Annotated in this window: 99 protein-coding genes, 1 tRNA gene and 1 pseudogene (1 of these 101 running past the window's edge); 67 read left to right on the top strand and 34 right to left on the bottom strand. The window is 71.5% G+C overall.

Annotation, left to right across the window (positions count from 1 at the left end; translation table 11 throughout):
• The 13 genes from ABTX18_RS11850 to ABTX18_RS11790 all read left to right on the top strand — a co-directional run.
• Positions 1–800, top strand: the 3' end of a protein-coding gene (locus tag ABTX18_RS11850; protein ID WP_352122584.1) for a sodium-translocating pyrophosphatase. Its footprint begins 1,636 nt before the window's first position; only the last 800 of its 2,436 coding nucleotides appear in the window; its start codon lies off the left edge, out of view; its stop codon occupies positions 798–800.
• Between the two features lie 280 nt (positions 801–1,080).
• Positions 1,081–1,707: a small secreted protein gene (locus ABTX18_RS11845; protein WP_352122583.1), complete on the top strand. Its 627-nt coding sequence runs from the start codon at positions 1,081–1,083 to the stop codon at positions 1,705–1,707.
• A 123-nt stretch (positions 1,708–1,830) separates the two neighbouring features.
• The gene (locus ABTX18_RS11840; RefSeq protein WP_503061129.1) at positions 1,831–3,366 is read left to right on the top strand and encodes a DUF7059 domain-containing protein; all 1,536 of its coding nucleotides are present in this window, start codon (positions 1,831–1,833) and stop codon (positions 3,364–3,366) included.
• Positions 3,363–4,370 carry a helix-turn-helix domain-containing protein gene (locus ABTX18_RS11835; protein ID WP_352122581.1) on the top strand — a complete coding sequence of 336 codons (1,008 nt, stop codon included), beginning with the start codon at positions 3,363–3,365 and terminating at the stop codon, positions 4,368–4,370. The genes ABTX18_RS11840 and ABTX18_RS11835 overlap by 4 nt, the downstream gene beginning before the upstream one ends.
• A gap of 82 nt (positions 4,371–4,452) precedes the next feature.
• Positions 4,453–5,553 (top strand): ABC transporter ATP-binding protein, encoded by a 1,101-nt coding sequence (locus tag ABTX18_RS11830; RefSeq protein ID WP_352122580.1) that lies wholly within the window; start codon positions 4,453–4,455, stop codon positions 5,551–5,553.
• Positions 5,550–6,341 carry an ABC transporter permease gene (locus ABTX18_RS11825; RefSeq protein WP_352122579.1) on the top strand — a complete coding sequence of 264 codons (792 nt, stop codon included), beginning with the start codon at positions 5,550–5,552 and terminating at the stop codon, positions 6,339–6,341. Before ABTX18_RS11830 ends, ABTX18_RS11825 begins: the two co-directional genes overlap by 4 nt.
• A gap of 61 nt (positions 6,342–6,402) precedes the next feature.
• Positions 6,403–7,236: an ABC transporter permease gene (locus tag ABTX18_RS11820; RefSeq protein ID WP_352122578.1), complete on the top strand. Its 834-nt coding sequence runs from the start codon at positions 6,403–6,405 to the stop codon at positions 7,234–7,236.
• Positions 7,237–7,412: 176 nt separating this feature from the next.
• Positions 7,413–7,610: a hypothetical protein gene (locus tag ABTX18_RS11815; protein WP_352122577.1), complete on the top strand. Its 198-nt coding sequence runs from the start codon at positions 7,413–7,415 to the stop codon at positions 7,608–7,610.
• A gap of 323 nt (positions 7,611–7,933) precedes the next feature.
• Complete coding sequence (topA, locus tag ABTX18_RS11810) at positions 7,934–10,792, top strand: type I DNA topoisomerase (protein WP_352122576.1); 2,859 nt, start codon at positions 7,934–7,936, stop codon at positions 10,790–10,792.
• Between the two features lie 345 nt (positions 10,793–11,137).
• Positions 11,138–14,371 (top strand): dTMP kinase, encoded by a 3,234-nt coding sequence (gene tmk / locus ABTX18_RS11805; RefSeq protein ID WP_352122575.1) that lies wholly within the window; start codon positions 11,138–11,140, stop codon positions 14,369–14,371.
• 239 nt (positions 14,372–14,610) lie between these two features.
• A complete protein-coding gene (locus ABTX18_RS11800; protein ID WP_352122574.1) occupies positions 14,611–15,816 on the top strand; it encodes a DNA polymerase III subunit delta' in 1,206 nt (401 codons plus the stop codon).
• 115 nt (positions 15,817–15,931) lie between these two features.
• Entirely contained in the window at positions 15,932–17,482 is a 1,551-nt protein-coding gene (locus tag ABTX18_RS11795) for an alpha/beta hydrolase (protein WP_352122573.1), read from the top strand.
• A 98-nt stretch (positions 17,483–17,580) separates the two neighbouring features.
• A tRNA-Thr gene (locus ABTX18_RS11790) sits at positions 17,581–17,654 on the top strand.
• A 129-nt stretch (positions 17,655–17,783) separates the two neighbouring features.
• Here the strand turns inward: ABTX18_RS11790 and ABTX18_RS11785 are convergent.
• Positions 17,784–18,405: pseudogene (locus ABTX18_RS11785) on the bottom strand (site-specific integrase); the annotation flags it as partial.
• Between the two features lie 525 nt (positions 18,406–18,930).
• On the opposite strand from ABTX18_RS11785, the gene ABTX18_RS11780 reads away from it, so the two are divergent.
• The 4 genes from ABTX18_RS11780 (at position 18,931) to ABTX18_RS11765 (ending at position 24,019) form a co-directional block, all read left to right on the top strand.
• On the top strand, positions 18,931–19,308 hold the full coding sequence (locus ABTX18_RS11780; RefSeq protein WP_352122572.1) for a hypothetical protein: 378 nt from the start codon (positions 18,931–18,933) through the stop codon (positions 19,306–19,308).
• A 77-nt stretch (positions 19,309–19,385) separates the two neighbouring features.
• The gene (locus tag ABTX18_RS11775; protein WP_503061128.1) at positions 19,386–20,105 is read left to right on the top strand and encodes an ABC transporter ATP-binding protein; all 720 of its coding nucleotides are present in this window, start codon (positions 19,386–19,388) and stop codon (positions 20,103–20,105) included.
• Positions 20,106–20,218: 113 nt separating this feature from the next.
• A complete protein-coding gene (locus tag ABTX18_RS11770) occupies positions 20,219–22,360 on the top strand; it encodes an ABC transporter permease (RefSeq protein WP_352122570.1) in 2,142 nt (713 codons plus the stop codon).
• 570 nt (positions 22,361–22,930) lie between these two features.
• Entirely contained in the window at positions 22,931–24,019 is a 1,089-nt protein-coding gene (locus ABTX18_RS11765; RefSeq protein WP_352122569.1) for an acyltransferase family protein, read from the top strand.
• Positions 24,020–24,054: 35 nt separating this feature from the next.
• On the opposite strand, the gene ABTX18_RS11760 is transcribed toward ABTX18_RS11765, so the two are convergent.
• Both ABTX18_RS11760 and ABTX18_RS11755 read right to left on the bottom strand, forming a co-directional pair.
• The gene (locus ABTX18_RS11760) at positions 24,055–24,696 is read right to left on the bottom strand and encodes a response regulator transcription factor (protein WP_352122568.1); all 642 of its coding nucleotides are present in this window, start codon (positions 24,694–24,696) and stop codon (positions 24,055–24,057) included.
• A gap of 2 nt (positions 24,697–24,698) precedes the next feature.
• Entirely contained in the window at positions 24,699–26,018 is a 1,320-nt protein-coding gene (locus ABTX18_RS11755) for a sensor histidine kinase (protein ID WP_352122567.1), read from the bottom strand.
• 133 nt (positions 26,019–26,151) lie between these two features.
• Between ABTX18_RS11755 and ABTX18_RS11750 the strand changes: the two genes are divergently transcribed.
• Both ABTX18_RS11750 and ABTX18_RS11745 read left to right on the top strand, forming a co-directional pair.
• The gene (locus ABTX18_RS11750) at positions 26,152–26,886 is read left to right on the top strand and encodes an ABC transporter ATP-binding protein (RefSeq protein ID WP_352122566.1); all 735 of its coding nucleotides are present in this window, start codon (positions 26,152–26,154) and stop codon (positions 26,884–26,886) included.
• Complete coding sequence (locus ABTX18_RS11745; protein ID WP_352122565.1) at positions 26,880–29,375, top strand: FtsX-like permease family protein; 2,496 nt, start codon at positions 26,880–26,882, stop codon at positions 29,373–29,375. The genes ABTX18_RS11750 and ABTX18_RS11745 overlap by 7 nt, the downstream gene beginning before the upstream one ends.
• 12 nt (positions 29,376–29,387) lie before the next feature.
• On the opposite strand, the gene ABTX18_RS11740 is transcribed toward ABTX18_RS11745, so the two are convergent.
• Entirely contained in the window at positions 29,388–30,071 is a 684-nt protein-coding gene (locus tag ABTX18_RS11740; RefSeq protein ID WP_352122564.1) for a phosphotransferase, read from the bottom strand.
• A 176-nt stretch (positions 30,072–30,247) separates the two neighbouring features.
• On the opposite strand from ABTX18_RS11740, the gene ABTX18_RS11735 reads away from it, so the two are divergent.
• Entirely contained in the window at positions 30,248–31,615 is a 1,368-nt protein-coding gene (locus tag ABTX18_RS11735) for an alpha-lytic protease prodomain-containing protein (RefSeq protein ID WP_352122563.1), read from the top strand.
• Between the two features lie 44 nt (positions 31,616–31,659).
• Positions 31,660–32,514 (top strand): dioxygenase family protein, encoded by an 855-nt coding sequence (locus ABTX18_RS11730; RefSeq protein WP_352122562.1) that lies wholly within the window; start codon positions 31,660–31,662, stop codon positions 32,512–32,514.
• 112 nt (positions 32,515–32,626) lie between these two features.
• On the opposite strand, the gene ABTX18_RS11725 is transcribed toward ABTX18_RS11730, so the two are convergent.
• Entirely contained in the window at positions 32,627–34,333 is a 1,707-nt protein-coding gene (locus ABTX18_RS11725; protein ID WP_352122561.1) for a bifunctional 3'-5' exonuclease/DNA polymerase, read from the bottom strand.
• Between the two features lie 145 nt (positions 34,334–34,478).
• On the opposite strand from ABTX18_RS11725, the gene ABTX18_RS11720 reads away from it, so the two are divergent.
• The 3 genes from ABTX18_RS11720 (at position 34,479) to ABTX18_RS11710 (ending at position 38,944) form a co-directional block, all read left to right on the top strand.
• A complete protein-coding gene (locus ABTX18_RS11720) occupies positions 34,479–35,390 on the top strand; it encodes an NADP-dependent oxidoreductase (protein WP_352123073.1) in 912 nt (303 codons plus the stop codon).
• Positions 35,391–35,470: 80 nt separating this feature from the next.
• On the top strand, positions 35,471–36,646 hold the full coding sequence (locus ABTX18_RS11715) for a DUF2786 domain-containing protein (protein ID WP_352122560.1): 1,176 nt from the start codon (positions 35,471–35,473) through the stop codon (positions 36,644–36,646).
• Between the two features lie 144 nt (positions 36,647–36,790).
• Positions 36,791–38,944, top strand: a complete 2,154-nt coding sequence (locus tag ABTX18_RS11710; RefSeq protein ID WP_352122559.1) for an FUSC family protein — start codon at positions 36,791–36,793, stop codon at positions 38,942–38,944.
• A gap of 32 nt (positions 38,945–38,976) precedes the next feature.
• Here the strand turns inward: ABTX18_RS11710 and ABTX18_RS11705 are convergent, their stop codons facing one another.
• Positions 38,977–39,471 (bottom strand): hypothetical protein, encoded by a 495-nt coding sequence (locus ABTX18_RS11705; RefSeq protein ID WP_352122558.1) that lies wholly within the window; start codon positions 39,469–39,471, stop codon positions 38,977–38,979.
• A 251-nt stretch (positions 39,472–39,722) separates the two neighbouring features.
• Here ABTX18_RS11705 and ABTX18_RS11700 point away from each other — a divergent pair, with 251 nt between their 5' ends.
• Entirely contained in the window at positions 39,723–39,965 is a 243-nt protein-coding gene (locus ABTX18_RS11700; protein WP_352122557.1) for a DUF397 domain-containing protein, read from the top strand.
• Between the two features lie 42 nt (positions 39,966–40,007).
• Here ABTX18_RS11700 and ABTX18_RS11695 read toward each other — a convergent pair whose 3' ends face one another.
• Positions 40,008–40,508, bottom strand: coding sequence for an ATP-binding protein (locus ABTX18_RS11695; protein ID WP_352122556.1), 501 nt, complete (start codon positions 40,506–40,508; stop codon positions 40,008–40,010).
• Positions 40,509–40,839: 331 nt separating this feature from the next.
• Between ABTX18_RS11695 and ABTX18_RS11690 the strand changes: the two genes are divergently transcribed.
• From ABTX18_RS11690 to ABTX18_RS11680, 3 genes are read left to right on the top strand one after another with little or no spacing between them, the layout of a single operon-like run.
• Complete coding sequence (locus tag ABTX18_RS11690) at positions 40,840–41,721, top strand: Sco1979 family transcriptional regulator (RefSeq protein WP_352122555.1); 882 nt, start codon at positions 40,840–40,842, stop codon at positions 41,719–41,721.
• Between the two features lie 54 nt (positions 41,722–41,775).
• The gene (locus tag ABTX18_RS11685; protein WP_352122554.1) at positions 41,776–43,233 is read left to right on the top strand and encodes an aldehyde dehydrogenase family protein; all 1,458 of its coding nucleotides are present in this window, start codon (positions 41,776–41,778) and stop codon (positions 43,231–43,233) included.
• Positions 43,234–43,281: 48 nt separating this feature from the next.
• Positions 43,282–43,917 (top strand): PadR family transcriptional regulator, encoded by a 636-nt coding sequence (locus tag ABTX18_RS11680; RefSeq protein ID WP_352122553.1) that lies wholly within the window; start codon positions 43,282–43,284, stop codon positions 43,915–43,917.
• Between the two features lie 28 nt (positions 43,918–43,945).
• Here the strand turns inward: ABTX18_RS11680 and gad are convergent, their stop codons facing one another.
• On the bottom strand, positions 43,946–45,370 hold the full coding sequence (gene gad, locus ABTX18_RS11675; RefSeq protein WP_352123072.1) for a glutamate decarboxylase: 1,425 nt from the start codon (positions 45,368–45,370) through the stop codon (positions 43,946–43,948).
• A 165-nt stretch (positions 45,371–45,535) separates the two neighbouring features.
• The gene (locus ABTX18_RS11670; protein WP_352122552.1) at positions 45,536–46,822 is read right to left on the bottom strand and encodes an ion channel protein; all 1,287 of its coding nucleotides are present in this window, start codon (positions 46,820–46,822) and stop codon (positions 45,536–45,538) included.
• A 136-nt stretch (positions 46,823–46,958) separates the two neighbouring features.
• Between ABTX18_RS11670 and ABTX18_RS11665 the strand changes: the two genes are divergently transcribed.
• Positions 46,959–47,729: a MerR family transcriptional regulator gene (locus ABTX18_RS11665; RefSeq protein WP_352122551.1), complete on the top strand. Its 771-nt coding sequence runs from the start codon at positions 46,959–46,961 to the stop codon at positions 47,727–47,729.
• Between the two features lie 58 nt (positions 47,730–47,787).
• Here the strand turns inward: ABTX18_RS11665 and ABTX18_RS11660 are convergent, their stop codons facing one another.
• Positions 47,788–48,153 (bottom strand): YbjQ family protein, encoded by a 366-nt coding sequence (locus tag ABTX18_RS11660; RefSeq protein ID WP_352122550.1) that lies wholly within the window; start codon positions 48,151–48,153, stop codon positions 47,788–47,790.
• A gap of 148 nt (positions 48,154–48,301) precedes the next feature.
• Between ABTX18_RS11660 and ABTX18_RS11655 the strand changes: the two genes are divergently transcribed.
• Positions 48,302–49,018, top strand: a complete 717-nt coding sequence (locus ABTX18_RS11655) for a DedA family protein (RefSeq protein ID WP_352122549.1) — start codon at positions 48,302–48,304, stop codon at positions 49,016–49,018.
• Positions 49,019–49,039: 21 nt separating this feature from the next.
• Here ABTX18_RS11655 and ABTX18_RS11650 read toward each other — a convergent pair whose 3' ends face one another.
• Both ABTX18_RS11650 and ABTX18_RS11645 read right to left on the bottom strand, forming a co-directional pair.
• A complete protein-coding gene (locus ABTX18_RS11650; RefSeq protein WP_352122548.1) occupies positions 49,040–50,743 on the bottom strand; it encodes a threonine/serine exporter family protein in 1,704 nt (567 codons plus the stop codon).
• Positions 50,744–50,884: 141 nt separating this feature from the next.
• Positions 50,885–51,379, bottom strand: coding sequence for an inorganic diphosphatase (locus ABTX18_RS11645; RefSeq protein WP_123460069.1), 495 nt, complete (start codon positions 51,377–51,379; stop codon positions 50,885–50,887).
• Between the two features lie 86 nt (positions 51,380–51,465).
• Between ABTX18_RS11645 and dacB the strand changes: the two genes are divergently transcribed.
• The 6 genes from dacB to folE all read left to right on the top strand — a co-directional run bounded on the left by dacB (position 51,466) and on the right by folE (position 59,089).
• Positions 51,466–52,971: a D-alanyl-D-alanine carboxypeptidase/D-alanyl-D-alanine endopeptidase gene (gene dacB / locus ABTX18_RS11640; protein ID WP_352122547.1), complete on the top strand. Its 1,506-nt coding sequence runs from the start codon at positions 51,466–51,468 to the stop codon at positions 52,969–52,971.
• 48 nt (positions 52,972–53,019) lie between these two features.
• Positions 53,020–54,153 carry an Rv3626c family coenzyme F420 biosynthesis-associated protein gene (locus ABTX18_RS11635; protein WP_352122546.1) on the top strand — a complete coding sequence of 378 codons (1,134 nt, stop codon included), beginning with the start codon at positions 53,020–53,022 and terminating at the stop codon, positions 54,151–54,153.
• A gap of 209 nt (positions 54,154–54,362) precedes the next feature.
• On the top strand, positions 54,363–55,454 hold the full coding sequence (gene tilS / locus ABTX18_RS11630) for a tRNA lysidine(34) synthetase TilS (protein ID WP_352122545.1): 1,092 nt from the start codon (positions 54,363–54,365) through the stop codon (positions 55,452–55,454).
• A 99-nt stretch (positions 55,455–55,553) separates the two neighbouring features.
• On the top strand, positions 55,554–56,093 hold the full coding sequence (hpt, locus tag ABTX18_RS11625) for a hypoxanthine phosphoribosyltransferase (RefSeq protein ID WP_123462079.1): 540 nt from the start codon (positions 55,554–55,556) through the stop codon (positions 56,091–56,093).
• A 196-nt stretch (positions 56,094–56,289) separates the two neighbouring features.
• A complete protein-coding gene (gene ftsH / locus ABTX18_RS11620; RefSeq protein ID WP_352122544.1) occupies positions 56,290–58,314 on the top strand; it encodes an ATP-dependent zinc metalloprotease FtsH in 2,025 nt (674 codons plus the stop codon).
• A gap of 169 nt (positions 58,315–58,483) precedes the next feature.
• On the top strand, positions 58,484–59,089 hold the full coding sequence (gene folE, locus ABTX18_RS11615; protein ID WP_352122543.1) for a GTP cyclohydrolase I FolE: 606 nt from the start codon (positions 58,484–58,486) through the stop codon (positions 59,087–59,089).
• 65 nt (positions 59,090–59,154) lie between these two features.
• On the opposite strand, the gene ABTX18_RS11610 is transcribed toward folE, so the two are convergent.
• The 6 genes from ABTX18_RS11610 to ABTX18_RS11585 form a co-directional block, all read right to left on the bottom strand.
• The gene (locus ABTX18_RS11610) at positions 59,155–59,637 is read right to left on the bottom strand and encodes a DUF3180 domain-containing protein (protein ID WP_352122542.1); all 483 of its coding nucleotides are present in this window, start codon (positions 59,635–59,637) and stop codon (positions 59,155–59,157) included.
• Positions 59,638–59,693: 56 nt separating this feature from the next.
• Positions 59,694–60,305, bottom strand: coding sequence for a 2-amino-4-hydroxy-6-hydroxymethyldihydropteridine diphosphokinase (folK, locus tag ABTX18_RS11605; protein ID WP_352122541.1), 612 nt, complete (start codon positions 60,303–60,305; stop codon positions 59,694–59,696).
• Positions 60,302–60,661, bottom strand: coding sequence for a dihydroneopterin aldolase (gene folB / locus ABTX18_RS11600; RefSeq protein WP_352122540.1), 360 nt, complete (start codon positions 60,659–60,661; stop codon positions 60,302–60,304). The genes folK and folB overlap by 4 nt, the downstream gene beginning before the upstream one ends.
• 218 nt (positions 60,662–60,879) lie before the next feature.
• The gene (locus ABTX18_RS11595) at positions 60,880–61,362 is read right to left on the bottom strand and encodes a nuclear transport factor 2 family protein (protein WP_352122539.1); all 483 of its coding nucleotides are present in this window, start codon (positions 61,360–61,362) and stop codon (positions 60,880–60,882) included.
• Complete coding sequence (folP, locus tag ABTX18_RS11590) at positions 61,359–62,219, bottom strand: dihydropteroate synthase (protein ID WP_503061127.1); 861 nt, start codon at positions 62,217–62,219, stop codon at positions 61,359–61,361. The genes ABTX18_RS11595 and folP overlap by 4 nt, the downstream gene beginning before the upstream one ends.
• Positions 62,220–62,255: 36 nt before the next feature.
• A complete protein-coding gene (locus tag ABTX18_RS11585) occupies positions 62,256–64,097 on the bottom strand; it encodes a phosphatidylglycerol lysyltransferase domain-containing protein (RefSeq protein ID WP_352122538.1) in 1,842 nt (613 codons plus the stop codon).
• A 140-nt stretch (positions 64,098–64,237) separates the two neighbouring features.
• Here ABTX18_RS11585 and ABTX18_RS11580 point away from each other — a divergent pair, with 140 nt between their 5' ends.
• Positions 64,238–65,359, top strand: coding sequence for an alpha/beta hydrolase (locus tag ABTX18_RS11580; protein ID WP_352122537.1), 1,122 nt, complete (start codon positions 64,238–64,240; stop codon positions 65,357–65,359).
• Between the two features lie 162 nt (positions 65,360–65,521).
• On the opposite strand, the gene ABTX18_RS11575 is transcribed toward ABTX18_RS11580, so the two are convergent.
• Positions 65,522–66,721 (bottom strand): betaine/proline/choline family ABC transporter ATP-binding protein, encoded by a 1,200-nt coding sequence (locus ABTX18_RS11575; RefSeq protein ID WP_352122536.1) that lies wholly within the window; start codon positions 66,719–66,721, stop codon positions 65,522–65,524.
• Positions 66,722–66,850: 129 nt separating this feature from the next.
• Here ABTX18_RS11575 and ABTX18_RS11570 point away from each other — a divergent pair, with 129 nt between their 5' ends.
• From ABTX18_RS11570 to ABTX18_RS11555, 4 genes are all read left to right on the top strand, one after another.
• Positions 66,851–67,564 (top strand): ABC transporter permease, encoded by a 714-nt coding sequence (locus ABTX18_RS11570; RefSeq protein ID WP_352122535.1) that lies wholly within the window; start codon positions 66,851–66,853, stop codon positions 67,562–67,564.
• Between the two features lie 4 nt (positions 67,565–67,568).
• Positions 67,569–68,243, top strand: coding sequence for an ABC transporter permease (locus ABTX18_RS11565; protein WP_352122534.1), 675 nt, complete (start codon positions 67,569–67,571; stop codon positions 68,241–68,243).
• Positions 68,244–68,313: 70 nt separating this feature from the next.
• Positions 68,314–69,300: an ABC transporter substrate-binding protein gene (locus ABTX18_RS11560; protein ID WP_352122533.1), complete on the top strand. Its 987-nt coding sequence runs from the start codon at positions 68,314–68,316 to the stop codon at positions 69,298–69,300.
• A 124-nt stretch (positions 69,301–69,424) separates the two neighbouring features.
• Positions 69,425–70,453, top strand: coding sequence for a hypothetical protein (locus ABTX18_RS11555; protein WP_352122532.1), 1,029 nt, complete (start codon positions 69,425–69,427; stop codon positions 70,451–70,453).
• Between the two features lie 33 nt (positions 70,454–70,486).
• On the opposite strand, the gene ABTX18_RS11550 is transcribed toward ABTX18_RS11555, so the two are convergent.
• Both ABTX18_RS11550 and ABTX18_RS11545 read right to left on the bottom strand, forming a co-directional pair.
• Positions 70,487–71,629, bottom strand: a complete 1,143-nt coding sequence (locus ABTX18_RS11550) for an NADH-quinone oxidoreductase subunit D (RefSeq protein ID WP_136326460.1) — start codon at positions 71,627–71,629, stop codon at positions 70,487–70,489.
• A gap of 92 nt (positions 71,630–71,721) precedes the next feature.
• A complete protein-coding gene (locus tag ABTX18_RS11545) occupies positions 71,722–72,711 on the bottom strand; it encodes an SAM-dependent methyltransferase (RefSeq protein WP_352123070.1) in 990 nt (329 codons plus the stop codon).
• Between the two features lie 96 nt (positions 72,712–72,807).
• Between ABTX18_RS11545 and ABTX18_RS11540 the strand changes: the two genes are divergently transcribed.
• From ABTX18_RS11540 to ABTX18_RS11530, 3 genes are read left to right on the top strand one after another with little or no spacing between them, the layout of a single operon-like run.
• Positions 72,808–74,022: a sensor histidine kinase gene (locus ABTX18_RS11540; RefSeq protein ID WP_352122531.1), complete on the top strand. Its 1,215-nt coding sequence runs from the start codon at positions 72,808–72,810 to the stop codon at positions 74,020–74,022.
• A gap of 49 nt (positions 74,023–74,071) precedes the next feature.
• A complete protein-coding gene (locus tag ABTX18_RS11535) occupies positions 74,072–74,746 on the top strand; it encodes a response regulator (RefSeq protein WP_351392145.1) in 675 nt (224 codons plus the stop codon).
• A 3-nt stretch (positions 74,747–74,749) separates the two neighbouring features.
• Positions 74,750–75,358, top strand: a complete 609-nt coding sequence (locus ABTX18_RS11530) for an AAA family ATPase (RefSeq protein ID WP_352122530.1) — start codon at positions 74,750–74,752, stop codon at positions 75,356–75,358.
• Positions 75,359–75,372: 14 nt separating this feature from the next.
• Here the strand turns inward: ABTX18_RS11530 and ABTX18_RS11525 are convergent, their stop codons facing one another.
• Both ABTX18_RS11525 and ABTX18_RS11520 read right to left on the bottom strand, forming a co-directional pair.
• Positions 75,373–76,491: a DUF5937 family protein gene (locus ABTX18_RS11525; RefSeq protein ID WP_352122529.1), complete on the bottom strand. Its 1,119-nt coding sequence runs from the start codon at positions 76,489–76,491 to the stop codon at positions 75,373–75,375.
• A gap of 82 nt (positions 76,492–76,573) precedes the next feature.
• Entirely contained in the window at positions 76,574–77,791 is a 1,218-nt protein-coding gene (locus ABTX18_RS11520; RefSeq protein WP_352122528.1) for a threonine aldolase family protein, read from the bottom strand.
• 225 nt (positions 77,792–78,016) lie between these two features.
• Between ABTX18_RS11520 and ABTX18_RS11515 the strand changes: the two genes are divergently transcribed.
• From ABTX18_RS11515 to ABTX18_RS11470, 10 genes are all read left to right on the top strand, one after another.
• The gene (locus ABTX18_RS11515; RefSeq protein WP_352122527.1) at positions 78,017–78,982 is read left to right on the top strand and encodes a Rossmann-like and DUF2520 domain-containing protein; all 966 of its coding nucleotides are present in this window, start codon (positions 78,017–78,019) and stop codon (positions 78,980–78,982) included.
• Positions 78,979–79,995, top strand: a complete 1,017-nt coding sequence (gene panC / locus ABTX18_RS11510; RefSeq protein WP_352122526.1) for a pantoate--beta-alanine ligase — start codon at positions 78,979–78,981, stop codon at positions 79,993–79,995. The genes ABTX18_RS11515 and panC overlap by 4 nt, the downstream gene beginning before the upstream one ends.
• Positions 79,992–81,725, top strand: coding sequence for an L-aspartate oxidase (locus tag ABTX18_RS11505; protein WP_352122525.1), 1,734 nt, complete (start codon positions 79,992–79,994; stop codon positions 81,723–81,725). Before panC ends, ABTX18_RS11505 begins: the two co-directional genes overlap by 4 nt.
• A 2-nt stretch (positions 81,726–81,727) precedes the next feature.
• Complete coding sequence (gene nadC / locus ABTX18_RS11500; RefSeq protein WP_352122524.1) at positions 81,728–82,771, top strand: carboxylating nicotinate-nucleotide diphosphorylase; 1,044 nt, start codon at positions 81,728–81,730, stop codon at positions 82,769–82,771.
• Complete coding sequence (locus ABTX18_RS11495) at positions 82,771–83,568, top strand: type III pantothenate kinase (protein ID WP_352122523.1); 798 nt, start codon at positions 82,771–82,773, stop codon at positions 83,566–83,568. The genes nadC and ABTX18_RS11495 overlap by 1 nt, the downstream gene beginning before the upstream one ends.
• A gap of 140 nt (positions 83,569–83,708) precedes the next feature.
• Positions 83,709–84,284 (top strand): hypothetical protein, encoded by a 576-nt coding sequence (locus tag ABTX18_RS11490; RefSeq protein ID WP_352123069.1) that lies wholly within the window; start codon positions 83,709–83,711, stop codon positions 84,282–84,284.
• Positions 84,285–84,326: 42 nt separating this feature from the next.
• Entirely contained in the window at positions 84,327–84,506 is a 180-nt protein-coding gene (locus ABTX18_RS11485; protein ID WP_352122522.1) for a hypothetical protein, read from the top strand.
• A gap of 114 nt (positions 84,507–84,620) precedes the next feature.
• Positions 84,621–85,127 (top strand): BlaI/MecI/CopY family transcriptional regulator, encoded by a 507-nt coding sequence (locus ABTX18_RS11480; protein ID WP_352122521.1) that lies wholly within the window; start codon positions 84,621–84,623, stop codon positions 85,125–85,127.
• A gap of 10 nt (positions 85,128–85,137) precedes the next feature.
• Positions 85,138–85,695 carry an amino-acid N-acetyltransferase gene (locus ABTX18_RS11475; protein ID WP_352122520.1) on the top strand — a complete coding sequence of 186 codons (558 nt, stop codon included), beginning with the start codon at positions 85,138–85,140 and terminating at the stop codon, positions 85,693–85,695.
• A 144-nt stretch (positions 85,696–85,839) separates the two neighbouring features.
• Positions 85,840–86,175, top strand: a complete 336-nt coding sequence (locus ABTX18_RS11470; protein ID WP_136326447.1) for a histone-like nucleoid-structuring protein Lsr2 — start codon at positions 85,840–85,842, stop codon at positions 86,173–86,175.
• Here ABTX18_RS11470 and ABTX18_RS11465 read toward each other — a convergent pair.
• The gene (locus ABTX18_RS11465) at positions 86,154–86,774 is read right to left on the bottom strand and encodes an SCO3374 family protein (protein WP_352122519.1); all 621 of its coding nucleotides are present in this window, start codon (positions 86,772–86,774) and stop codon (positions 86,154–86,156) included. The genes ABTX18_RS11470 and ABTX18_RS11465 overlap by 22 nt on opposite strands.
• A gap of 430 nt (positions 86,775–87,204) precedes the next feature.
• Here ABTX18_RS11465 and ABTX18_RS11460 point away from each other — a divergent pair, with 430 nt between their 5' ends.
• Complete coding sequence (locus ABTX18_RS11460) at positions 87,205–89,733, top strand: ATP-dependent Clp protease ATP-binding subunit (protein ID WP_136326445.1); 2,529 nt, start codon at positions 87,205–87,207, stop codon at positions 89,731–89,733.
• 1,042 nt (positions 89,734–90,775) lie between these two features.
• Entirely contained in the window at positions 90,776–91,513 is a 738-nt protein-coding gene (locus tag ABTX18_RS11455; protein WP_352122518.1) for a M23 family metallopeptidase, read from the top strand.
• Between the two features lie 21 nt (positions 91,514–91,534).
• Here ABTX18_RS11455 and ABTX18_RS11450 read toward each other — a convergent pair whose 3' ends face one another.
• A complete protein-coding gene (locus ABTX18_RS11450) occupies positions 91,535–92,119 on the bottom strand; it encodes a TetR/AcrR family transcriptional regulator (protein ID WP_352122517.1) in 585 nt (194 codons plus the stop codon).
• Positions 92,120–92,243: 124 nt separating this feature from the next.
• Here ABTX18_RS11450 and ABTX18_RS11445 point away from each other — a divergent pair, with 124 nt between their 5' ends.
• A complete protein-coding gene (locus ABTX18_RS11445) occupies positions 92,244–93,821 on the top strand; it encodes an MDR family MFS transporter (RefSeq protein WP_352122516.1) in 1,578 nt (525 codons plus the stop codon).
• Between the two features lie 66 nt (positions 93,822–93,887).
• On the opposite strand, the gene cseC is transcribed toward ABTX18_RS11445, so the two are convergent.
• The 5 genes from cseC to ABTX18_RS11420 form a co-directional block, all read right to left on the bottom strand.
• A complete protein-coding gene (cseC, locus tag ABTX18_RS11440) occupies positions 93,888–95,255 on the bottom strand; it encodes a two-component system sensor histidine kinase CseC (RefSeq protein ID WP_352122515.1) in 1,368 nt (455 codons plus the stop codon).
• Positions 95,252–95,953 (bottom strand): two-component system response regulator CseB, encoded by a 702-nt coding sequence (cseB, locus tag ABTX18_RS11435; RefSeq protein ID WP_352122514.1) that lies wholly within the window; start codon positions 95,951–95,953, stop codon positions 95,252–95,254. Before cseB ends, cseC begins: the two co-directional genes overlap by 4 nt.
• A 10-nt stretch (positions 95,954–95,963) precedes the next feature.
• A complete protein-coding gene (locus ABTX18_RS11430; protein WP_503061143.1) occupies positions 95,964–96,674 on the bottom strand; it encodes a hypothetical protein in 711 nt (236 codons plus the stop codon).
• Positions 96,675–96,715: 41 nt separating this feature from the next.
• A complete protein-coding gene (locus ABTX18_RS11425; protein WP_352122513.1) occupies positions 96,716–97,276 on the bottom strand; it encodes a SigE family RNA polymerase sigma factor in 561 nt (186 codons plus the stop codon).
• A 204-nt stretch (positions 97,277–97,480) separates the two neighbouring features.
• Complete coding sequence (locus tag ABTX18_RS11420) at positions 97,481–98,383, bottom strand: HhH-GPD family protein (RefSeq protein ID WP_352122512.1); 903 nt, start codon at positions 98,381–98,383, stop codon at positions 97,481–97,483.
• Positions 98,384–98,822: 439 nt separating this feature from the next.
• Here ABTX18_RS11420 and ABTX18_RS11415 point away from each other — a divergent pair, with 439 nt between their 5' ends.
• A complete protein-coding gene (locus tag ABTX18_RS11415) occupies positions 98,823–99,623 on the top strand; it encodes a hypothetical protein (protein ID WP_352123067.1) in 801 nt (266 codons plus the stop codon).
• A gap of 75 nt (positions 99,624–99,698) precedes the next feature.
• Here ABTX18_RS11415 and disA read toward each other — a convergent pair whose 3' ends face one another.
• Positions 99,699–100,823, bottom strand: a complete 1,125-nt coding sequence (gene disA, locus ABTX18_RS11410; protein ID WP_352122511.1) for a DNA integrity scanning diadenylate cyclase DisA — start codon at positions 100,821–100,823, stop codon at positions 99,699–99,701.
• 124 nt (positions 100,824–100,947) lie between these two features.
• The gene (gene radA / locus ABTX18_RS11405) at positions 100,948–102,360 is read right to left on the bottom strand and encodes a DNA repair protein RadA (RefSeq protein WP_352122510.1); all 1,413 of its coding nucleotides are present in this window, start codon (positions 102,358–102,360) and stop codon (positions 100,948–100,950) included.
• 181 nt (positions 102,361–102,541) lie between these two features.
• Between radA and ABTX18_RS11400 the strand changes: the two genes are divergently transcribed.
• Positions 102,542–104,431 carry a hypothetical protein gene (locus tag ABTX18_RS11400; RefSeq protein WP_352122509.1) on the top strand — a complete coding sequence of 630 codons (1,890 nt, stop codon included), beginning with the start codon at positions 102,542–102,544 and terminating at the stop codon, positions 104,429–104,431.
• 29 nt (positions 104,432–104,460) lie between these two features.
• On the opposite strand, the gene ABTX18_RS11395 is transcribed toward ABTX18_RS11400, so the two are convergent.
• Entirely contained in the window at positions 104,461–105,300 is an 840-nt protein-coding gene (locus ABTX18_RS11395) for a DUF3109 family protein (RefSeq protein ID WP_352122508.1), read from the bottom strand.
• A 96-nt stretch (positions 105,301–105,396) separates the two neighbouring features.
• Here ABTX18_RS11395 and ABTX18_RS11390 point away from each other — a divergent pair, with 96 nt between their 5' ends.
• From ABTX18_RS11390 to proC, 7 genes are all read left to right on the top strand, one after another.
• A complete protein-coding gene (locus ABTX18_RS11390; protein ID WP_352122507.1) occupies positions 105,397–106,347 on the top strand; it encodes a Ppx/GppA family phosphatase in 951 nt (316 codons plus the stop codon).
• A gap of 286 nt (positions 106,348–106,633) precedes the next feature.
• The gene (locus ABTX18_RS11385) at positions 106,634–107,458 is read left to right on the top strand and encodes a sugar phosphate isomerase/epimerase family protein (protein WP_352122506.1); all 825 of its coding nucleotides are present in this window, start codon (positions 106,634–106,636) and stop codon (positions 107,456–107,458) included.
• A 269-nt stretch (positions 107,459–107,727) separates the two neighbouring features.
• On the top strand, positions 107,728–109,578 hold the full coding sequence (gene ilvD / locus ABTX18_RS11380; RefSeq protein WP_352122505.1) for a dihydroxy-acid dehydratase: 1,851 nt from the start codon (positions 107,728–107,730) through the stop codon (positions 109,576–109,578).
• Positions 109,579–110,186: 608 nt separating this feature from the next.
• On the top strand, positions 110,187–110,759 hold the full coding sequence (locus ABTX18_RS11375; RefSeq protein WP_352122504.1) for a hypothetical protein: 573 nt from the start codon (positions 110,187–110,189) through the stop codon (positions 110,757–110,759).
• 81 nt (positions 110,760–110,840) lie between these two features.
• The gene (locus ABTX18_RS11370; RefSeq protein ID WP_352122503.1) at positions 110,841–111,608 is read left to right on the top strand and encodes an ABC transporter ATP-binding protein; all 768 of its coding nucleotides are present in this window, start codon (positions 110,841–110,843) and stop codon (positions 111,606–111,608) included.
• Positions 111,605–112,372, top strand: a complete 768-nt coding sequence (locus ABTX18_RS11365; protein ID WP_352122502.1) for an ABC transporter permease — start codon at positions 111,605–111,607, stop codon at positions 112,370–112,372. The genes ABTX18_RS11370 and ABTX18_RS11365 overlap by 4 nt, the downstream gene beginning before the upstream one ends.
• A 59-nt stretch (positions 112,373–112,431) precedes the next feature.
• Positions 112,432–113,241, top strand: a complete 810-nt coding sequence (proC, locus tag ABTX18_RS11360; RefSeq protein WP_352122501.1) for a pyrroline-5-carboxylate reductase — start codon at positions 112,432–112,434, stop codon at positions 113,239–113,241.
• A 1-nt stretch (position 113,242) separates the two neighbouring features.
• On the opposite strand, the gene ABTX18_RS11355 is transcribed toward proC, so the two are convergent.
• Complete coding sequence (locus ABTX18_RS11355; protein WP_352122500.1) at positions 113,243–113,827, bottom strand: cysteine hydrolase family protein; 585 nt, start codon at positions 113,825–113,827, stop codon at positions 113,243–113,245.
• A gap of 74 nt (positions 113,828–113,901) precedes the next feature.
• On the opposite strand from ABTX18_RS11355, the gene ABTX18_RS11350 reads away from it, so the two are divergent.
• Positions 113,902–114,927, top strand: coding sequence for a GlxA family transcriptional regulator (locus ABTX18_RS11350; RefSeq protein ID WP_352122499.1), 1,026 nt, complete (start codon positions 113,902–113,904; stop codon positions 114,925–114,927).
• Positions 114,928–115,343: the final 416 nt, after the last annotated feature.

Raw genomic sequence — 115,343 nt, 5'->3', positions numbered from 1 at the left:
GTGACGCGATCGCCACGGCGGTCGACGACGTCGGCGCCTCGGCCGGGGAGATGGGGCTGAGTCTGGACATCTCCCAGCCCAACAACCTGGTTGGACTGATCCTCGGCGCCGCGGTGGTCTTCCTCTTCTCGGGCCTGGCCATCAACGCGGTGTCCCGGTCCGCGGGCGCCGTGGTCTACGAGGTGCGGCGGCAGTTCCGCGAGCACCCCGGGATCATGGACTACACGGAGAAACCGGAGTACGGGCGCGTCGTCGACATCTGCACCAAGGACGCGCTGCGCGAGCTGGCCACCCCCGGTCTGCTGGCTGTGCTGGCGCCGATCGCGGTCGGCTTCACCTTCGGTGTCGGCGCGCTCGGCGCGTATCTGGCGGGTGCGATCGGCACGGGGACGCTGATGGCCGTCTTCCTCGCGAACTCCGGCGGGGCGTGGGACAACGCCAAGAAGCTCGTCGAGGACGGCCATCACGGCGGCAAGGGCAGCGACGCCCATGCCGCGACCGTCATCGGTGACACGGTCGGCGATCCGTTCAAGGACACGGCCGGGCCGGCGATCAACCCGCTGCTCAAGGTGATGAACCTGGTGGCGCTGCTCATCGCACCCGCGGTGGTGCAGTTCAGCTACGGGGAGGACGCGAGCGCGGGGGTGCGTGCGGTGGTGGCGGTCCTTGCCGTCGCGGTCATCGTCGGCGCGGTCTACGTATCGAAGCGGAGGGGGATCGCCATGGGCGATGAGGGCGGCCCGGACGGCGGGGGCGGGGAGGGTACGGCCAGGCCGGCCGACCCGGCAGCCGCTCAGTGAGGCCGCATCCGCACACGTCGTAGGCGCCGTCACACGACGCCTCGTCAGGGGACGGGCGGCCACGGCATTCTGATGCCGGGTCCGCCCGTTCGGATGTCCGCACGAGTGATAACTCGTTCAGGCGTTCCCGTGCTCGGCGGCCGTGCGGGTGAGTGGTATCTCCCTCATTTCCCTTGGTGCAAATGGCTGCAAAAGGGCATCCACCGGACGCCCGACACCCGGATGGAGGGTGCTCGGCGTGTAAGTTCCGGGGCCGAGAGCCTTGGAAGGGACCAATCCGGTGAACAAGAAGCTTGCGGCCGCGCTGTCCGGCGGTGCGGTACTGGTACTTACGCTGTCGGGCTGCAGCGACGACAGCGACGACAAGGTGAACGACTGGGCCAAGAAGGTCTGTGACCAGGTCCAGCCACAGCTGCAGAAGATCGCGAACGCCAACGCCTCGATCCAGCAGCAGACGGCCGACAACAGCAAGCCCGCCGACGTCCAGGAGACCGACTCGGCCGCCTTCCAGCAGATCTCGCAGGCCTACAAGGCGCTGGGCACGGCTGTCGACTCGGCGGGTCCGCCGCCGGTCGACGACGGCGAGACGACGCAGAAGGAGGCGGTGAAGGAACTCAACGCCTCCTCCGTGGCCTATGCGAATCTGCAGAAGAAGGTCGACGACCTGAACACCAAGGACCAGGCGAAGTTCGCCGACGGTCTCAAGGGCATCGCCGACGAGCTGAACAAGATCAGCACCAATGGCGACCAGGCGCTGAAGAAGCTCCAGTCCGGCGAGGTCGGCGCCGCGATGGCCAAGCAGAAGGGCTGCCAGAAGCCGACGGCCTCGGCATCGCCCTCGGCCGCCGCGTCGAAGGAGGCGACGCCCTCGAAGGAGGCGTCCGCCTCGCCCAGCAAGAAGTCCTGACAGGAAGTCCTGACAGGAAGTCGTCACAAGAAGTCGCAGCAGGAAGTCGCAGCGGCCCGGCGACCGGCCCGGCAGCCCCGAAGGGCCGCCGGGCCGCTGCCGTTGTCAGTGGGAGCCGTCACAATGGGGCATGTGAGTAAGACCAGCCTTCCCGCAGCAGACCACGCGACCCGGCTCCGCGAAGCCCTGCTCGCCGCCGCCTTCACCGCCGACGGTCTCCTCGACCTGCTCGGCGCACCTGCATACGCCGCGCTCGCCCGCAGCGAGACGGTTCCGGCGCTGCGGGCCACGCGGGGTGACGGACCGCTCGACACGCTCGTGCGCCTCTTCCTCCTTCAGCGCCCCGTCCCCGCCGGCCGGGCAGCCGCCGTGCTGCCGCTGGAGGAGTGCGTGGCGGACGGCTGGCTGACGGAGACGGACGGCGAGGTGCGGGCGACCGTCGACGTCCGGCCGTACAGCGGGCCGGAGGACCAGGACTGGTTCATCGTCTCCGACCTGGGCTGCGCGGTGGGCGGTGCGGGCGGGATCGGTTCGCACGAGGAGGGCGTCGTCCTCGGCATCGGCGGGGCCTCCACCACCCTCGCCGGGATCACGGTCCGCCGCCCCGTCGCCTCCGCCCTGGACGTCGGTACGGGCTCCGGCATCCAGGCGCTGCACGCCTCGCAGCACGCCACCCGGGTCACCGCCACCGACCTCAACCCACGCGCCCTCGATTTCACCCGGCTCACCCTCGCCCTGTCGGGCGCCGCCCCGGCCGACCTGCGCGAGGGCTCCCTCTACGAGCCCGTCGGCACCGATACGTACGACCTCATCGTCTCCAACCCGCCGTTCGTCATCTCGCCCGGCGCCCGCCTCACCTACCGCGACGGGGGCATGGCGGGCGACGACCTGTGCCGAACCCTGGTGCAGCAGACCGGCGACCACCTCAACGAGGGCGGTTACGCGCACTTCCTGGCCAACTGGCAGCACACGGAGGGCGAGGAGTGGCAGGACAGGCTGCGGGGCTGGGTGCCGTACGGCTGCGACGCCTGGATCGTGCAGCGTGAGGTGCAGGACGTCACGCAGTACGCGGAGCTGTGGCTGCGCGACAGCGGTGACCACCGCACGGACCCCGCCGAGTACGCCGCGCGGTACGACGCCTGGCTCGACGAATTCGACGCCCACGGGACGAAGGGGGTCGGCTTCGGCTGGATCACTCTGCGCAAGTCCGCCGCGGCCGCCGCCGGAGAGCCCTCGATCGTGATCGAGGAGTGGCCGCATGCGGTGGAGCAGCCGCTCGGACCGGCCGTCGAGGCTCACTTCGCGCGCCAGGACTACCTGCGGGAGCAGGATGACGCGGGGCTGCTGGCCGCGCACTTCACGCTGGCCGCCGAGGTCGTGCAGGAGCAGGTGGGGCTGCCCGGTGCCGAGGACCCGGAGCACGTGGTGCTGCGTCAGAACCGCGGTATGCGGCGCGCGACAAAGGTCGACGCGGTCGGTGCCGGATTCGCGGGCGTGTGCGACGGCTCGCTGCCCGCCGGCCGGATCCTGGACGCGATCGCCCAGTTGATGAACGAGGACCCGGTGTTGCTGCGTGACCGCACCCCGCAGGCCATCCGGCTGCTTGTCGAGGAGGGCTTCCTGGAGCCGCTGCCCCCGGGCGGGCCGGTGGCCGGATGATCCGTATCGAGCTGGACGAGGCGTCGCTCGGCGCGACGCGGATCGCCATCAGCCCGCTGTGGGACGCTTTCTGCAGCCTGCACCTGGCCATGCCGCACCGCACCCCCTCCCGGCCGTACGAGGCGTGGGTGGTGCGCGCCCGCGAGGTGCTGCGGGAGGACGACCGGACGCATGCGCTGAGGCTGCTGATCGACGGGCCGAACACCTTCCCGGACTTCCTGCTGCCACGCCCGGTCGGAGCGACGTTGGTTGAGGCCGAGCTGGACACCGTCCGGGCGACGCCGGCCGATGTCGTACGGGCAGGGGTCGCCGAGCACTATCCGGGGCTCGAGGACCACCCCCGCGTCCGCCCGTACCTGGCGGACCCCGAGGCGGCCTGCGCAGATCTGGCCGATGCGTACGCGGCGTACTGGGAAGGCGCGATGGCGGCGCACTGGCCCACGATGCGACGGCTCGTCGAGGACGAGGTCCTGATCAGAGCCCGTACCTTCGCCACCGAGGGCATCGACGCGCTGTTCACCGGTCTGGAGGGCCGCGCCAAGTGGACACCACCCGTCCTTGAGCTGACGAAGCACATCGACGCCGATTACCGGGCGGGCGAGCGGAGGCTGCTGCTCGTCCCGCTGGTCTTCGCCGAGGGCTGCCGGCTCTACTCCACCGACGACCCCGAGGTCCTGACCGTCTCCTTCCAGGCACGGGGCGCCGGTGCACTGCGCGAACGGGCTGCGGAGCGACCCGAGAGCGGCGACCGGCTCGGGCTGCTGCTGGGCCGGGGCCGCGCCTCGGTCCTGCGACAGCTGGGCGGACCGCTCACCACCGCCGGGATAGCCGACCGGCTGGGGCTCGCGCCGAGCACGGTCTCCGAGCACCTGTCGGTTCTCGCCGAGGCGGACGTGGTCAGCCGGCACCGGATCGGACGCAGCGTCTACTACCAGCTCACGGATACCGGCAGGGCCCTGCTCGCGCTGCTTTCCGGTGAGGACGTTCTGCGCGCGGTGTCCTGAGGGGGACGAGGAGTGCGGGGGACGATTCGGCTGCCCCCGAATTGATGGCGGGTGCGGCATAGCCCGGCCTAGCGTCCCCGCCATGCTTGCGATCGAGGCGAAGAACCTGCGCCGCACCTACACCAGCCGGACCGGCTTCCTGCGTCCGCGCCGTACCGAGACCGAAGCCGTGCGCGGGATCACCTTCGAGGTGGCGCGCGGCGAGCTCTTCGGGCTACTCGGCCCCAACGGCGCCGGCAAGACCACCACCATCAAGATGCTCAACACCCTGCTGCTGCCCACCTCCGGCACCGCCCGGGTCCTGGGCCACGACGTGGCGTCCGACCCCGTCGCCGTACGCCGCAGGATCGGCTACGTCTTCGGCGGCGACCGGGGCCTGTACGACCGGCTCTCCGCCCTCGACAATCTGCGCTACTTCGCCGAGCTGTACGCCGTCGAACCTCGCGAGCAGAAGCGGCGGATCGCCGAACTGCTCGACCTGGTGGGCCTCACCGGACGGGAGAAGGAGCGCGTCGAGGGGTATTCGCGCGGGATGCGGCAGCGGCTGCACATCGCGCGCGGACTGCTGCACCGGCCCGACGTGCTGTTCCTCGACGAACCGTCCATCGGCGTGGACCCGGTGGCGGCGCGCGATCTTCGGCGCACCGTCGCGGATCTGCGGTCAGGCGGGACCACCGTACTGCTGACCACCCATTACATGGCGGAGGCGGATGAGCTCTGCGACCGGATCGCGGTCATCGCCGGCGGCACGATCCGGGCACTGGGCACGCCGGACCGGCTCAAGTCCAGGGTGCAGGAGCGCGGCATCCTGGAGATCGAGGCGTACGGGGCGGGTGAGGAACAACTCGCCCGCATCCGGGCCCTGGCCGGTGTGCACGGGGTGGCCGCCGAGGACCGGGGCAGCCGGCAGGCAGTCATCGTGCAGACGGAACCCGGCGCGGAGCTGCACGGACAGGTACTGGCGGCGCTCGACGGAGTGCGGGTCGGACGGGTCGTCACACGTGAACCCACGCTGGAGGACGCCTACATCGCGATCGTCGAGGAGGCCGAAACGGGCACTCGGGTGGTGGACGCGGTCGTCGCACCGGCGGCCCGGTCCGTTCCCGTCGCCGGTCCCGTTGAGGCCGCCGGCCCCGTTCAGCCTGCCGAGACGGTCCGGTCCTCCGGCGAGGCCGCGGCGTGACCGCCGCCCGGGCCCTGCGCCTGATCGTCGTCGGCGTGCGTACCCACGTCTCGTACATGAGCCGTTCACCGCTCGAAATCACCTTCGCCGTCCTCGTACCCCTCGTCTACGCGACCCTCGCCGTCTATCTCTTCCGCGCCGCCGACGACCCCGGCGGGCTGCTCACGGCGGCCGTCGGCGCGGGGCTGATGGGCATCTGGTCCTCGGTGCTCTTCGGATCGGGCGGAGCCGTACAGAACCAGCGCTGGCTCGGCACGCTCGAGACGCTGGTCGCCTCGCCCGCGCCGCTCTGGCTCGTGCTGCTGCCGATCACCCTGGCCACCGCGGTGATCGGCACATACGCCATGGGGACGACGGTGATCTGGGGCGCCGTGCTCTTCGACGTGCCGCTCGACTTCGCGCACCCGCTGCTCTTCCTGGTCGCCGTCCCGGTGTGTGTCCTGTCGCTCGGGATGATGGGGCTGCTGCTCGCCGCCACGTTCGTGTTGCTGCGCAACGCCAACGCACTCGCCAACCCGCTCGATGCGCCGGTGTGGCTGCTGTCCGGCATGCTCGTGCCCGTCACCGTGCTGCCGGACTGGACACGGCCGGTTTCCTGGGCGCTGCCCACCACCTGGGGCTCGCGGGCGGTGCACGCGGCGACCTCGGGCGGGGCGCAGGCCGCCGACGTGCTGGTTCCGATGGCCGTGGCCCTCGCCCTCGGCGCGCTGTACGCGGTGGTCGCAGTCCTGGTCCTGGGGCGGGTCGAACAGCGTGCGCGAGCCGCAGCCACCCTCTCTCTCGCCTGAAGGCCCCCATCCGGAGCCTGCACGGCCGAAGCTTCCCGCGCCCGACATCAGGAGTTGCCCCATGTCTGCCCACACACCGGACGCCGCCTTCACGTCCGGCCCCTACCGCAGAGCCGTTTCCGCGTGGCGGCTCGTCGTCATCGGTGGCGGTCTGTCCTACCGAGCCCTCTTCAACTGGACGACACCGCCCATGTTCATCGGCACCCTGCTGGTCGGGCCGTTGCTGCAACTCCTGTTCTTCGTCTTCCTGGGACGAGAGCTCCACGTCGCGGACGACCGGTTCTATCTGCTCGGCAACGCCGTCATCTCCGCTTCGACGGCCTGCGTGTACGGCGGCACGATGGCCATCGCCAACGAACGCCGTTACGGGACGCTCGGTGCCGTGCTGCTGAGTCCCCGGAACCGGGGTCCGCTCTGGTTCGGCCGCGCTCTGCCGTATGTACTGAACGGCCTTGTCATCAGCGTCTTCACGCTTGCGGCGGCCTGCCTGCTGCTCGGCCTGCGGATTCCGGTTGGGGCCTTGCCCGGGCTGGCCGCGGTCCTGCTCGCCGCCGCGGCGGGATGCTCCGCCTTCGGGCTGGCACTGGGGGCACTGGGGCTGCGGTTCCGCGACGTCTTCCTCATCTCGAACGTGGCCGGTTCGGGACTTCTGCTTCTGACCGGGGCGAATGTGCCGAGGGCGAACCTTCCGGAGTGGATGCGGGCCGTCGGGGACGTCCTGCCGATGACCCACGCGGCCGACGCGGCGCGCGAGTTGTCCGCGGGTGGCGGTCTCGACGGCAGGGCCATAGCCGCGGAACTCGTGACGGGGGCGGGGTACGCCGTGCTCGCCGTCGTGCTGCTGACGGTGTTCGAACGGGGCAGCAGGCGGCGCGCCACGCTCGACGTGATGTGAATTGAGCCATGGCCGCCGCCGCGCGTGTTCGCGCCGAGGTGGTCACGCGCGGCTCGGCTGTTCACCCGGAGTTCGCGTCGGCGACGTGCCGCGGTGGGAGCCTCCCGGAACGGGCGGGCGGCACCGTACGGGCAGACCGTGCCGGGCCGGGCTGCGGGACGGGGAGGCGTACGGGTATGGAGAGCGGACCTGCTGTCTTCGCCGGAACGGCGTTCGCGCTGTTCGGCGCGGCACTGCTGCTGTGGACGGGGGCGCGCGTCCTGCACCGTGCGCCGGTGGCGCACGGCGTGAGCCCCGTCGTCTCCAGCATCCTCGCCGCTGTGTTCGGCGTACTTTTTCTCGTCCTCGGGGTGTGGTGCCTCACGCACGTCTGAACCCGCCGCCTCCGGCCCCGCCCGGACCCCGGCAGCCCGCGCCGCCCGGAACACGCCCGGGCTGCCCGCCCCTCGCCCCCCGTACCCGCGGGGCGGCCGCAGCCCTCCGAAACCCGCAGGCAGCGGCCGTGCACACGGCGGACCGAGCGGGCCGGGCGGCAGGAATGGCGGAAGTCGGGTTACCGTTCGAGTGGCCGTTGCGGGCTTTTGCCGTTTGACACGGGGGCGGGTTGTACCGTCACACTCCGCAGCGACAGCACTGTCGGCAGCGCCATCGCGCTGCCCTGATGCCCACCGAGCGTCGACCGGAGAGAAGAGCGAAGTTGTCCCCGACCAGCGAGACCGCACAGGGCGGCCGCCGACTCGTCATCGTCGAGTCGCCTGCCAAGGCGAAGACGATCAAGGGCTATCTCGGCCCCGGATACGTCGTCGAGGCGAGCGTCGGGCACATCCGCGACCTGCCGAACGGCGCGGCCGAAGTCCCGGACGAGTACACCGGCGAGGTACGCCGTCTCGGCGTCGACGTGGAGAACGACTTCCAGCCGATCTATGTCGTCAACGCCGACAAGAAGGCCCAGGTCAGGAAGCTCAAGCAGCTCCTGGCCGAGTCCGACGAACTCTTCCTCGCCACCGATGAGGACCGCGAGGGCGAAGCCATCGCGTGGCACCTGCAGGAAGTGCTGAGGCCCAAGGTCCCGGTGCACCGGATGGTCTTCCACGAGATCACCAAGGATGCGATCCGGGCCGCTGTCGCCAACCCGCGCGAGCTCAACCAGCGCATGGTCGACGCCCAGGAGACCCGCCGTATCCTCGACCGCCTCTACGGCTACGAGGTCTCGCCGGTCCTGTGGAAGAAGGTCATGCCGCGGCTGTCGGCGGGCCGTGTCCAGTCCGTCGCCACCCGCCTCGTCGTCGAGCGGGAGCGCGAGCGCATCGCCTTCCGTTCCGCCGAGTACTGGGACCTGACCGGCACCTTCGCCACCGGCCGCTCCGGTGATGCTTCCGATCCCTCGACGCTCACCGCCCGCCTCAGCGCGGTCGACGGGCGCCGTATCGCCCAGGGCCGTGACTTCGGTTCTGACGGGCAGCTGAAGCAGGGGTCCGCCCAGACCCTGCACCTGGACGAGGCGAACGCCCGCGCGCTGGCCGCCGCGCTCGCCGACTCCACGTTCGCCGTGCGGTCCGTCGAGTCGAAGCCGTACCGCCGCTCCCCGTACGCACCCTTCCGTACGACGACCCTCCAGCAGGAGGCGAGCCGGAAGCTGGGCTTCGGGGCGAAGGCCACCATGCAGGTCGCGCAGAAGCTGTACGAGAACGGCTTCATCACCTACATGCGTACCGACTCCACGACCCTTTCGGACACCGCGATCTCCGCGGCCCGTGCCCAGGTCACGCAGTTGTACGGGGCCAATTACCTGCCCGACAAGCCCCGCACGTACGCCGCCAAGGTCAAGAACGCGCAGGAGGCGCACGAGGCGATCCGCCCCTCCGGCGACCGCTTCCGCACCCCTGCGGAGACCGGACTCACCGGCGACCAGTTCCGGCTCTACGAGCTGATCTGGAAGCGGACCGTCGCTTCCCAGATGAAGGACGCGGTCGGCAACTCCGTCACCGTCAAGATCGGCGGCCGGGCGAGCGACGGACGGGACGCCGAGTTCTCCGCGTCCGGCAAGACGATCACGTTCCACGGCTTCATGAAGGCGTACGTCGAAGGCGCCGACGACCCGAACGCCGAGCTCGACGACCGCGAGCGCCGGCTGCCGCAGGTCGCCGAGGGCGACGCGCTGACCGCCGACGAGGTCACGGTCGACGGGCACGCGACCAAGCCGCCGGCCCGCTACACCGAGGCCTCGCTGGTCAAGGAGATGGAAGAGCGCGAGATCGGCCGCCCGTCGACGTACGCGTCGATCATCGGGACGATCCTGGACCGCGGCTACGTGTTCAAGAAGGGCACGGCGCTTGTCCCGTCGTTCCTCTCGTTTGCCGTGGTCAACCTGCTGGAGAAGCACTTCGGCCGGCTCGTGGACTACGACTTCACGGCGCGCATGGAGGACGACCTCGACCGCATCGCACGCGGTGAGGCCCAGTCGGTGCCGTGGCTGAAGCGCTTCTACTTCGGTGCTCAGGAGGGTGACGACGCGGCCGGTGCCGGGAAGGCCTCCGACGCGGGCAACGGCGACGGCGACCACCTCGGCGGGCTCAAGGAGCTCGTCACCGACCTCGGTGCCATCGACGCCCGGGAGATCTCCTCCTTCCCCGTCGGCAACGACATCAAGCTGCGGGTCGGCCGGTACGGCCCGTACATCGAGCGCGGCGAGAAGGACTCCGAGGGCCACCAGCGCGCGGACGTCCCCGAGGACCTGGCGCCCGACGAGCTGTCCGTCGAGTACGCGGAGGAGCTGCTGGCCAAGCCGAGCGGCGACTTCGAGCTCGGTACGGACCCGGTGAGCGGGAACCAGATCATCGCCAGGGACGGGCGCTACGGTCCGTACGTCACCGAGGTGCTGCCCGAGGGCACCCCGAAGACCGGCAAGAACGCCGTGAAGCCGCGAACCGCCTCGCTCTTCAAGTCGATGTCGCTGGACACGGTGACGCTGGCCGACGCGCTGAAGCTCATGTCGCTGCCGCGCGTCGTCGGCGAGGACGCCGAAGGCGTCGAGATCACCGCGCAGAACGGCCGCTACGGCCCGTACCTGAAGAAGGGCACGGACTCGCGGTCGCTCACCTCGGAGGACCAGCTCTTCGACATCACGCTCGAAGAGGCTCTCGCGATCTACGCCCAGCCCAAGCAGCGCGGGCGGGCCGCCGCGAAGCCTCCGCTGAAGGAGCTGGGCACGGACCCGGTGAGCGGGGCTCCGGTCGTCGTCAAGGACGGGCGCTTCGGCGCGTACGTCACCGACGGCGAGACGAACGCGACGCTGCGGACCGACGACAGCGTCGAGGACATCACGCCGGAGCGCGGCTACGAGCTGCTCGCCGAGAAGCGCGCCAAGGGACCCGCCAAGAAGAAAACGGCGAAGAAGGCACCGGCCAAGAAGGCGACCGCGGCGAAGAAGACGGCGACGGCCGCGAAGAAGACGACGGCCGCCGCTGCCAAGAAGACGACTGCGGCGAAGAAGGCTCCGGCCAAGAAGACGACGGCGAAGAAGGCGGCTTCTTCTTCGGCGTCTGCGGAGGACTGAGCGCCGGGGCCTTGGGCTCTTGAACGCCGGAGGGGCTGGACGGGTGTCCAGCCCCTCCGGCGTTGCCGCGTTTCTGGCGGGGTGGGGTGGCTGTACGGGTGGGGTGTGGGCGCCTGCGGCGGGCCTTGTCCCCTGTCCGCCCCTTCCCGTAACCGGGGGCTCCGCCCCCGGACCCTCGCGCCTCAATCGCCGGTGGGGCTGGGGGGTGCGGGCTCCGCCCCCGGACCCCCGTGCCTCAATCGCCGGTGGGGCTGGAGACCGGCGAGGCTGGGTGGAGGAGGGGTCTGTGGTCGTATGTTCGGACGCGGCCCCCGGGCACCGGCCCGCTCCCGATAGGCTGGGCGGATGACGCGAGCCGAGCAGCCAACGGTCGTGAGCCCCACCTCCGACACACTTGCCGCAGACTCACGCGAGCGCGCCGTACGAGCCCTGTTGCGTGTTCCCCCGCTGAAGCGGTTGTGGAGCGCCCAGCTCGTCGGCAGTACCGGCGATGCACTCGCCCTTCTCGTGCTGGTGTTGCTGTCGCTGCAAGCGGCGGTCCTTGAGGGCTCATTCGGGGCCGGATACCGCGGGGCGGCCTTTGCCGTCGCCGCCGTCTTCGGGGCCCGGATTATTTCCACCTTGCTCTTCGGAGCCGTACTCCTGGGGCCGCTGACGGCCCTGACGGCGCCGGGAGGGCCCCTCGACCGGCGATGGCTGATGATCGGCGCCGACGGGCTCCGGCTCGCGCTGCTGGTCATCGCGCCCCTGTGGATCGACTGGATGCCCGACAGGGCGCTCATGATGATTCTCGTCACTGTCTTCCTGACCGGTGCCGGTGAGCGCCTGTGGACGATCGCGAAGGACGGCGCGGCCCCCGCACTGCTGCCCGCCCCACCGATCGAGGGCGCCGCCGTGCGTCCGCTGCCGGATCACCTCGACGCTCTGCGCCGGCTGTCCCTGCGTACGGACTTCGCGGCCGTTCCCGCCGCCGCGGCCGTTCTGCTGGTCGCCACCCTGATCGGCAATCTGCTGGGCTCGGGCCTGGAATGGTTCTCGTTCCATCAGGCGGCCCTCGGCTCGTACGTCGCGGCCGGGCTGTTCTCCGCATCCGTCTCCACCCTGTACTTCCTGGAACTCCCCGGTACGCCGACGCCCCGTCCGCGCTCGCCCCTGGAGGGGCTGCGGCGTCCGTCCGCCGGCAGCGGACCGGACAAGGGCCGTACCGGAGCGGTCCCGCTGATCGTCGCGACGTGCGCCGCGGTCGCCGGAGCGATCGCGGCCGCGGCCGCCGTCGCCGTGCTGCACGCCGCGGACCTCGGCGGCGGCCCCGCCACCTTCGCCCTGCTGATCCTCGCCCTGACCGGCGGCACGGGAGTCGGCATCCGGACCGCGCAGAAGGTGCTGCCGACCCTGTCGCGACGGCGGCTGCTCTCCCTGGCCACCGCCGTCACCGGAGTCGCCCTCCTGGTGATGGGCCTGGTGCCGGACACGGCGACCGTCGTCCTGATCGCCGTGCTCGCCGGATACGCGGCGGGCGTCGCCGCGAACACCGGCCATGTGCTCGTCGACCAGGAGACCGAGGAATTCCGCCGGATCCGGACCACCGAGCACCTCCAGGCCGTCGTCCGGGTCCTGATCGCGCTCGGCGCGGTCGGCGGCCCGTTGGTGGCCGCCGCCATCGGCACCCACCGGCTCACCGCGGGCGACTTCGTCTTCGCGCACGGCGGTGCCGCCTTCACCCTGATGCTCATCGGCGCCCTGCTGCTGCCGGTCGCCGCGATCGTCCTCGCGAAGACGGACGACCGCTCCGGGGTGCCGCTCCGCCGCGATCTGCGGGAGGCGCTGCGGGGCGGGGACCCCGCGGTCGCGCCCGCCGCGACCGGCTTCTTCCTCGCCCTGGAGGGGGGTGACGGGGCAGGCAAGTCCACCCAGGTGGAGGCGCTCGCCGAGTGGATCCGCGCCAAGGGCCACGAGGTCGTCGTCACCCGTGAACCGGGTGCCACCCCCGTCGGCAAGCGGCTGCGTTCGATCCTGCTCGACGTGTCGTCGGCCGGGCTGTCCAACCGGGCCGAGGCCCTGCTGTACGCCGCCGACCGCGCCGAGCACGTCGACTCGGTCGTACGCCCGGCGCTTGAGCGGGGCGCGATCGTCATCTCCGACCGCTACATCGACTCGTCCGTCGCCTACCAGGGTGCGGGCCGCGATCTCGCGCCGACCGAGATCGCCCGGATCTCGCGCTGGGCGACGAGTGGGCTCGTGCCGCATCTGACGGTTCTGCTGGACGTCGACCCGCAGACCGCGAGGGAACGGTTCACCGAGGCGCCCGACCGGCTGGAGTCCGAGCCGCCCGAGTTCCACGCCCGCGTGCGCGCCGGCTTCCTGACCCTGGCCGCCGCCGACCCGACGCGCTACCTGGTGGTGGACGCCGGCCAGGAACCGGAGGCGATCACCACGGTCGTACGTCACCGGCTCGACCAGCTCCTTCCGCTCTCCGAGGCCGAGATCAAGGCCCGGGAAGAGGCGCGCAAGGCCGCCGAGGAGGAGGCCAGGCGCCTCGCCGAGGAGGAGGCCGCGCGCAAGGCGGAGGAGGAGCGCCTGGAGCGCGAGCGGCAGGAGCAGCTCGCCAAGCTCCGCGCCGAGGAGGAGGAGCGCAAGCGCCGCGAGGAGGAGGAAGCGCGCCGTCGCGAGGCGGAACGCCAGGCGGAGGAGGCCCGGCAGCGCGCCGAGGAGGCCCGCCGGATCGCCGAGGAGGAGCGCGCCCGGATCGAGGCGGAGGACGCGGTCCGCGAGGCCGAGCAGGCGCGGCTGCGCAGGCAGGCCGCGGAGGAGGCCCGGCTCCGCCAGGAGGCGGAGGCCCGGCGCCTGGAGAAGCAGCGCAAGGCGGAGGAGGCACTGCTCCGGGCCGAGGCAGCGCGCAGGCAGGCGGAGGCCGAGGCGGCGGCGGCCGCGGAGGCGAGGGCTTCGCGTGACGCGTCGCAGCCCTCATCGTCCTCGCGGTCCGAGTCGTCCTCGCGGTCCGAGTCGTCCTCGCCGTCCGTGCCGGACAACGAGCTGACGGTGCCGACTCCGATCGTCAACCCGAACGAGATCACGCAGCCGGTGCCTTCACCGGTGGACCCGCAGTCCGGCTCCGGGCGTCCCCGCGGCGCGTCGTCGTCCGCGCCCTGGCCTTCCGACGAGGCCGAGACGACGATGATCCCGAAGTTCTCCGACGCGTCCGGGCACCCGGGCTCCGCGGACGAGACGGCGGTCCTTCCGCCGGTACGGGACGAGGGCCGGGGCACCGGCCGGAACCCCGGGCGCGGCGCCGATCCCGCTGACCGGGTGCCGCGCGGCATCTTCCGGGACGAGCGGCCGGCGGACTCCGCACCGGAGGGCGAGAACGAGCGCACCCGCGAGCTGCCGCAGATCACCGACCCGCACGCGAACCCGCCCGCGGACCGGGATCAGCAGGAGCCCTCCGGCCGGTCGCGTCGCCCGCGCCCGGACTGGGCGGAGGAGACCCCGCTGGACGATCTGCCCACGCTGGCCGACGAGCTGCTCGGCGATCACGACGACGAGGGCCCCGAGCCCAGGGGCCGGGGACGCCGCCGCTGACCGGGTCGGCCGCCGATGGCCCCGCGCGCAGAGGCGCGGGGCCATCGGCGTAAGGACCGCTCGGCCACCGCACGCTCGGTATCGGCATCGATGTCAGACCCGTCCCTCACAATGGAAGCCGGATCGACGAACGTCACGGTTCTCGTCGCGGCGACAGCCATGACATGAACCACACGGAGCCGCACCGCCGTTTTACGGAACGCCGACGCGGCCGCACACCACCGGAAGGGCGGTGACTCATGTCCGTATGGGACGACCTGGTCGGCCAGGAGCGCGTGCAGGAGCAGCTCGGTGCCGCCGCCCGGGATGCCGACGCGCTGGTCACCGCCCATTCCGCGGGAGAGCCGGTGCCGCCCGGTTCGCGGATGACCCACGCCTGGCTGTTCACCGGCCCCCCGGGTTCGGGCCGGTCCACCGCCGCCCGGGCGTTCGCCGCCGCTCTGCAGTGCACCAGCCCGGACCGTGCCCTGGGCGGGGCGCCGGGCTGCGGCTTCTGCGACGGCTGCCATACGAGCCTCATCGGTACGCACGCCGATGTCGACGTCATCCGTACGGATCTGCTGTCCATCGGTGTGAAGGAGACCCGCGAGCTGGTCCGCCGCGCCCAGCTCTCGCCTGCCGTCGGGCGCTGGCAGGTCATCGTCATGGAGGACGCCGACCGCCTCACCGAGGGCGCGGGCAACGTCCTGCTCAAGGCGGTCGAGGAGCCCGCGCCGCGCACGGTGTGGCTGCTCTGCGCGCCCTCTCTGGAGGACGTGCTGCCGACGATCCGGTCGCGGTGCCGCCACCTCACCCTGCGTACTCCGTCGGTGGACGCCGTCGCAGATGTCCTGATCCGCCGCGACGGCATCGATCCGGAGCGGGCCGCGGCCGCCGCCCGCGCCACTCAGGGGCACATCGGCAGGGCCCGCCGCCTCGCCACCGACGAGCGGGCGCGTGCCCGCAGAGCGGCCGTCCTGAAGCTTCCGCTGCGGGTCGAGGACATCGGCGGCTGCCTCAAGGCCGCCCAGGAGCTGATCGATACCGCCACCGATGACGCGAAGCAGGCGTCGGAGGATGTCGACGTCAAGGAGACGGAGGACATGAAGGCCGCCCTCGGCGCCTCCGCCGGGGGGCGGATGCCGCGGGGCACGGCAGGGGTGATGAAGGATCTGGAGGACCGGCAGAAGCGCCGCAAGACCCGTACGCAGCGCGACAGCCTCGATCTGGCGCTCACCGAACTCATCGGGTTCTACCGCGATGTGCTCGCCCTGCAGCTGGGATCCCGGATCGCCATCGCCAACGCGGACGCCCAGGACTCCCTCGACCGCATCGCCCGTTCCTCCACGCCTGAGCGCACCCTGCGCCGGATAGAGGCGGTGACCGCCTGCCGCCGGGCCCTGGACCGCAACGTGGCCCCGCTGCTCGCGGTGGAGGCGATGACGATGGCGCTGCGGGCGGGCTGAGACGCGGATCACGCCCGGTTGCCTGACGTCATCGCGGCGCGGCCCGACCGGCCGTCGAATCACCCGAAAGAGCAGGGAATCGGACGAGCCGACGCCCGGCGGCTACGCTCCGGACATGCACACCAGGCGCCCGCTCCGCACCCTCGCCCTTGCGCTCGGCACTGCCGGCCTCCTCATCTCCGGCTGTACCGACGGGAGTTCGACGGCCGGCGCCTCCTCGCCCGCGCAGGCGGACTCGGCCTCACCCTCCGCCGTGCCGGCGGCGCTGAAGCCGTTCTACGCGCAGCACCTGAAATGGCGGGACTGCGGTGTCACCGGATTCCAGTGCACCACGATGAAGGCGCCGCTCGATTACGCGAAGTCGGACGGTGGCGAGATCAAACTGGCGGTCTCCCGCAAGAGGGCCACCGGGCCCGGCAAGCGGATCGGCTCCCTCCTGGTCAACCCGGGCGGTCCCGGCGGATCGGCCATCGGCTACCTCCAGGGGTACGCAGCGATCGGTTACCCCGCCCCGGTGCGCGCCCGCTACGACATGGTCGCCATCGACCCGCGCGGAGTGGCGCGCAGCGAACCCGTCGAATGCCTCACCGGTTCACAGATGGACGCCTACACACAGGTCGACCAGACTCCCGACGACGCCGTCGAGGTCACGAAGCTGAGCAGCGCCTTCAAGAAGTTCGCCACGGGCTGCGAGCAGCGCTCGGGCGAGATCCTGCCGCACGTCTCGACCGTGGAGACGGCCCGCGACATGGACATGCTGCGGGCACTGCTCGGAGACGATCAACTGCACTACGTCGGCGCCTCGTACGGAACGTTCCTGGGCGCGACATACGCCGACCTCTTCCCCGCGCGGGCGGGGCGTCTTGTTCTCGACGGCGCGATGGACCCCTCGCTCCCGTCGGCCGAGATGAACCGGGACCAGACCGCCGGCTTCGAGACGGCGTTCCAGTCCTTCGCGGCGGACTGCGTGAAGAAGACGGACTGCCCCCTCGGCACAGCATCCGCCGCCGACGCGGCGGTGAACCTGAAGAAGCTGTTCAGCGACCTCGACGCGCGGCCGATCGCCACCGGCGAGTCCCGCAAGCTCGGTGAATCCCTCGCCACCACGGGCGTCATCGCGGCCATGTACGACGAGACGGCCTGGCCCCAGCTGCGAGAGGCGCTGACCGGCGCCAAGGCGGGCGACGGCTCGGGCCTGCTCTCCCTGGCGGACAGCTACTACGAGCGCGAGCCGAACGGTACGTACACGAATCTCATGTACGCCAACGCGGCCGTGAACTGCCTCGACTCCCCGCCCGCCTTCGCCACCTCCCAGGCGGTCACCCAGGCCCTGCCCACCTTCGAGAAGGCCTCGCCGGTCTTCGGGAAGGGCTTCGCCTGGGCCTCCCTGAACTGCTCCTACTGGCCGGTCCCCGCCACCGGCACCCCGCACCCCGTCAAGGCCGAGGGCGCCGCCCCCATCGTGGTCGTCGGCACCACCCGGGACCCGGCGACCCCGTACAAGTGGGCCCGGTCCCTCGCCGGCCAGCTCTCCTCGGGCACCCTCCTCACCTACGAGGGTGACGGGCACACGGCGTACGGCCGCGGCAGCGACTGCATCGACACGGCGATCAACACGTACCTCCTGGACGGCACCGCGCCGGAGGACGGCAAGAAGTGCTCCTGACCTGCGGCGGAGGCGGGGGAACGGCCCGGTACGGAGCACTCCTCGAAACTGTGTAGACTTGGCGACGCTGCTGATCGCACCATGGTGCGACAGGGCGTGCCGCCTTAGCTCAGTTGGCCAGAGCAACGCACTCGTAATGCGTAGGTCTCGGGTTCGAATCCCGAAGGCGGCTCCGCTTAAGCCTCAGGACTCACTCGCCGTGACCTGGGGCTTTTGCTTTTGCCGGGGCGGAATCGGGCATGGGGAGCCGCACGGCGGGGATGCCGTGGAAGTGCTTGCGTGAGCGGAGTCGCTCGGGGACCTACTTCTCGGCCTCGGCCTTGCGCTGGAGGGGGACGAGCTTCGCTGTCGCCTCGGCGGGGCTCTTGCCCACGTGGGGGAGCACGCTCTGGTAGATGTCACGCGTGATCCGGGTGTCGCTGTGCCCGAGGGTGTCCGACACGATCTTGATGTCGATGTCGATGTCGGCGGCGAGCATGAGGGTGGCCGCGCCGTGTCGCAGATCGTGCAGGCGGATCGGCGGGAGGCCGGAAGCGGCAACCAAGCGCTCGAAGAGGTCGGTCACCTCGCCGGGGTGGAGCCAGGAGCCGTCCTCCTGCGTGAAGACGTGGCCAGTCTCGACCCAGGCCGTGCCCCACTTCTCGCGGTCCTTGTCCTGCCGCTCGCGGTGTCGCCTCAGGACGTCGACGGTGTCGTCGTCGAGGGCGACCACGCGGGAACCGCTGTCGGTCTTGGGGTCTGATCGCCTCCACTTCCCAGCCGTCCTGGACGAGCTGGGAAGAGACGGTAAGGAAGTGGGTGTCGAGATTCGTCTCCGACCACGGCTGCCCGCACGCCTCGCCACGGCGCAGGCCCCGGAAGGCGATCAGGTGCCACATCGCGTATAGCCGGTCCTCGGCGACGAAGTCGAGGAAGGCGCCGGTCGCACCGTGCGCGGACAGGTCCGACAGGAAGATTCAGGCCATAGTGTCGCGCCGGTGACTCATTTTCGCGGAGTTACGTGAGCAATGAGCGGGCGAACTGCGCGGCAGGGGGTGGATTTTACGGCGTAAGAATCGTATGCCATAGGTCGCTGAGCTGGGGGAAGCGAGATTGGATGGCCGTTGTGATGCACGCTTTCTGCCCCGGCGTGGAGCCCGAATCCGTTGCGAAGATGCGAGATGCGGGACGTGGCCGAAAGGTGTGGCCAAATTCTAGTGTAATCCAAGTAACACGTGAATTCGAGGTTACTGGGTGTGTTTAATGTGTGCGCGATTTCACCCGATGTAGTCATTCTGAGTGGGAGATGGTGCGGACGGTAATTGAAGTGGGCAGCGAGCTTCCGGTTGCGGGAGTGAAGGGGGTTGAAGCTCGGTCGCCGCGATGGCAACGTGGCGATGCGGTCGCGGCGAGTGATGAATTGCTGTGGGTGGCCGCAGTTCTGGTGACGCCCAACAACGGGGGAAATTTTGTCAATAAGCAAGAATGTCGGCAAGATCTTGGTGGGCGGCGTTGCCGCGGTCGCTCTCTCCGGGGTCGGCTCGGCCTATGCCGGCGGCGCCGGAGAAGACCTGTACTCGGTCACCACTGGTGCGTCGACGTGGAGTATCGAGCCCAACTCGTCTATGGCGCTCAAGGACACGGTCGAGGATGGGGACGCCGTGTACAGCCTGTACGACAAGCGGTACAACACAGGTCTGCGCTTGAACAACAGCAGCGGTGTGGGAAACACGGTGTACACGACCGGCGACTACGCCAACTACATCTCCAAGGTGACCGCTTGCGTCAACCTCAACAACACGCCGGACCGTTGCGGTCAGGACGACCGTCCTGGCGACGGGCACTGAGGCAGTAAATATGCGGTGGGGTGCTCTGGGGCGCCGCCCCACCGCTACCGCATGTCGGGGGACAGCGCACGGTGAGGATGGGACAAGTGGGCACGGCACATGGTCAGGCGGCGGAACCGCAGCCAGTACTGGAGATAGCCGGCCTCGGCTATGCGATAGGTGGGCGAACCCTGTTCGGCGGCCTCTCGCTCTCGCTGAGGGCGGGTGAGTCCGTCGCTGTGACGGGGCCGAGCGGATCCGGAAAGAGCACGCTTCTGTCATGCGTGCTCGGTCTGATCAAGCCCGACAGCGGATCGGTGGCTGTGACCGGTGCGGCTGTCACCGGCCTTCGGCAGGCGAAACTGGCCCGTTTGCGTGCTCAGTCCATAGGCATGGTCTTCCAGTTCGGTGAGCTTCTCCCGGAACTGAGTCCCCTGGACAATGTGTACCTGGCTGCACTGCTGGCCCGTGGCGGTCGCGGTCGTGAGGTGCGTGAGCGGGCTCAGCGGCTCCTCGATGAGCTGGGGGTTCCGCGAGCTGCGACGAGCCAGGAGCTCTCCGGTGGAGAGCGGCAGCGCACGGCGGTGGCCCGCGCGCTCATCAACGAGCCGGCGTTGCTGCTGGCGGACGAGCCCACGGGCGCGCTGGACTCCGAGGCCCGGGACAAGACCGCAGAGTTGCTGTTCGACTTGCCGCGACAGTACGCGTGCGGACTTTTGGTGGTCACCCACGACCCGGGCATTGCCGCCCGGGCGGACCGGACGTTGCACCTTTCGGCCGGAGTCCTGGAGTCGGCCGTTGCAGGTGGGGCGCAGTGATGGTCGGCGCAGGAGCGGGCAGCCTTCCCCGGCGGCTCCTGGCGGTTGGGCGGGCTGCCGGTCGACGGGCGGAGGCGGGGGGCGTCCGCGTTGTTGCTCTGCTTCTTGCCACGGTGGTCCTGTCCGTCACGTTGGCCGGTCTGGCAGCGGTCCATGCCGTGTATGTGGGCAAGGAGGAGCGCCGGGTTGCGCGAACTCCGGTGGTTCAGCAGCACGCCGGCGGCCAGGGTTCCACCATGGGGTTGGTGGCCTCCGACTCGCTTGTGAACGAGCGGCGTTTCAGCGTCGTGTTCCTGGCCCCGCACGAGGGTGATGCGCCGCTGCCGCCGGGCGTGGAGCGATGGCCGGCGCCCGGGGAGGCCGTGCTGTCGCCGGCCTTGAGGAAGGCAGGGGCGGCCGAGGGTATCGATCACCGCTACGGCGAACTGGCCGGCACCATCAAGATGTCCGGCCTCGACGAGCCGACGGAATGGCTCGCCTATGTCCGCCCCCGTGATGGCCTCAGCGACAAACGGCCGAGCGAAGTCATCGCCGGGTTCGGGCCGGCGGCCGACGGGCTGTTCGCGCCTGGTCTGGAGCCCGGCTCGGGGCGCGTGGATGACAAGTCCGAGTGGATGTTCCTGTCTGCCGTGGGCGGCATGGTCGGCTTGCCGGGCCTGGCGCTGCTGCTGATCGCTGTGCGCACGGGGGCTCATGCCCGCGACCGCAGGACCGCTCTGGTTGCCGCGCTCGGCGGCCGGCGGACGGATCGCGCCCTGGTGGCCGTCGGCGAGGCAGGGCAACCGGTCCTGGCCGGCGCGTTGCTCGGCGGGGCGGCTGTGGCGTGGGCCATGCTCGATGACCTTCGCATTCCATTCACCGGATACGTTCTGTCTTCCGGATATCTGCGTCAGTACGGCTGGTGGGTCGTATTCGTACCCGTTGCGGTCCTTGTGGCGGTCCTCGCGGCTGTTGTCGTGGCCGAGCTGGCCCCGCGTCGGGGCGCGATGGGTACACGGCCTTACAGCCAGGTCGCCTCCGCCTGGCTGCCGCGCCTTGCCGCGCTGTTCCCCGTCATGTTCCTGGTGGCTGTGCGGGGGCCTGACTTCGTCGGATCCGACTCCGGGCCGCGGGCTCTGGTCAGCTGGGCAGGCATTGCGGGTACGGTCCTGACGCTTCCGGCGGCCATGGCGGTCGCCACCGCGGCTGCTGGGCGGATCATCGCCCGCTGGGGGCAGTCACGCGGTCTGGCCGGAACTCTCGTGGCAGGGCGCCGTGCGAACACCTATCCGGGCAGCACCGCTCGGTTGATCACCGGCATTACGGTGGCATTGATCGTTCTCCTGCAAGCGGTCGCCTGGCAGGGGCTGTTCGGCTCACAGAGCGCGGACGCGCAGCACACTCTCGATCGAATAGGGAGGAGCGCGCTGTCCGTCGGTGTCCGGGGCAAGGTGTCGGACGGGGCCATGACCACGTTCCTGAACCGGCTGCCGGACAACACCGAAGCCCTCCTCCTAGCGGGGTCGGGCGGCGGCAGTGGTGGCACAGGCCCTATGAGGCTCTACGGCGACTGCCCGGCCCTGGCCGCCCTGCACCTCCAGTGCCCTGCACTCTCAGCCCGCATCGACGGGGCGCCGCAAGACCCCAGACTGCGAGAGCTGATCAGATGGACCCCGCACGACACCCTGGTGATGGAGGTCCGCCGTACCGACCTTCGTGAATTCGCTCACCGCGCAGCCTCATCCGCCGAGAATTCCTCTCTCGTGCTTGTACGTCGTGACGGGGCGGCCGTCCCCGTCGCCGCTGTCAAGCAGCTGGCCCACGAGGTGCTCCCGCGTGGAGCGCGGGCCAGTGCCCCGGGCGAGGATGAGCTGACCGCCGGCACCCCCAACCGGGACCAGGGGCGTTGGAGTACCTTGCTGGGTCTGATCGGCGTCGCTGTGCTCACGGTCACTGCCGGCCTGACGGCCATGGCGGAGTTCCTCCGTCACGGCCGGGCACTCGCACCGCTGACCGTGCTCACCGGTGGACTCCGCGTCTTCCGCACGAGTGCCGGCTGGTCCGTCCTGATGCCGCTCCTCTTGGCGGCCCTTGCTGGGAATGCTGTAGCAGCCGGCCTCGCGGACCCGGTCTCCACAAGCGACGACGCCTTCCTCACCAACGAGTTGACCATGGCGGCTGCGACTACCGTCCTGGCCGTCGGGGCTCTCATGTGGTTGTGGGCAAGCACGGTCGCGGTGCGACAGGCCCGTCGCTGGCGCCCGCGCGGGGACTGACAGCCGCGAGTCCTGGGCGGCTGCGGACCACCCTGGTCTATGTACACTGCCGAGCTCGAAACGGCCCAGCCGCCCGGTTGGCGGTCGCGATGCGGGACCCGGTCACGCATCACTCGCGCAGTCAACAGCGATGTTCTGCGTGAGCGATGCGTGATCGGACCGGCGAGCACGAGGGCGGACTCGGTGTCACGCGAACCGGGACCGCGCTTCTCTGGTCAGCGGAAACGGGATTCTGCGGCATCGTGTGGCACCGTCCGGGACGATCGTGCAGGCCCTCGTAATGCGTAGGTCTCGGGTTCGAATCCCGAAGGCGGCTCGGATCAGCCCCAGGACTCACTCGCCGTGACCTGGGGCTTTTTCATGCCCGGACTCGGCAGGGCCGGTACCGGGCCCGCCTCGCACGCCTGGTGGCCGGCCGGTGGCCGGGAGGGGAGAACGGTGGGGCGGTGCGGGGTCTCTTCGGTGCCGTCCGGCAGGGGCTGATGTGTATGATCGCCGCCCGGGCCGGTCTCCGGCACTCTGCGCCGCTGCAATGGACCCGATCAGCAGCGGTGATGAAGGAGGCGGCGGATGACGAGCCCCATGGGCGGGGAGATACCGGGGCCGGCAGGCGGCAGAGCCGTGCTGGCAGCGTCCCCCGCACCGGAGCGGTCGACTGCGCCCGCGCCTGGTCGGGGCAGCCGGGATCCCTTCTTCGACAATGCCAAGTTCCTGCTGCTCGTCCTTGTGGTCTGCGCGCATTTCTGGGCCGACTGGATCAACCACAGCGATGCCGTCAGGTCGGCGGCGGCCTGGGTCTACTCGTTCCACATGCCGGCCTTCATCGTGCTTTCCGGCTACCTCTCCCGTAGCTTCACCGCGCGCCCGGATCAGGTGAAGCGGCTGATTACCGGAGTTCTGGTCCCGTATCTGATCTTCGAGACCCTGTACGCCCTCGTCCGGCAGTACGTCCTCGACGAGGGCGAGATCGACATCACCGTCCTCCAGCCCTGGTTCGTGTGCTGGTTCCTCGTCGCCCTGTTCATCTGGCGCATCACAGCCCCCGTCTGGCGGGCTGTGCGTTGGCCGGTGGCCGTCGCTGTCGTGATCTCGATGCTTTCGGGTCTCACCAGTAATGGGAACATCCTGCAGTTCGCCCGGGTGCTCCAGTTCCTCCCTTTCTTCGTGCTGGGTCTGCAACTGCGCAGGGAGCACTTCGAGTGGCTGCGCTCCCGGCACATCAGGGTGGTCTCGGCCGTGGTGCTGTGCCTGGCGCTGCCCGCCTCCTACGTGGTGGCTCCGCGGCTGGCCGAGTGGGAATGGTTCAGCTGGCGGCACGACTACACCGAGCTGCACGTATCGCTTTCGTTCTGGTTCTTCATGCGGATCGCGCTGTTCGTCGCCGCGGCGGTCATGACGGCGGCGTTCTTCTCTCTCGTCCCCAACCGCACGACGTGGTACACGGTCATGGGCACGCGCACCATGTACGCGCTCCTGCTGCACCCGCTGCTCTACCGTGCGGCTGTGGACGCCGGGGTCTACTCCCGGTTGGATTCACCGTGGGGCAAAGTCGCGCTGACCGCTGTGGCCGCCGTTGTCGCCGTCCTGCTGATGACCGCTGTCGTGCAGCGGATCTTCCGGCCTCTCGTCGAGCCTCGCCTGCACCGGCTCATGTCCTGAAGTTCCCGGATCAGGCAAGCGGCTTCCGCTGCGCCTCAGCCCCTCAGGTAGGCCAGTACCGCCAGCACCCGGCGGTTCGTCGTGTCGTCCAGTGACAGGTCGAGCTTGCCGAGGATGCTGCCGAAGTGCTTGCTGACCGTCCCCTCGCTGACCGTCATCGCCGCGGCGATCGACGCGTTGGACCTGCCCTCCGCCATCAGGGCCAGCACCTCCTGCTCGCGCGCGGTCAGCCGGGCGAGCGGGTCCCGGCGACGGCGGATCAGCTGGCGGACCACCTCGGGGTCCACGACCGTGTTCCCGGCGGCGACCCGGTGCAGGGCGTCGATGAACTCCTCGACGTCGCCGACGCGTTCCTTGAGCAGATAGCCGACGCCCCTGCCGTCGGCGGAGTCGAGCAGCTCCTCGGCGTAGGCACGCTGGACGTACTGGCTGAGTACGAGAATGGGCAGCCCCGGCTGCCGGGTCCGGAGCTCGATCGCGGCGCGCAAACCCTCGTCGGAGAAGCCGGGCGGCATGCGTACATCGGTCACCACGATGTCCGGGCCGTGCTCGGCCACGGCTGCGGTCAGCTCGTCCGCCGTGCCGGCGCCCGCCACCACCTGATGGCCGAACCGCTCCAGCAGACCGATCAGTCCCTCCCGCAGGAGCACACTGTCCTCGGCCAGTACGATGCGCACGCTCACGTCCTCGTATCCGCAGGTGAGAGGGGGACCTGCAGCCGAAACACCGTGGGCCCGCCGGGCGGACTGGACACTAGCAGGTGGCCGTCGAGCACCGAGATACGGTCGGCCACACCCTGGAGCCCCGTGCCGCCACGGGTGTCGGCGCCGCCCGATCCGTCGTCCCACACCTCCATGACCAGCCGGCGCCGCTCCACCCGGCCGCTCACCCGGGCACGCCCCGCCCCACTGTGTTTGGCCACATTGGCCAGCGCCTCGCAGACCGCGAAGTAGACCGCGGTCTCCACCGCTTGGGGGAGCCGGTCCGGCAGGTCGAAGGCCACGTCCACGGGGACCACCGACCGGTCCGCGACGTCCTCGACCGCCGCCTGGAGGCCGCGGTCGGTGAGGACCTGGGGGTGGATGCCCTGGATGAGCTCCCTGATCTCCACCAGCGCGACCCCGGCCTCCTCATGGGCCTTGGTGAGCAGCCCGGCCAGCGGTTCGGCCGGGTTCTCCAGCCTGGCCAGACCGAGCGTCATGGACAGGGCGACCAGCCGTTGCTGCGCGCCGTCGTGCAGATCGCGTTCGATCCGACGGCGTTCCGCCTCGAAGGCGTCCACCAGTCGCATCCGGGAGCGGCCAAGCTCCCGCAGCCGGGAGTCGAGGCCGGCCTCCGGAGCGGAGAGCAACTGCCGCGTCAGCGCTGCCCGGCCGGCCGCGAGGACCCCCAGCGGATACGCGACCAGCGGCAGCAGCACCAGTCCCGCGAGCAGCGCCGCGAAGGCCGGCGGATAGGTGTCGATCAGCCAGATCTTGAGGACGCGGGTTTCCTCGCCGCCGCTCGCCGCCAGCATCACGGGGGCGGCGATCAGTCCGCCGCAGACGACGAGCGCCGTCCCCACGGCCAGCGCCTCCAGCGGCCACAGCACCAGGGCGAACAGCAGCGCGTAGCCCAGCTCCCACCAGGTGGCCCGCTCCTGGAGGCGGGTGCGCAGCCAGGCGGAGAGGCCGGTGCCGTCCGGTTCGCGGTGGGCCGCGGCGAGGGGCCGCGGGTCGATCAGCCGCAGCCGGCGCCGCTCCAGAGCGGCCAGCGGAATGCCCGCGAGCACGAGAGTGAGGAGCAGCGGGATGCCGATCAGGATCACGGTGAGCGCGCTGCCCGCGACCGCCAGGAGGAGGAGTGCGGTGAGGGTCGCGAGGCCCAGGGGCACGCTCGTCAGCAGGTAGAGCGTGGCGCGCCACGGCCAGGCGCTGCGCAGGTAGCGGCGCCGGCGCAGGGCCTGCCCGAGGCCCGGGGAGGGCACGGGGGCGGCGGAAGGGGCGGCGGGGGAGGGCATGGGGGAACGGTAGGCCGGGTCCGGTGGGGCGGACCACCCGGCGAGATGGAGCCCGGGGGTGGAGCTACCTCCACCCCCAGGACTCCCGCTCCCTGCGATGTGCGGCAGGGGCGGCGCCGGTTGAGTGGGCGTCATGAATCACGCAGCTGTCCGACTCCGCTCGGTCACCCGGTCCTACGGCACGAACACCGGCGCGGTGACCGCGCTGGACGGGGTCTGCCTGGACGTCCCCCGGGGCACGTTCACCGCCGTCATGGGCCCCTCGGGATCCGGCAAGTCGACCCTGCTCCAGTGCGCCGCCGGTCTCGACCGGCCCACCGGCGGACAGGTGTTTCTCGGCGACACGGAACTGACCGGACTCAGCGAGCGGAAGTTGACGCTGCTCCGCCGCACCCGCATCGGCTTCGTCTTCCAGGCGTTCAACCTCCTTCCCGCGCTGACCGCCGAGCAGAACGTCGCCCTTCCGCTGAGGCTGGCCGGCCGCCGGCCGAAGCGGGCCGGCGTACTGGACGTACTGGAGCGGGTCGGGCTGCGGGAACGGGCCGGGCACCGGCCCGGTGAGCTGTCCGGCGGGCAGCAGCAGCGCGTGGCCCTGGCCCGCGCCCTGATCACCCGGCCCGATGTGCTGTTCGGCGACGAACCCACCGGCGCCCTGGACTCCACGACCGGGCGGCAGGTGCTGTCGCTGCTGCGCACCATGGTCGACGGCGGCCAGACGGTGATCATGGTGACGCACGATCCGGTCGCCGCCTCGTACGCGGACCGGGTGCTGTTCCTCGCCGACGGCCGGGTGCGGGACGAGCTGTCCGCCCCGTCCGCCGAGCAGGTCGCGGCGCGCATGACGCGGATGGCGGTGGCCTCGTGCTGAGCCTCACGCTGCGCGGCATGCGGACCCGATGGGTCACCTTCGTCGGCTCCTTCCTCGCCCTGGCCCTCGGCGTGGGGATCATCGCCACCACCGGGCTGGCCCTCGCGGCCACGTTCGACGCCCCGCGTCACGGGCCCGAGCGGTTCGCCGCCGCACCCGTCGTCGTCCGGGGCGAGGACCGGTTGCGCGTACGTACTCCGAGCGGCGTCCGGACCCGCGAGCTGACGTCGCCCCGGGCCGTCCCCGCGGAACTCGCCGCGGCGCTCGCGCGGCTCGGCCCCACGGTCGAGGACCGCACGTTCCCCGTCTCCACCGGCGCCGCGCGCCTCGACGGGGACGGCGGGGCGACGGTCGGCCACCCGTGGCCGGTCGCGGCCGCCACCCCCTACCGGCTGTCCGCCGGACGGGCCCCGGCCGCCGCCGGAGAGGTGGTCGTCACCGCGGGGGGCGGCGCCGATGTGCGTACGGGGGACCGGATCACGGTCACCACCGCTGCGGGGACCGGGGCCCGGACGGTCGTCGGCACGGTGCGCCCCAAGGGGTTCGAGACCGCTGTGTTCTTCACCGCGGCCGAGTCAGCCCGGATCTCCCCGCACCTCGACGCCGTGGTGATGCACGCGGATCCGGCGGCAGTGCGCGCGGTCGTGGACCGGGAGGACCGGATGGCGGTGCTCACCGGTGACGACCGCCGCCGGGCCGACCCCGACCCGGACCGGGACGCCGAGGCGCTCGTCTCCGTGAACGCCCTGCTGGGCACGGCCGCGGGCATCACCGCGTTCGTCTCGGTCTTCGTGGTCGCCTCCACGTTCTCCTTCGCGGTCGCCCAGCGCCGCCGCGAGTTCGGCCTGCTCCGCACGGCGGGCGCGACCCCCGGCCAGGTCCGGCGGACGGTCTACGCCGAAGCGCTCGTCATCGGCGTACTGGCCTCGGCCGCGGGCTGCAGGCTGGGCCTCCTGGGTGCGCCCCGGCTCGCCTCCTGGATGACGGGCGAGGGGATCGCGCCCCGCTGGTTCGCGATCGGCGACCAGAACTGGCCGCTGCACACCGCCTTCTGGACCGGACTCGCCGTCGCACTGGCCGGCGCGGTCGCCGCCTCGCGCCGGGCAGGCAGGGTGGCGCCGGCCGAGGCGCTGCGCGAATCGGCCGTCGACAGCGGCTCGATGCCGCTGAGCCGGGTGCTGGCCGGCGCGGCCGTCCTGCTGACCGGGGCCGTTCTGCTCGGCATCGCCCTCGTGCAGGACCCCGGCAGCGTCCTCAAGCGCAAGACGTACGTCACCCAGCCGATGCTGTTCATCGTCGGCTTCGCCCTGTTCGCACCCGTTCTCGTACGGCCGGTCACCCGCTTCCTCGCCTGGCTGCCCGCCCAACTGCCCGGTGCCACCGGCGTACTGGCGAGGGAGAACGCCTCCGCCGGACTGCGCCGCACGGCCGCCGTCGCGGCTCCGGTGATCCTCACCGTGGCGCTGGCCGCCTCGCTGATGGGGACGACGGCCACCCTCGCCGAGGCCCGGGCCACCGAGGGGCGCACGCAACTGACCGCGGACTTCGTGGTCACGTCCGGCGGCGGGGACGGCGCGCTGTCCCCGCAGTTCGTCGAGCGCGTCCGGCACATCTCGGGCGTCGTCGTCAGCGCCTCGCGGTCCACCTCCGTGACCGTGCTGGAGGAAGGCACGGCCCTGGTCGGCTCCGAGGCGCGGGCCGTGGATCCGGCCGACGTGGGGGCGGTCTCGGCGCTGCCCGTGGTGGCGGGCAGTCTCGCGGACCTCGACGACAACTCCCTCGTCGTCAACAAGGAGTGGATGACCACGACGGTGGGCGAGCGCGTCGGCGTCTGGCTGGCCGACGGCCGCAAGGTCACCCTGCGGGTGGCGGCCGTGCTCAGCACCGGCACAGGGAACAACGGCGTGTACGTGACCCCGCGCAACGCCGGCGGCGCCGCGGTCGACCGGATCGACGTCAAGGCCGTGGGCGGTGGCGGGCCTTCGGCCGTCGCGGCGCAGTTGGAGGCGGCCGCCCGGGGGACAGGTGCCGTGGTCGCGACGAGGGCCGGATGGCTGGCGGAGGACCACCGGCGGACCGGCGAGAACACCCGCCTGGGGCTGCTGATGATCCTGCTCATCGCCCTGGTGTACACGGGCATCGCCCTGGCCAACACACAGGTCATGGCCACCTCCGACCGGGTGCGCGACCTGGCGGTGCTCCGGCTCGCCGGGGCGACGAAGGCGCAGGTGCTGCGGCTCGTGGGGGCGGAAGCACTGGTCGTGGTGGCGGTGGGCGCGGTGCTCGGCGGAGCGGTGGCCGCGCTGAACCTGCTCGGCGTACGGACCGCACTGGGGCTGCTCGACGTCCACTCGGCCGTTGTCGCCCCGTGGGGGACCATCGGCTCGGTCGTCGCGGTGAGCGCGCTGGTGGCCGTGGTCGCCGCGGTGCTGCCCGCCTCGCTCGCGTTGCGCACCAGGCCGGTCGAACTCGCGGGAACGGCAGGGTAATCGGCCCGGGCCCTATTGCGAGAGCGCGGTGACCAGGGCCACCGCCTCGCCGATCAGGCCCCGTTCGGCCGGGCTCAGCGTCGGGTTGGCGGCGCGGCGGGCCGCCGCGCCGGCGAGGTGGCGGTCCGGGAGGCCGCCCTCCGCCAGGAGGAGGTGGGGCACCAGGGCGGTCAGCAGCTCGCGTGCGCCGTCGGCCGCCGGGTGGTCAGGATCGACGGCCACCTGGGCCAGGATCAGCGCCGACATGGCCCGGTCCAGGGCGGGCGGGCCCTCCTCGGTGTTGCTCCAGTCGATCACCATCGGGCCGTCGGCCGTCAGCATCACGTTGTCCGGATGCAGGTCGAGGTGGAGGATCCGGTCCGCGGGATCCTGCGAGAGCCGGGCCGGGACGGTGTGCAGATCGGTGAGCAGACGGGCCAGCACGGCGGATCCCTCGGCTCCGTCCATGTCGCCGCTGACCAGGGACTCGAGCATCGTCGGCCCGGTCAGCCGCTGCAGGATCAGATCGCCGGGGCCGGCCGAAGGGGGCCGCGGGCCGAGCCGGGGGACCGGGTAGCCCGAGGCCGACAGGTAGGAGATGACGGGCAGCTCGCGGGTGGCGTCCAGCCCGTCGCGGTAACGCCGCAGGACCCACTGCTCGTCCAGTTCGTATACGTCGGCGGAGCGCCCGCTGCCCAGCCTCTGGCCTATTCGCATGAGAGGAACCTACTCGCGCGGGCCGTGGGCGGGGAGGGCGATCGCGCGTGTTCCGCCCTGTCGCCGCCGGTCAGGGCCGCCCCATAACGTCGCGCGATGGGGCGGACGGGATCTCCTGGAGCTGACGTGTACGCGGCTACGTTGGCGGCAATTCCCCCGAAGCCAAGGAGAGTTCCATGGAGAGATCCATGCTCCGCAGACGTGCGCTGGCCGCGTGCACCGCCACCGTGGCCGTCGGCGCGCTCGCGCTGGCCGGACTGACCGGCTCCGCGTCCGCCGACCCCTCCCCCCACCTGTCGCCCGCCGGTGCCGACCGGCTCTCGCCCGGTCTGCTGACGGCGATGCAGCGCGATCTCGGACTTGACGCCGACCAGGCGACGGAACGGATCGGCAACGAGACCCGTGCCGCCGCCGTGGCCGCCGGACTGCGGCGCTCGCTCGGCCCCGGATTCGCCGGAGCCCGCGTGAGCGGTGCGGCGGCGGAGCTGACCGTCGCCACGACCCATGCCTCGGACACCGGCCGGATCGCGGAGGCGGGCGCCCGGCCCGTCGTCGTCGACCACAGCCTGGCCGCACTCACCTCCGCCAAGGCCGCCCTCGACCGGGTGGCGCTGCACAAGGCGCCGCAGAACGTGCCCGTCTGGTACGTCGACGTCGCCACCAACCGTGTCGTCGTCGAGGCCGGCCGGGGCGCCGCCGACTCCTTCCTGGCTGCGGCGGGCGTGGCCCGCAACCTGGTGACGCTCACGCAGCCCAGCGGTCAGCCCCGGACATTCGCGGATCTGCGGGGCGGCGACGCGTACTACATGAACGGTTCCGGACGCTGCTCCATCGGCTTTCCCGTCAAGCGCGGCACCCAGGGCGGCTTCGTCAGTGCCGGGCACTGCGGAACCCCGGGGGTCAGCACCAGCGGCTACAACCAGCAGGCCCAGGGCTCCTTCCAGGGCTCCACCTTCCCCGGCCGCGACTACTCCTGGGTCGCCGTGAACACCAACTGGACCCCCCGCCCGCTGGTGAACGGCTACGGCAACGGCGATGTGACGGTCACCGGATCCACCGAGGCGCTGGAGGGTTCGTCGGTCTGCCGCTCCGGCTCGACGACCGGCTGGCACTGCGGCACGGTCCAGCAGCGCAACAGCAGTGTCACCTACCCGCAGGGCACCGTCTCCGGGGTGACCCGGACCAACGTGTGCGCCGAACCGGGCGATTCCGGCGGCTCGTTCGTCTCCGGCAGCCAGGCCCAGGGCGTCACCTCGGGCGGGACCGGCAACTGCTCCCAGGGCGGCACGACGTACTTCCAGCCGGTGAACCCGGCGCTGCAGGCGTACGGGCTGACCCTGGTCACCAGCGGCACCCCGACCGATCCGCCGACCGACCCGACGGACCCGCCGACCGATCCGGGCGGCAGCTGGGCGGCCGGGACGGCATACACCGCCGGTGACGTCGTGACGTACGGCTCCGGCAGCTACCGCTGCCTCCAGGGACACCAGGCGCAGCCCGGCTGGACGCCCCCGAACGTCCCCGCCCTCTGGCAGGCCTTGTAGAGCGTTCGCACGTGCCCGCCACCCCCCACCCAGAGGAAGCAGCCATGACTCCCGATCCGACTTCCGGCGGCTCTGCCGGTGACCGGCCCATCAGCCGTAAGAACCTCCTCAAGGCGGCGCTCGCCGCCACCACCGTCCCGCTGCTCGCCGGGGGCGGGGTCGCGCTGGCTCGCGACACCGGTTCCGCCGGAGTGCTGCCGCTCGCCCCGACCCCGGACTGCGACGACGGCGACGACCCCACGCACGACCAGATGGAGGGCCCCTACTTCAAGCCCAACTCACCTCTCCGCACCAGCCTGGTGACCGCCAACACGCCCGGAGTCCGGCTGACGGTCAGCGGTTACGTCTTCGGCCGCGCGTGCCGGCCGATCCCCGGAGTGCTCCTCGACTTCTGGCAGGCCGACACCAACGGCACGTACGACATGAGCGGATACGCCTTCCGCGGGCACCAGTTCACCAATCAGTCCGGCGCCTTCACGCTCACGACGGTCGTCGCGGGGCTGTATCCCGGGCGCACCCGGCACATCCATGTGAAAGCCCAGGCACCCGGCTCGGGCATCCTCACCACGCAGCTGTACTTCCCGGGTGAACCGCGCAACAACACCGACACCCTGTACGACCCGGCGCTCCTGATGAATGTGCGGTCCGTGGGTTCCGCGAAGGAGGGGACCTTCGACTTCGTCCTCGACGTCGCACAGGACCCGACGGACCCGACCGATCCGCCGACCGACCCGACGGACCCGCCGACCGGTCCGGGCGGCAGCTGGGCCGCCGGGGTGCTCTACAACGCGGGCGACCGCGTCACGTACGGCGGGGTCGCCTACCGCTGTCTGCAGGCTCACACCGCCCTGACCGGCTGGGAGCCGCCCAACGTCCCCGCGTTGTGGGCACGCGGGTAGACGGGCAGAACGGCGGGGGCACGCACCACCGCCGCGCGCGTGCCCCGGGCTCTCTCCCCGGGGCACGCGCCGCGCTCGGCCCGGACCGGATCCTCCCCATCCCGGGCGCCGGTCACTTCGCGTCCGAGTAGCGTTCCACCACCGCCGTGGTGAACGGGAAGCGCACCGGTGTATCCCCGAAGGCGGTCCGCCCGGCCAGTTCGCCCGCTGCCCGGATCGCCTCCACGACGGTTTCGGCCTCCTCCTCGGGGCAGTGCACGATCACCTCGTCGTGCTGGAAGAAGACCAGTTCGGCCCGGAGCCCGGCCGCTGCGAGGGACTGCCGCAGCGCGGCCAGGAGCAGCAGCGCCCAGTCGGCCGCGCTGCCCTGCACCACGAAGTTACGGGTGAAGCGGCCGCGGGCACGGGCGTTGGACGAGGCGTACCCCGGGGTGAACCCTCGGTCCGCCTCGGAGCCGTCCGCCGGCGGGGCGTCGCTCTCCTGCGGGATTCCGGCCTCCCCCTCGTCCTCGCCGCCGGCTGCCGGCGGGCTGGTCCGGCCCAGCCAGGTCCGTACGAGACGGCCCTCCTCGCCGGCCTTCGCGGCGTCGTCCACATAGGCGACCGCGTCCGGGAACCTCCGGCGCAGGGCGGCCAGATTCTTCAGGCCGTCCCCCGACGTCTGGCCGTAGACCGCGCCGAGCAGGGCGATCTTGGCGTGGTCGCGGTCGCCGTGGAAGGCGCGGTCGGACAGCGCGGTGTACAGGTCGCCGTCATGGCCCGCCACCTCCATCAGGCCCCGGTCGCGCGAGATCGCGGCCAGCACCCGCGGCTCCATCTGGTCGGCGTCCGCGACGACGAGGCGCCAGCCCTCGTCGGCGACCACCGCCCGACGGATCACCTTGGGGATCTGCAGCGCCCCGCCGCCGTTGGTCGTCCAGCGGCCGCTGACCGTGCCGCCCGGCTGGTACTCGGGGCGGAACCGGCCGTCGCGCACCCAGTCCTGGAGCCAGCTCCAGCCGTGGGCCGTCCAGATCCGGTACAGCTTCTTGTACTGGACGAGCGGCCGCACCGCCGGATGGTCCAGCTCCTCCAGCTCCCAGCGCCGGGTCGAGCGCACCTTGATCCCGGCCTGTGCGAAGGCCTTCACCACATCGGCGGGGAGGTCGGGGCGGACCCTGCGGCCGAACGCGGCGGAGACCTCGTCCGCCAGCTCGGCCAGCTTGCGGGGCTCGCCGCCGCCCGCGTACCGCTCGCCCAGCAGTTCGTGCAGCAGCTCGCGGTGGACGTCCGCTCGCCAGGGCAGGCCGGCGCGGTTCATCTCGGCGGCGACCAGCATGCCGGCGGACTCGGCGGCCGTCAGCAGGCTCATCCGGCCCGGCCGGTCCGTGGCGTCATGGCGGGCGAGCTGGTCGGCGTAGACCTGGAGCAGGGCGTCGAACGGCAGATCCGTCCCCGACTGCGGCTCGAACAGGGAGGACTGGGAGCCCCGCACCGCGGAGCGCGGTGGCGGGTCGGGGGGCACCGGGCCGTGCAGCAGACGGGCGTGGGCGGCCGCGGCGGAGCGGGGTTCGCCGAGCCGGCCCTGATGGCCCAGCAGGAGGGACTCGGCGACCTCGATGTCGTAACAGCGCGCGACCGGGACGCCGGCGGCCAGCAGCCGGGGGTAGACCTCGGCCGTCGACCGCCACACCCAGCGGGTGACTCCGGGCCGGGAACGGACGGACTCGGCGAGATCCGGTTCGCTCACGACCGGAGCGGTGGGGTGGCCCGTGCGGTCCAGCGGGACGAGGCGCGCGCCACCGCTCTCCGTCACGGCCACAGCCCAGCGTTCGGTCATGGATTCGAGTCTGGCACCCGCCACTGACAGCGAGGCGCAGCGCGCGGGAGGGGACCGGCTGGAAGGATGGATCCGGGCCCGGGCGGGCGCATTCCAGGACACGCCCCGGTCCGGATTCCGTTGCGACGAGGAGGCAGGCGACACGATGGAAGCGATCGTTTTCGAGGAGTTCGGCGGACCCGAGGTGCTGCACCCGGCCCGGGTCGAGGACCCTCATCCCGGCCCCGGGCAGGTGCGGGTGCGGGTCCGGGCCGCCGCGGTCAATCCGATGGACTACAAGATCCGGCGCGGCTGGATGGAGGACGTGTTCCCGACCTCTCTCCCGGCGATTCCCGGCGTCGAGTTCGCGGGGGTGGTCGACGCGATCGGCGAGGGGGTCGCCGATGTCACGGTGGGCGACGAGGTGCTGGGCTGGAGTGCCACCGGTTCCTACGCCGAGTACGCCCTGGCCGAGGCCGCGCTCGTCGCCCCCAAGCCGGAGGGGCTGAGCTGGCCTGACGCGGCCGCGCTGACCATCGCGTCGAACACCGCCCAGCGCGTCCTGGACGAACTGGCCGTGGAGGCGGGGGAGACCCTGCTGCTGCACGGGGCGGCCGGCGCCGTCGGATCGGCCGCGGTCCAGCTGGCGGCGGCCCGCGGCGCGACGGTGATCGGCACGGCGTCCCCGGGCAACCACGACTACCTGCGGGTGCTCGGTGCGACGCCGGTGGCGTACGGGGACGGGCTGGTCGGCCGGGTGCGCGAAGTCGCTCCCCAGGGTGTGGACGCGGTCTTCGACGCGTCGGGTCGCGGCGCGCTGCCGGACTCCATCGAACTGCGCGGCGGCACCACCGACCGCATCGTCACCATCGCCGACCCGGAGGCGGGGAAGTACGGCGTGGCGTTCTCCGGCGGTGGCTCCCGGTCAGGGGAACGGCTGGCCGGGCACGCCCGGCTCGCGGCCGTCGGCGAGTTGCGGATTCCCGTCGCCGAGACGTTCCCGCTCACGGAAGCGGCGAAGGCGCAGGCGCTGAGCGAGGCGGGGCACGTACGGGGGAAGGTCGTCCTGCTGCCGTGAGGCGTGGGCAGGCGGGCGGCGCACGTTCTCCACAGGGTGTGGATGAATTCCGCCGGCCCCGCCCCGCCTACCCTGACCTCATGGAACCGGTGATCGACCAGGCATTCGCGGCGGCCCTGTACGCGGACGGCGACTCGGGCCTCGACACCGGCGCGTCCCTCCTCGCCGCCGACCCGGCGTCCGACGCGGAGCTGGTGCGCCGGGGCGAGGAGTTCGTCCGGCGCGCCTGGGACCGTGGCTGGCTGCCCGCCGACCTCGTACGCGTCGTCCGGCGCGAACTGGACGAGCACGCGGCCGGTCTGGCCGCCGGGCTGATCCGCTCGGAGGTCCGGCGCTACGAGGTGCTGCCGCCCCGCTGGCAGGCCCAGCTGGACGAACTGCCCGCCGCGCCGCCTGCGGGGCGGCCGGACCGGTTCTCGTACGCCTCCGCACTCCTCGGGCTCTACCGGCTGCTGCTCCGGCTGCCGGTGATCGAGCCCGTCGGACCGCCGCCCGGCGCTCTGCGGGACACCCTGCACCTGCCGCCGGCGCACGGCGAACCCCGCATGCTGACCCGGATCCGCGCGCTGCTGGCCAAGGCCGAGGCGACCGGCTTCCCGGAGGAGGCGGAGGCGCTCACCACCAAGGCGCAGGAGCTGATGGCCCGGCACAGCATCGACGAGGCCGTGCTGGCGGCCCGTACGCACAGCGGCAGTGTGCCCGGCGCCTGCCGGATCGGGGTGGACGCCCCGTACGAGACGGCCAAGGCGATCCTGCTCGACGCCGTCGCCTCGGCGAACCGCTGCCGGGCCATGTGGAACAGCGACCTCGGCTTCTCGACGGTGGTCGGCTTCGAGTCCGACCTGGAGGCAGTGGAGCTGCTGTACACCTCGCTGCTGGTCCAGGGCACCGCGGCGATGACCCGGGCCGAGGCGGGCCAGCGGGCCGGCGGCCGCAAACGGACCAAGACCTTCCGGCAGTCCTTCCTGATGGCCTACGCCCAGCGGCTGGGCCGCCGCCTGGCCGACGGCACGGCCCGCGCCACCGCCGAGGCCGACGCCGAAGGTGCCGCCATGGGTGAGCCGTCCGCCGGGTCCGGTCTGCTGCCGGTGCTGGCAGCCCGGGACGTCGCGGTCACCGACACGGCCGAGAAGATGTTCCCCGAGACGACGACCACCCGGGTCCGCGGCGCCACGGACCTGGACGGCTGGACCCACGGGACGGCTGCGGCGGACCGGGCCAGGATGGGCGGGGCCGGGCCGGAGCTCTCCGACTGAGGTGCGGGCCTGCCGACCGACGCCCCCCCCAGGCCCACCAGCAATCCGCGACGCCCCACCAGCAATCCGCGACGCCCCACCCGCAAGCCGGAGAGCCGAACCCGACAACACGGGCATACCGCCGATTCCGGCTAGGCTCTGCGCATGAGCTGGCTCCGGGCGCTGAGGGAGACCGCGCGCTCGGGGCTGACGATCGAGAGGGCGCGCCTCGAACCGCTGATCGCGCTGCGCGGCGCGGCGGGTCTGGCACTCGTGCTCGGGGTGACGCTCGCCCTCTTCGGGCCCGTCGTCGCCGCCAGTTCCGCCTTCGGCGCCTTCCAGGCGGCGATCGCCACGTTCCAGCGCAGCTGGCGCCCCCGCCCGGTGCTCGCCCTGGTCTCCGGCTTCAGCCTCGGCGCGTCGACGTTCCTCGGCTACGTCACCGGCTCCCGCCTCGTCCTCTTCCTGGCCCTGCTGGTCCTCTGGACGTTCCTCGCCGGGCTGGCCTGGGCGGCCGGTCCGACGGCCGGCATCATCGCCGCGTCCAACGTGGCGATCATGGTGGTGACGGTCACCCTGCCCACCTCCGTCGCAGAGGCGGCCCTGCACGCCCTGATGATCACGGTCGGCGGGGTCGCCCAGGCGGTGCTGATCGTCGTCTTCCCGATCCGCCGATGGGGCGCCCAGCGCGACGCCCTGGCCGACGCGCTGGCCGCCGAGGCCGACTACGCCCGCAGGCTGCGCCACGACCCGGTCGCGCACTTCGACCCGGCTCCCCTGATGGAGGCCCGCAAGGCCGCCGCCGTCACCGCCCGCCAGGCCCGCCGCCGCCCCGCCGAACTGCACGGTTCGCGCGGTGCCGCCGAGCGGCTCCGGCCGGTCCTCGCCTCACTCGCGGACCCGGCGATGGGCGTCCCGGCCGAGGGCCCCGAACGCGACCGCGTCCGCGAGCTCCTCGCCGCCGCCGCCTCCCTGCTCGACGCGGCCGCGCGGGCGATCCGCCACGGCGACCCGGTGCGCCTTCCCGCGCCCGCCGTCGCCGCGCTGAAGACCCCCGACACCGGCGCGCTGCTCACCGGCCCCCCGCTCCGCGCCGCCGACCGGCTGACCGCACTCCTCTCCGACGTGATCGAGGCCGCCGAGGGCGACGGCACGAAGGAGGAGCGGGCCGGGGCCGCCGAGGCCGCTGACGCCATCGAGGCCGGGCGGGGCGGCCGGGCCCCCGTCGCGCACCACTCCCGGCCCACCCTGCCGCGGCTGGTGCCGATCGTGATCGGGGCGATGCGCCGCGAGCTGCACCGCGGCTCCCCGATCCTGCGGCACGCGATCCGGGTCTCCGTCGTCGCCGCGGCCGGCTATCTGCTCGGCCTGGCCCTGCCGTACGGCCACGGCTACTGGGTGCCTATGGCGGCCGTCATGGTGATGCGGCCCGAGTTCTCCCGGACGTACGAACGGTCCGTGGCGCGTTTCGGCGGCACCGTCGTCGGGGTCTTCACCGCCAGCGCGATCGTCCAGGCCGCCCACCCCCGGGCGTGGATGTCCGCCGCGCTCGCAGTGATCTGCGCCCTGCTGATGTACCTGCTGATGCGTACCGGCTACGCCGTCGCCCAGGCCTGCGTCGCCGCCTATGTGGTCTTCCTGCTGGGCATGGCCGGCGACGACCTCTCGCAGACCGTCCTCGAACGGGTCCTGCTGACCCTGTTCGGCGGTGTCCTGGCCATGATCTCGTACGCCGTCTACCCCGCCTGGGAGACCCCGCGGCTGCGCGGCCGGCTCGGCGACTGGCTGAAGGAGGACGGCCGTTACGCCGCCTCCGTCATCGACCAGTACGCGGATCCGGCCTACCGCGGTCACGACGACGTCCGCCGGGCCCTGCTCGCCACCCGGAACGCCCGCGTCGCCTGGCAGGAGGCGGTGGCCACGGCCCAGCACGAACCGGTGCGCCACCGCGGCCTCTCACGCGCCGCAGCCGATGCCACCCAGCACGCGCTCGCCCAGCTCGGCCGGGTCGCCATGCTGATGGAGGCGCACCTCCCGGAGGGCGGCGCCACCCCCGTCCCCGCGGCCGCCCCGCTCGCCGAGGCGCTGCGCCGGGCCACCGAGCGAGGGGCGAAGGCGGTGCGGGAGCGGCGCGTACCGGACTGGACGGCGGTGCGGGAGGCGCTGGAGCGGTGGGACGAGGAGGAGCGGACGCGGGAGGGCGGGCCGGACCCCGTCGTACGGAACGGGGCCGGCCTCCTGCTCGAAGCCCTGGAGGAGTTCTCCCAGGGCCTGGACAGCGGCTCGCGCTCCCGGTCCCACGCGTCCGACGCCGACTGAGCGCCCGTCAGGCGCGGGGCCCGGGCGGGCCGTCAGGGGGTCGGCAGGTCGGGCAGCCCCTCGAGGGAATCGGCGTCCGTCTTGGCGAGCGTGTCCTTGGCGCCGCCGTCCCAGGAGACGACGACGGTCTTGCCGTCGTTGGACTCGATGGCTCCCATGGTCCGGTCGGTGTTGCCGTCGGCGCATGTCAGCGCGAGCATCGGCTTGCCCATGTCCTTGACCGTGCCCGAGCAGACATGGGAGTCCGCGACGACCACGGCCTTCCCGGATGCGACGGACAGCACCACGGCCTTGCCGTCGGTCTGACCGGCCCAGGCGCCCTCCAGCGCCTTGGTGCCGCCACCGGCGTCGTCGCCCGCCCCGGGGCCGGTGCCGGCACTGGAGCTTCCGGCGGGCGCCGGGGTGGCGGAGGCGCCGGAGCCCTTGTCCGCCTCCTCCTTGCCGCTGTCGCTGCTGCACCCGGCGAGGGTGATCGCGGCCAGAAGTCCGGTGGCGATGACGGTGCCGGTACGTACGAGTTTGTACATGCTGAATTCCCCCTGGAAGACGAATGACCGTCCAAGCTACCAGTGAGTCGCAACCGGGGCGGAACCGCCAACTGCCGGAATCGGGAGCCGAACAGGCTTCTCGTTCGTCTTTCTTGCGAGGAGTGCTGTAACCGAGGGAACACCCCGCGTGCACGTGCATCTGCGCATGCATCCGCTCATGCACGGGAAATTGAACACAGCTATGATCCGAGACAGTTGACACTTGCACTTTGCAACTCGGGGAGCGTCCTGTGCACCACGTGTACAACGGCATGGCGGCCACAGAGCTTCGCGGAGTCGTCTGGCAGAAGAGCAGGCACAGCAACTCCCAGGGCTCCTGCGTGGAGTTCGCCAAGCTGCCCGACGGCGATGTGGCGATGCGCAATTCTCGCCACCCCGACGGGCCGGCGCTGGTCTATACGCCCGCGGAGATAGAGGCGCTGCTGCTCGGCGTGAAGGACGGCGAGTTCGACCACCTCATAGCGGACGCCTGAGCGCCGCCACGCCGGCGGGTTGTTCCCCGGCGGTGCGGCGCGTCACGCCGGGTCGGACAGCCGGAAGAGCGCCCAGACGACCTTTCCCCGTGATGCCGGTCCGCCGGCCGTGCTCTCCGTCGTCAGTACGGGTGAGGGGTGCCACCCCCAGCAGTCGCTGAAGGAGTCCACCAGAAAGAGCCCGCGTCCCGACTCGGCCGAGTCCTCCGCCTCGGACGCGACGGGGCTCGCCTGACTGGGGTCGCGCACCGCGCACACCAGTCGCGAGGTCCAGCGCATCAGGTGCAGCCGGACCGGCGGGTCCTGGGGCTCGCGCGCGGCGCCGGCGGGCAGGGCGTGCCGCAGGGCGTTGGTGACCAGTTCGGACACGACGAGCGCGACATCGTCGAAGCGCTCGCTCAGGTCCCAGCCGTTCAGGGTCGCCCGGGTGAACTGCCGTGCGCCGCCGACGGCTTCGTAGCGGGCGGGGAGCGCGCAGGTGGCCGATCCGGAGACGGCGGAGGGATCGATGGGGGGAAGACCCTGCCGTAACGGCTCGAGCATCGTCGATCCATTCGTCCCCATGCGAGGCACTCCCAGGAATCGCGGCTGTACCGGTACTGGACGTACGCGGGTACAGCGGCACATCACGAACGAGCACGCAGGTGCGCGACGCCCATGGTTCCGAATGCGCAGAGCAGATGCAAGGGCAGATGCACGTGCACGCGCCTGACCTGTCCGATCCCGTGCCGGTTCTTGCTCATTTCTTCCCGTGCGGAGTTTCGGGACCACCCCAAAGTCTTCCCATTTCCGTAATCGAATGAGTACGGGCTGAAGCGTTTTGATGGCAGAATCCGGCTCTTGGGGTTCGGGGGGCTCCGATGCCGAGGAAGCGATGGGGAGGGCCGGGCCAGTGGCGGCAGGCGAGTCGAGTGGATCCGTGGTGCGGCGCATCCTGCTGGGCTCACAGCTCAGGCGGCTGCGGGACTCGCGCGGCATCACGCGTGAGGCGGCCGGCTACTCCATCCGGGCTTCCGAATCGAAGATCAGCCGCATGGAGTTGGGACGGGTGAGCTTCAAGGCCAGGGACGTCGAAGACCTGCTCACGCTCTACGGAGTCACGGACGAGGCGGAACGCGATTCCCTGCTCGGCCTGGCCCGTGAGGCCAACGTGGCGGGCTGGTGGCACAGTTACGGGGACGTGCTGCCCGGCTGGTTCCAGACGTACATCGGCCTGGAAGGCGCGGCCTCGCTCATCCGGATTTACGAAGTCCAGTTCGTGCACGGGCTGTTGCAGACCGAGGACTATGCGCACGCGGTCGTCTCGCGGGGCATGCGGGGCGCCCCCGCCGCCGAGGTCGACCGCCGGGTCGCCCTGCGGCTGGCCCGGCAGAAGGCTCTCGTCTCAGAACGGGCCCCCCGCTTCCACGCCGTACTGGACGAGGCGGCGCTGCGCCGCCCGTATGGCGGACGAGAGGTCATGCGCGCCCAATTGCGGCATCTGATCGATATGTCGGAGCAGCCGAACGTCACACTCCAGGTGATGCCGTTCAGTTTCGGGGGGCACGCGGGCGAGAGCGGCGCCTTTACGATGCTGCGATTCCCGGAATCCGATCTGTCGGACATTGTCTATTTGGAGCAACTGACAAGTGCGCTCTATGTGGACAAGGCCGAAGAAGTCGCCCAGTACGAAAAGGCGATGGTCCGGCTCCACGCGGAGAGCCCGGGGCCGGAGGAGAGTCGCGATCTGCTCCGCGGACTTCTCCAACTCTCTTGATATTTCAGTACGATGACGTACCGACAGGAGTCTGCACCTGCAGTAAGGGATCGCATGTCCTTCTTCCATGAGCTGGCTGCCCAGTACATCGACGGTGAATGGCGCACCGGCACCGGCTCGTGGGACATCATCGATTTCAACCCCTACAACGGGGAAAAGCTCGCCGCCATCACCGTCGCCACGGCGCACGAGGTGGACCGCGCCTACCGCGCCGCCGAGCGCGCCCAGCGGGACTGGGCCCGCACGAGTGCGTACGAGCGCCGGGATGTTCTGGACCGCGCCCTGCGGGTCACCGAGAAGCTGGCCGAGGACATCGTCGACGCGATCATCGACGAACTGGGCGGCACCCGCGCGAAGGCGCTGTACGAACTGAGTGCCGCGCAGGCCTTCCTGCGCGAGGCGGCCCACCAGGCGCTGCATGCCGAGGGCCGGCTCCTGCCCTCCGCGGCGGACGGCAAGGAGAACCGCCTCTACCGGCTTCCGGTCGGCGTCGTCGGCGTCATCAGCCCCTTCAACTTCCCCTTCCTGGTGACGATGAAGTCCGTCGCGCCGGCCCTGGCGCTCGGCAACGCGGTCGTCGTCAAGCCCAACCAGAACGCTCCGGTGACCGGCGGCGGGATGATCGCCCGGATCTTCGAGGAGGCCGGGCTGCCGGCCGGGCTGCTCAACGTCGTCGTCACCGACATAGCCGAGATAGGCGACGCGTTCATCGAGCACCCCGTCCCCAAGGCGATCTCCTTCGCCGGATCGGACCGGGTGGGCCGCCATGTCGCCGCGACGGCGGGCGCACTGTTCAAGCGCACCGTTCTCGAACTCAGCGGGAACAGCGCCCTGGTGGTGCTCGACGACGCGGACATCGACTACGCCGTCGACTCCGCCGTCTTCAGCCGCTTCGTCTACCAGGGCCAGGTCTGCATGGCCGCCAACCGGATCCTGGTGGACCGCGCCGTCGCCCCCGAGTTCACCGAGAAGTTCGTCGCCCGGGTGGCCGCGCTCCGCACCGGCGACCCACGCGATCCCGAGACGCAGATCGGCCCGGTCATCAGCACCTTCCACGCCGACGCGCTGACCGCCCTGGTCGACCAGGCGCTCGCGGAGGGCGCTTCGGCGCCGGTCCGCGGCCGCACCCGAGGCAATCTCGTCGAGCCCACCGTGCTCACCGGGCTCCCGGCCGGCTCCCCGCTGCTCACCCAGGAGATCTTCGGCCCGGTGGCGCTGCTCATCGAGTTCGACGGCGAGGAGGAGGCCGTACGGATCGCCGACGACAGCCCCTACGGACTCAGCGGCGCCGTGCACACCGCCGACGCCGAACGCGGGGTGCGCTTCGCCCGGCGGATCGACAGCGGCATGTTCCACGTCAACGACGCCACCGTCCAGGACGATCCGCTGGTCGCCTTCGGCGGCGAGAAGAACTCGGGGACGGGCCGGCTGAACGGCGAGGCGGCGGTGGAGGCCTTCACCACCCAGAAGTGGATCTCCATCCAGCACGGCCGGAGCACGTTCCCCCTGTGAATCCCCGCACCGCTACTCTCGTCAAAGTTGAGTAGAGAGGTGGGCGGGATGTCGGCGATCCGGTTGCTGGTCCTGTGCGCCGTGCGGCAGCACGGCCGGGCCCACGGCTATCAGATCCGCAACGACCTGGAGTACTGGGGCGCGCACGAGTGGTCGAACGCCAAGCCGGGGTCGATCTACCACGCACTGAAGCAGATGGCGAAGCAGGGCGTCCTGCTCGCCCATGACGTCGCCCCGAGCACGGTGGGCGGCCCGCCCCGCACCGAGTACGAGATCACCGAACGGGGCAACGAGGAGTACTTCACGCTGCTGCGCGCGGCGCTGACCTCGTACGACCAGAAACTGGACGTGCTGTCCGCCGGGCTCGGCGGGATCGTCGACCTGGAGCGGGCCGAAGCGGTGGCCCTGCTCAAGGAGCGGGTGGCCGGCCTCGCCCGGTGGCGGACCTCGGTCACCGAGTACTACACGCCCGAGGCGGGGCCCGAGTCGATCGGACACATCGGCGAGATCATGAACATGTGGGTGCACTCGGCTGACTCCGGCGCGCAGTGGACGCGGGGGCTGATCGAGCGCATCGAGGGCGGGGCGTACACCTTCGCGGGTGAGGGCGACCCGTTCGTCGGCGTGCTGGCCGAGGGCGAGGAGAATCCGTACGGGGCCGGCTCCGCCGACGACGCACGCTGACCGGCTCCAGGACCTCGGCCGCCCGCCCTCAGTGGTGGAACGACGTCGCGGGCCCGTGGTCCCGGCTCAGCGGATGGTCCTGGCTGCGCAGCTCCGGCAGAAGCAGCCGCAGGTCCTGGAGCAGCATGTCCGCCAGGTCGGAGGAGAAGCCGTTGCGGCACACGATCCGCAGCACGGAGAGGTCCTCCCGGTTGGCCGGGAAGGTGTACGCCGGCACCAGCCAGCCGCGCTCGCGCAGCCGGCGGGACACGTCGAAGACGTCGTACGCCGTCACCTCCGGCTTGGTCGTCACCGCGAAGACGGGCAGCTGGTCGCCCCGGGTGAGCAGCCGGAAGTCGCCGAGTGCCTCGATCTTCTCCGCCAGCCCCGTCGCCACGTCCCGGGCCGCCTGCTGCACGGCCCGGTAGCCCTCCCGGCCGAGCCGCAGGAAGGTGTAGTACTGCGCGACGACCTGTGCGCCCGGCCGGGAGAAGTTCAACGCGAAGGTGGGCATGTCGCCGCCCAGGTAGTTGACCCGGAAGACGAGCTCCTCGGGCAGTTCGGCGGGCGAGCGCCACAGGGCCCAGCCGACGCCCGGGTAGACCAGGCCGTACTTGTGCCCGGAGGTGTTGATCGAGGAGACCCGGGGGAGGCGGAAGTCCCAGACCAGGTCCTCGTCCAGGAACGGTGCGACCATCGCGCCCGATGCGCCGTCGACGTGGACGGGGATGTCGAGTCCGGTGCGCTCCTGGAGGGCGTCGAGGGCGGCGCAGAGTTCGGCGATGGGTTCGTAGCTGCCGTCGAAGGTGGAGCCGAGGATGCCGATGACGCCGATGGTGTTCTCGTCGCAGAGGTCTGCGGCGGCCTGCGGGTCGAGATGGAAGCGGTCGCCCTCCATCGGGACGAGGCGCGGCTCTACCTCCCAGAACGTACAGAACTTGTCCCAGCAGACCTGCACGTTGATCCCCATGACCAGGTTGGGCCGGGCGGTCGAGGGGTAGCGGTCGGCGTTCTTGGCGGCCCAGCGGCGCTTGAGCGCCATGGCCGCCAGCATGCAGGCCTCGCTGGAGCCGGTCGTCGAACAGCCGACGGCCGTCGAGGGGTCGGGGGCGTGCCAGAGGTCGGCGAGCATCGCCACGCAGCGCCGTTCCAGTTCGGCGGTGCGCGGGTACTCGTCCTTGTCGATCATGTTCTTGTCGCGGCACTCGGCCATCAGTACACCGGCCTGGGGTTCCATCCAGGTGGTGACGAAGGTGGCGAGGTTGAGCCGCGAGTTGCCGTCGAGCATCAGCTCGTCATGGACGAGGCCGTAGGCGGTGTCGGGCGGCAGCGGCCGGTCCGGCAGTTTGTGGCGCGGCGGTGCGGACTCCATGCCGGCGGTCGGGTCGGCCTCCCCGAAGAACGGATTGAGCGCGAGCCGGCGCCGGGCGTCGGACGGTTCGGTGGTGTGGGTGGCGCCCTTGTGGAGCGGCATCGCGGGCCTGCCCTTCGCAACTCTCACCGGTGGGACCGGATGAGTCCGATGGTTCGGGACTAGTTCAGGACGGAAACTGACAATACGGACAGTCGGGCGGTTCGGCGCGCCGGACTCGGCGTCGGCCGGGTGTCGTGTTCGCATCCGCCCTGCGTGCCGCCCGTCTCAGCGCAGCGGCGTGCCGTCGGCGTGCAGCTGCATCTGCGGCCGCCCGGTCACCAGCAGCCAGGCCGGCAGCGTGGCGACGCACAGCAGGGGGAGCAGCGCCATGTCGGAGGCCAGCACCGCCGCCGTGAACAGGCTCAGCCACCCCTGCCGGGTGACGGCGAGCAGGATGCCGAGCACCCCGCACGTCACGGCGAGGGCCACCGGCACCCCGTCGGCCAGGGCGTGGGCGCACAGACCGAGCGCGGCGCCGCAGAACACGGCGGGGAAGATCCGGCCGCCCCGGAAGCCGCAGGCCGCCGCGATCAGCAGGGCGGCGGTCTTCACCACCGCCATCGTCGCGAACTCGCCCGCCGTCCAGCCGTCCGGGTCGGCGGCCAGCTCCTTCACCTCCGCCAGTCCCTTGAAGAGCGTGAGGTGCCCGCCGAGGGCCCCGAGCAGGCCGAGCAGCAGCCCGCCCACGGTCATGGCGAGGACCGGGTGCCGCAGCGCGCGGAAGGCCCGGTGAGCGTAGGGGAAGGCGTACACCGCGGCCAGCCCGAGCACCGCGCCGGCGGAGGCGATCACGACCGCGGAGAGCAGGTCGCCCCAGTGCGCCCCGGGGTAGGCGGGCAGTGACAGGTCGAAGCTCGGGTGGGCCGTCAGCGTCATGGTGAGCGCCCCCGCGGCGCCGGCCGCGAGCGGCCCGAAGAGGCGGTCCCAGAGCGCGCCGGGACCCGGGCGGGAGGCGAACGTCTCGGAGAGGATCAGGGCCGCGGCGACCGGAGTGCCGAAGAGCGCGCCGACGGTCCCCGCGGCGGCGAGCGCGAGCCACAGCGCCGCCGGGGTGCCCGGGGCGAACCGGCGGCCCGCCCAGCACGCCAGCGCGATGTTGGCGGCGGTGATCGGGTTCTCCGGCCCCAGGCTGACGCCGCCCGCCAGGGAGAGGACCGTCACGACCAGCAGCCCCGGCAGCACACCCGGCGGCAGGGGCGGGTCGACCAGCCCCGTGGTCGCGGGGTCGGGTCCGGCCCGGCCGGGCACGGTCCGGATGGCCAGTCCGGTCACCAGGCCGATCGCGGTGAGCATCACGATCATCCACAGTGAGGAGTAGGGGCCGATCGACAACACGTCGGGCAGCGTCTTCCACAGGACGTCCTGCAGCTGCTCCGCGAGCAGGCTGACCCCGAGCAGGACGAGGGCCGCGACCACGCCGACGGCGACCGCGGGCAGGATGAGCAGGAGCAGCCGCCGCGCGGGAGCCGGTTCGGGGGTGACGGCGGAATCGGCGGGGGAATCGGTGGCCATCGGCTCACCATAGCGACGCAAAAGACCTAGAACAGCCCAAATGGTGCGGCGGTTGCGGTCTTTCGCACTTGCACCTCACGTCACGTCAGGACCGAGGCTCGGACACGTACCGACCACACGGAAGGAGCGGGGAGCCATGGAGCACTCCGTGGGACAGGTCGCCGGATACGCCGGGGTCACGGTGCGCACCCTGCACCACTACGACGGCATCGGACTGCTTTCACCCGGCGGGCGCAGCCACGCGGGCCATCGGCGTTACAACGACGCCGACCTCGACCGGCTGCAGCAGATCCTGTTCTACCGGGAGCTCGGCTTCCCGCTCGACGAGATCGAGGCACTGCTCGACGACCCGGACGCGGACCCGCAGGAGCACCTGCGGCGCCAGCACGCACTGCTGTCGCACCGGATCGCCGAGCTGCAGCGGATGGCCACGGCCGTCGAGACAGCCATGGAGGCACGGAAGATGGGCATCAACCTCACGCCCGAGGAGAAGTTCGAGGTCTTCGGCGACAAGGACCCGGGGCGTTACGCGGAAGAGGCCGAGCGCCGCTGGGGCGGCACCGACACCTACGCCGAGTCGCAGCGCCGGGCCGCCCGCTACACCAAGGAGGACTGGCAGCGGATGCGGGCCGAGGTCGCCTCCTGGGGCGAGCGGTACAACGCGCTCATGGAGGACGGCGAGCCGGCCACCGGCGAGCGGGCCATGGATCTCGCCGAGGAGCACCGGCGCCACATCACGACCTGGTTCTACGAGTGCACGACGGAGATCCACCGGGGGCTCGGCGATATGTACGTCGCCGATCCGCAGTTCAAGGCGTTCTACGAGTCGATGCGTCCGGGGCTGGCCGGGCACCTGCGCGACGCGATCGTCGCCAACGCGCGGCGCGTGGAGCAGACCGGCGCGTAGTGAGGGGGGCGGGGTGCTCATCCGGCGCCCCGCCCCCGCCCTCGCCCCCGTCAGCCGTTCAGTTCCTGCTGATCACCGCGGCCGTCCCGTACGCGCAGACCTCCGTACCCACGTCCGCGGCCTCGCTGACATCGAAGCGCATCATCAGCACCGCGTTGGCGCCCCGGGCCCTCGCCTGCTCCACCAGCCGCTCCATGGCCTGGTTGCGGGTTTCGACGAGCGTCTTCGTCAGCCCCTTCAGCTCTCCGCCGATCATGGACTTCAGCCCGGCGCCGATCTGGCTGCCGAGGTGGCGGGACCTGACCGTCAGGCCGAACACCTCGCCGATCACCTGCGTCACCTGGTGGCCGGGTACGTCATTGGTGGTGACGATCAGCACGTCGGACTGTGCCGTCTGACCGCCGCCGTATTCCTCAATGCCCATGGTGTGGCACCTCCCGGCATCGAGTTTTGCCCCGGTTCACCCCGTGTGCATCTTCACGGGGGCCAGTGGAACCGGGCGGGGGTCCGGGGCGTTGATAGCTTGGGGCGGCCACGCAGCCGCCATCGACCACATCCTGGAGCCCGGACCCTTGAATACGCTTGCGCTCGGACCCAGCTGGCTGGACCCGGACCACCTCATCGGGCAGTTCGGGCTGATCGGTGTGCTGGTCATCGTCTTCGCCGAGTCCGGGCTGCTGATCGGGTTCTTCCTGCCCGGCGACTCGCTCCTGTTCACCACGGGCCTGCTGGTGACGACGGACAAGCTGCACACCCCGCTGTGGCTCGTCTGCGTCCTCGTGGCGCTGGCGGCGATCATCGGCGACCAGGTGGGCTATCTGTTCGGCCGCAAGGTCGGCCCCTCGCTCTTCAACCGTCCCGACTCCCGGCTCTTCAAGCAGGAGAACGTCGAGAAGGCCCACGAGTTCTTCGAGAAGTACGGTCCGAAGTCGCTGGTCCTGGCCCGCTTCGTGCCCATCGTGCGGACGTTCACGCCGATCATCGCCGGTGTCAGCCGGATGAACTACCGCTCGTTCCTCACGTTCAACATCATCGGCGGAGTCCTGTGGGGCGTCGGCGTGACGCTCCTCGGGGCGGGGCTGGGCAAGATCGAGTTCGTACACAAGAACATCGAGGCGATGCTCGTCCTGATCGTGCTGATCTCGGTCGTGCCGATCGGCATCGAGTTCCTGCGCGCCCGCAGCAAGTCGAAGAAGGAAGCCGCGTCCGGCGCGGACGAGAGCCAGGACCCGGCCGACGGCGGCAGCACGGCCGCGAGCCGCCGCGGCGGCCGCCACGCCAAGCGCTGACGCCGTCGGCGGGTCCCTCCGTCAGAAGCCGCGCGTCCGCTTGGCCGCGCGGCGGTTCGCCCCGCCGACCGCCCCCGGCACCCGCATGAACAGCCGGGAGATCTCGCTCCCCAGATTCACCCCGATCGCGATGGCCAGCGCCGTCGCCACCGCCGTCGACAGCGAGGCGAGCCCCCGGTCCAGCTCGTTCTGGGCGACGCCCAGCAGACCGAAGTACGTGGCCGAGCCGGGCAGCAGCGGACCGATCGCGGCCGTGATGAACGGCAGCGACGAGGTGTAGCGGTAGCGCGAGAACAGCTGCCCGAACAGTCCGACGAGACCGGCCGCCGCGGCGGTGGCCGCCACCGGCGACAGGCCGCCCGTCCGCGCCATCGCCGCGTAGATGACCCAGGCCACACCCCCGTTGAGGGTGACCGCCAGGACCGTCGCCCGCTCCTGCTGGAGCAGGATCGCGAAGGCCAGGGTCAGCAGCATCGACGCCAGGATCTGCACCACCGGGCGGTCATGGGTGATGAACCGGGCCTCCGGGTCCAGCTCGGCGCCCAGCTGAAGCCCTCCGTACAGGGCCAGCAGCACCCCGGTGACGATGGCGATGAAGAAGTACATGACCTCCAGCAGCCGCGCCGCCGCGGTGATGTAGTAGCCGGTCAGGCCGTCCTGCACGCCGGCGACCAGCGCCCGCCCCGGCAGCAGCGCGAACAGTCCACCCGTGATCACCGCCGACGGCCGCACGTCCGACCAGTGGGTGAGGGTCAGTGCCACGCCCATCGCGGCCGGCGGCATCGCCGCCACGACGAACTGGTAGAACTCCGGCAGTCCGCGTCCGGCACACAGCCAGGCCAGCCGGTCGCCGAGCATCGCGCCGAGCGCGGCGATCAGGAACACCAGGGGCCCGCCGCCGACCAGGACCGATGCCGCGCCCGCCAGCCCGCCGGCGGCCAGGGTGAGCACCCAGCCGGGATACGGATGCCGGTTCCGGCGGATCTCCGCGAGGCGCCGGTAGGCCTCCTCCAGCGAGATCTCGCCCTCCACCGTGGTGATGTCGTCGATGAGCTGGAAGACCGCGGCCAGCCGGGTGTAGTCGGTGCCCCGGCGGCGTACGGTACGGCTCGCCGTCACCGGGTCCTCGACCAGCGACGGCTGGTGCGAGATCGACAGCAGCGTGAAGGTGACGGTCGGCTCGCAGCGGTCGAGCCCGTAGCTGCGGGTCACCGCGAACATCGCCGCCTCGACGTCCTCGGCCCCCTCACCTCCGGCGAGCAGCAGCTCCCCGATACGCAGGGTCAGGTCCAGCACGCGCGGCACCGCGGGGCCCGACTCGTCGTGCCGCTGGACCGGTTCCGGCGCCGGGCGGTCGGTGACCGGCATCCGCAGCATCGTGCGCATCCGGTCCTGCCAGGGGGCCTCCTTGGTCAGCCGGACCATCGGGATGCCGTGCGCGGGCGTGAAGGCGGGCGGGGAGTTCCGGGCGTCGTAGGTGCGCGGCGGGGCGAAGGCGGACCCGATCGTCTCCGAACCGGAACCGGAACCGGAACCCGTTCCCGGGCCGGCCCCCGGTCCCTGCGGCTCGGGCGTCACACCGGACGGCAGAGCGAACTCGGACGTCGGATGGTCGTCGTCCGACGGCGGTGCGGACTTCCCGACCCCGGCCGGCTGCGAGAAGGCGCTGCGCGCCTCGTCCGACTGGGGCTTCTGGTCATCGGGACCGCCCGGTTCCGCCACCACTCGACCTCAATCCTCATCGGCTGCGCGTCCTAGGCTGCGCTCCTGCCCAGTATGGCCGCGCCCATGGGCGGTCATGCGAACGGGCGGCACACCCGCGAAGGTGTACCGCCCGATCGCTGTTTCAGAACCGCAAGCGGAACGTCAGTGCGCGCCGCCCTGCGCCTCGAGGCGCTTGTACGAGTTCTCGATCTCGGCCTCGGCCTCGGCGCGGCCGACCCAGTCCGCGCCCTCGACCGACTTGCCCGGCTCCAGGTCCTTGTAGACCTCGAAGAAGTGCTGGATCTCCAGGCGGTCGAACTCCGACACGTGGTGGATGTCGCGCAGGTGCTCCACCCGGGGGTCGGAGGCCGGCACGCACAGCAGCTTGTCGTCGCCGCCGGCCTCGTCCGTCATCCGGAACATGCCGATCGCGCGGCACTTGATGAGGCAGCCGGGGAAGGTCGGCTCCTCCAGGATGACCAGCGCGTCCAGCGGGTCGCCGTCCTCGCCGAGGGTGTTCTCGACGAAGCCGTAGTCGGCCGGGTAACTGGTCGAGGTGAAGAGTCGACGGTCCAGGCGGATCCGACCGGTCTCGTGGTCCACCTCGTACTTGTTCCGCGAACCCTTCGGGATCTCGATAACGACGTCGAACTCCACGGGTGGCTCCTCCATGATCAACACATACGACTGATGGTTAAGTGTCCCCCACGGAGTTGTGTGCTCGCGAAAGGGGCTGGTCAACGGTGGCCGAGCCGGAGGAAAGACCGTCGATCAATCCGTCCGCCACGCTGAACAGGACGGCTCTCGCGGACCGCCTGGGCGTGCGCAACGGACTGAGTGACCGGCAGTTCACGGCCGTCTCCGCCGTCCTGGGCCTGGCGCTCGCAGCCGGCGTCGCCTTCGCCGCCGGTCCCTGGGACTCGGGTCAGCGTAAGGCCGAGCAGGACTGGGCGGCTGCCCGGACCCGTACAGGTGGCGCACATCACGAGCCCGCCGCCCCCGCGAAGCCGGCCCCTGCGCCCAGCGCCCCGGCCGTTCTCGCGGTGCTGGGCACCGGCGCCGAGACGTCGGCGCCGGACGCCGCGGTCGCCCCGGAAGGAGCAGCGGCCGGACTGCGCGCCGTCCTGGACCCGCTCCTGAAGGACCCCGCGCTCGGCACCCGGCGCGGTGCCGTCGTCATCGACACGGCCACCGGCAAGCGGCTGTACGGGGTGGGGGCCGACGCCCCCATGACGCCCGCGTCCACCGTCAAGATCGCCACCACCGTCGCCGCCCTGTCCGCACTCGGACCCGCCTACCGCATCCCCACGACCGTCCGGGCCTCCGCCGATCTGCGCACCGTGACCCTGGTCGGCGGCGGCGACCCCACCCTCGACCGGGCGGCCCTGCGCTCCCTGGCCGCCGGCACGGCCCGCGCCCTCAAGGACGACGGGATCCGCTCGGTACGGCTGCGGTACGACGCCTCCGGCTATTCGGGACCCGCACTCCACCCGATCGGCCCCAACGAGAACATCGCGCCCGTGAGCGCCCTGATGGTCGACGAGGGCCGGCTCGACGACTCCTCCAGCGGCCCCGCTCCGCGCAGCGGCGACCCGGCCCGCGACGCCGCCGACACATTCGGCGAGCTGCTCGACGAGGCCGGGATCACCACCGGGGACGGCGCCGCCCCCGGCCGGGCAGCCGCGAAGTCCCGGCCCGTCGCCCAGCACCTCTCCGCCCCGCTCTCCGCCCTCGTCGAGCGGGCCCTGACCAACAGCGACAACGACATCGCCGAGGCGCTCGCCCGCCGGACCGCGATCGCCGCGGGCGAACCGGCGGACTTCCGCGGCGGCCGACGGGCCGTCACCGCGCAACTCAAGAAGCTGGGCCTGCCGCTGACGGGCGTGAACATCGCCGACGGCAGCGGGCTCAACCGCCAGGACAAGGTCACCGCCGCCCTGCTCGCCGGACTCCTGGCACGCGCGGCCGACCAGGAGCACCCCGAGCTGCGTCCCGTCCTCACGGGCCTTCCGGTGGCCGGCTTCAGCGGCACGCTCAGCGGCCGGTACACCACGAAATCCGGCGGCACCGGGCTGATCCGCGCCAAGACCGGCACCCTCACGGGCGTCAACAGCCTCTCCGGCACGGTCGTCGACCCGCACGGCCGGCTGCTCGCGTTCGCCTTCCTCGCCTCGGGCACCACCGCCCCGTCCGAGGCCCAGTCGGCCCTCGACGCACTCGCGACGGCACTGGCCGTCGGGAGGCGCTGAGCGGCTCAACACCTCACCCTCCTAAGGCGGAGCACGTACGGTTGACGCATGACGCGCATCGGTGGTGCCGGGATGGTCGACTGGAATCTCGCGGTCGCGACCGCGACCCGGCTTGTGCGGCCGGGTCCCGAGATCAGCCGCGAGGAGGCCCGCGAGGTCGTCGCGGAGCTGCGCAGGCATGCCAAGGCGGCGGAGGAGCACGTCCGTTCCTTCACCCGGATGATCCCGGAAGGGACCGAACCGGAGGACACCCCGGTCCTGGTCGTCGACCGGGCGGGCTGGATCAAGGCGAACGTCGCCGGATTCAGGGAACTGCTCCGCCCCCTGCTGGAGAAGATGGAGGAGCGGCGCGGCGGCGGCGCGGGCGGCGCCGTGCTCGGCGCCGTCGGCTCCAAGGTGACCGGCGTCGAGGTGGGGATGCTGCTGTCGTTCCTGGCCTCGCGGGTCCTCGGCCAGTACGAGACGTTCGCCCCCGCCACCCGCGAGCTCCCGGCCTCGGCCGACGGCGGCGGCAGGCTCCTGCTGGTCGCCCCGAACATCGTTCACGTCGAGCGGGAGCTGGAGGTGGATCCGCACGACTTCCGCCTCTGGGTCGCCCTCCACGAGGAGACGCACCGCACGCAGTTCACCGCGGTGCCCTGGCTCCGCGACCATCTGCAGGGCGAGATCCAGTCATTCCTCGACGAGACCGACGTCGACCCGATGACGGTGCTGGAACGGCTCCGCGAGGCCGCCCAGTCGCTGGCCGGCGGCCGGCCCGAGGGCGAGGAGGGCGAGGACGGCGGCCGCAGCCTCGTCGAGATCGTCCAGACACCGGCCCAGCGCGAGATCCTCGGCAGGCTCACCGCCGTGATGTCCCTCCTGGAGGGCCACGCCGACTACGTGATGGACGGCGTCGGCCCCGAGGTGGTGTCCTCCGTCGCCGAGATCCGTGAGAAGTTCCAGCAGCGCAGGGCCCGCGGCGCGAGCCGTCTCGACCAGGCGCTGCGCAAGCTCCTGGGACTCGACGCCAAGCTGCGCCAGTACCGCGACGGCGAGAGGTTCGTACGCGCCGTGGTCGACGAGGTCGGAATGGACGGCTTCAACCGGGTCTGGACCTCGCCCAACACCCTCCCGACCAAGGCGGAGATCGCCGCGCCGCAGGACTGGATCGCGAGGGTGCACCGTAAGGCAGAGTCGTGATCATGGCCCGCGCACAGGCCGGGGACCCGAGGGCAACGCGCCGGTAATCACCCATCCGAGGGACCGTAGGGGCATGGGAAGGCGTGCAATGCTCGATGAACGGCTTTGCTCTGTCACCATCGACGCACTCTGAGTGACGGCAGTTCCACTCCGTCCGGCACTCGGAGGCACGCACGCACCTCTCCAGAACTTCACGAAGGGCACCGGACATGGGTCCCCATCCTGCGGTCGCGGCGATACGCCTGGCGGTCCGCCGCGTACTCCACGACGTCATCACCGAATTCGCCGAACAGACCGAACGCACCGGGCACGCCGGACGCGCCCCGCACCCCGAGCTCGCCGAAGCCGGGACGGGCAGGCGACGCCCCGCACTTCCCGAACGCACCGATACCCCGCTGGTCCTGGTGGCATGCTCCGGCGGTGCCGACTCCATGGCGCTCGCCTCCGCCCTCGCCTTCGAGGCCCGGAAGCTCCCCGTCCGGGCCGGCGGCATCACCGTCGACCACGGCCTCCAGAACGGCTCCGACACCCGCGCCACCGAGGTCGTCGGCCGCCTCACCGCCATGGACCTCGACCCGGTCGAGGCCGTCGCGGTGCACGTCGGGCACGAAGGCGGCCCCGAGGCCGCCGCCCGCGACGCCCGCTACGCCGCGCTGGACGCCGCGGCCGAACGCCACGGCGCCGCCGCAGTCCTGCTCGGCCACACCCGCGACGACCAGGCGGAGACCGTGCTGCTCGGCCTCGCCCGCGGCTCCGGCATCCGCTCCCTCTCCGGCATGGCCGCCGCGTCCGGCCCGGCCGGCCGCTACCGTCGCCCCTTCCTCCAGCTCGACCGGCAGACCGCCCGCACCGCCTGTCTGGCCCAGTCCCTGACCGTCTGGGACGACCCGCACAACATCGACCCCGCCTACACCCGCTCCCGGCTGCGCCACGAGGGCCTGCCCGCCCTGGAGAAGGCGCTGGGCAAAGGAGTCGTCGAGGCGCTGGCCCGTACGGCACAGCTCTCCCGCGACGACGCCGACGCCCTCGACACCTGGGCCGCCGAGGCCGGCCGTGACGTACGCGACGCAGCGGGCCGGCTCGAGTGCGCCAAGCTGCACGCCCTGCCGCCCGCGGTCCGCCGCCGCGTCCTGCGCCGGGCGGCCATAGAGGCCGGTTCCCCGGCCGGTTCCCTCTTCGCCCGGCACATCGAGGAAGTCGACCGCCTGATCACCGGCTGGCGCGGCCAGCAGGCCATCAACCTCCCCGGCCGCGTCGAAGCCCTGCGCCAGGGTGGCAGACTGGTGATTCGGCAGAGCTGACGCACAAGCGGCTGACATGCAGGCGAGCGGCCGCGCAGGCCCGGGGCACCATCCCGGACCCGGCAGGCAAAGAAAGAGACGCGGGTGAACGAGAAGGACATGGGCACCGACCTTCAGTCGGTGCTCCTCACCAAGGAAGAGATCGACGCGAAGCTCGTCGAGCTGGCCGCGAAGATCGACGCGGAGTACGCGGGCAGGGATCTGCTCCTCGTCGGAGTCCTCAAGGGCGCGGTGATGGTCATGGCGGACCTGGCGCGCGCGCTGTCCACCCCCGTCACCATGGACTGGATGGCCGTCTCGTCGTACGGCGCGGGCACCCAGTCCTCCGGTGTCGTCCGGATCCTCAAGGACCTGGACACCGACATCAAGGGCAAGCACGTCCTGATCGTCGAGGACATCATCGACTCGGGCCTGACGCTGTCCTGGCTGATGTCGAACCTGGGCTCGCGCGAGCCCGCATCGCTGGAGATCTGCACCCTGCTGCGCAAGCCGGACGCGGCGAAGGTCGCTCTCGACTGCAAGTGGGTCGGCTTCGACATCCCCAACGAGTTCGTCGTCGGCTACGGGCTGGACTACGCGGAGAAGTACCGCAACCTGCCGTTCGTCGGCACCCTCGCCCCGCACGTGTACGGCGGCTGACGGCGACGCCGGCCAACCCACCGCGGCTGCGGGGAACCCTTACCGATTTCCCGCCGTTGAGCCTTCGAAGGCGGGTTTGACAGACGTCCTCGGCGGTCGTCGGTGACAATGCCGGTGTACCGTCCGAAGAACAGTCTTTACTCACAGCAGCATTTACCTACGGGCAGGAGGGACGGGGCGACTTCGCTCCGTATGGATGGACGTGAAGCGATACTTCCGTGGGCCGGTCATGTGGATCGTGCTGGCCGTCCTCGCCGTGGTCGTGTTGATGCAGGTCGTCGGCTCGGGTGGCGGCTACAAGACGGTGGACACCGGCAAGGTGATCCAGGCGATCAGTAAGAACCAGGTGGAGCAGGCCAAGCTGACCACCGGTGACGATCACATCATCAAGATCGAGCTGAAGGACGGCCAGAAACTCTCCGGCGAGTCCGGCAGCAAGTTCCAGGCGAGCTACATCGGCAACCAGGGCGTCCAGCTCGCCGACACGCTGCAGAAGAAGTTCGAGAGCGGTGACATCGACAAGGGTTACACCGTCTCGCCGTCGAAGCAGTCCCCGTTCGTCTCGATCCTCTTCTCGCTGCTGCCGTTCGTCCTCATCGTGGTCGTCTTCCTGTTTCTGATGAACCAGATGCAGGGTGGCGGCTCCAAGGTCATGCAGTTCGGCAAGTCCAAGGCCAAGCTGATCACCAAGGACACCCCCAAGACGACCTTCGCCGATGTGGCGGGGTCGGACGAGGCGGTCGAGGAACTCCACGAGATCAAGGAGTTCCTGCAGGAGCCGGCGAAGTTCCAGGCCGTCGGCGCCAAGATCCCCAAGGGTGTCCTGCTGTACGGGCCTCCCGGTACGGGCAAGACGCTGCTCGCACGCGCCGTCGCCGGCGAGGCGGGCGTCCCGTTCTACTCGATCTCCGGGTCCGACTTCGTCGAGATGTTCGTCGGTGTCGGCGCCTCCCGTGTCCGGGACCTCTTCGAGCAGGCCAAGGCGAACGCCCCGGCGATCGTCTTCGTCGACGAGATCGACGCCGTCGGCCGGCACCGCGGCGCCGGTATGGGCGGCGGTCACGACGAGCGCGAGCAGACGCTCAACCAGCTGCTCGTGGAGATGGACGGCTTCGACGTGAAGGGCGGCGTCATCCTGATCGCCGCCACGAACCGGCCGGACATCCTCGACCCGGCGCTGCTGCGCCCGGGCCGTTTCGACCGGCAGATCGCGGTCGACCGGCCGGACATGCAGGGCCGACTGGAGATCCTCAAGGTCCACCAGAAGGGCAAGCCGGTCGCACCGGACGTCGATCTCGGCGCCGTCGCCCGTCGTACGCCCGGCTTCACCGGTGCCGACCTGTCGAACGTGCTGAACGAGGCGGCGCTCCTGACGGCGCGCGGCAATCTGAAGCTGATCGACAACAACATGCTCGACGAGGCCATCGACCGCGTCGTGGCGGGTCCGCAGAAGCGGACCCGGATCATGTCCGAGAAGGAGAAGAAGATCACCGCGTACCACGAGGGCGGACACGCCCTGGTCGCGGCGGCCTCACCTCAGTCGGACCCGGTCCACAAGATCACGATCCTCTCCCGCGGCCGCGCCCTCGGTTACACGATGGTGCTCCCGGAGGAGGACAAGTACTCCACGACGCGCAACGAGATGCTCGACCAGCTGGCTTACATGCTGGGCGGGCGCGCGGCCGAGGAGCTGGTCTTCCACGACCCGACCACCGGTGCTGCGAACGACATCGAGAAGGCCACGGCAACGGCCCGCGCGATGGTCACGCAGTACGGCATGACGGAGCGGCTCGGCGCGATCAAGTTCGGTGGCGACAACACCGAGCCGTTCGTGGGCCGCGAGATGGGCCACCAGCGCGACTACTCGGAAGAGGTCGCCGCGCTGGTCGACGAAGAGGTCAAGAAGCTCATCGAGACCGCGCACAACGACGCGTGGGAGATTCTTGTCGAGAACCGCGACGTTCTGGACGCCCTGGTTCTCCAGCTCCTTGAGAAGGAGACCCTCGGCAAGGCGGAGATCGCGGAGATCTTCGCTCCGATCGTCAAGCGTCCGGCCCGTCCGGCGTGGACCGGGTCCGCCCGGCGCACGCCGTCCACCCGGCCCCCGGTGCTCTCCCCGAAGGAGCTCGCCCTCACCAACGGCGCCACCACGGCGAACGGCTCGGTCACGGACACGGTTCCGGTGACCGAGACGATCCCCGAGGAGCGTCCGGAGAGCTAGTGCCCTTCCCGGTGTGGCCCCTCTCACGGGGCTGCACCGGGCCCGGAATGGATGCCGCGTCCCCCAGGTTTTAGCCTGGGGGACGCGGCTTTTCCCTTGGGGCCTGTTCGGACAGGTTCCATACCTGCGCGGATGTCCGCGCAGTGACAGTTCGAGGAACGAGGCACAGATGACCGACCCGGTGACGCTGGACGGCCAGGGTTCGATCGGCGAGTTCGACGAGAAGCGGGCCGAGGCGGCTGTACGCGAGCTGCTCATCGCCGTCGGCGAGGACCCGGACCGGGAGGGGCTGCGCGAGACGCCGGGACGGGTGGCGCGTGCGTACAAGGAGATATTCGCGGGCCTGTACCAGGAGCCCGAGGACGTACTGACGACCACGTTCGACCTGGGCCACGACGAGATGGTGCTGGTCAAGGACATCGAGGTGTTCAGTACCTGTGAACACCATCTGGTGCCGTTCCGCGGGGTGGCCCACGTCGGGTACATCCCGGCGACCAGCGGCAAGATCACCGGTCTCTCGAAGCTGGCCCGGCTGGTGGACGTCTACGCCCGCCGGCCGCAGGTGCAGGAGCGGCTGACCACGCAGATCGCCGAGTCCCTGATGCAGATCCTGGAGCCGCGCGGCGTCATCGTCGTCGTGGAGTGCGAGCACATGTGCATGTCGATGCGCGGGATCCGCAAGCCCGGGGCGAAGACGCTCACCTCGGCGGTCCGCGGACAGCTCCGCGACCCGGCCACGCGCGCCGAGGCCATGAGCCTGATCATGGCGCGCTGACGGCCGGCCGGCCGGAACGGGCCCGCGGCCATGGCGCCGGCGCCCCGGCCGGAACGGGCCGTGGGCTACGCGGCCGCCCCGGTCTTGTTGTCGTCCTCGTCGTCCGGGAGCTTGCAGACGCGCTCCAGGAACAGGGCCGCCGCGACCACCGCGATCCCGGCGAGGACCGCGAGGCCCGCGTAGATGGCCTGGTCGCGGCGGGGCGGGATGTCGAGGGAGCCGAGCAGGAAGACGCCGGTGCCCCCGTACATCCCGGCGACCAGGGCGACGACGAGGGCGCTGGCCTGGCCGAAGACCACGGCACGGGCGGCCATCAGGGGCTCGACGCCCTTCGCGCCCGGCCGGCGCTCGCGCTGGGCGCGCAGCCGGGAGCGGAGGGAGAGCGCCGTCGCCAGCAGCACCGCGGCGATCACCGCGAGCACGACGGGTGCGGCCAGTGGTACGGCCGGCAGGGTGCCGAGGGAGTCCCAGAGGCGGGCCGCGCCCCAGGACAGCACCCCGGCGGCGGCGAAGAGGCCGGCCAGTACTCCGAGCCGTAGTTGCTTCACCGGGTGAGCCGCCTCTCGAACCTGTGGATGTCCTGCCTACTCTCCGAGCCTAACGACTACTCGGGCAGCCGGAGTTCCAGGTCGGCCCGGGGCAGTACGCCGCCGCGGCCCACACCGTCCAGCAGAGCCGCGACCGGGCCGGCGCCGGGCAGTTGGGCCTCCGGATCCACGTCGTGCCACGGCGCGAGCACGAAGGCGCGCTCACGGGCCCGGGGGTGGGGGAGGGTGAGGTCGGGGTCGTCGGAGACGACGTCGGCGTACGAGACGATGTCCACGTCGATGGTGCGCGGCCCCCAGCGCTCCTCACGGACCCGCTCGAAGGCCTCTTCGATGGCCTGGCCGCGTTCCAGGAGCGAGGACGGGGGCAGTGTCGTCTTCACGACGACGACCGCGTTGAAGTACGACGGCTGGGAGCCGGGCTCGACGCCCCACGGCTCCGTCTCGTACACCGGGGAGACCGCCTTCACCCGGAGGCCCGGGGTGTCCTCCAGGGCGTCGATCGCGCCCTGAAGGGTTTCCAGGCGGTTGCCCAGGTTGGAGCCCAGGGAGATGACGGCGCGTTTCGGGTTGGAGAGGGTGATGTCCGCGGCGTCCACCTGCGCGACCACGGAAGCGGGAACCGGCTGTACGGTCGGGTCGCTCTGCCCCTCGGTGAAAAATGCAGTCATGATCGGCTCCGGGTGATGGTGACGGTGACGTCGTCGAAGGGGACGGTGATGGGCGCATCCGGCTTGTGGACCACGACCTCCACCTCCTCGACGCCTTCGTGCTTGAGGCACTGCTGGGCGATGCGCTCCGCGAGCGTCTCGATCAGATCGACCGGTTCGCCCTCGACCACGGCGACGACGTCCTCGGCGACGACGCCGTAGTGCACGGTCTTCGTGAGGTCGTCCGCGGCTGCCGCGGGGCGGGTGTCGAGGCCCAGCACCAGGTCCACGATGAACGTCTGTCCCTCTTCCCGTTCCCGGGGAAAGACGCCATGGTTCCCACGGGCCTTGAGGCCGCGCAGCGCGACACGATCCACGCGAATCACTCCTGCTGTTGTTGTCGAAGGGGGCATGGAGCCACGTGCGGGCGGCTGCGTACCCATTTTTCCGAATCTACCTGCGAGCGCCGACAGTCCTCCCCCGCGGGGGCTACGGACACGGCCGTACGGGAACTGGTAGCCGCTGATACCCCGATGCCGCCCGTCCCAATCACACCCGGGCCCGGGTATCGCGCCGCTATCTGCCCCCTACCCCGTCAGGAGGGCGAGTCCTCGTCCTCGTCCTCATCGGTTTCGGAGAGCACGGGCGAGCCGTGGTGGGACCAGAGCTTCCAGCCGTCCGGGGTGCGGCGGAACACATTGGTCGCGACGACCAGTTGGCCCACGAGCGGCCCCAGGGAGCTGCCCTCCTCGGCGGGGCCGCCGCTCAGGATGTTCTCGGTACAGGTCACCAGGGCGGTGTCGCCCGTCATCGAGACCCCGACATCGGTCAGAAAGAACTGGATGTACTCCGTGTTCGCCATGATCAGGGCGTAACTGCGCAGCACCTCGCCGCGTCCGGTGAGCACCGGCCAGCCGGGGTGGACGCAGGAGACGGTGAGGTCCTCGCCCGGCAGCCAGAGCGCGGTCAGCTCGTCCAGGTCGCCGCGCTCCATGGCCTCGTAGAAGGCGGTGTTGGCCCGCTCGACCGCCTCGATGTCGGCGGCGGCGGAGGCCTGCTCGTCCTGCGGCTCGTTCACGCGGCTCCCTCGACGGCGCGGGCGACCCGGACGGCGTCGGCGGTGGCCCGGACCTCGTGGACCCGGACGGCCCAGGCGCCGGCCCGGGCGGAGAGCGCGGAGACCGCGGCGGTGGCGGCGTCGCGCTCGCGGGCGGGCGGCGGCGCGGCGCCCTCACCGGCCAGCACATGGCCCAGGAACCGCTTGCGGGAGGCGGCGACCAGCAGCGGGCGGCCGAGCCCGTGCAGCGCGTCCAGCCGGGCGATGAGCGACAGGTCGTGCGCGGCGCCCTTGGCGAAGCCGAGGCCCGGGTCGATCACGATCCGTTCGGGGGCGACACCCCCGGCGACGACGGCGTCCATCCGGACCCGCAGCTCCTCGACGACCTCGGCGACGACGTCCCCGTACACCGCCCTGCTGTTCATGGTCTCGCTGAAGCCGCGCCAGTGCATGACGACGAACGGCACCGCGGCGGCGGCGACGACCGGGACCATGTCCGGGTCGGCGAGCCCGCCGCTCACGTCGTTGACCAGGACCGCTCCCGCGGCGACGGCCTGCTCGGCGACCCGGGCCCGCATGGTGTCCACGGAGACGGTGACCCCTTCCGAGGCGAGGCCCCGGACCACCGGGACCACCCGCCGCAGCTCCTCGGACTCGTCCACCCGGCTGGCGCCGGGGCGGGTCGACTCACCGCCGACGTCGACCAGGTCGGCACCCTCGCCGACCAGGTCGAGGCCGTGCTTGACGGCCGCCGTGGTGTCGAACCAGCGGCCCCCGTCGGAGAAGGAGTCGGGGGTCACGTTGACGACACCCATGACCGCACAGCGGTCCCACTCCGGCAGGCCCTGCACCGTGCCTCGTCCATGCAACGTACTCATACGACCAGCGTAGGCCCTGGCCCCCAGGGCCAGAGGTCACGCGGGGTGGACCCCGTGCTCCGCCGTGTGGGTCCGGACGTGCGCACAGGGGCGCCGCCCGGCCGTCGGCAGCCGGCGGGCCAGCGGGCGGGGGAGCGCGAAGTTCACGAAGCCCTCGGCCTGCATGGCGGCCAGCGAGATGCGCGGCAGGTCGCGGGCGGTGCGGTAGACCACGAACCGGGGTTCCCAGCGGGGCCGGAACTTGGCGTTGAACTTGTACAGGGACTCGATCTGGAACCAGCGCGAGAGGAAGACCAGCAGCCCGCACCAGACCCGCAGCACCGGCCCGGCCCCCAGCTTCTCGCCCCGCGCCAGGGCGGAGCGGAACATCGCGAAGTTCAGCGAGACACGTGTGATGCCGAGCCGGGGCGCGGCCTGCAGGGAGGCGACGATCAGCAGCTCGTTCATCCCCGGGTCCGCGGCGCGGTCGCGGCGCATCAGGTCGAGGGACATCCCGTCGGCGCCCCACGGGACGAAGTGGAGCACGGCCTTCAGATCGCCGTACGGGGAGCCCGCGTCCTGCTCGTCGGCCTTGTGGGCGGTGGCGACGAAGCAGTCCTGGTCGGCGCCGTCGCCGATCCGGCCGAGCGCCATGGAGAAGCCGCGCTCGGTGTCCGTGCCGCGCCAGTCGGCGGCGGCCCGCCGGATGCGTACCAGTTCCGCCTCGCCGATGTCCGCCACGCGCCGGACCCGCGTCTCGTATCCGCCGCGCTCAATGCGTTTCACCATCTGGCGCACGTTGCGCATCGCGCGTCCGGCGAGCGAGAAATCCGCGACGTCCACCACCGCCTCGTCGCCGAGTTCCAGGGCGTCGAGTCCCGTCTCGCGGGTCCAGACCTCGCCGCCGGTCTCGCTGCAGCCCATCACCGCGGGGGTCCAGGAGTGGGCCCTGGCCTCGTCCATGAAGCGTTCGATGGCGCCGGGCCAGGCCTCCACGTCGCCGATCGGGTCGCCGCTGGCCAGCATCACCCCGGCGACCACGCGATAGCAGACGGCGGCCTTGCCGCTGGGCGAGAACACCACGGCCTTGTCGCGGCGCAGCGCGAAGTGGCCCAGCGAGTCGCGGCCGCCGTGCCGCTCCAGCAGGGCGCGCAGCCGGGCCTCGTCGTCCTCGGTGAGTCGGGCGGCCGGGTGCTCGGGCCGGAAGGCGAGGTAGATCGTCGTGACGGCGGTCAGCAGGCCGAGCGCGCCGAGCGAGTAGCCCACGGTCCAGGAGGTGTCGCCGGCGTAGTCGACCGGGCCCTCGAAGCCGAACAGCCCGTACAGCACGTGCTGGAGCCGGTCGGCGATGCTCGGGTTCCCGACCAGACGGCCCGGGTGGACGCTGACGATGACCAGGCCGAGCCCGAGCGAGCCCGCTCCGAGAAGGACGAAGTTGGCCAGCGCCCGCCAACGGCTGCGGGGGTCGGGGAGTGCGGCGAATTCACTCCGGTGGCGCACCAGCAGATAACACAGCGTCAGTGAGACGACGGCGCCCAGGAGGGAGTGCCGGTAGAGGAACTGGGCCACCGCTCCGGCCGGGAGCAGGACGACGGCGGCCCGCCAGGCCCGGCGCTTGTGCCGCTTCAGGCCGTGGGCCAGGAGGAGCAGCAGGACGCCGGCGCTCAGGGAGAGCGCGGCGGCGAAGGGGCCGAGGGCTCCGGGGAGCACCTCGGCGAGGGTGTGCATACGGCTGTGCCGGAAGCGCGGGAAGACACCCGCGCCGACGTCGATCAGGCCGACGGCGGTGCAGGCGGCACCGACGAGTGCCGGAACGGTCTCGGGTCGCGGACCGCGTACGAACCTGCGTACACCGTTCGGAACCGATCTCGATTTATCCCCATCTAGCGTGACAGACATCGCTTCCCGTGGTTCCGCGAGAGATTCTTGGAGTCCGGCGGCCGGAGCGCTGCGGACGAAGTGCGACCTCTAGGACGAGCCTTCCGGGCCGTGGGTTCACCCATGACCAGGAAATTTCCTGACAAGAAAGTTTTACCGCCATGGGCCTTACCGGCAACGCAGTGCTGATCCTCGCGATCGCGCTGGCCGTCGCGTTGTTCGCCGTCACGATCTGGTTCTGGCCGAGGCTCGCCCGGCGCAGCGTCCGTGTGGTGTTCGGCAGGGTGGGCCTGCTGCTGGCGACCCAGGTGGCGGTCTTCGTGTCCGTCGGTCTGATGGCCAACAACTCGTTCCTCTTCTACGGCTCCTGGGCCGATCTGTTCGGGCAGAAGCAGGAGCTGGGCGTGGTGACCGACCACGCCCAGGGGACGCTCGCCGAGAAGAACATCGTCCGGGTGGGGACCCAGCGGCCCGACGTGCCGGGGGGCTCGCGGCCCGCTGCGGCCGGCCGGATCGACAAGGTCGTGATCGCCGGGCGGAAGTCGGGGGTCGAGACCTCGGCCTATGTGTACCTGCCGCCGGAGTACTTCCAGGAGGCGTACGCCCGCCGGAAGTTCCCCGCGGTCGTGGTGCTCACCGGTTACCCGGGCACCTCGGAGAACCTCATCAAGGGACTCGCCTACCCCAAGACATCACTCGAACGGGTGCGGGCCGGCCGCTCGCAGCCGATGATCCTGGTGATGCTGCGGCCGACGCTGGCGCCGCCGCGGGACACCGAGTGCGTGGACATAAAGGATGGCCCGAAGACCGAGACGTTCTTCGCGGACGATCTGCCGCCGGCGATCTCGGCCGCCTACCGGGTGGGGCACCACGCCCGCAACTGGGGGATCATCGGCAATTCGACCGGTGGCTACTGTGCCCTGAAGATCGGCTTGCACCATCCCGCCCGGTTCACGGCGAGCGCGGGGCTCTCCGCGTACTACAAGGCGGCCGAGGACCCGACGACCGGTGATCTGTTCCACGGTGACCAGCGGGCGCGCGAGCGCGCCGACCTGCTGTGGTCCCTGGACCACCGGCCACAGCCCGACTCCTCGTTCCTGGTGACGACCTCGCGCCGGGGGGAGTCGAACTACGCGGACACGCGGAAGTTCCTGGGCAAGGTGAAGCGGCCCGCGCAGGTCTCGTCGATCGTGCTGGACAGCGGCGGGCACAACTTCAACACCTGGCGCCGGGAGATCCCCGCGGTCCTGGACTGGATGAGCAGCCGGCTCAGCGAGAGCTGACAGGCCCTCGCTCGCCCGCCGGTCCGGGCCCTGCCGCTTCGGTGCTTCACCGCCGGTCCGGGCCCTGCCGCTTCGGTGCTTCACCGCCGGTCCGGGCCCTGCCGCTTCGGTGCTTCACCGCCGGTCCGGGCCCATCGCTTCGGTGCTTCGTCGCCGTACCGCCTACCGCTTCGGTGCTTCGCCGCCGGCCTTCGCGACGCCCGCCACGCTCTCGACGGCCACCTCGGCGCGCGGGACGGCCCGGTCGTCCGCGCTGATCGAGCGGCGGAGCGCCTCGTGGAGGCGGGCCGGGGTGAGCACGCCCAGGAACCGGCCCTCGCTCTGCTCGTCGACGACCGCGATCCAGCCGGCGTCGTGCTGGAGCATGGTGGCGAACGCCTGCTTGAGCGGTGCGCCCAGGGGCAGCCAGGCCTCCATCCGGCGGGCGTGCTCACGGACCGTGCCCCGGTCGCCGGTGAGCGCGTCGCCGGCCGGGATCCAGCCGTGCAGCCGGCCGTCGCCGTCCAGCACCACGGCCCACCGCGCCCCGTCCGCGCGCAGCCGCTCGGTCGCCGTGGCCAGCGGGTCGTCGAGGCGGACGACGGGCGGGCGGTCGAGGTCGCTCTCCTCGACGGGGGTGACCGAGAGCCGCTTGAGCCCGCGGTCCGCGCCGACGAAGTCGGCGACGTAGCCGGTGGCCGGGGCGCCGAGGACGGTGGCCGGTGAGTCGAACTGCTCGATCGAGCCCTGTCCGTAGACGGCGATACGGTCGCCGAGCCGGACGGCCTCCTCGATGTCGTGCGTCACGAACAGCACGGTCTTGCGGACCTGGGCCTGGAGCCGCAGGAATTCGTTCTGCAGCCGTTCCCTGACCACCGGGTCGACGGCGCCGAAAGGCTCGTCCATCAGCAGCACCGGCGGGTCGGCGGCCAAAGCGCGGGCGACACCGACCCGTTGGCGCTGACCGCCGGACAATTGCTCGGGATATCGGTCGCCATAAACGGAAGGGTCGAGTCCGACGAGGTCGAGGAGTTCCGCCGCGCGGGCGCGGCCCTTTGCGCGTTTCCAGCCGAGGAGATGGGGGACGGTCGCGGTGTTCTCCAGTACCGTCCGGTGCGGAAACAGGCCGACCTGCTGGATCACATAGCCGATGCGGCGGCGGAGTTGGACGGGGTCGATGGCGGATATGTCGTCCCCGTCGAGAAATATCCGGCCCTCGGTCGGTTCGATCAGCCGGTTCACCATCTTCATCGTGGTCGTCTTGCCGCAGCCCGACGGTCCGACGAGCGTGACCAGTTCACCCTCGGCGACCTCGAAGGAGAGGTCGTCGACGGCGGTGGTGCCGTCCGGATACCGCTTGGTGACGTGCTCGAAACGGATCATGGTTCCCCATTGTGGCGCGTGTTCTGTGAAGGACGTGTTGCTGGAATACAACGGCCTCGGCGATTGTCAGTGGTCGAGGATAGGCTCGCCGGAGATCAGTACGAGAGGCGATCGGGAGGTGGGGGACGGATGGCCGGACGGAACTGCCTGGTGACGAACGACTGGGTCTGCGGGGAGTATCTCCGCTCCCGTTCCCAGGAGTTGACCGACGCGACGGTCCAGCACATCGGGATCACCGCGGTGTCGGTGGCGATCGGGATCGTGGTGGCCTTTCCGCTGGCGCTGCTCGCCCGCCGCGGCCGGCACTTCGCCGGACCGGTTCTCGGGCTGACGACGGTGCTCTACACGGTGCCGTCGCTGGCGATGTTCTCGCTCCTGCTGCCGCTGTTCGGGCTCTCGGCGGCGCTCGTCGTCACCGGACTCGTGCTGTATTCGCTGACCATTCTCGTACGGAACATCCTGGCGGGCCTCGAAGCGGTTCCGCAGGAGGCGAAGGACGCCGCCCGGGGAATGGGGTACGGGCCGGTGCGGCTGCTGTGGGAGGTCGAGCTCCCCCTCGCCATGCCCGCGCTGATGGCCGGGATACGGATCGCCACGGTGTCCACGATCGCGCTGACCACGGTCGGATCGATCGTCGGCCGCGGCGGCCTGGGCAATCTCATCGAGGACGCCCTGCCGAGCTTCTTCAAGGCCCAGGTGCTGGCCGCCTCGGTGCTCTGCGTGCTGCTCGCCGTGGTCGCGGATCTGCTGCTGCTCGGCGTGCAGCGGCTGCTGACCCCCTGGACCCGGATACCGGCCGCCCGCGATGCCGTGAGCCCGGCCGGCCCGGCGAAGGCGGTCTGAATCCATGGGAGTTCTCGGCGAGGCCTGGACCTGGCTCACCACCGGCGCCAACTGGTCGGGGGAGGGCGGCGTGGGCCACCGGCTCGGTGAGCATCTGTACGTCAGCGGGGTGGCGCTCGCCCTGTCCTGCGCCATCGCCCTGCCGCTGGCTCTGTACCTGGGACACATCGGGAAGGGCGGCGCGCTGGCCGTCAACCTCTCCAACGTGGGCCGGGCGATCCCCGTCTTCGCGGTGCTGGCCCTCTTCATGGTCTCGCCGCTGCGCAACGCGGGATATGTGCCGACGATCATCGCTCTGGTGCTGTTCGCCGTTCCGCCGTTGCTGACCAACGCCTACGTCGGGATGACGGAGGTGGACCGTTCGGTGGCGGAGGCCGCGCGGGGGATGGGCATGTCCGGCGGCCAGCTCTTCCTCCGTGTCGAGCTGCCGCTGGCCTACCCCCTGATCATGACGGGGCTGCGCTCGGCCGCAGTGCAGGTCGTGGCCACCGCGACGATCGCCGCGATGGTCGGCCAGGGCGGCCTCGGCCGGATCATCACCGCCGGCTTCAACACGTACAACACCCCGCAGGTGGTCGCGGGCGCCCTGCTGGTCGCCGTGCTCGCGCTGCTGGTGGAGACGGTCCTGGTCGGCCTCGACCGGCTGCTGTCACCGCTGCGCCGCCGCCGGACGGCATGAGCGCCCGGCCGGCCCATCCAACCGATAACGCCTATCGCATATGGCCTCGTTGCCGTGGACGGAGAACAACATGAGCAGGACCTCACGCATAACCGGCGCGGTCATCGGCATCGTCGCGCTCGCGGGCTCGCTCGCCGCCTGCGGTGGCGACAGCCTGGAGAAGGACAAGGGCGGATCCGCCGCGTCCGCCGGGGACAAGGACTCGGGGAAGAAGGGCTCACTGGTCGTCGGCGCCGCCGCCTTCACCGAGTCCAAGGTGCTCGCGCAGCTGTACGCCGGAGTCCTGGCCGACGCCGGATACAGCACGTCGGTCACCACGGTGAAGAACCGCGAACTCTACGAACCCTCGCTGGAGAAGGGGGAGATCGACGTCGTACCGGAATACGCGGCGACGATCGCCGAATTCCTCAACGCGAAGGCGAACGGGGCGAAGGCGGCCGAGTCGAAGCCCGTCGCCTCGGGCGACATCGCGGCCACGGTCGCCGCGCTGGAGAAGCTCGCCACTCCGCGCGGCCTGAAGGTGCTGCCGGCCGGACAGGCCGTCGACCAGAATGCGTTCGCGGTCACCAAGGAATTCGCCGACAAGCACAAGCTCAAGTCGCTTTCGGATCTCGGCGCCTCCAAGGTCAAGGTGAAGATCGCGGCGGGTGACGAGTGCGAGGTCCGGCCGTTCTGCGCGCCCGGCCTGAAGAAGACGTACGGCATCGACGTCACCGGCATCGACCCCGCGGGAGTCGGCACCCCGCAGTCCAAGCAGGCGGTCAAGGACGGCAAGGACCAGCTGGTCCTCACCACCACCACGGACGCGGTGCTGGACCCCTTCGGTCTGGTCCTCCTGGAGGACGACAAGAAGCTCCAGAACGCGGACAACGTGCTGCCCGTCCTCAATGCCAAGGACGCCGGCGCGCAGGACATCGCCGACGCGCTCGCCAAGCTCACCGCCGCCCTCACCACCCAGGACCTGGCGGAGCTGAACCGCAAGGTCGACGCCGAGCGCGCCAAGCCCGCCGATGTGGCGAAGGAATACCTGGAGACGAAAGGGCTGATCAAGAAGTAGCGCTGCGGGACAGCCCTTGGACTTCAGGCCGGAATGAGGGGTTCAGGGGCCGTCAGGTAACTGCCCGGGAACAGATTGCCGGGCAGCTCCCCAAGCGGACCGTACGCACGGTAAATTTCAGGCCATGCCACGTGGACGCCATCGCCATTCGCCACCTCTGCACAGAATCCTTCCGCCTTCGGCCGTCGCCGGAGCAGCGGCCCTCTGTGCCGCGGGAGCCTGGCTGCCCGCCGAGCCGCTGATCCTGCGCGCACTGGTCGCCGCCGCGGCGGCCGCCGCCGTCACCGGCGCGTATCTGATGCGCAGCTGGGACCGGGAGGCGGGCCGTCGCGTCGCGGAGCTGACGCGCGCCCGCGCCGGTGACGAATGGCGTGCCGAGGAACGCGTGGCGGAACTGGAAGCCGATCTGGAGGAGTCGCGCGAGCTGCGCGCCCGCCTGGAGACGAAGCTGCGCCGCAAGCGCGTGGAGCTCGCCGGGCTGCGGGGCGAGCACGCCGCACTGCTGCGCAGGTACGCCAACGCCGAGACCGAGCGCGCCAGTGTGCTGGAGAGCCGCCGTCAGCTGGCGCTGGAGGCTGCCGCGCCGGCCCGCGAACTGCCCGCCGCGCGCAGCACCCCCACCCCGGCCGCGTATCTGCGCGCCGCCCAGGCTCTCGACGACCTCTCGCGCAACGGGGCACTCCAGGAGGCGCGCCGCACGGCCGAGCGGGCCAGGAAGCGCGATCTGGCGGAGCGGGCCCGGGAGACGGAGGAGCCGCAGGGGAAGCACGCGGCGGCCGCGGCCGCGCCGGCAGCCGACTCGGACGCCGAGCAGCACCGCCGGCCGCAGGCCGCCCTGCCCGCGACCCGGCCGTCCCAGGCCCTGCCCTCCCCGCGCCCGGTGCCGGCCGCCAGCGCGGTCGTTCCGTACGCGGCGTCCCGCCGCCATCTGGTGCCGCAGGGCAGCTTCGACTTCTTCGGTACGCAGAAGGCGCACGCCGCGATCGAGTCCGTGCAGAACGAGGACCTCGCCGATGTGGTGGGCGAGGAGGCGCTGGCCGCGCACCGCACGGGCACGGCCGAGAACCGGGCCGTCGGCAAGGTCATCGACCTGACCGCGCACGACGAGACCGAGCAGCTGGACGTGGCGGAGCTGCGCACCGCGATCTCTTGAGGCGGGAGCGTCTCTTGACGCGGAAGGCGACGGCTACTTGTCGATGTCGCCGACGACGAAGAACAGCGAGCCGAGAATCGCCACCATGTCGGCGACGAGCGTCCCCGGCAGCAGTTCGGTCAGCGCCTGGATGTTGTTGAACGAGGCGGAGCGGAGCTTCAGCCGGTACGGGGTCTTCTCGCCCTTGGACACCAGGTAGTAGCCGTTGACGCCGAGCGGGTTCTCCGTCCAGGCGTAGGTGTGGCCCTCGGGGGCCTTCAGCACCTTGGGCAGCCGCTGGTTGATCGGTCCGGGCGCGAGGTCCGCCATCCGGTCCAGGCAGGCGTCCGCCAGGTCCAGCGCGTTGTGCGTCTGGTCCAGCAGGCACTCGAACCGGGCCAGGCAGTCGCCCTCGGTCCGGGTGACGACCTTCAAGGTGTCCTGCAGCTCCCCGTACGCCAGGTACGGCTCGTCGCGCCGCAGGTCGAAATCGACGCCCGAGGCGCGGGCGATCGGCCCGGACACCCCGTAGGCGTGCACGGCCTCCGCCGACAGGACGCCCACCCCGCGGGTACGGCCCCGGAAGATCTCGTTGCCGAGCACCAGCTTGTCGTACACGTCCATCCGGGAACGGACCGAGGCGACGGCGTCCCGGGCGCGGCCGAGCCAGCCCGCCGGGAGGTCCTCCTTGAGGCCGCCGACCCGGTTGAACATGTAGTGCATCCGGCCGCCGGAGACCTCCTCCATCACGGCCTGGAGCTCCTCGCGCTCCCGGAACGCGTAGAACACCGGGGTGATCCCGCCCAGCTCCAGCGGGTACGAGCCGAGGAACATCAGGTGGTTGAGGACCCGGTTCAGCTCGGCGAGCAGGGTGCGGGTCCAGACCGCGCGCTCGGGCACCTCCATGCCGAGCATCCGCTCGACGGCCATCACGACGCCCAGTTCGTTGGAGAACGCCGACAGCCAGTCGTGGCGGTTGGCGAGCATCACGATCTGGCGGTAGTCGCGGGCCTCGAAGAGCTTCTCCGCGCCGCGGTGCATGTAGCCGATGACGGGCTCGGCGTGCTGGATGCGTTCGCCGTCCAGGACGATGCGCAGACGGAGCACGCCGTGCGTGGAGGGGTGCTGGGGGCCGATGTTGAGCACCATGTCGGTGCTTTCCGCTGCGCCGCCGATGCCGACCGTGGTCTCCGTCATGCCGACAGTATTGCCTGCGGCCCGGCTTCCCGGGGCTCCGCCCCGGACCCCGCGCCTCAAACGCCGGCGAGGCCGGATCCGGCCCGGGCGCCTCAGTCGCCGGCCGTGCCCGGGGGCACCCGTTGGATCAGCCAGCCGAAGTCGCCCAGCCCGCCCCGTGCGGTCAGTTCCGCCGCCTCGCCCGCCGAGGCCAGCGCGCGCACGTACCCCGCCGGATCGGTCGACGCGAGCGACAGCGGCGGGCGTTCACCGCTGACGCCGAGCTCCCGCAGCGCCTCGCGCTGGCTGCGGATGTCCGCGCCCGGCCCGCCCGCCGCAGCGCACGCGTCCAGCGCCACGTGCGCGGTGAGGTCGCAGCTGCCGTCCGGCACCGGCCGCACCTCCCGCCCCGCCCGGAACCCGGTCAGCGTGCCGAACGGCGGCCGCTCCTGCCGTACGTGCATGTAGTCGACCGCCACCGCGAGCCCGCCGGACAGGGTGGCCACCGCAGCCGCCCACGCCTCGTCGCGCGGGCGGCCGATCTCGGCCCTGCCGCCCGGCCCCGCCGACGGCCACCAGCGGCGCAGCCAGTCCGCGTCCGCCCCGCTCACCGGTTCGCCCAGCCGCTCGGCGCCGTCCGCCGTCCGCACGAGGACGTACCGTTCGACGCCGTCCGGGTCCGTCTCGGCGACCGGCAGCGGCACGTTGTCCAGCCACTCGTTGGCGAACAGCAGCCCGCGCACCCCCTGAGGCGGCTTCGCGCACCACCGCACCCGTGCGTCCAGGCCGGGCGGACGGGCGGCGAGTTCGACGGCGTACGCCCGTACCGTGAGACTCCCGCCGCCCTCGGCCGGCAGCGCGGCGAGCACCCCCGTCAACAGCTCCCCGCGCCCCGCCCCCAGATCCACCAGGTCCACGCACGGCGTTCCCAGTTCCGCGGCCGTCCTGACCAGCAGCCGGGCGACGGCCGCGGCGAACAGCGGGGAGGCGTGGACCGAGGTGCGGAAATGCCCCGCGGGTCCTTCGGGGCTCCGGTAGAACCCCCCGTCTCCGTACAAAGCGGTCTCGGCCGCCTCCTGCCACCCACGCCACTCATCCGTCACGTTCACAAGTCTCCACCTTGGGGAGTACGGTCTCCGGACCTGGATCGGCCCTCCGGCTGACCCACGCCCCCCTCGGACTTCCCTACGCTGGGTTACGTGCAGCGCCTCTACGACTTCATCCGCAGACACCCGACGGGCGTCGACACCTTCTGGGCTGTCTTCCTCCTCGGGATCTCCGGCATGACGATCGTGGTCGGCGACGTCGGGCACGGCGGTCGCGGAGAGCGCATCGCCATAGTGCCGATCGTCATCGGTCTCTGCCTCGTCGTCGCGCTGCGGCGGCGCGCACCCGAGAAGATGCTGCTGCTCGCCATCGCGATGGGCGTGGCCCAGCTGGCCTTCGGGGTCAGACCGACCGTCGCGAACTTCGCCATGCTGGTGATCACCTTCACCGTGGCCACCGTCGGCGAACGCTGGGCGTCCCGGCTCGCCCTGGTCTGCAGTCTGAGTGCGGCGGCTCTCTCCCAGCTTCGCTGGCCGGACGAGGAGGGGGCGCCGCGCGGCTGGGCGGAGTCGGTGTTCGTCGTCGTCGTGATGACGGTGCCCTTCGTCCTCGCCTGGGTGCTCGGCGACTCGATGCGGACCCGGCGGGCCTACTTCGACCAGCTGGAGGAGCGCGCCGCCCGGCTCGAGCGGGAGCGCGAGGCCCAGTCGAAGGTCGCGGTGGCGGCCGAGCGGGCCCGTATCGCCCGCGAGCTCCACGACGTCGTCGCGCACAACGTCTCCGTGATGGTGGTGCAGGCGGACGGCGCCGCCTATGTGATGGACGCGGCCCCCGACCAGGCCCGGCAGGCGCTGGAGACCATCTCCGGCACCGGCAGGCAGGCGCTCGCGGAGATGCGGCGGCTGCTGGGTGTGCTGCGCACGGGGGACGCGCCGGAGACGGGGGAGTACGTCCCGCAGCCCGACGTCGAGCAGATCGAGGACCTGATCGAGCAGGTCAGGACGGCCGGTCTGGCCGTCGACTTCAAGGTCGAGGGCACCCCGCGCCCGCTGCCCAGCGGAGTGGAGCTGACGGCGTACCGCATCGTGCAGGAGGCCCTGACCAACACCCGCAAGCACGGTGGTCCGAACGCCGGGGCCAGCGTGCGGCTGGTCTACTTCGACGACGGGCTCGGCCTGCTGGTCGAGGACGACGGGCGGGGCGCGGCGCATGAACTGTACGAGGACGGCGGCGCCGACGGCGCGGGCCACGGCATGATCGGTATGCGCGAACGGGTCGGCATGGTCGGCGGCACACTGGACGCCGGACCGCGTCCCGGCGGCGGATTCCGGATCAGCGCGCTGCTGCCGCTCAAGGCCGCCGACTGAGACTTCCGGTGAGCGGCCCGACGCAGAACGAACAGGAGACAGGGACCCCATGGCGATCCGCGTAATGCTCGTCGACGACCAGGCGCTGCTGCGCACCGGCTTCCGGATGGTGCTCGCCGCGCAGCCCGACATGGAGGTCGTCGCCGAGGCCGGCGACGGCGCGGAGGCGATCGAGAACCTCCGCTCCACCGCCGTCGACGTGGTGCTGATGGACGTGCGCATGCCCCGGCTGGACGGTGTCGAGGCCACCCGCCGCATCTGCGCCCAGCCCGACGCTCCCAAGGTGCTCATCCTGACGACGTTCGACCTCGACGAGTACGCCTTCTCGGGGCTGAAGGCAGGGGCCAGCGGCTTCATGCTCAAGGACGTGCCGCCGGGCGAACTGCTCGCCGCGATCCGTTCCGTGCACAGCGGCGACGCCGTCGTCGCCCCGTCGACCACCCGTCGGCTGCTCGACCGCTTCTCGCCGCTGCTGCCCAGCGGCACGGCCGAGCCGCAGCACAAGGACGTCGCCAAGCTCACCGAACGCGAACGCGAGGTGATGCTGCTGGTCGCCCAGGGACTGTCGAACGGCGAGATCGCGGGCCGTCTCGTGCTCTCCGAGGCGACCGTGAAGACGCACGTCGGCCGCATCCTGACCAAGCTGGGCCTGCGCGACCGGGTGCAGGTCGTCGTCCTCGCGTACGAGACCGGGCTGGTGCGCGCCGGGGGCGGGGCGGGCTGAGCGGTGGGCGCACTGGTGTGGGTCAACGGCCCGTTCGGCGGCGGCAAGACGCAGACGTCCTACGAGCTGAAGCGGCGGCTGCCCCGCAGTGTGGTCTGCGATCCCGAGCACGTCGGCTTCGGGCTGCACCGGATGCTGCCGCCCGCGCTGCGCGGGGACTTCCAGGATCTGCCGGTCTGGCGGCAGGGCGTGTACGACATGCTCACGCTGGCCCTGGACGGGCATCCCGGCACGGTCATCGCCCCGATGACCCTGGTCGACGCCGGCTACTTCACGGAGATCGTCGGACGGCTGCGCGAGGACGGGCACGCGGTGCACCACTTCGCCCTGCTCGCCGAGCACGCCACGGTGCTGGGCCGCCTGCGCGAACGCGGCCTCGGGCGCGGCCTCAAGCGCGAGAGCTTCGCCGTCGCGAAACTGGACCACTGCCTGGAGCGGCTCGCGGCCCCGGAGTTCGCCGAGCACATCCGTACGGACCGGCTGACCGTTCCGCAGGTCGCCGACCGGATCGCCGCGTCGGCGGGCCTCACCGTGCTGCCGGACACGGACAGCGCGCTGCGGCACCGGGTGCGGCGGGCCTGGACGGGCATCCGGCACATCCGGTTCGGCTGAAGAGGCCCTCCCGCTCAGCGGAGGATGCCCTCCAGGAAGTCGGTGCCGAGCCGCGCCACCACGGTCAGGTCCAGCTGGTGCAGTACGTACCGGCCGCGGCGCCGCGTCGTGACCAGGCCCGCCTTCTTGAGCACCGTGAGATGGCGGGAGACCTCGGGGGCCGTGATGCCGTTCGTGTCGGCGAGTTCCCCCGTCGTGTACGGCGAGCGGGCGATGTTGCGGCACAGCCGCATCCGCATCGGGTGGGCCAGCGCCTCCAACCGCAGCCGGAGCTGTTCGACGGAGGCGGGGGAGGGCAGCTCGGGCCGGTGCACGGGGTAGTGGATCACCGGGCGCCAGCCGGGGGCGTGCAGCACCATCAGATGCGGCCGGCCGAGGCTGGTCGGGATGAGGGTGAGTCCGGGGCCGACGGCCGGATCGGTGGCGTCGGTCGAGCCCTCGGTCAGCTTGTCGACGCTGATCCGTTCGCCGCCCTCGTCGACGGAGAGCGCGGGCGAGACGGCCCGCACGGCCTCGGCGATCCCCTTGTGCCGCAGCAGATCCGTCTTGTGCCGCGCGTCGGCCACGAGCGGGCCCCGCACCCGCTGCCAGGTGTCCGCGAAGAACGCCTGGTCGCAGTCCTCGAACAGGCGCCGGATCCAGCGGCGGACGGGGGCGGGGTCGGCCAGCAGCCGCTGGGTGAACTCCACCTGCCGCGGGCCGCGCGCCGCCGCCATGTCCAGGGCCCGCGCCCGCATGCCGGGGTCGTGGAGCGGGGAGGCCGCGCCGGTCCCATACAGGTTCGCGCAGGTGAACTCCAGGGCTGCGGCGACGAACCGCTCGTCGTCCAGCCGGTCCAGGAGGTCCAGGTCCCCGGCGAGGTCCGCGCCCGTCCTGCCGTTGCCGCCGAGGACGCCGGCGAACGGCATGAAGATGTCCGAGAACGTGTTCCGCCACAGGAAGTCCGCTTCGTGCAGCCGGTCGGCCAGGTCCGGTTCCAGCGACGTGGCGACGGCCGTCGCCCAGCCGTGCAGCTCGGGGTGGTGGCCCGGCTCGGAGAGCGCATGCAGGGCGACCCCCAGCTCGACGAGGGGGGAGGTCTCGAAGACGATGTGCCGGGGGTCGAGGCCCGCGATGCCGATGGTTACGCTCACCCGTCCATGGTGCGGGGTGAGCGGGACGGCCCGGACACCGATGGGCGGGCCGTCGTCGATCGGTCGGCCCGCCGGACTCGCCTCACTGCTGCCGGGTCACCCGCTCCAGGAACTCCGCCGCCGCCGCACGGACGTCGGCGGCCGTCCACTCCAGCCCCGCCTCCGCCACCGTGACCTCGGTGAACGACACTCCGGGCGGGCCCGTGGCGGCCGGGTGCCACATGCGGAACAGGGCCACGCCCGTCTCCTCCGCCTGACGCACGGACGCCTCTGCGAGGACGTCGGCCGGGTAGGGCAGCCACACCTGGAACTGGTGCGTGTGCGGCGGCTCCGGACGCACCCGGAACCATGCGGCACCGGCCTGCGCGAACCCCTCGGACAGCGCCGCGGCCACCACCTTCGCCTGTGCCACGTACGACGGCAGCTTCGGCAGCTCCCGGTCCAGGCCGATCAGGGCGGCGAGCGCCGCCGGGAACTGCTGGAAGAGCTGACCGCCGTACCGGTGCCGCCAGGTGCGGGCCTCCTCGATCAGGGAGGCGGAACCGGCGAGCGCCGCCCCGGAGATCCCGCCGAGGGTCTTGTAGAACGACACGTACACGCTGTCCGCGAGCGCCGCGATCTCCGGCAGTTCCCGCCCGAAGTGGGAGGCGCACTCCCAGAGCCGGGCCCCGTCGAAATGCACCACCGCGTCGCGCTCGCGCGCCGCCGCCACGACGGCCTCCAGCTCCTCCCACGTGGGCAGGACGAAGCCCGCGTCACGCAGCGGCAGCTCCAGCATCAGGGTGCCGAAGGGCTCCGCGAAGTCGCGGATCTCGTCCGCGGTGGGCAGCCGGGGCTCGGTCGTCGGGTGGACCGTACGCAGCCCGCTGACCGCGGACAGGGCGCCCCGCTCGTGCACCTCGGGGTGGGCGAGCGGATGCAGGGCCACCGTCGGGTTGCCGGTGCGCCCGGCCCAGCAGCGCAGCGCGACCTGCTGCGCCATCGTCCCGGTCGGGAAGAACGCGGCGGCCTCGGTGCCGAGCAGTCCGGCGATCCGCCGCTCCAGCTCGGCGACGATGCCGTTGCCGTAGATGTCGGCGGGCCGGTCGAGATCGGCGACCGTGGCCGCGCCCGCGGTCAGCGCCGCCAGCTGCTCGCCGAGCGGGCGGTCCACCGGTGAGCGGGACAGGATCTTTTGGGCCTTCCGCCACGCGGCGATACGGCGCAGCCGCTGCGGATCGGGCTCCTCGTCCCCGTATCCGCCGGTGGCCTGCGGCCCGTTCGTCACCTCGTCGTGCACGTGCTCGTCCATGTCTGCCATGGGACGATCATCACGTAGAACGCGGCGGCTGCGTACGGGTGGCGGTACTTCCAGGGAGCGAGGCCCCGGCCCCGACCGGTTCCGTCCTCAAACGGCGTACGGGCTGGGTGGCGGGGCCGCTGTCCACAGGCTGTGGACAGCCCGGAGCCCGGGCGCGGTGCTGGCGTAGCATGCAGAGAAGTCGTCCGGTACCCCCCGCGGACTGGAACGGAAGGCCACCGCCGCGTGAATGCAACCATCCCCAAGGAGCCCCTCGACCCGAGGGACCGCCCCGCCCGGCTCACCGTCGGCGTCGTGGGCGCGGGCCGTGTCGGCCCCGCGCTCGCCGCGTCCCTGGCACTCGCCGGGCACCGACCCGTCGCCGTGTCGGGTGTCTCCGACGCCTCGGTGCGCCGCGCCGCCACCCTGCTCCCCGACGTCCCCCTCGTGCCGCCCGCCGAGGTCCTCGCGCGCGCGGAGCTGGTCCTGCTGACGGTGCCGGACGACGCCCTGCCGGGGCTCGTCGAGGGCCTCGCCGAGACCGGTGCGGTCCGGCCGGGCCAGCTGATCGTCCACACCTCGGGGCGGTACGGGACGAAGGTGCTGGATCCCGCGCTGCGGGCCGGCGCGCTGCCCCTGGCCCTGCACCCGGCGATGACGTTCACCGGCACCTCCGTGGACGTCCAGCGGCTGGCCGGCTGCTCCTTCGGGGTGACCGCCCCCGAGCAGCTGCGGCTCGCCGCCGAGGCGCTGGTCATCGAGATGGGCGGCGAGCCCGAGTGGATCGCCGAGGAGTCCCGCCCGCTCTACCACGCGGCTCTCGCCCTCGGCGCGAACCACCTGGTCACCCTGGTCGCCCAGTCGATGGAGCTGCTGCGCACGGCGGGGGTCACCGCCCCCGACCGGATGCTCGGACCGCTGCTCGGCGCCGCCCTGGACAACGCCCTGCGCTCCGGTGACGCCGCCCTGACCGGCCCCGTCGCCCGGGGCGACGCGGGCACGGTCGCCGCACACATCCGCGAGCTGCGTGCCCACGCCCCGCAGACGGTCGCCGGATACGTCGCGATGGCCCGCGCCACCGCCGACCGCGCGCTCGCCCACGGCATGCTCAAGCCGGAGTTCGCCGAGGACCTGCTCGGCGTCCTGGCCGACGGCTCGGGCGGTACGGGCGCCCCCGGCAGCGCCGGAACCGGACCGGAGGAGTCCCGATGACCGCAGCCGCCGCCACCCTCCTGCGTACGGCCGTCGAGCTGACCGCGTACGCCCCCGAGGGCGAGCGGGCCGAACGGGCCGTCGTCATGACGATGGGCGCCCTGCACGAGGGGCACGCCTCCCTGATCCAGACCGCACGTGCGGTTGTCGGACCAGCCGGCCAGGTCGTCGTCACCGTCTTCGTCAACCCGCTCCAGTTCGGGGAGGCGGCCGACCTCGACCGCTACCCGCGCACGCTGGACGCCGATCTCGCCGTCGCCGGCGCGGCAGGCGCCGACGTGGTCTTCGCACCGTCCGTCGACGAGGTCTACCCCGGCGGCGAACCCCAGGTCCGCATCTCCGCCGGCCCGATGGGCGAGCGGCTCGAAGGGGCCTCGCGCCCCGGGCACTTCGACGGCATGCTCACCGTCGTCGCCAAGCTGCTCCACCTCACCCGCCCCGATGTCGCGTTCTTCGGGCAGAAGGACGCCCAGCAGCTGGCGCTGATCCGCCGGATGGTGCGCGATCTGAACTTCCCCGTGGAGATCGTGGGCGTGGAGACGGTCCGGGAGGCCGACGGCCTCGCGCTCTCCAGCCGCAACCGCTTCCTCGACCCGTACGAGCGCCACACCGCGCTCGCCCTGTCCCGGGCCCTGTTCGCGGCCCGGGACAGGCTCGCCGCCCAGCAGGCCCTGCACGCCCGCGCGCAGACGACGGGCGCGACGGAGGACCGGGCCGCCGGACTCACCCGCCTCGGCGAGGCCAGGCTGGCGGCCGACGCCCAGGCGGTCGCCCGGGCCCGGCCCGACAAGGGCCCCGCCGCCGTGCGCGCCGCGGCCCGCGCGGTCCTGGACGACGCGGCGGCCGAGCAGCCCCCGCTCTCCCTCGACTACCTGGCGCTCGTGGACCCGGCGGACTTCACCGAGATCACCGACGACCGCACCGCGGGCGACGCGATCCTCGCCGTCGCCGCCCGGGTCGGCGCCACTCGCCTCATCGACAACATCCCGCTGACCTTCGGAGCCACCACGTGACCGGAATACGGCTGACCGCCCCCGCCCCCGGCTGGTCCATCGACGCCGATGTCGTGGTCGTCGGCTCCGGCGTGGCCGGACTCACCGCCGCGCTGCGCTGCGCCGCCGCCGGACTCGCCACCGTCGTCGTCACCAAGGCCCGCCTCGACGACGGCTCGACCCGCTGGGCGCAGGGCGGCATCGCGGCCGCGCTCGGCGAGGGCGACACCCCCGAGCAGCACCTGGACGACACCCTGGTCGCCGGCGCCGGCCTCTGCGACGAGGCGGCGGTCCGCACCCTCGTCACCGAGGGCCCCGACGCCGTACGCCGGCTGATCGGCACCGGCGCCCACTTCGACACGGCCGACGACGGCACCATCGCGCTGACCCGTGAGGGCGGCCACCACCGCCGGCGCATCGCCCACGCGGGCGGCGACGCGACCGGCGCGGAGATCTCCCGCGCCCTGGTCGAAGCCGTCCGCGAAGCCGCCCTGCACACCGTCGAGAACGCCCTCGTGCTCGACCTGCTCACCGACGCCGAGGGCCGTACCGCGGGCGTCACCCTGCACGTCATGGGCGAGGGCCAGCACGACGGCGTCGGCGCGGTCAACGCCCCCGCGGTGATCCTGGCGACCGGCGGCATGGGCCAGGTCTTCTCCGCCACCACCAACCCGCCGGTCTCCACCGGCGACGGCGTGGCCCTCGCGCTGCGGGCCGGCGCCGAGGTCTCGGACCTCGAGTTCGTCCAGTTCCACCCCACGGTCCTCTTCCTCGGCTCCGACTCCGAGGGCCAGCAGCCGCTCGTCTCCGAAGCGGTACGGGGCGAGGGCGCCCATCTCGTCGACGCGCACGGCACGCGCTTCATGCTCGGGCAGCACGAGCTGGCGGAGCTCGCCCCCCGCGACATCGTCGCCAAGGCCATCACCCGCCAGACGCAGCTCCACGGCACCGAGCACATGTATCTCGACGCCCGCCACTTCGGCGCCCAGATGTGGGAGCAGCGCTTCCCCACCATCCTGGCGGCCTGCCGCGCCCATGGCATCGACCCGGTCACCGAGCCGATCCCGGTCGCCCCCGCCGCGCACTACGCCTCCGGCGGCATCCGGACCGACCTGCGGGGACGTACGACCGTGCCCGGTCTGTACGCGTGCGGCGAAGTGGCCTGCACCGGCGTGCACGGCGCGAACCGGCTCGCGTCCAACTCGCTCCTCGAAGGCCTCGTCTTCGCCGAGCGCATCGCGGCCGACATCATCCGGGAGCGGCCCCGCGCGGGCGAGGCCGTCGCCACGCACCCCGTGCCGTCCCCGCTGATGTCCCCCGAGGCCCGGGGCACGATCCAGCGCATCATGACCCGCGGGGCCGGCGTGCTGCGCTCCGCCGACAGCCTCGCGAGGGCCGCCGAGGAGCTGGAGGACCTGCACCGCAGCGCGTTCCTGAAGGCCGGGGCGGCCGAGCACAAGGACGCGGTGCCCGGGGTCGAGGCCTGGGAGGTCACCAACCTGCTCCTGGTCTCCCGGGTCCTGGTCGCCGCCGCCCGCCGCCGCGAGGAGACCCGAGGCTGCCACTGGCGCGAGGACCGGCCCGAGCGCGACGACGAGAACTGGCGCCGTCACCTCGTCGTCCGGCTCACCCCGGACCGGCAGCTCGTCCTCCGTCGGACGGATACCCAGGCGTTCGGGCCCGTACAGCCGTCCGGGGCAGCAGACTGCGCAGCAACGAGCACCACCCACCCCACTCCCGAGGAGCCGTAACCGTGAGCACGCCCGAAGAGAATCCGCGCCCCACACCCGTGGACGTACCGCTGATCCAGATCGGCGCGCCCGCACCTGCCGCGGGCGGCTGCGGGGACGCCTGCGGCTGCGGCGGGGAGGACGGTTACGAGCTGGACGCCCTGGAGTGCGGCCTGGACCCGGCCCTCGCCCGGCTCCTCGCCGACGCGGGCCTGGACCCGGTCACCGTCGAGGACGTCGCGCACGTCGCCATCGAGGAGGACCTCGACGGCGGGGTGGACGTCACGACCGTCGCCACCGTCGCCGAGGACGCGGTGGCCATCGGCGACTTCACCGCCCGTGAGGCGGGAGTCGTGGCCGGTCTGCGGGTCGCCGAGGCCGTGCTCTCGATCGTCTGTACGGACGAGTTCGAGGTCGAGCGGCACGTGGAGGACGGCGACCGCGTCGCCCCCGGCCAGAAGCTGCTGACCGTCACCACCCGTACCCGTGACCTCCTCACGGGCGAGCGCAGCGCGCTGAACCTGCTGTGCCGGCTCTCCGGCATCGCGACCGCCACCCGCGCCTGGGCCGATGTGCTGGAGGGCACGAAGGCCCAGGTCCGCGACACCCGCAAGACGACTCCCGGCCTGCGCGCCCTGGAGAAGTACGCGGTGCGCTGCGGCGGCGGCGTCAACCACCGCATGTCGCTGTCCGACGCCGCACTGGTCAAGGACAACCACGTGATCGCCGCGGGCGGCGTCGCCGAGGCCTTCAAGCGGGTCAGGGAGCAGTTCCCGGACCTCGCGATCGAGGTCGAGGTCGACACGATGCAGCAGGTCACCGAGGTCCTGGACGCGGGCGCCGATCTGATCCTGCTGGACAACTTCACCCCCGCGCAGACCGCCGAGGCCGTCGCGCTGGTCGGCGGCCGCGCGGTCCTGGAGTCCTCGGGCCGGCTGTCCCTCGACTCCGCCCGCGCCTACGCGGAGGCGGGCGTGGACTACCTGGCCGTCGGCGCGCTGACCCACTCCTCGCCGATCCTCGACATCGGCCTGGACTTCCGCGACACCGACGGGGCCGGCGTCTGATGCTGCTCACCATCGACGTCGGCAACACCCACACGGTCCTCGGACTGTTCGACGGTGAGGAGATCGTCGAGCACTGGCGCATCTCCACCGACGCACGGCGCACCGCCGACGAGCTCGCGGTGCTGCTCCAGGGCCTGATGGGCATGCACCCGCTGCTGGGCATGGAGCTGGGCGACGGCATCGAGGGCATCGCGATCTGCTCCACCGTCCCGGCCGTCCTGCACGAGCTGCGCGAGGTGACCCGCCGCTACTACGGCGACGTCCCCGCCGTCCTCGTCGAGCCGGGCATCAAGACCGGGGTGCCGATCCTGATGGACAACCCGAAGGAGGTCGGCGCGGACCGCATCATCAACGCGGTCGCCGCCGTCGACCTGTACGGCGGCCCGGCGATCGTCGTCGACTTCGGCACGGCCACCACCTTCGACGCGGTTTCCGCCCGCGGCGAGTACACCGGCGGCGTCATCGCGCCCGGCATCGAGATCTCGGTCGAGGCGCTCGGCGTCAAGGGCGCGCAGCTGCGCAAGATCGAGCTGGCCCGGCCGCGCAGCGTCATCGGGAAGAACACGGTCGAGGCGATGCAGGCGGGCATCATCTACGGCTTCGCCGGCCAGGTCGACGGGGTCGTCGGACGCATGAAGAAGGAGCTGGCCGCCGACCCCGACGACGTCACGGTCATCGCGACGGGCGGCCTTGCTCCGATGGTGCTGAACGAGTCCTCCGTCATCGACGAGCACGAGCCCTGGCTCACGCTCATCGGGCTCCGCCTGGTGTATGAGCGCAACGTGGCGCGTCTTTAGCGACGCGCGGCCCTGACCGGGAAGTTCCCCGCGCGGCGGCTCGACGGAGCCGCCGCGCCGCCGATGGCCAGCTAAGAGGATTTTGTCCCTTTAGCACGTATTGTCGCGCTATGCCCACGCCCTACGGATCACGCGGCGGTATGGCGTTCAGCGCGGACGAGCTGCGCGTGCTCCGCCGTGCCCTCGCCATCGCCCTCCACCCCGCGCCCCTGCCCGACGAGGACGTCCAGGACTGCCTGCGTCTAGCGGGCGCCGTCGACGAGGCGGTCGGTGAGGCCGGACGGCTGCGCGCCTTCCTCCTCGCCGACCTCGTCCGCTACCGCAATGCTCTCCCCGGCTCCCTCAGCGGCTACCTGGAGCGCCTCCAGGACGCCCTGGCCGCCGGCTACGACCCCCGGCCCGACGACCTCGCCGCGCTGCGCGCCCTGCGCGGCGGCCCGGTCGCGGCCGCACTCCTGGAGCGCTGCCAGTTGCTCGCCGAGCGTTCGGTGCGGGCCCGTCTCGCCGGTCGCGCGGTGGCCGCCACGGCGCCCGCGCCCCGCAGCCGGCTGCTCGCGCTGCCCGGCGGCCGTGCCGCGGAGCCGGAGAAGCCCAAGACCCCGGCGGCCCCGGCCCGTCCGCCCGCCCCGTCCGAACGCCCGGCGCCCAAGCCCTCCGAGGTCTTCCCGCCCCGCCGCCGCCCGGTCCCGCCACCCCAGCAACGCGCCGCGGGGTAGGGCGCCTCGGCGGGCGCCGCCGGGCTCGCTACTCTGGATGCCATGGACTACGTATCCGCGCTCGTGCCCCCCGTGGTGATGGCCGCCTTCTTCATCGGCCTGGTCGTGACGATCGTCAAGAGCCAGGGCGGGCCGAACAAGGCCAAGGAGGACGCGGCCGTGGACGCGGCGATCAGCCGCGCGGAATCGGCCCAGCAGACGCCGCGCACCGACGGGGTCTGACTCTCCCGGTCCCCGCGCACGACACGCACGAAGGGCGTACGGCTCGCTGAGCCGTACGCCCTTTTGTTGTGTAAATAACCGGCCATTCCCGACATCTGACACTAAGGTGACGCTGTGCCCCGTCAATTGGGAGAGTTGGAAGACGCCGTGATGACGCGGGTCTGGCAATGGAACCGACCGGTCACCGTACGGGAAGTCCTCGAGGACCTTCAGCAGGAACGGTCCATCGCCTACACCACCGTCATGACGGTTATGGACAATCTCCATCAGAAGGGCTGGGTCCGCCGGGAAGTGGAGGGCCGCGCATATCGATATACGGCGGTCTCCACCCGCGCCGCGTACGCGGCCGCACTGATGAACGAAGCCTGGTCACAGAGTGACAACCCCGCCGCCGCGCTGGTCGCGTTCTTCGGCATGATGTCGGCCGAGCAGCGGGAAGCGCTCCGGGACGCCATGCGGATCGTTCTGCCCACTCTTCCCGAGGACGGCGCGCGGCCTGACGGTGAAGCGGCCGGCGAAGGATCCGGTGAAGGCCCCGAAGCCGCCGGTGAAGCACGTGATGAAGGACCCGGTGAAGGCGTCGAAGCGGCCGATGAGACGGGGCCGGACGCCGGGCGATAGCGTCGGGGGTATGTCCTCAGAGCTTCCGCAAACCGATTTCCAGACCGATCCGTCGGTTATTAACGTGGCCATCACCGTCCGCCGCGCGAGGACGAGTGATGTGGCCGCGGTCCGGCGTCTCCTCGACGGCTACGTACGAGAAGGCATCCTGCTCGACAAAGCGACGGTGACGCTTTACGAGGACATCCAGGAGTTCTGGGTCGCCGAACGGGACGAGGACGCCCGGGTCATCGGCTGTGGCGCCCTCCATGTGATGTGGGAAGACCTGGCCGAAGTGCGTACTCTCGCGGTCGATCACAGCATCAAGGGCGCCGGAGTCGGCCATCAAGTACTGGACAAGTTGTTGCAGACCGCCCGTTGGCTGGGCGTGCGGCGGGTTTTCTGCCTCACCTTCGAAGTCGACTTCTTCGCGAAGCACGGCTTCGTGGAGATCGGGGAGACGCCGGTCGACGGAGATGTCTACAGCGAGCTGCTGCGTTCCTATGACGAGGGAGTCGCGGAGTTCCTCGGTCTCGAACGCGTGAAGCCGAACACCTTGGGCAACAGCCGGATGCTTCTGCACCTGTGACCGCCGGAAGAAGCCCGATCCCTATGTCCGAATCGCGCACGTTTCCCGTCTTCTCGCGCTCCTGAACCTCTCCCGGGGGTTTGTGTTTTCCGGGGAAAAGCGGTTTCCTTTCCGCGTACTCCATTTTCGATGAAAGGAAATCCGGTGGCGCAGAAGGTTCAGGTCCTTCTTGTTGACGACCTCGACGGCGGCGAGGCGGACGAGACCGTCACGTTCGCTCTCGATGGCAAGACCTACGAGATTGACCTCACGACGAGCAACGCGGACAAGCTGCGGAGTCTTCTCGAGCCCTACGCGAAGAGCGGCCGGCGTACCGGTGGCCGTGCGGCGACCGGACGCGGCAAGGGCCGTGCCCTTCCCGGCGGCAACAAGGACACCGCGGAGATCCGTAAGTGGGCGCGCGAGAACGGCCACAATGTGAATGACCGTGGCCGCGTTCCCGCGGAGATCCGTGAGGCTTACGAGAAGGCCAACGGCTGATCAGCCGATGGCCGGGGAGACCTCCCCGTCCGGGCACGCGTCAAGCGGGCCCGGTGGCATTCCGTCGCCACGGCGTCCACGAGCCGGATGAGATCGGGAGTATCCCCACCCCTGCTCCCGAAGCCGGAGAGGGCCGGGAACACCGGCTCGCCCTCCCGCTCGTGCGGTGGACAGGGGGGCCGCAGCCACACGGCGGCCCCCGGCGGACCCGGCCGGCCCGGCGGCGGCGGTGCGGTGATCCGCCCGCCCGTGCCGAGAGCGGTCAGTTCGAGGGCGACCCCGCCCCACTCCAGCCAGTCGAGCAGCCCGGGCAGCTCATCGGCGCTCCCCGGCGCCACCAGCAGGCTCATGCGCCGGCCCGTCAACGCCACCGGACCGGTCCGGCCCACCCGGCGCAGCGCCGCGTGACCGGCGGCCGCGGGCACGACGAGCGCGTCGAACCGCAGCCCGGTCAGCAGCCGCACCGGCGCCCTGCCGGCCGTCGCCCAGCCGAGCTCCTGCTCGTACCACCGGGCACACGTGCCCCGTGAAGCGCCGTCGGCGCGGCCGTCCCGCTCTGCGGGGGGCGCGATGCGGGGAGGCGGGACGGCGGAGGTCATGCCGGAAGAACTCCCGACGCCTGCCAAGAGTTACGCAGAGTCCCTGATCGAACGCATACTGTGTCCGGGTTGGGGGCGTACGGGCGCATTCGGGAGGACGAACATGTTCGCCCGTAGCGGAGGGAACCCACGTACGCCGCATGGACTGTCTGTAATTGCGGGTAAGACATCCCTAGTGGGAGGGGCGACGCGCAAGCCACCGACGTCTCACGTTCGCCATCGGCGTACAGGCGAAAGGGGTATCTGCCTGGCCTGCGGGAACATCGTCTCGCACCATCGGGTTGGAGCAGGTGTCGGCGTTCGGGGCAGGAGGCCATCGATCCGGTGTCGGCAGTTGAAATGAGCGGTCCCCGCTTGCGGGACTAAGCTGCGGAAGGACAGGGAGGGGACCGACCCCTTACTGCCTGACCGCTCTGAGGAGCGATTAACGATGTTCGAGAGGTTCACCGACCGCGCGCGGCGGGTTGTCGTCCTGGCTCAGGAAGAAGCCCGGATGCTCAACCACAACTACATCGGCACCGAGCACATCCTCCTGGGCCTGATCCACGAGGGTGAGGGTGTCGCCGCTAAGGCCCTGGAGAGCCTCGGGATTTCGCTCGAGGCGGTCCGCCAGCAGGTGGAGGAGATCATCGGTCAGGGCCAACAGGCCCCGTCCGGCCACATCCCCTTCACACCCCGAGCCAAGAAGGTCCTGGAGCTGTCGCTCCGCGAGGCCCTTCAGCTCGGCCACAACTACATCGGCACCGAGCACATCCTGCTCGGGCTCATCCGCGAGGGCGAGGGCGTCGCCGCCCAGGTCCTCGTTAAGCTGGGCGCCGACCTGAACCGGGTGCGCCAGCAGGTCATCCAGCTGCTGTCCGGCTACTCGGGCGGCAAGGAGGCGGCCACCGCAGGCGGCCCCGCGGAGGGCACGCCCTCCACGTCGCTGGTGCTCGACCAGTTCGGCCGGAATCTCACCCAGGCCGCTCGTGAGTCCAAGCTCGACCCGGTCATCGGGCGCGAGAAGGAGATCGAGCGGGTCATGCAGGTGCTGTCCCGCCGTACGAAGAACAACCCGGTCCTCATCGGCGAGCCCGGCGTCGGCAAGACGGCGGTCGTCGAGGGCCTGGCGCAGGCCATCGTCAAGGGCGAGGTGCCCGAGACCCTCAAGGACAAGCACCTCTACACCCTCGACCTCGGTGCGCTGGTCGCCGGCTCCCGCTACCGCGGTGACTTCGAGGAGCGCCTGAAGAAGGTCCTCAAGGAGATCCGCACCCGCGGCGACATCATCCTGTTCATCGACGAGCTCCACACCCTCGTGGGTGCGGGCGCCGCCGAGGGCGCGATCGACGCGGCGAGCATCCTCAAGCCCATGCTGGCGCGAGGCGAGCTCCAGACCATCGGCGCCACCACGCTCGACGAGTACCGCAAGCACCTGGAGAAGGACGCCGCTCTCGAGCGACGCTTCCAGCCCATCCAGGTCGCGGAGCCGTCGCTGCCGCACACCATCGAGATCCTCAAGGGTCTGCGCGACCGCTACGAGGCCCACCACCGCGTGTCCATCACGGACGAGGCGCTGGTCCAGGCCGCGACGCTGGCCGACCGCTACATCTCGGACCGCTTCCTGCCGGACAAGGCGATCGACCTGATCGACGAGGCCGGTTCCCGGATGCGCATTCGCCGGATGACCGCGCCGCCGGACCTCCGTGAGTTCGACGAGAAGATCGCGGGCGTGCGCCGCGACAAGGAGTCGGCCATCGACTCCCAGGACTTCGAGAAGGCGGCGTCTCTCCGCGACAAGGAGAAGCAGCTGCTGGCGGCGAAGGCCAAGCGCGAGAAGGAGTGGAAGGCCGGCGACATGGACGTCGTGGCCGAGGTCGACGGCGAGCTCATCGCCGAGGTCCTCGCCACCGCCACCGGCATCCCGGTCTTCAAGCTGACGGAGGAGGAGTCCTCCCGCCTGCTGCGCATGGAGGACGAGCTCCACAAGCGCGTCATCGGCCAGAAGGACGCCATCAAGGCCCTCTCGCAGGCGATCCGCCGTACGCGAGCCGGTCTGAAGGACCCGAAGCGCCCGGGTGGCTCGTTCATCTTCGCCGGCCCGTCCGGTGTCGGTAAGACCGAGCTGTCCAAGACGCTCGCCGAGTTCCTCTTCGGTGACGAGGACGCGCTGATCGCCCTCGACATGTCGGAGTTCAGCGAGAAGCACACGGTCTCCCGCCTCTTCGGCTCGCCCCCCGGCTACGTGGGGTACGAGGAGGGCGGTCAGCTCACCGAGAAGGTGCGCCGCAAGCCGTTCTCCGTCGTCCTCTTCGACGAGGTCGAGAAGGCCCACCCCGACATCTTCAACTCCCTGCTCCAGATCCTGGAGGACGGTCGCCTGACCGACTCCCAGGGCCGGGTCGTGGACTTCAAGAACACGGTCATCATCATGACGACCAACCTCGGGACCCGGGACATCTCCAAGGGCTTCAATCTGGGCTTCGCCGCCCAGGGCGACGTGAAGACGAACTACGACCGGATGAAGACGAAGGTCAACGAAGAGCTCAAGCAGCACTTCCGGCCCGAGTTCCTCAACCGCGTCGACGACACGGTCGTCTTCCACCAGCTCACCGAGGAAGACATCATCCAGATCGTCGACCTCATGCTCGCCAAGGTGGACGAGCGCCTGCGGGACCGCGACATGGGCATCGAGCTGAGCCCGGCCGCCAAGTCCCTGCTGGCGAAGAAGGGCTACGACCCCGTGATGGGCGCCCGGCCGCTGCGCCGGACGATCCAGCGCGAGATCGAGGACATCCTCTCCGAGAAGATCCTCTTCGGTGAGCTGCGCCCCGGTCACATCGTGGTCGTCGGCACCGAGGGCGAGGGTGAGGAGCAGAAGTTCACCTTCCGCGGCGAGGAGAAGTCGGCTCTGCCCGACGTCCCCCCGATCGAGCAGGCGGCAGGCGGCGCCGGCCCGAACATGACGAAGGAAGCGTAGGGGCGCGTAGCGCCCGAGCGTACGAAGGGCGGCCCCGTACCGGTTCACACCGGTACGGGGCCGCCTTTTGCTGTCGCCCGGAGCCTTGCCCCTTTCCGGGGCGCGGGGTTCCGTCCTCAATCGCCGGACGGGCTTTTTGTGCGGGTCCCCTCGCGGGGTGCGGGTGCCCTCGCGGGGTGCGGGTGCGCCACGCCGGTGGGTGGGGGTGGGGTCCCTCCGGGGCGTCTCCTCAGAAATGGCGTGTTCACCCGGGTCCGAGGGGGACCCGGGTCGTACGCCATTTCCTGCGGGGACTCCCCTGCACGCCCCCACCCAGCCGTCTTGCGTGTGTACGCCGGCGGAGATGACCGTCGCAGACGCGAGACGGCCGGGGCCGGGGGCGTGCAGGGGAGTCCCCGCAGGACGACGAACATCGACCCGGGTCCGCTGCGTACCGGCGGAACGTTCGTCGTTTGAGGAGACGCCCCGGAGGGACCCCGGACCCCCACGAGGGGGCTAGCGCGCCACCCCGCGGGGCCAGCCGCACCCACCAAGCCCGTCATGGGGGTCCCCCCATGCCCTTAAGGCTATGGGGGAGATTGAGGACGGAACCCCGCACCGCGGGGACCCGCACCCCGCGCGCCCCCCGGCCGAGGGCCCGGCCGAAGGTCCCGAAACGGACAGCCCTAGGTCCCACCGCCGGTGACAAGGCGCACAGGCGTTTTGGGGCCTACTAGGCATCTTAGGAGCAATCGCCCTGGCAGCGGGTGGGACCTTCGGCCCGGGGCCCGGCAGGCCCCAACGACGTTTGGGCGGAAGTGCCTGGAACGTGGGTCTGTGTCCGGTATGGGCGGGGAGGAACTGCGGCTAAACCTGTTCCGGGGGAAGACCTTCGGCGACTGTCACGGGCGCGGGACGAAGCCCGGCGCGGTGCATTCCCGGGCCTCCTTCTACGGCTTTTGATCGTAGATGGGGGGTTTGAGTCCATCGGGGGGTCCGGGTTACCAAGGTATGGCCAGCCCGGCACGCCGCCGGGTTCAGTCATCCCGGAGGTTTTCTGCTTATGTCGAAGCGCGTTACGTTCCAGACCCGCCGCCCGTCCGCTTCCCGTGTCCGTGGCGCCGTCGTGGCAGCCGGCCTGGGGACGTCGATGGTTCTCGGTGCGGGCGCTGCGTTCGCGGCCGGCACGGCGGGCACCACCGGCACCGCGAGCCTGGCGAGTGCCACCACCGCCGACTCGGTCGCCCAGCAGGCGGTCGCGCAGGGCAAGGCCGCCAAGCTGGCCGCGGCGAAGAAGGCCGACGAGGCCAAGAAGAAGGCCGACGTCGCGAAGAAGAAGGCAGCCGCCAAGAAGGCGGCCGCTGCCAAGCGGGCCGCGAAGCTGGCCTGGGAGACCCCGGTCGACCACTACCAGCTGAGCGCGAGCTTCGGCAACGACGGCAGCCGCTGGGCGCACAAGCACTCCGGCCAGGACTTCGCCGTGCCGATCGGCACCAAGGTCGAGGCCGCGCACAAGGGCGTCATCGTGAAGGCCGGCCCGAACGGCGGCGGCGACGGTCCCGCGTACGGCAACGCCATCGTGATCAAGCACAGCAACGGCACGTACTCGCAGTACGCGCACCTGTCGCGGATCGACGTGCACATCGGGGAGTACGTGAACAAGGGCGAGAAGATCGCCCTCTCCGGCAACACCGGAAACTCCAGCGGCCCGCACCTGCACTTCGAGATCCGGACGACCCCGAACTACGGTTCCGCGGTCAACCCGGTGAACTACCTGCACAAGGAGGGCGTCTCGGTCTGATCCGACCGCGACACCACCCCGCTACTGGGCGGAACCCGGGTCATGGGCCCGGGTGACCAGTTCGACGGCGACTTCGAGGGCGGCTTTCCGCTTGTCCTCGGGGTCGCCGTCGACGTCTTTCAGCGCGAAGATCCCGGCGTGCATCGTGAAGAGCGCGCTGAAGCACCGCACCTGGTCGGTGAGCGCCGCGTCGGGCTCCTTGATCAGGTCCACGAGCGCCAGGACCCGCTCCTTGATCGTCACGCCGATGCTCAGGTCGCGTACGGCCGCCTGGTTCTCCTGCATGAAGCGGAAGAGGGGCTCGGAGCCGGACAGGGCCTCGCTGTAGCGGCCGAGGATCTCCTTCTTCGTCTCCAGCGTGCGCGGCTGGGTCGCGCCCCAGGCGATCAGTTCCTCGATGGGACGGTTGAGGTCCTCGAAGATGCCGACCAGGATGTCTTCCTTGGTCTTGAAGTGGTAGTAGAGCGCGGCCTTGGTGACCTCGAGGTGCTCGGCGATCTCCCGCAGCGAGGTCTTCTCGTAACCCTGGTCGGCGAAGAGTTCCAGGGCGACGTCCTGAATGCGCTGACGGGTGTTGCCCCGACGCGGCTGCGGCGTGCTGCCCATGGTGCTCTCCCAAAAACTTACTTGACGCCCGGCTAGTTACGGGGCTACTTTCCCCTAGTGTAGTCAACTAGCCGGGCGGCAAGTAAGGGCCCGGCGCAGCAGGGGATCTGGGGAGTTGGGGAACATGGCGGACCTGATGAAGGCGACGGACGGGAAGGCGGACCCGTCGGCCGGACCGGCGGGGAAACCCGAGCCGCAGCAACGCAGCGTGCGGGTGGTGGTACTCGCGCTGATGCTCGCCATGCTGCTCGCCATGCTCGACAACCTGATCATCGGCACCGCGATGCCGACCATCGTCGGTGATCTCGGCGGACTGGAACACATGTCCTGGGTCGTCACCGCCTACACCCTGGCCACCGCCGCCTCCACGCCCATCTGGGGCAAGCTCGGCGACATGTACGGGCGCAAGGGCGTCTTCCTCACGTCCATCGTGATCTTCCTGATCGGTTCGGTCCTCAGCGGCATGGCCCAGGACATGGGCCAGCTGATCGGCTTCCGGGCCGTCCAGGGACTGGGCGCCGGTGGTCTGATGGTCGGCGTCATGGCGATCATCGGTGACCTCGTGCCGCCCCGTGAGCGCGGCAAGTACCAGGGCATGATGGCCGGCGTGATGGCGATCGCGATGATCGGCGGACCGCTGGTCGGCGGCACCCTCACCGACCACCTCGGCTGGCGCTGGAGCTTCTACATCAACCTGCCGCTGGGCGCCGTCGCCCTGGCCATGATCACCATCGTGCTGCACCTGCCCAAGCGGGAGCGCAAGAGGGTGAGCGTCGACTACCTCGGCGCCGCACTGCTCACCGTGGGCATCACCGCGATCGTGCTGGTCACCACATGGGGCGGTTCGGAGTACGACTGGAACTCCGCCGTCATCATGGAGCTCATCGCGATCGGCGTCGCCTCGCTGGCGGGCTTCCTCTTCGTCGAGACCAAGGCCGCGGAACCGATCATCCCGCTGCACATATTCCGCAACGTCAACTTCACGCTGATGTCCGTGGTCGGCTTCATGGCGGGCTTCGTGATGTTCGGCGCGGTGCTCTACCTGCCGCTGTTCCAGCAGTCCGTCCAGGGCGCGTCCGCGACCAACTCCGGTCTGCTGCTCCTGCCGATGCTGCTCGCCATGATGATCGTCTCGCTCATCGCCGGACGCGTGACCACCAACAGCGGCCGGTACAAGATCTTCCCGATCATGGGCTCGATCCTGATGGTGACCGGCCTCTTCCTGCTCGCGCAGATGGACACCGGAACCAGCCGGTTCACCTCCGGCGTCTACATGGCCGTGCTCGGCGCCGGCATGGGCTTCCTGATGCAGATCACGATGCTCGTGGCGCAGAACAGCGTCGAGCTGAAGGACATGGGCGTCGCCTCGTCCTCCACCACCCTCTTCCGTACGCTCGGCAGCTCCTTCGGCGTCGCCATCATGGGCGCGCTGTTCACCGGCCGGGTGAACGACGAGATGGCCGCCCGCGGTGGCGCGGGCGTCACCATGCACAGCGCCCAGCTGGACGCGGCGAGTCTGGCGAAGCTGCCGGCACCGGTGCGCGAGGCGTACGAGTACGCGGTGACGTCCGGCACGCACGCCGCCTTCCTGGTGGGCGCCGCCGTCGGGCTGATCGCCGTCGTGGCCGCGCTCTTCGTCAAGGAGGTCCCGCTGAGGGGCGCCGGACCGGAGACAGCGGCCCCGGTGGTCGACGCCGCCTAGCGGTTCCGTACGAGAAAGGCCGCCGGGTGCGCACACCCGGCGGCCGTTTTCGTGCCGGTGCGGCCCTCAGCCGCCGGCCTTCGTGCTCCGCGGCCGGCCACCCGGCTGCGGGCCGCGCTGCTCGCCCAGCTGGAGCATGGGGAAGCTGCCGGTGTCCGTCGGCGCGTGCTCGGGCAGCCACAGGACGGCGATCGCCCCGCCGGCGCCCTCGGCCGCACCCTCGGGGGCCGCGTTGCGGAAGGTCAGCCGGGCGCCGAGCACCCGCGCCTGACCGGCCGCGATCGTCAGCCCCAGTCCGTGCCCCTGCCCGGCCCGGTCGCTGCTTCCGGTACGGAACCGGCTCGGCCCCTCCCGCAGCAGCGCCGCCGGGAACCCCGGACCGTGGTCGCGGATCCGCACCACCCTGCCCTCGACCGTGACCTCCACGGGCGTGGAGCCGTGCTTGGCGGCATTGCCCAGCAGATTGAACAGGATGCGCTCCAGCCGGCGCGGATCGGTGCTGACCCACGACTCATGGACCACCTGGACCCGCACCTGCGGGTCCAGCAGCGCCACCCGGCGGCTGACGAACTCGCCCAGCGTGAGCTGCTGCAGCTCGGCCCGCTCGGAGGCGCTGTCCAGCCGGGCCACCTCCAGCACGTCCTCGACCAGCGTCCGCATCGCCTGCGCCCGGTCCCGTACGAGCTCCGAGGGGCGGCCGGGCGGCAGCAGCTCGGCGGCCGTCAGCAGCCCCGTCACGGGGGTGCGCAGTTCGTGCGCGATGTCCGCGGTGACCCGGCGCTCGGCCTCGATCCGTTCGTTCAGCGCGTCCGTCAGGGCGTCCACGGCACCGGCCAGCTCATCGGTCTCGTCCCGCACGACCCCGCCGACGGCGTCCCCGACCCGGACGTCGGTGTGGCCCTGCGCGACCCGTCCGGCCGCGGCGGCCGCCTTGCGCAGCCGGCGCGAGAGCTGGCCGCCGATCAGGACGCCCAGCGCGGAGCCGCCGAAGACCACCGAGACCGAGCCGATGATCAGGGCCCGGTCGAGATCGCCGAGGATCGTGCTGGAGCGGTCGGCGAAACGGGTGTGCAGCGAGAGCACGTCGCCGCCGGGCAGCGGCACGGCCGCCCAGACGTCGGGCACCCCGCCGCTGTCCTCGACGTGCGTGGCGCGCCGGTTGCGCCGGGTCTCCTCGCGCAGGCTCTCCGGCATCGCCGGATCGTTGAGTTTGGCGCCGAAGCGGGGATCGGCCTTCTTCGTCTTCGTCGCCTCGTAGAGGAGCTGGGCGTAGGTCAGCCGCTCCAGCTGGACCTCGCGGGCGTTCTCCAGCATGGAGACCCGGGCCGCGTTGTGGACGACCAGGCTCAGCGCGATCGCGATCAGCGCGCCGACCGCCGCGATGGCGATGCTGATCTTCCAGCGGACGCCCGTCCGCAGGGCCGGGCGCCTCATGCCCTGAGCTTGTAGCCGAAGCCGCGGACCGTCTCGATCCTGTCCTGACCGACCTTCGTACGCAGGCGCTGGACATGGACGTCCACGACCCGGGTGTCCCCGCCCCAGCCGTAGTCCCACACCCGCTCGAGCAGCTTGTCGCGGGAGAGCACCGTGCCCGGAGCGGACGAGAACTCCAGCAGCAGCCGCATCTCGGTGGGGGTCAGCCCCACCTGCTCGCCGCCCTTGCGGACCTCCATGCCCTCGGTGTCGATCTCCAGGTCGCCGAAGACGAGCACGCCGCCTTCGGTCTGCGCCGCCTCGCCGCCGCCCGCCCCGTGTCCCGAGGCATGGCCGAAGCGCCGGAGCACGGCCCGGATCCGGGCGACCAGGACCGCGCCGTCGAACGGTTTCGTCACGTAGTCGTCGGCGCCCGCCTCCAGGCCCAGCACCACGTCGATCGAGTCGGCCCGGGCCGACAGCATGATCACCGGAACCGTCGACTCGTCCCGGATGCGCCGGCAGAGGCTGACCCCGTCCAGGCCCGGCACCATCACGTCGAGCAGCGCGATGTCGGGCCGGTTGCGCCGGAACGCCTCGAGGCCGAGGAGGCCGTCGGGCATCGCGGTGACCGCGAAGCCGTCCCGTTCCAGCGCCAGCTGGGTGGCCTCGCGGATGACGTCGTCGTCCTCGACGAACAGGACATGGGTCTCGGCCATCGGACTGCTCTCAGTTCCTCGTCGGTTCCGTGGGCGCGGGGAAATCCCCGTCTCCGGTTCCGACGGCTCTGTTGAAGTCGTTGTGCACCCGGTCCTCCTCGTTGAACCGGCTGCCCGCCCAGTGATACGTGATCACTTCCTCGCCCGAGGGGTAGGCGACCGCGTCCTTCTTCCCGTACACCTGCGTCGTCACCACGAGATCGCCGCGGTCGATGGTCCCGTAGACGGCGGGCTGCTCGACGGTGAACACGTTCTCGTACGTGCCGTCGGACCGGGGCCGATACACATAGGTGCCTACGCCGACCGAATCGCCGCAGGTCATCACGTTCACCACGACATCGGCCGACGGGCCGTCGGTGAGGGTGCCGTAGGAGGTGTCCACCGGGTACTCGTCACCGGTGCAGGGCTTGAGGTCGCTCCTGACGCGCCCGCTCACCGCGGGATCCGCCTTGAGCAGATCCACTGCGTCGACCCTCGGCGTCGGCTTCACCGTGGACGGCGCCGCGACACTCGGGGTGACCTGGGCGACCGGCTGGCTGCCCGCAGGGCCCTCGTCACGCGTGCCCGTGCCCCCGGTGGAGCAGCTGACGGCGAACAGTCCGAAGGCGGCGAGCCCGGCCAGAGCCGTGCTGCTCGCCGCCCAGCCGCTCAGCAGGCGCCCGCGCCCGCCGCCGACGTCTCCCGTGGGTCCATGCGTGATGCTCGTGGTTCCTTGGGCGATGCCCGGGCCGCAGCTCCCGCCGCCGCCCTCACCGCTGCCTGTCAGGCCGCGCACCGCTCCCGCCCCCGCTCGTCGTGACACCCCTCACGGATCCGCTCCGCGCGGCTCGCCGCTTCCCTGCTCTCCAGCTCCTGGCGCAGTCGCGCCAGTGCCCGGTGCAGGGTGCTCTTCACCGTACCGGCCGACATGCCGAGCGCCGCCGCGGTCTCCTCCGTGCTCATCTGCTCCCAGTGTCGCAGCACGACCACGCTGCGCTGCTTGGGAGCCAGCACGCCCAGGACGTCCATCAGCAGGGCGCGGTCGGCGCGCTGCTCGGTGCCGTCCTCGACGCTGGCGTCGGGAAGCTGCTCGGTGGGGACCTCGTCCAGCTTGCGCGCACGCCACCACTCGGTACGGGTGTTGATCATGACGCGGCGCAGATAGGCGTCGGCGAGGGACTTGTCGGCGATGCCGTCCCAGCGGCCGAAGGTGCGGGCCAGCGCGGTCTGCAGCAGGTCCTGCGCGTCCACGGGGTCCGGGACCAGCCGCCGCGCACTGCGCAGCAGCGCGTCCTGCCGCGTACGCACATACTCCTCGAAACCGAGCACCTCACCCTGCGCCATGCCAACCGCCTCCGTCCCCGTGAACCCCGTAGAACCACCGCCAGCCGCCTGGTCGTCGGGCTGACGTCGGTGACGCTACGGAGCTGTTGTCACGAGGCTGTGCGGAGCAGCCGTACGCCGACGCACGGCTGTCCATCGGTTGTGTAACAGCGCAGGCGGGGAAGGGTCGGGACCCGTAGAAACGGAACCGGCAGATCCGGTCCCTCAGGCCAGCGGCAACCGGTACTGGCCGCCCGCGAGCGGTTCGACCAGGCCGTCGGCGACCAGACCGTCCAGGGCGCGGGCCCGCTGCACCGGCTCGTCCCACACCGCGTCGAGCGCCGACTGCGGCACCGGGGTCACCGACTCGCGCAGCACCGCGAGCAGCCTGCCGCGCACCTGCCGGTCCGTACCGGCGTACGTCTGGCCGCGGCGCGGCGGCCCCTGGTGCGCGGGCTTGCCGGCCAGCCGCCAGGCGCACTGCGCCGCGATCGGGCAGCGCGTGCAGTCCTCGTTCTTCGCGGTGCAGACGAGGGCGCCGAGCTCCATCGTCGCGGCCGCCCACCGCGCCGCCTGCTCGTCCTCCTCGGGCAGGAGGGCGCGGGCGAGCTTGCGCTCGGCGGCGGTGGTCGCGTTCGGCGGGTACTGGATGCCGGTCGCGGCCCGGGCGAACACCCTGCGGACGTTCGTGTCGAGGACGGCGTGCCGCTGTCGGTACGCGAACGAGGCGACGGCCGCCGCCGTGTACTCGCCGATCCCGGGCAGGGCGAGCAGCTGGGCGTGCTCGCTCGGCACGTCGCCGCCGTGGCGTTCCGTTATGGCCTGGGCGGCCCCGTGCAGGCGCAGGGCGCGGCGGGGGTAGCCGAGCCGGCCCCAGGCGCGGACCGCCTCGCCGGGCGGTTGCGCTGCGAGGTCGGCGGGCCGCGGCCAGCGGGCCAGCCACTGCTCGTACACCGGGAGGACCCGGTTGACGGGGGTCTGCTGCAGCATGAACTCGCTCACCATCACACCCCAGGCGCCCGCTTCGGGGCGGCGCCAGGGCAGATCGCGGGCGTGCTGGTCGAACCACCCGATGACGGGAGTGTGGAGGGAGGCGGGGGGCGTCTGTGTCGCAGTCGTGGCAGTCATCGCACCGTCGATCCTGGCACGGAAGTGCAGACGGGGGGCATGGGCACGGGGGTGTCGACCCTCATACGAGCCCTTGGAGTGATAGTGACCCCCGACTTTCCCCGCCCCACCGGACCCCGCGTTCCGGCAAGTGGCGGCACGCCCCGCGAGCCGTTGCGGCAACTGGCCGCATGGACGGCTTCCGGCCGCCGTGGTCCTGCGGCGGTCCTGCGTCGTTCGCGGATGCTGCCCACTCCCGCGCAAGATCACTTACGGTGGCCGCGTGATCACCGAAGGTGCCCGCGACGCAGGTCCGGAGCGGCAACAGGCCGTCCCAGAATGATGATCGGCAAAACTTGAAGGCCTCTGGCGGCGGGTGGGGCGGGAGTTGGCGCTGTTCTCTCGTACAGTTTGCGCCGTGGGATCTCTGCGTAATCCGATCGGGCCGCTTCCCTCCACCATCTACTGGCGACGGAGGGCGGTAGCGGCGACGCTGATTGCGCTGCTCGCGGCGCTGGTCGCATGGGCCGTCACCTCCGGCGGCGGCAAGGGAAGCCACGACGACTCGAAGGCTCCCGGATCCGGTCCGGCCGATTCGATCACTCCGGGTCCCTCAGGTTCCGGCCCGGCGATCAGTGAACAGCCGGGCGGACGCGACGAGTCGGGCGACACCGGCGGCAGCGGTGGCGTCGGCGGGAGCGACGGCGGAAGCGCGGACACGGGCTCCGGAGCAGCGGGCGACGGGACGGGCGACGGAACGGGCGGCGCCAACGGCTCGGCCTCCGCAGGCAGTTCCGGTACCGGCGGCGGTTCGGGCGGCGGGACCGCGGGGCAGCAGGTTCCGGTCGGCTCCTCGCTCCCCGACTGCGCACCCGCCGCACTGCGGCTGACGCTGAAGACCGAACTCCGGTACGCGCCGGACGAGAAGCCCACGTTCCGGCTGATAGCCACGAACACCTCGTCCACCGCGTGCAAGGCCGACTTCGGCCCCAAGTCCGCGGTCCTCACGGTCACCGAAGCCGGCGGTGACGACGAGGAGGTGTGGTCCTCCAAGGACTGCCCGCGCAACGCGGCCGCCGTGCTGCTGAAGGTGCCGGCGGGGGCGACCGTCGAGCACACCGTGGAGTGGGACCGCGCGAAGAGCGCCCCGAAGTGCGCGACGCCACCCGCGGGCACCGCCGGCCCCGGTACATACCTGGTCGAGGCCAAGGCCCCGGGCGAGCCGGTGCAGCGCGCGTCGTTCGTTCTCGCGAAGGACTGACGCAAGGACCGACGGGGAGCGGCCTGCCGGGAGGGGGCCGGTGCGGCAGCGGACCGGCCCGGCCCGCCGCCTCCGCTACACGTACCGCTCGAGAATCGACGACTCCGCCAGCCGCGACAGCCCTTCGCGCACGCTGCGCGCCCGTGCCTCGCCGACGCCGTCCACCGTCTGGAGATCGTCCACGCTCGCCGCGAGCAGCTTCTGCAGCCCGCCGAAGTGCTCCACCAACCGGTCGATGATCGCCCCGGGCAGCCGGGGCACCTTCGCCAGCAGCCGGAAGCCGCGCGGCGACACCGCCGAGTCGAGCGTCTCCGGAGAGCCGCTGTACCCCAGCGCCCTTGCCACCACCGGGAGTTCGAGCAGCTCGGTGTGGGACAGCGCGTCCAGTTCGGTGAGCGCCTCCGCCACCGTGCGCGAGCGCTTCGCGGTCGGCTCCGGCACGTAGTCGCGCACGACCAGCTCGCGCTCCGGCTCCACGCCCGCGATCAACTCGTCGAGCTGGAGCGAGAGAAGCCGGCCATCGGTCCCGAGCTCGACCACGTACTCCGCGATCTCGGTCGCGATCCGGCGGACCATCTCCAGACGCTGGGCGACGGCCGTCACGTCCCGGACCGTCACCAGGTCCTCGATCTCCAGGGCGGAGAGCGTGCCCGCGACCTCGTCGAGACGCAGCTTGTACCGCTCCAGCGTGGCGAGCGCCTGGTTGGCGCGGGAGAGGATCGCGGCGGACTCCTCCAGGACCCGGCGCTGCCCGTCCACGTACAGCGCGATGAGGTGCATCGACTGCGAGACCGAGACCACCGGGAAGTTGCACTGCTTGGAGACCCGGTCCGCCGTGCGGTGCCGGGTACCCGTCTCCTCGGTGGGGATCGAGGCGTCCGGGACCAGCTGGACGCCGGCCCTGAGGATCTTGGTCATGTCCTTGTCGAGGATCAGTGCCCCGTCCAGCTTGGCGAGCTCACGCAGCCGGGTCGCGGTGAATTCCACGTCCAGCACGAAGCCGCCGGTGCACATCGACTCGACGGTCCGGTCCATGCCGAGCACGATCAGCCCGCCGGTGTTGCCACGGAGGATGCGCTCCAGGCCGTCCCGCAGGGCCATTCCGGGCGCGACGGCGGTCAACGAGGCGCGCATCAGCGCCTCGTTACCGGTGCCTTGGCCGGACTTTCCGGGCGATGCTGCCCGGTCGCTGGCTGCCACTGCACTCCTCCGGTCACAGGTTCGCGGTGCCCTCAGGGCCTCTCGTCCGGACCGTTTCCGATTCGGACGAAAGACCTTACGTCCCTCATACCGTTCGTACGGACGGGCGAGACCAGGGCAAAGTCTACCGGCGTGCGCCGTCCTCCTGTGGGGCCTGTGCGCGAGAGCGGCGCGGGAGCACGCGGAGCGCGTCGCCCATGTTGGCGACTTCCGTGACCTTCATACCGGCCGGGACCTTCCCCGGATCGGTCGGAACCAGGGCGTGGGTGAAGCCCAGACGGTACGCCTCGGCCAGTCTGCGCTGGACCCCCGTGACCCGCCTGACCTCGCCCGCGAGACCCACCTCGCCGATCGCCACCAGGTTCTTCGGCAATGGTGTGTCGCTGGCCGCGCTGGCCAGGGCGAGCGCGATCGCGAGGTCCGCGGCCGGCTCGGAGAGCTTCACGCCACCGACCGTGGCGCTGTAGATGTCCCGCTTGCCCAGCGAGCTGATCCGGCCACGCTGCTCCAGGACGGCCAGCATCATCGACACCCGGGACGTCTCGAGACCCGAGGTGGTGCGCCGGGGCGAGGGGATCTGCGAATCGACGGTGAGCGCCTGCACCTCGGCGACCAGGGGGCGCTTGCCCTCCAGGGTGACGGTCAGGCACGTGCCGGGCACGGGCTCGTCGCGACGGGTGAGGAAGAGACCTGAGGGGTCGGCGAGACCGGTGATGCCCTCGTCGTGGAGCTCGAAGCAGCCCACCTCGTCGGTCGCCCCGTAGCGGTTCTTGACTCCGCGCACGAGTCGGAGCCGGGCGTGCCGGTCGCCCTCGAAGGACAGCACCACGTCGACCAGGTGCTCCAGCAGCCGGGGACCGGCGATCGCGCCGTCCTTGGTGACGTGGCCGACCAGCAGCGTCGACATGCCGCGCTCCTTGGAGGCGCGGATCAGCGCCCCGGCGACCTCGCGGACCTGCGCCATCCCGCCGGGCGCCCCCTCGATCTCCGGGGAGGCGACGGTCTGTACGGAGTCCAGGACGAGCAGGGACGGCTTGACGGCGTCCAGATGGCCGAGGACCGCGGACAGGTCGGTCTCGGCGGCCAGGTACAGATGGTCGTTGATCGCCCGGATCCGGTCCGCGCGCATCCTGACCTGGCCGGCGGACTCCTCGGCCGTGACGTACAACGTGCGGTGCTCGTCGCTCGCGGCCTTGGCCGCCACGTCCAGCAGCAGCGTGGACTTGCCCACGCCCGGCTCGCCCGCGAGCAGCACGACGGCACCGGGCACCAGCCCGCCGCCCAGCACCCGGTCCAGCTCTCCGACGCCCGTAGAGCGGGCGGTGGCCTGGCGGCTGTCGACCTGGCCGATGGGGAGCGCGGCGGTGGAGACACGGCCGGCCGCCGTGGTGCGCACGGCGGGGGCGCCGCCGAACTCCTCGACCGTCCCCCACGCCTGGCACTCCGGGCAGCGGCCGAGCCACTTGGCGGTGGTCCAGCCGCATTCGGTGCAGCGGTAGGACGGCCGGTCCTTCGCGGATTTCGTACGGGCAGCCATGGCGCCACCGTATAGGTGAGGTCGGACAGTGAGGCCCGGCGCGGTGCGCGCGGGGGAGCGGGCGCGGTGCAGGGCGCGGAAACCGGACCGTTGTCGCCCATGGAACGATACGTTCACCCGTAGGGGTTAAATCTGCTCAAGAGGTGCGAGGGGTGTGCCCTGTCCTGCCTACGGTCGCAAGGTGACGAGCAGCAGGCTGGAGACCCCGACGAAGACCCCCGGCGCACACCGGGCGCAGCACCGCGCGCCCCACCCGTCGCCGAAGCAGCCGCCCGCCCGTTACGAGCCGCATCTCGACGGCCTCTTCACCTACTGCCTCTCCGTGCTCTGCGACCACGACGCCGCCACCGAGGCGCTCGGCGGCGTCCTCGCGCTGGCCGAGCGGCAGGGCGGGCGGTGCCCGGCGGGCGAGGCGGAACGTAAAACCTGGCTGTACGCGCTGGCCAGGTGGATGTGCCTGCGCCGGCTCGGCGAGCAGAAACAGGGCCGCCGGGCGCACCGCAGGGCCGACGTACCGCCGACGCGCAGGCCCTCGGCCAGGGCGCAGGACGACCACCGCGGCCCCGCCGCACCGGCACCCCGCGCGGGACGGCGTACGCCCGCGGCCGCCCGCCCCCCGAAGACCTCGCCCGCACCACCCCTCACGCCCTCCGCGTCCCGATACGCGGCGCCGGCGTCGTCCCTCGCGCCCGGGCCGGCCCCGGCGGAGAGCCCCGTGGCCGCCGAGGCGCACCGCCGCGAACTGGCCCAGCTCGCCTGGCCCGAGGCGGCGGGCACCACCCCCGAGCAGCGCGAAGCGCTGGAACTCGCGGTGCGCCACCGGCTCACCCCGCGCGCGGTCGCCGCCGTCCTCGGGCTGGACCCCGCGACCGCCCGGGAGCTCCTGGCCGCGGCCGCCTGCGAGGTGGAACGGACGCGGGCCGCCCTCGCCGTCGTCGAGAAGGGCGACTGCCCCGCGGTCTGCAAGCTCACCGGCGACCAGCGCCTGCTGCTCTCGGCCACCCTGCGCCGCGAGCTCGTACGGCATGTGGACGACTGCCCGGGCTGCCGCCGCGCGGCCGAGCGGGCCGGCGCCGAGGGTCCCTGGCCGGGGGCCGCGGTGGCGCCCGTCGCCGCGCTGGCGGTCGTCGAGGCGCCGCGCCCCTCCGCCTACGTGGCGATGATGCAGGCGCAGAAACATCAGAAGAATCGGTCCGCCACACCCCGGTTCGACCGGACGGGCTTCCCGATGGACCCGAAGGACCATGCCGCCCGCCGGGACCGGCTGCGGTCCAGGGTCATGACGACGACGGTGGTCGCCACGGTCGTCGCCGCCCCCGTGATCGCCCTGTGGTCCGCCTACCGGGGCGCGCCGCTCACCGGTGAGGGGCGCGACGGCTCGGCGGTCACCGCGACCGAGACGGACGACGGCCAGAGGACCGACGACCCGTACGGCCACTACGAGAACGCGGGCAACGCCCGCCCCGAGCCCGGCACCGGCCTCGCGGACGGCGACGGCCTCCCGGACGTCTCGGCCGAGGTCATCAGCGTGCACGCGGACACCGACGTGGACGCGGGTGACGGCGTGGGCCGCCTCACCGTCGAGGCCCGGTCCTCCGGCTCCACGACGACGATCACGCTCACCGCGTCGGAAGCGGGCCCGGTCGCCTGGTCGGCCGGCACGGGCCAGTCCTGGCTGCGCCTGAGCCGTACCTCGGGAACGCTCGCGGCGGGCGACAGCATCACGGTCCGCGTCCTCGTGGACCACGCCCGCGAACCCGCCGGGTACTGGACGGCACGGATCGCCATCGCCCCTTCGGGCTCGGTCGTGGCCCTGAACGGATACGGGGGCCGGGCCCCGGCCATCACGCCGCGGCCGCCCCGGCCGAGCGGCCCGTCCCGCCCGCACCCGCCCGTCCCGGAGGAGCCGTCGCCGTCCGCCCCGGAGCCCACGCCGACACCCGACCCGACGGAGAGCTCCCCGACGCCGACGCCGGACCCGGGCACCCCCGGCCCGTCCCCGGACCCCACGGACTCCCCGGACACGACCGACCCGGGCAAGGGCCCGAGCACCCCGCCACCGGCGGACTGACGGGCCGACCCCGCGACAGGGCTGACCCGCTAGACCGGGTCCGCCGGGTGGGGCGCCATCGGCAGCAGCGAGGCGAGCCGCTCCTCGCACAGCCCGACCAACTGGTCGTACGCCTCCTTGCCCATCAGCTCCGTGAGCTCCGGCCGGTACGTCACGTACACCGGATCCCCGGCACCGTGCGCCGACGTCGCCGATGTGCACCACCAGTGCAGGTCGTGCCCGCCCGGACCCCAGCCCCGGCGGTCGTACTCACCGATCGACACCTGGAGCACCCGCGTGTCGTCGGGCCGGTCGATCCAGTCGTACGTACGCCGTACGGGCAGCTGCCAGCACACGTCCGGCTTGGTCTCCAGGGGCTCCTTGCCCTCCCGCAGCGCCAGGATGTGCAGCGAACAGCCGGCGCCCCCGGCGAAACCGGGACGGTTCTGGAAGATGCAGGACCCCTCCCAGCGCCGCGTCTGCCGCTCCCCGTCGTCATCGGTCTGCACCCAGCCCGACTCCGTACCGACGTCGTGGAACTGCCACAGCTCCGGGGTGAGCCGGGCCACATGACCGGCCACCCGCTTCTCGTCGTCCTCGTCCGAGAAGTGGGCTCCCAGGGTGCAGCACCCGTCGTCCGCGCGACCGGCCTGGATGCCCTGGCAGCCGCTGCCGAAGATGCAGGACCACCTGGACGTCAGCCAGGTCAGGTCACAGCGGAAGACCTGCTCGTCGTCGGCGGGGTCCGGAAACTCCACCCACGCCCGCGCGAAGTCGATCCCCTTCTCGTCGGGCCCGTGGGGCCCCTCTGTCTGCGGCTGCCGCATCTCCTGCTTCGTCTTCTGGTTCTTCGTGATTTTGCCCGGCTTCGCCTTTTTCGTCTTTGGCACGCGCCCAGAGTAAGACCGACCGGCCCGGCCGACCGGCACACGGCGGGGACCGTGCGCCGGTCCGCCCGCCCCCATGACCGCAGTAGCGTTCTGCATATGAGACTCGGAGTCCTCGATGTGGGGTCGAACACGGTTCATCTGCTGGTGGTCGACGCGCACCCCGGCGCCCGCCCGCTGCCCGCGCACTCGCACAAGGCGGAGCTGCGGCTGGCCGAGCTCCTCGACGAGGACGGGGCGATCGGCCCGCTCGGGGTGGACCGGCTGGTGACGACGATCGCCGACGCACTCCAGGCCGCCGAGGACAAGGGGTGCGAGGACGTACTGGCGTTCGCCACCTCCGCGGTGCGCGAGGCGAGCAACGCGGACAACGTGCTGACCCGCGTACGCGACGAGACGGGCGTCGATCTCGCCGTCCTCAGCGGCACGGAGGAGGCCCGCCTCACGTTCCTCGCCGCCCGCCGCTGGTTCGGCTGGTCGGCGGGCAAGCTGCTGGTCCTGGACATCGGCGGCGGTTCGCTGGAGATCGCGTACGGCATCGACGAGGAGCCGGACGCGGCCGTGTCGCTCCCGCTGGGCGCCGGACGCCTCACCGCCGGCTGGCTGCCCGGCGATCCGCCGGACCCGGCGGAGGTGAAGGAGCTGCGCCGCCACGTGCGGGCGCGGATCGCCCGCAGCGTCGGCGAGTTCACGCGCTTCGGGCCCCCCGACCACGTCGTGGCCACGTCCAAGACCTTCAAGCAGCTCGCCAGGATCGCGGGCGCCGCACGCTCCACCGAGGGCCTGTACGTGCAGCGCGCCCTCAGCCGCAAGGCCCTGGAGGAGTGGGTGCCGAAACTGGCCGCGATGACGGTCGAGGAGCGCGGGAGACTGCCCGGCGTCTCCGAGGGCCGGTCCGCCCAGCTCCTGGCCGGCGCGCTGGTCGCGGAGGGGGCGATGGACCTCCTGGGCGTCGAGGACCTGGAGATCTGCCCCTGGGCACTGCGCGAGGGAGTGATCCTGCGCCGACTGGACCACCTGACGTCCACCGAGGACGTGGCCCTGAACTAGGGCCTCTCGTTTGGATCATGCCGGGCTCGCGGGGTCTGGCACGCGCATCTGCGGCGTTGTCGTCAATCACCAACTCCCCCATAGGCCTAAAACGGCCATGGGGGGACCCCCATCGCGTTGCCTCAATCCTCCGCCTTGCAGCTGCACGCATCAGACCCCGCTCCCTGATCCGGCCTGATCCAAACGAAAGGCCCTGGGGCCCGAACAACCCCGTCACCGTCATGGCCCTTCTCACTTTCCGCCGGGCTCCCTCGGCCGCGCGCACCGCTGCCCGTACGCTGTCTGCGTGGCAGAACCAGTGGTGCGCATCCCGGATGCGAAGGTCGCCCTGTCCACGGCCTCGGTCTATCCGGAGTCGACGGCGACGGCCTTCGGGATCGCCGCGCGCCTGGGGTACGACGGCGTCGAGGTCATGGTCTGGACCGACCCCGTCAGCCAGGACCTGGAGGCCCTGCGCAGGCTCTCGGACTACCACCAGGTGCCGATCCTGGCCGTTCACGCCCCCTGTCTGCTGATCACGCAGCGGGTCTGGTCCACCGATCCCTGGGTCAAGCTCCAGCGGGCGCGCGCAGCCGCGGAGAAGCTCGGGGCCTCGACCGTCGTCGTCCACCCGCCGTTCCGCTGGCAGCGCGGGTATGCCCGTGACTTCGTCTCCGGCATCTGGCGGATGGCGGACGAGACCGATGTGCGGTTCGCCGTCGAGAACATGTACCCGTGGCGCTACCGGGACCGGGAGATGCTCGCGTACGCCCCCGACTGGGACGTCACCAACGACGACTACCGCCACTTCACGGTCGACCTGTCGCACACCTCTACGGCGCGTACGGACGGCATGGCCATGGTCGACCGGATGGGCGACCGGCTGGCCCACGTCCACCTGGCCGACGGCAAGGGATCGGGCAAGGACGAGCACCTGGTGCCCGGCCGGGGCGACCAGCCCTGTGCCGAACTGCTGGAGCGGCTGGCGGGCACCGGCTTCGACGGCCATGTCGTCATCGAGGTCAACACACGCCGCGCGATGTCCACCGCCGAACGCGAGGCCGACCTGGCCGAGGCGCTCGCCTTCACCCGGCTCCACCTCGCCTCCTCGGCGCAGGTGCCGCGCCCTTGAACCCGGGCGCAGAAGCCCCGGGCCCCGCGGCCGCCCCGCCCGCACCACGGCGACGGGGCGGCAAATCAAGCCCCTCCGGCGATTGAGGAGCCGGGCCCGGGGCAGAGCCCCGACCCCCAACCTCCCGCACCGGCCCCCACTCCCACGCCGGCCCCGCCGACCGCCCACCCCCTGAGCACCTCATCCCGCATATCGGACACCCCGTCCAGATCCTGGCACCACAGGCGTACGCTCGGAGGCAGTCTTTTCTGTCGAAGGAGCGAGAGACGATGCCCCAGCTGAGGTCCCGCACAGTCACCCACGGCCGCAACATGGCGGGCGCCCGCGCCCTTATGCGCGCGTCGGGCGTAGCGAGCGAGGACATCGGCAAGCCGATCATCGCGGTCGCCAACTCGTTCACCGAGTTCGTCCCCGGCCACACCCACCTCGCCCCGGTCGGCCGGATCGTCTCCGACGCGATCAAGGCGGCGGGCGCGGTGCCCCGCGAGTTCAACACGATCGCGGTGGACGACGGCATCGCCATGGGCCACGGCGGCATGCTCTACAGCCTGCCCTCCCGCGACCTCATCGCCGACAGCGTCGAGTACATGGTCGAGGCCCACTGCGCCGACGCGCTGATCTGCATCTCGAACTGCGACAAGATCACCCCGGGCATGCTGATGGCCGCGATGCGCCTCAACATCCCGACGGTCTTCGTCTCCGGCGGTCCGATGGAGGCCGGCAAGGCCACCCTCGTCGACGGCACGGTCCGCAAGCTCGACCTGGTCAACGCGATCAGTGACGCGGTCGACGAGAGCATCTCCGACGAGGACATCCTCCGCATCGAGGAGAACGCCTGCCCCACCTGCGGCAGCTGTTCCGGCATGTTCACCGCCAACTCGATGAACTGTCTGACCGAGGTCCTCGGCCTCTCCCTCCCCGGCAACGGCTCGGTCCTCGCCACGCACACCGCCCGCAAGGCGCTGTACGAGGACGCCGGCCGCACGGTCGTCGAGATCACCAAGCGCTACTACGAGCAGGACGACGAGACGGTCCTGCCGCGCTCCATCGGCACCCGCGCCGCGTTCGACAACGCGATGGCGCTGGACATCGCCATGGGCGGCTCGACCAACACGATCCTGCACCTGCTGGCCGCCGCCGAGGAGGCGCAGCTGGCGTACAACCTCGACGACATCAACGAGGTCTCCCGCCGCGTCCCGTGCCTCTCCAAGGTCGCACCCAACGTGGCCCCCGGCGGCACGTACTACATGGAGGACGTCCACCGGGCCGGCGGCATCCCCGCCCTCCTCGGCGAACTCCACCGCGGCGGTCATCTCAACGAGGACGTGCACTCGGTGCACTCCGACACGCTCGCCGAGTGGCTCAAGAACTGGGACATCCGCGGCGGCTCGCCGTCCCCCGAGGCCGTCGAGCTGTGGCACGCGGCCCCGGGCTGCGTCCGGTCCGCGACCGCCTTCTCGCAGTCCGAGCGCTGGGACACCCTCGACCTGGACGCGGCCGGCGGCTGCATCCGCGACGTGGCGCACGCGTACTCCAAGGACGGCGGCCTCGCGGTCCTCAAGGGCAACATCGCCGTGGACGGCTGCGTCGTGAAGACGGCCGGCGTCGACGAGTCGATCTGGACCTTCGAGGGCCCGGCGGTCGTCTGCGAGTCCCAGGAGGAGGCCGTCGACAAGATCCTCCGCAAGGAGATCACGCACGGCGACGTCGTCGTCATCCGTTACGAGGGCCCGCGCGGCGGCCCCGGGATGCAGGAGATGCTCTACCCCACCTCGTTCCTCAAGGGCCGTGGCCTCGGCAAGACCTGCGCGCTGATCACCGACGGCCGCTTCTCGGGTGGCACGTCGGGCCTGTCCATCGGCCACGCCTCGCCCGAGGCGGCGTCCGGCGGCGCGATCGCGCTCGTCGAGGACGGCGACCGGATCCGGATCGACATCCCGAACCGTTCGATCGAGCTCCTCGTCGCCGACGACGAGCTCGCCACCCGCCGCGAGGCGCTGAACGGCGTCTACGCGCCGAAGAACCGCGAGCGCAAGGTCTCGGCGGCGCTGCGCGCCTACGCGGCCATGGCGACGAGCGCGGACCGAGGCGCCGTCCGCGACGTCTCCAAGCTCGGCTGAGCCACCCGCGCCCGCACGCGGGGGCCGGCGCGGGTCCCCCTTGCGGGGGCCGGCGTCTTGTCGTGGTTGCCCTTATCCGGGGCGGAGGGTTCCGTCCTCAATCGCCGGACGGGCTTGGTGGGTGCGGGTGCCTTCGCAGGGTGCGGGCGCCATCACCCCCGTTGTGGGGGCCCGGGGTCCCTCCGGGGCGTCTCCTCAAACGACGAACGTTCCGCCGGTACGCAGCTGACCCGGGTCGGTGTTCGTCGTCCTGCGGGGACTCCCCTGCACGCCCCCGGACCCGCCCGTCTGGCGTCTGCGACGGTTCCAGGGCCGGTGTGCAGACGCGGCTGGGCCCGGGTGGGGGCGTGCAGGGGAGTCCCCGCAGGAAATGGCGTACGACTCGGGTCCTTTTCGCACCCGGTCGCACATGCCATTTCTGAGGAGTCTCCCCGGAGGGACCCCACCCCCACCCACCGGCGTGGCGCACCCGCACCCCGCGAGGGGACCCGCACCAAGCCCGTCCGGCGATTGAGGACGGAACCGGCCCCCGGAGCACCACCGCCCCACGGAGGACCCGCACCCGCAGGCTGCCCCGGTACCCCCACGTCCCTGGGACAATCGGTCTCGTGACCGAGAACAGCGACACCCCCGACGGCACGGCTCCCGGCACCCCCGGGTCCGGCGCTGAACCCACTGGCGCCTCCGCGACCGCCCCCGGCCCGCAGCCCGAGCCCATCCGCTTCTTCGGGACGACCTGGGTCGCCCACGACGGCTCCTACGGGCTCCGCCGGGCCGGGGCCGCCGCCGGTTCGCTCGCCGCCGCGGCCGCCTCCTGCTTCGTGCTGCGCTTCGCCTACCAGGGCCTGCAGATCGCCGACGTCGGCAGCTTCGTCGGCCTGCTGGTCGTCCTGATGTTCGCGATCTGCAGCGCCGTCGCCTTCCGTAAGACGTGGGAGGGCTTCAGCCGCCGCCCGGCCGACCCGGCCCGCGAAGACGCCCTGCGCGGGCTCAAGACCATCGGCTTCATCGGCTCGCTGCTCGCGTACTTCTTCCGTACGTTCACCGAGGCCCCGGGCGAGAAGCTCCGGCGCGAGGAGTACGAGGCGGCCCAGGCCCGCTTCGCCAAGCGCCGCTCCTCCCGCGCCGGCAACCCCGCAGCCCGCAAGGTGACGAAGGCGAAGAAGCCCCGCCGCAAGTAACCGGGACCCCGGCCCGGGGCATCCCACCCGCGCACCGCCACTGCCTTGACCGCGGGCCCCTTGCGGAGCAAGGTTCCTCAGATGATGGATTCTTCGGGCATCGCCATCGAGGCCCGTGGCCTCACCGTCGTACGAGGCAGCCGCACCGTCCTGAAAGGGCTCGACTTCAGCGTCGAACCCGGCAGGATCACCGGCCTCCTCGGCCCCTCCGGCTGCGGCAAATCCACCCTGATGCGGGCCGTCGTCGGCACCCAGGCCAAGGTCACCGGCACCCTCGACGTCCTGGGCAGCCCTGCGGGCCACCCCACGCTGCGCCCGCGTATCGGGTACGTCACCCAGGCCCCATCCGTCTACACCGACCTCACGGTCCGGCAGAACCTCGACTACTTCGCGGCGATCCTCCAGCCGGGCCGCCGCCACCGCGACGCCCGCCGCGCGGCCGTCACCCGCGCGGTCACCGAGGTCGATCTCACCAGCCACGCCGACGACCTCGCCGGAACCCTCTCGGGCGGGCAGCGCACCCGGGTCTCCCTCGCCGTGGCGCTGCTCGGCACCCCCGAACTCCTCGTTCTCGACGAGCCCACCGTCGGCCTCGACCCGGTGCTCCGGCGCGATCTCTGGAATCTCTTCCACCGCCTCGCCGCCGACCGCGGCACCACCCTGCTCGTCTCCTCCCACGTCATGGACGAGGCCGAACGCTGCCACCGGCTGCTCCTGATGCGCGAGGGCGAGATCCTCGCCGACGACACCCCTGAGGCCCTGCGCACCGGCGCCGGCACCGACACGGTCGAAGAAGCCTTCCTCCACCTGGTCGACGCGGCCGCCGCCCGTCAGGAGAACGCCCGATGAGCACCACGACCACCAGCACCCCGCCCCTGAGCGCCGCCCGCACCCTCGCCACCGCCGGCCGCGTCCTGCGCCAGCTCACGCACGACCCGCGCACGATCGCGCTCCTCCTGCTGATCCCGGTCCTGATGATCACGCTGCTGCGGTACGTCTTCGACGGCAGCCCGCGGACCTTCGACTCGATCGGCGCCTCGCTCCTCGGCATCTTCCCGCTGATCACGATGTTCCTGGTCACCTCGATCGCCACCCTGCGCGAACGCACCTCCGGCACCCTGGAGCGACTCCTCGCCATGCCGCTCGGCAAAGGCGACCTGATCGCCGGCTACGCCCTCGCCTTCGGCGCCGTCGCCATCGTCCAGTCGCTCCTGGCCACGGCTGTCTCGGTCTGGGCCCTCGGCCTCGACGTCACCGGATCGCCGTGGCTGCTGCTCCTGGTCGCCCTGCTCGACGCACTCCTCGGCACGGCGCTCGGCCTGTTCGTCTCCGCGTTCGCGGCATCGGAGTTCCAGGCCGTCCAGTTCATGCCGGCCGTGATCTTCCCGCAGCTCCTGCTCTGCGGACTGTTCATCGCCCGGGACCGGATGGCCCCCGTCCTCGAGGCGATCTCGAACGTGCTGCCCATGTCGTACGCCGTCGACGGGATGAACGAGGTCCTTCACCACACCGCCGTCACCGGCGACTTCCTCCGCGACATCGCGATCGTGGCCGGCTGCGCCCTCCTGGTCCTCGCCCTCGGCGCGGCCACCCTCCGCCGCCGCACCGCCTGAGGGGCCGGTGCGAGGATGGCGCCACGAGAACCGTGAGCACCGCCCGGAGGGTGAAGCGCATGACCCAGACAGTTGCAGTCCTCGGCACCGGCAAGATCGGCGAGGCCCTGCTCAGCGGCATGATCCGGGCGGGCTGGCGCCCGGCGAACCTGCTGGTCACCACCCGCCGCTCCGAGCGTGCGGCGGAGCTCCACGACCGCTACGGCGTCGACGCGGTCACCAACGCGGAGGCCGCCAAGCGCGCCGACATCCTCATCCTCGCGGTCAAGCCCCAGGACATGGGCCGCCTCCTGGACGAACTCGCCCCGCACCTCACCGCCGACCGCCTGGTCATCAGCGCCGCGGCCGGCATCACGACCGCCTTCATCGAGGACCGCCTCGCCGCGGGCACCCCGGTGGTCAGGGTCATGCCGAACACCCCCGTCCTCGTCGACGAGGGCATGTCCGTCATCTCGGCGGGCAGCCACGCCACCACCGCCCACCTTGCCACGGCCGAGGAGATCTTCGGAGGCGTCGGCAAGACCCTGCGCGTCCCGGAGTCCCAGCAGGACGCGGCCACCGCACTCTCCGGCTCGGGCCCCGCCTACTTCTACTTCCTCGTCGAGGCGATGACGGACGCCGGCATCCTGCTCGGCCTGCCCCGCGCCCAGGCCCACGACCTCATCGTGCAGGCCGCCATCGGCGCCGCCGTGATGCTCCGCGACAGCGGCGAGCACCCGGTCAAGCTCCGCGAGGCCGTCACCAGCCCGGCCGGCACCACCATCAGCGCCATCCGCGAACTGGAGAACCACGGCGTACGCGCCGCCCTCATCGCGGCCCTCGAAGCAGCCCGCGACCGCAGCCGCGAACTCGCCTCCGGCAACGGCTGAGCTACTTCGCGGCAGCGATCAGCTCCGCACTGCTCACCACCTTCGCGAACCCACCGCCGTGCAGCGACACGGCGGTGGCCCGCGCCAGCTCATCCGCGCTCAGCGTCCAGCCGAAGGGCCCGGCAAGGTCGAAGGTGTGGGTCGCGTCGAGCGGGACGAACACCTCGTACCCGAGATTCCCTCCCATCCGCGCCGTCGTCTCGACGCACATGTTGGTCTGGATCCCGGCCACCACGATCTGCCGCACCCCGGCGGCATCGAGCCACACCTTCAGATCCGGCGTCCCGTAGAACGACGAGTTCACGCTCTTCGTCACCAGCAGCTCCGCCCCGCCGCCCTTCCCCCGCCGCTCCTCCACGTAGCGCTTGAAGCCGTTCCCCGGATACCCCACCCGCAACGGCGAAGCGGGCTTGTTCGAGTCATGCCGTACGAAGACGACGGGCCGTCCGCTCGACTGCCAGGCGTCGATGAGCCCGGCGATGTTCTCGTCCGCCGAGGGATTGTTCCGCGGCCCCCAGAACTCCTCCTCCTCGAAGCCCTGCTGTACGTCCACCACGACCAGCGCTGCGTTCTCTGCGATCTCCATGACCACGATCCTGCCGCACGGCACCACGGCGGCCCAGAGGCTGAAAAGCCATCGATCGATGGTTTACTGCCACCATGCCGACGACACCCGGGACACCCGACGCAGCTCCTGCCCGGATCGCCCTCGTCGCCTTCCCGGGCGTCCGGGCGTTCGACGTCTCGGTCATCACGGAGGTGTGGGGCGTGGACCGCACGGACCGCGGAGTCCCGCCCTTCGTCCTGCGCCGAGCCGCCGCCACCGACGCCCCCATCCCCTTGCGCGGCGGCCTCGCCCTGACCCCCGACCGCACGCTGAGCTGGCTGGCCAAGGCCGATCTGATCGTCGTCCCGGGGCTCGACGACCACGTGACGCCGGCGCCGGAACCGGTCCTCGCGGCCCTGCGACGTGCCCATGCCCGCGCCACTCCGATCGCCGCTCTCTGCGGTGGTGCCTTCACCCTGGCCCAGGCGGGGCTCCTCGACGGCCGCCGGGCAGTCACCCACTGGAACCTCACCGACCTCCTGCGCACCCGCCATCCCGCGGTGACCGTGGTCCCGGACGCCTTGTTCGTCCATGACGACAACCTCTGGACGTCCGCCGGAACGGCGGCCGGCATCGACCTCTGCCTCCATCTCGTACGGACGGCCCATGGCGCGGAGACCGCGGCGACGATCGCGAGGTCGATGGTCACGGCCCCGTTCCGTACCGGCACCCAGGCTCAGTTCATCGAGCACCCCACGCCGCACACCGACCGCGACGCCGACACCCTCGCCGACGTACGCGCCTACGCCCTGACCCGTCTGGCGGATCCGCACACGGTGGCGGAGCTGGCGGCCCGGGCCGGCATGGCGCCGCGCTCCTTCGCCCGCCACTTCCAGGCGAGCACCGGCACCACGCCGTTGCGCTGGCTGATCACCCAGCGCGTCGCCGCAGCTCAGAAGCTGCTGGAGCGCACCGACCTCCCCCTGCCCGAGGTGGCCCGTCGCACGGGCTTCGGCAGCGAGATCACCATGCGCCAGCACTTCGCCACCCAACTGGGCACCAGCCCCCGCGACTACCGTCTCGCCTTCCACCTCGCCCCGACGAGGGACGGGGTTGACACGCCCCCTCCGCATCCGTAGTGTGCTCCGAGTTGTCCGACGTGAGCGCCGACTCCGGTCGGTCCCCGGACAGCCATTCCGCAGTAACCACAACGAGTGAGCGACAGTCGTCGTCCGCCTCTGCGTGCGCTCATGCGAAATGAGGAATCCGCGTTCGAAGGAACGCGACCCCGATTAGCGTCGAGGCCCTGGATTCCGCTAACGTCTCACTCGTCGGAACGGCCCAACAGCCGGGAAGACAAGCCCCGCTGACCGGGAATCAGGCCCGAAAGGATCTGATAGGGTCGGACTCGCCGGAAAGGGAAAGCGCGAAAGCGAAGAACTGGAAAGCGAGAATGCGAGACCCGCTTCGACCGGGAATCGGACACGAAAGAGTCTGATAGAGTCGGAAACGCAAGACCGAAGGGAAGCGCCCGGAGGAAAGCCCGCAGGGGTGA

The organism is Streptomyces sp. NPDC096323 (assembly GCF_040302845.1).
GTDB lineage: Bacteria > Actinomycetota > Actinomycetes > Streptomycetales > Streptomycetaceae > Streptomyces.
This window is presented reverse-complemented; position numbering and strand designations above follow the sequence as displayed.

Bases quoted from the DNA above. Each gene is read 5' to 3' on its own strand.
- ABTX18_RS11840 (WP_503061129.1), top strand. From the start codon at position 1,831: ATGGGGCATGTGAGTAAGACCAGCCTTCCCGCAGCAGACCACGCGACC.
- ABTX18_RS11835 (WP_352122581.1), top strand. From the start codon at position 3,363: ATGATCCGTATCGAGCTGGACGAGGCGTCGCTCGGCGCGACGCGGATC.
- ABTX18_RS11830 (WP_352122580.1), top strand. From the start codon at position 4,453: ATGCTTGCGATCGAGGCGAAGAACCTGCGCCGCACCTACACCAGCCGG.
- ABTX18_RS11820 (WP_352122578.1), top strand. From the start codon at position 6,403: ATGTCTGCCCACACACCGGACGCCGCCTTCACGTCCGGCCCCTACCGC.
- ABTX18_RS11815 (WP_352122577.1), top strand. From the start codon at position 7,413: ATGGAGAGCGGACCTGCTGTCTTCGCCGGAACGGCGTTCGCGCTGTTC.
- tmk (WP_352122575.1), top strand. From the start codon at position 11,138: ATGACGCGAGCCGAGCAGCCAACGGTCGTGAGCCCCACCTCCGACACA.
- ABTX18_RS11800 (WP_352122574.1), top strand. From the start codon at position 14,611: ATGTCCGTATGGGACGACCTGGTCGGCCAGGAGCGCGTGCAGGAGCAG.
- ABTX18_RS11795 (WP_352122573.1), top strand. From the start codon at position 15,932: ATGCACACCAGGCGCCCGCTCCGCACCCTCGCCCTTGCGCTCGGCACT.
- ABTX18_RS11775 (WP_503061128.1), top strand. From the start codon at position 19,386: ATGGGACAAGTGGGCACGGCACATGGTCAGGCGGCGGAACCGCAGCCA.
- ABTX18_RS11765 (WP_352122569.1), top strand. From the start codon at position 22,931: ATGACGAGCCCCATGGGCGGGGAGATACCGGGGCCGGCAGGCGGCAGA.
- ABTX18_RS11755 (WP_352122567.1), bottom strand. From the start codon at position 26,018: ATGCCCTCCCCCGCCGCCCCTTCCGCCGCCCCCGTGCCCTCCCCGGGC.
- ABTX18_RS11750 (WP_352122566.1), top strand. From the start codon at position 26,152: ATGAATCACGCAGCTGTCCGACTCCGCTCGGTCACCCGGTCCTACGGC.
- ABTX18_RS11740 (WP_352122564.1), bottom strand. From the start codon at position 30,071: ATGCGAATAGGCCAGAGGCTGGGCAGCGGGCGCTCCGCCGACGTATAC.
- ABTX18_RS11735 (WP_352122563.1), top strand. From the start codon at position 30,248: ATGGAGAGATCCATGCTCCGCAGACGTGCGCTGGCCGCGTGCACCGCC.
- ABTX18_RS11730 (WP_352122562.1), top strand. From the start codon at position 31,660: ATGACTCCCGATCCGACTTCCGGCGGCTCTGCCGGTGACCGGCCCATC.
- ABTX18_RS11725 (WP_352122561.1), bottom strand. From the start codon at position 34,333: ATGACCGAACGCTGGGCTGTGGCCGTGACGGAGAGCGGTGGCGCGCGC.
- ABTX18_RS11720 (WP_352123073.1), top strand. From the start codon at position 34,479: ATGGAAGCGATCGTTTTCGAGGAGTTCGGCGGACCCGAGGTGCTGCAC.
- ABTX18_RS11715 (WP_352122560.1), top strand. From the start codon at position 35,471: ATGGAACCGGTGATCGACCAGGCATTCGCGGCGGCCCTGTACGCGGAC.
- ABTX18_RS11710 (WP_352122559.1), top strand. From the start codon at position 36,791: ATGAGCTGGCTCCGGGCGCTGAGGGAGACCGCGCGCTCGGGGCTGACG.
- ABTX18_RS11705 (WP_352122558.1), bottom strand. From the start codon at position 39,471: ATGTACAAACTCGTACGTACCGGCACCGTCATCGCCACCGGACTTCTG.
- ABTX18_RS11695 (WP_352122556.1), bottom strand. From the start codon at position 40,508: ATGCTCGAGCCGTTACGGCAGGGTCTTCCCCCCATCGATCCCTCCGCC.
- ABTX18_RS11690 (WP_352122555.1), top strand. From the start codon at position 40,840: ATGGGGAGGGCCGGGCCAGTGGCGGCAGGCGAGTCGAGTGGATCCGTG.
- ABTX18_RS11685 (WP_352122554.1), top strand. From the start codon at position 41,776: ATGTCCTTCTTCCATGAGCTGGCTGCCCAGTACATCGACGGTGAATGG.
- ABTX18_RS11680 (WP_352122553.1), top strand. From the start codon at position 43,282: ATGTCGGCGATCCGGTTGCTGGTCCTGTGCGCCGTGCGGCAGCACGGC.
- gad (WP_352123072.1), bottom strand. From the start codon at position 45,370: ATGCCGCTCCACAAGGGCGCCACCCACACCACCGAACCGTCCGACGCC.
- ABTX18_RS11670 (WP_352122552.1), bottom strand. From the start codon at position 46,822: ATGGCCACCGATTCCCCCGCCGATTCCGCCGTCACCCCCGAACCGGCT.
- ABTX18_RS11665 (WP_352122551.1), top strand. From the start codon at position 46,959: ATGGAGCACTCCGTGGGACAGGTCGCCGGATACGCCGGGGTCACGGTG.
- ABTX18_RS11660 (WP_352122550.1), bottom strand. From the start codon at position 48,153: ATGGGCATTGAGGAATACGGCGGCGGTCAGACGGCACAGTCCGACGTG.
- ABTX18_RS11635 (WP_352122546.1), top strand. From the start codon at position 53,020: ATGACGCGCATCGGTGGTGCCGGGATGGTCGACTGGAATCTCGCGGTC.
- tilS (WP_352122545.1), top strand. From the start codon at position 54,363: ATGGGTCCCCATCCTGCGGTCGCGGCGATACGCCTGGCGGTCCGCCGC.
- hpt (WP_123462079.1), top strand. From the start codon at position 55,554: ATGGGCACCGACCTTCAGTCGGTGCTCCTCACCAAGGAAGAGATCGAC.
- ftsH (WP_352122544.1), top strand. From the start codon at position 56,290: ATGGACGTGAAGCGATACTTCCGTGGGCCGGTCATGTGGATCGTGCTG.
- folE (WP_352122543.1), top strand. From the start codon at position 58,484: ATGACCGACCCGGTGACGCTGGACGGCCAGGGTTCGATCGGCGAGTTC.
- folK (WP_352122541.1), bottom strand. From the start codon at position 60,305: ATGACTGCATTTTTCACCGAGGGGCAGAGCGACCCGACCGTACAGCCG.
- folP (WP_503061127.1), bottom strand. From the start codon at position 62,219: ATGAGTACGTTGCATGGACGAGGCACGGTGCAGGGCCTGCCGGAGTGG.
- ABTX18_RS11585 (WP_352122538.1), bottom strand. From the start codon at position 64,097: ATGTCTGTCACGCTAGATGGGGATAAATCGAGATCGGTTCCGAACGGT.
- ABTX18_RS11580 (WP_352122537.1), top strand. From the start codon at position 64,238: ATGGGCCTTACCGGCAACGCAGTGCTGATCCTCGCGATCGCGCTGGCC.
- ABTX18_RS11575 (WP_352122536.1), bottom strand. From the start codon at position 66,721: ATGATCCGTTTCGAGCACGTCACCAAGCGGTATCCGGACGGCACCACC.
- ABTX18_RS11570 (WP_352122535.1), top strand. From the start codon at position 66,851: ATGGCCGGACGGAACTGCCTGGTGACGAACGACTGGGTCTGCGGGGAG.
- ABTX18_RS11565 (WP_352122534.1), top strand. From the start codon at position 67,569: ATGGGAGTTCTCGGCGAGGCCTGGACCTGGCTCACCACCGGCGCCAAC.
- ABTX18_RS11560 (WP_352122533.1), top strand. From the start codon at position 68,314: ATGAGCAGGACCTCACGCATAACCGGCGCGGTCATCGGCATCGTCGCG.
- ABTX18_RS11555 (WP_352122532.1), top strand. From the start codon at position 69,425: ATGCCACGTGGACGCCATCGCCATTCGCCACCTCTGCACAGAATCCTT.
- ABTX18_RS11550 (WP_136326460.1), bottom strand. From the start codon at position 71,629: ATGACGGAGACCACGGTCGGCATCGGCGGCGCAGCGGAAAGCACCGAC.
- ABTX18_RS11535 (WP_351392145.1), top strand. From the start codon at position 74,072: ATGGCGATCCGCGTAATGCTCGTCGACGACCAGGCGCTGCTGCGCACC.
- ABTX18_RS11520 (WP_352122528.1), bottom strand. From the start codon at position 77,791: ATGGCAGACATGGACGAGCACGTGCACGACGAGGTGACGAACGGGCCG.
- panC (WP_352122526.1), top strand. From the start codon at position 78,979: ATGACCGCAGCCGCCGCCACCCTCCTGCGTACGGCCGTCGAGCTGACC.
- ABTX18_RS11495 (WP_352122523.1), top strand. From the start codon at position 82,771: ATGCTGCTCACCATCGACGTCGGCAACACCCACACGGTCCTCGGACTG.
- ABTX18_RS11490 (WP_352123069.1), top strand. From the start codon at position 83,709: ATGGCGTTCAGCGCGGACGAGCTGCGCGTGCTCCGCCGTGCCCTCGCC.
- ABTX18_RS11485 (WP_352122522.1), top strand. From the start codon at position 84,327: ATGGACTACGTATCCGCGCTCGTGCCCCCCGTGGTGATGGCCGCCTTC.
- ABTX18_RS11475 (WP_352122520.1), top strand. From the start codon at position 85,138: ATGTCCTCAGAGCTTCCGCAAACCGATTTCCAGACCGATCCGTCGGTT.
- ABTX18_RS11465 (WP_352122519.1), bottom strand. From the start codon at position 86,774: ATGACCTCCGCCGTCCCGCCTCCCCGCATCGCGCCCCCCGCAGAGCGG.
- ABTX18_RS11460 (WP_136326445.1), top strand. From the start codon at position 87,205: ATGTTCGAGAGGTTCACCGACCGCGCGCGGCGGGTTGTCGTCCTGGCT.
- ABTX18_RS11455 (WP_352122518.1), top strand. From the start codon at position 90,776: ATGTCGAAGCGCGTTACGTTCCAGACCCGCCGCCCGTCCGCTTCCCGT.
- ABTX18_RS11450 (WP_352122517.1), bottom strand. From the start codon at position 92,119: ATGGGCAGCACGCCGCAGCCGCGTCGGGGCAACACCCGTCAGCGCATT.
- ABTX18_RS11445 (WP_352122516.1), top strand. From the start codon at position 92,244: ATGGCGGACCTGATGAAGGCGACGGACGGGAAGGCGGACCCGTCGGCC.
- cseC (WP_352122515.1), bottom strand. From the start codon at position 95,255: ATGAGGCGCCCGGCCCTGCGGACGGGCGTCCGCTGGAAGATCAGCATC.
- cseB (WP_352122514.1), bottom strand. From the start codon at position 95,953: ATGGCCGAGACCCATGTCCTGTTCGTCGAGGACGACGACGTCATCCGC.
- ABTX18_RS11425 (WP_352122513.1), bottom strand. From the start codon at position 97,276: ATGGCGCAGGGTGAGGTGCTCGGTTTCGAGGAGTATGTGCGTACGCGG.
- ABTX18_RS11420 (WP_352122512.1), bottom strand. From the start codon at position 98,383: ATGACTGCCACGACTGCGACACAGACGCCCCCCGCCTCCCTCCACACT.
- radA (WP_352122510.1), bottom strand. From the start codon at position 102,360: ATGGCTGCCCGTACGAAATCCGCGAAGGACCGGCCGTCCTACCGCTGC.
- ABTX18_RS11390 (WP_352122507.1), top strand. From the start codon at position 105,397: ATGAGACTCGGAGTCCTCGATGTGGGGTCGAACACGGTTCATCTGCTG.
- ilvD (WP_352122505.1), top strand. From the start codon at position 107,728: ATGCCCCAGCTGAGGTCCCGCACAGTCACCCACGGCCGCAACATGGCG.
- ABTX18_RS11370 (WP_352122503.1), top strand. From the start codon at position 110,841: ATGATGGATTCTTCGGGCATCGCCATCGAGGCCCGTGGCCTCACCGTC.
- ABTX18_RS11365 (WP_352122502.1), top strand. From the start codon at position 111,605: ATGAGCACCACGACCACCAGCACCCCGCCCCTGAGCGCCGCCCGCACC.
- proC (WP_352122501.1), top strand. From the start codon at position 112,432: ATGACCCAGACAGTTGCAGTCCTCGGCACCGGCAAGATCGGCGAGGCC.
- ABTX18_RS11355 (WP_352122500.1), bottom strand. From the start codon at position 113,827: ATGGAGATCGCAGAGAACGCAGCGCTGGTCGTGGTGGACGTACAGCAG.
- ABTX18_RS11350 (WP_352122499.1), top strand. From the start codon at position 113,902: ATGCCGACGACACCCGGGACACCCGACGCAGCTCCTGCCCGGATCGCC.